This window comes from Pontibacter sp. GD7, assembly GCF_058216375.1.
In genome coordinates, this window is record NZ_JBYZMP010000007.1 from 115,344 (window position 1) to 230,686 (window position 115,343).

The following is a 115,343-nucleotide window of genomic DNA, read 5'->3' on the forward strand; positions in this document are numbered from 1 at the left end:
GCAACCGAGACGAAGCTTGATAAAGCCAGAAGCGGCTCCAGGGAAGAACTGGATCAGGCGCAGGCCAAAATAGACGAACAGCAGGCGCAGATCGAAGCGCTGAAGAAAGACAATGCCCTGAAGGACGAGGAAGTAAAGAAAAGCGACAGCATTTCCGTTTTCGGTATCCTATACATCCCGAAGCAGGTTTTTGTGATCATGATGTTCTCGGTTATCGGCTTGCTGCTGATTATAGCTGCCGTGTTCTACTATCAGTATAAAAACAGCAAGGTAGTAACCGACCAGAAAAGAAGAGCTTACGATGAAATTGATGCCGAACTGCAGGAAGTGAAGAAATCTGCGCGCGAGAAAGAGCTTAAGCTGAAGCGCGATCTGCAGACAGAAATGAACCGTATCGATGAATTGAACCAGGAAATTGCTGCCTTACAAAAAAAAGTAATGGCCTAAGTTTCTGAAAGTATAAAACAAAGAGCCCCGGAAAGTATAATCTCTCCGGGGCTCTTTGTTTAAGCCAATTAACTTAAGTTACGATTACACACCCCTGCACCCCTCTCAAGAGGGGAATCTCACAAAAGTTTAAGGAAATTCCCCTCTTCTTAGCAAGACAGTTTCATTCTACTATTTTGCTGGCGCGGATCCGTGATCCGTGACTTGTTATACCTGTGGATTTGCAATCCAACTAGGCCAGCCTGTCCCAGGCGCAGTCACGGGGTGGCCCGGCCACAGTTATGCGATAAAAATATTTGCTATTTGCAACAATCAATCGTAATTTTACGATAATAAAATTATGGGAACTACAAAAACAGAAGAATTTACGCTTGCCGACATCACGATTGCCAGGTATGCCAAGGCCTTGGGCCACCCTGCCCGCATTGCCATACTTCGGATACTGCTGGAACGCACTTCCTGCATCTGCGGCGATATTGTAGAGGAACTGCCACTGTCGCAGTCTACGGTTTCGCAGCACCTGAAAGAACTGAAGGAAGCCGGCTTAATTAAAGGCGACATTGAAGGCAAAAAAGTATGCTATTGTATTGACTCGCAGGCATGGGCTGAGGCCCAGCAGTTATTACAGGTAATGTTTGGCAAGTATAAGCCCTGCACTACAAATTGCTGTTAAAAAAATTTAATCTTATTGATCGTAAAATACCGATAAATTTAAAGACTATGGACAACGCAGAAGAACTAAAAAAAATGGTACGCGAAAAGTATAGCGAGATTGCCAACCAGAGCAAAGACCAGAACGCGGCATCGTGCTGCGGGGCTACAGGCTGCAGCACCGTGGACTACGCCATTTTCGCTGATAACTACACAGAACTTGAGGGATACACTGCCGATGCGGACCTGGGTCTTGGCTGCGGCTTGCCAACCGAGTTTGCCCAGATCCAAAAAGGCGACACGGTAATAGACCTCGGCTCAGGGGCCGGCAACGACTGCTTTGTAGCGCGTGCCCTTGTAGGCGAAAGCGGCAAGGTGATAGGTGTGGACATGACAGAGGCGATGATCAAAAAAGCCCGTGAAAATGCCGATAAGCTAGGATTTAATAATGTAGAGTTCCGCCAGGGTGAGATTGAGGACCTGCCAATTGCCGGCAACCGTGCCGATGTGGTGGTAAGCAACTGTGTGCTTAACCTTGTACCCGACAAGCAAAAAGCTTTCTCTGAAACGTACCGGGTTCTAAAGCCAGGCGGGCACTTTAGTATCTCGGATGTGGTGCTGGTAGGCGAGTTGCCTGAAGGCTTGGTTAAAGCCAGCGAAATGTATGCAGGCTGCGTTTCTGGAGCCATCCAGAAAGAAGAATACTTACAAATAATTAGCGAAGCTGGATTTGTGAATATTACTGTACAGAAAGAGAAAGCCATAGAAGTACCTGATGAGATTCTGCGGGATTACCTTAATGAAGAGGAGATCAAGGCATTCAGGAATAGCAACACCGGCATTTTCAGCATCACGGTATACGGCGACAAACCTGCAACTTCAGGTTGCTGCGAGCCAGGCGCCGGCTGCTGTTAAAGTATAGGTTATATTTATTCAGGTGATTATCATCCCCCTGCTCTCAAGTAGGAAGCCTGAGAGTAAGTCCCCCTTTGAAGGGGGTAGGGGATGACAATCAGTTGTGAACAACAATCAACAATCAGCAATAAACAATCAGCAATCAATTACATGGAACACTGTGCTCCTGCCTACAACCGAAAACGGCTAAGCTTCCTGGACCGCTACCTTACACTCTGGATATTTCTGGCGATGCTGGCCGGGGTGGGAGTTGGTTACTTTATACCTGAAAGCTCCGGGTATGTAAATTCTTTGTCCAGTGGCACTACCAATCTGCCCATAGCCATTGGCCTGATCCTGATGATGTACCCTCCGCTGGCAAAAGTGAATTACCGCTTGCTACCTAGGGTTTTCCAGAATAAAAAAGTGATTGGCTTGTCGCTGTTGCTTAACTGGGTTTTCGGGCCATTGCTCATGTTTATACTTGCCATCACCTTTCTGCGCGGCGAGCCAGCCTACATGACAGGCCTTATACTTATCGGCCTGGCCCGGTGCATTGCCATGGTATTGGTCTGGAACGACCTGGCCGACGGCAGCCGGGAATACGCAGCCGGCCTTGTTGCCCTGAACAGCATATTCCAGGTATTCCTGTACAGCTTCTATGCCTGGCTTTTTATTACCGTACTGCCTCCTGCTTTTGGATTTGAAGGAGCCATCGTAGATATCTCGATGGGGGTAATAGCCGAAAGTGTGGCCATTTACCTGGGCATACCTTTTCTAGCGGGTATGCTGAGCCGGGCTATACTTGTGCCGTTAAAGGGTCAGCAATGGTACCAGGATAAATTTATACCTGCCATCTCCCCTATCACGCTTATTGCACTGCTGTTTACCATTTTCGTGATGTTCAGTTTGAAAGGAGACTTGATTGTGCGCATACCTTTTGATGTGCTGCGCATTGCCTTGCCGCTGGTTTTATACTTTGCCATCATGTTTCTGGTGAGTTTTTTTGTGGGCAAGACGGCTGGCGCCAATTATTCTGAAAACGCCTCTGTGGCTTTTACAGCAGCTGGCAATAATTTTGAACTGGCAATTGCCGTAGCCATTGCCGTTTTCGGCATCAACTCCGGCGAGGCATTTGTGGGTGTGGTTGGGCCATTGGTGGAGGTGCCTGCCCTGATTGCCCTGGTAAATGTAGCCTTTTGGCTCAGAAAGAAGTTATACTTAAAAGAGAAACCTACCCAAACTGCGTAATGACAAGCCTGAAACCCACACTCGCCAAAAATACAGCTGAACTGGCCGCTTCCTTTCAACAGATACCGGAAGCGCGCAAAGAATTATTGCAGCACCTGAGCAACTACATACAGGAAAAGAAGAAAGCAGGTCAGGCTGTCAGGCTTGTGTTTATCTGTACCCATAACTCACGCCGCAGCCACATGGCACAGCTTTGGGCACAGGCTGCGGCAACTTATTACAAGCTAGATGATGTAGTCACGTTTTCAGGTGGCACCGAAGCCACGGCTTTTTACCCCGCTGCTGTTAAGGCTATGCAGGAACTCGGCTTTGAGATAGAAAAAGAAAACAACGACAGTAACCCCATCTACAAAGTATACTTTGCGGATAATGCTGCACCAGTTAAAGTATGGTCAAAAAAGTATGACCACGAGGCTAATCCTGCTACTGGTTTCTGCGCTGTCATGACCTGTACCGAAGCCGATGGAAACTGCCCCTTTGTGGAGGGAGCCGAAAAACGACTGGCAATACCCTATGAAGATCCTAAAATCTCTGATGGCACCTCGGAACAGGAACAAGTATACCTGGAAAGGGCAAAACAAATTGGCCGCGAAATGCTTTACGTGTTCAGTAAAGTATAAAACAGCAGCGGCGGCCCATACTACCTGGTGCCGCCGCTGCTGTTTTAAATATCACTTACTTATGCTTGTTTTACCAGCTGTATCTCTGCGTTTAACTTTATCTCGTCGCTTACCACAACGCTGCCGGCCTCGGTTACGGCACTCCAGGTTAAACCAAAATCCTTGCGGTTGATCTTGCCTGTTACTGTAAAACCGGCTTTTGTCTGGTTATAAGGATCAACTACAATTCCTCCATACTCCACATTTACCGTTATTGGTTTTGATGTTCCGCGTATAGTCAGTTCACCGTCCAGATTATACTCGTTCTCGGATAGTTTCTCGAAGGTTTTGCCTTCAAATTTAACCTCATCGTGCGTTGAGGCATCAAAAAAGTCCGGTGACTTCAGGTGGGTGTCACGCTGCTCGTTGTTCGTGTCTATCGAATCAACATCTGCCGTGAACAGGATCTTGGATGCTTTCGTGAAGTCTTCGTCCTCTGTCTCCACTTCCACATTAAATTTTCTAAAATACCCTGTTACAGTCGTGATCATGAGGTGCTTCACTTTAAACTGTACTTCGCTGTGTGCCGGGTCTACTACCCACTTTGTTGTTGCCATAGTTTCTGTATTTATGTATTAGTTATTGGTTTATTCTCCACGTCGTGTATTATACTTATCATGCATACGCATAAGTTGAATCAAATCTCATACTTTATTCAAACTTACAAATTATAAGTACATACATCAAATGTATATACATTAATTTATGTTTCATAGTTTTCTCTCCTTGATATTTTATTTCTTAAGTAATCCAAGTTGTGTGATTCTTATTCTAAGAATGGAACCCCTAGCCCCAGTGCCGTCAACTTATGAAAAAAATGTCATTTCGAACGCTAGTGAGAAATCTGAAATAATGCGATACTAGGAAATACTCCAGATTTCTCCCTCTGGTCGAAATGACAGCTTCGCCCTAAGTTGACGGCATTGTGGCTCAGGGGTGGGTTGCCCTTATAACTATTCAAACTGTTGTATCTCACAACCTGAGTTAAGCAGTTTTTATAGATAGTGAGAGGCAGCAAGAACAGGGCTGTGTATAAAATCTGTGTGAGCTCCGTATATTTACTTTACCGGCTAATTTATTTCGGGAAAAAACGATTTTACAATCCTGGCGCACCCTGTACAACATGCATAACACTTACAATAATTTTGTTTCGGCAGAGCTGAATGCCTGGCAGCAGGAGATGATGCGCCCACCCACGTTTATGAATGCAGTTGCCCGAAAGATGCAGTACAAGCTAAACAGCTACATTCCGGATAAAGTACATGCAGCTATCACTGCTACCATCAAGCAAATGATTCGGGGTATGTTGTTTGGAGCTGGCTTTATTACTACCAAACCACTCGAGGGCCTGAACCTGCAGCAAAGGGAGATAATGGTGCAGGAGCGTATCAAGTTTTACCAAAGTGCCGCAGCTGCCGAAGGCGGTGTTACGGGGGCAGGTGGCATTCTGCTGGGCCTGGCTGATTTTCCGTTGCTGCTTAGCCTGAAACTGAAACTGCTTTTTGAGATTGCCGCTATTTACGGTTACGATGCCACAGATTATAGGGAACGCGTATACTTGCTGCACATTTTTCAGCTGGCCTTTAGCAGCCATGAGCACCGACGAGAAGTATACCAGCAAATGGTGGACTGGGAAACGCAGAAACTGCACCTCCCCGAGGACATACACGATTTTAACTGGCGTGCCTTACAACAGGAGTACCGCGATTACATCGATCTTGCCAAAATGGCCCAGATGATACCCCTGATAGGCGCCCCGGTTGGGGCCGTAGTCAATTACAGGCTTGTTAAAAAACTTGGCGCAACCGCCATGAATGCTTACCGCATGCGCTGGAAAGAACAGCAGTTACTTAGGTCCGCTTCATTTCCTGAGAGAGACTAATTCATACTAAAGTATAAATTCAAAGGCGCTTTCTACTTACCAACCCAGCACTCTTTTAACTTGCAGGTTTACGCCTAAAGTATAAGGCCTTAAGCCAAAAGGCTCACGCTCTTTAAAAGTAGACCCCAAAAAGTAATTAAGGGCCGGCATTACCGTTAACTCATACTTCGGGTGCAGTGCCACGTTATAGCCAACCCCCACTAACAGGTTGTAATTAGACTGCTCCAGCAGGTTATCCTTATCCGGGAACTCCACAGTTTCTATCCATTCTCCGTTTCTGTAATCGCTGGTTCTGCCTCTTACAAGCAGGTTCATGCCTCCAGCCATGGTAACGTTAAGCCTGGTACGCTGATTTTGAAGAAAGAAATAGTTAACACCAACGCGTACTCCGCCATAAGTATAAGAGCTGAGCAGCTGCCTTTCTTCCATTACAGGAGTTGCCTCTACCACGATCTGGCCATCTGCGGTCTGCCGCATCTGGCTCCCCGATACCTGGCCTGAAGTATAGGTATAATCAACGTTTTCTTTCAGGTTAACCAACGACAGGCCAGCTTCCAGGCTCATATTGGTTTTCACGAACTTACTTATACTTGCCCCAGCCTCATACCCCATTCGTTCCGGGTCTAGCTGGCTTTTGGTGTTGAGTCGGGTAATCAGAATAGCGTCGTCACCGTTTGGTGAGAATTTCCGGAAGGCGTAACGCGGCGAAAAGTATGCGCCCACTGCCCACCCCGAAGGATCGTTCAGCACAGCTCTTTCCTTTTTAGGTTTTGCAGGCTTTTCTTTCTTTTCCGGATCCAGGGCTGGTGACGCCGCAGAATCGGTTGCTACTGGCTGCAGGGCCAGGTAAGGCTCTGCCAAAGCCCCACTGTCTCTGGCTACTGTGTTCTGTTCCTGAAGGCTGCCACTCGCAGCAATGGTCGTGTTTTTTTGTGCTAAACTATCTGTGGCCCCGCTTAAAGTATAATTCCCCTGGCTTCCGTCAGCTGCTTTTTCAGCGTTAACAGAGTCCAGAGGTGTTTTTGGGGGTTGCAGCCGTATACCGCTAAACAGTTTTTCAGGAGACCGGGCTTTTGTGATAACTCTACCGGCAGGCGCTTCCGGTTTGCCTGGCGGCGAGTCCCCTGCCCCTTTTGCAGCCTGAGCCTGCGTAGAGCCAGCGGCCTGAACCTGCCTGCCTGCCAATAATTGCTCCTGTGTACTTTTGCCCTTGTTTTCCTGGGCTGCGGTGTTGGCTTGTTCAGTATCCGTTTGCTGCAGGTCACCTCCGGATGCCGGAACTTCATTTAGTGGAGAACGCACCGCTGACATTTCCGGCACTAGGGTATTGTTATCGTTATCTGATGCAAAGTATACGCCTGTACCGATCAGCAGCAGTAAAAGTGTTGCCCCAAACCACCAGACAGGTCGCCAGTTGGTAACCGGTGGTTGCACTTCTGCTTTTATGCTTTTCCAGCCGTTTACAGGGGGCTCCTCTTCGAGCTCCAGCAGTTTACGCCGTATTTCCTCCAGTTCTTTATCGGTTAGCATTGCTCAGATATTGAAAATTTTAACAGCGTTTTTTTCAAATGGCTTTTGGCCTTCGCCAGCTGTGACTTTGAGGTTCCCTCCGCAATGCCCAGCATATCGGCTATCTCGCGGTGGTTGTACCCCTCAATCACATACAGGTTAAAGATCACTCTGTAACCCTCGGGTAGTTGGTTAATCAGCAGTAGCAGCTCCTGACTGTTTATCTGGCTCACGATGTCTTCTCCGGACGCCGTGTTCTCTTCAATGGTACTGTAGTCAAGCTGCTCCTGGTACTTTTTATTTTTATGGTAATGGTTGATGGCTGTGTTCACGAAAATTCGGCGCATCCAGCCTTCAAACGAGCCTCCGTTATACGAGTTTATACTTTTAAAGGCTTTTACAAACGCTTCATGAAAAATGTCTTCCGCCTCGAACCTGGAGCTGGTGTACCGGACACAAACCGCCATCATCCGACGCGAGTACAACTGGTAAAGCTTTTCCTGAAAGAGTGCCTTACCCTGCTTACAACCCGCAATAATTTCTTCCTCGGTGTACAATCCTTTACCAGTTACGCTATCAAACTTTACTCCACACGATACAATGCATCAATTACCTGCCATAAACATTCTGGCATTACAACCAGACACCGAAGATTATTCAACTGTTATCCTTACTTCCGCCTCCAGGTATTCATTGGGGTTGTTCCCGTTGTAACCTCTGGGGTATACTTTATACTTAAAAGAGTCAGTCCCTTTAAATCCTTTATCAGGCGTATAGATCAGTACATCATTGTCATAGCCCTCATAGTAGCTGTAGTGCGCCAGCGTACCATTGGAAGGCTGGCCCAGGCTTGTTGAGATATTGCCAAAAGCACAGATGCGGTCATTTAAATATATCCTGATCTCCTTGGGTTTTCCAGCCTTTGTGGTTACAAAGTCCGGGGCAACGGTAGTGGTGCAGTTCATCGGGTCGAGGGGCTCTCTTACAAAAAACTTTATTTTGGCAGACTTGCAGGTTTGTCCGCTGCAAACCTGGTATGTGAGGCTGTCGGTGCCTACAAACCCAGGGTTAGGCCTGTAGCCCATCGTTCCTTCTACTCCATCAAAGTTTGGCACCAGCACCCCGTTTTTAGGAGCACTGTAGGTAATTTTATCAAAGGAGATGATGGTATCGTTGGCAGCGCTATGCAATCTGCTGGTTTTGTTATTGTATAGGTAAAGCACGTCCGGGTTAACCCTCAGGTCCCCGCCAAACGTAACAGGCACCACGTCTTCTTCAAACTGGTCGCAGGCGGCGAAAAAAGCCACTCCAAAGAGAAGTATAATTAGCTTTTTGATATTTCCGGCAAGGTGGTTCATAGTTTTTTATATGGCTGCATCAAAGCTTATACCTCTAAGACCAAAGGTGGATGAAAAGGGTTGCCCCAACCAAAACAACAGCACAAATATACTTTTAAAACTCAGACTAACAATCAATTACAAGCAGCAAAACATACTAAACCGGTTCCATAAAATATTTTGTATCTTGCATGTTCTATATTCGTTTTGCTCGCTTGTGGGCTAATGGCCTGTGGCATGTAGTATAAACCCTATCCATACTTGCTGTGATAAACTATAACCCCAAAGACTGGTTTAAATTTATATTCAGGATTACCCGTGCCGACACGTTTCGGAGGCTGCTGCCGCTAATGGTAGCGGTTGGCTTATACGCTGGGGCAATTGCTTACTTCGAACTAACTTACCTGGACATTGAGGAGTCGCAGTTTATCCGGAATGTGGGTATGATGCACAGTGTGCTGGGCTTTGTGATATCGCTGTTGCTTGTGTTCAGGACCAACACCGCCTACGACCGCTGGTGGGAAGGGCGCAAAGTATGGGGAGGCCTCACCAATACCTCCCGCAATCTGGCAATAAAAGTAAATGCTATGCTGAAATCGGAGGATGACCGGCGGTTTTTCAGGTTGATGATACCGAACTTTGCCTTTGCCCTTAAAAACCTGCTCCGCGAAAACGAGAATTTTGATGAACTGGACCCTGTACTGGACCTGAAACGCGGCCGGCACCTGCCCAACCAGATAGCTGCCGCCATCTACAGCCGGGTAAACGCCCTGCACGAAAACGGCGCCCTGACAACTGCCCAGATGCTGGCCCTGAGCGACGATGTAAAGGCACTCACTGACCATACCGGTGCATGTGAGCGTATCAAAAACACTCCCATACCCTTTACTTATAGTGTGTTCATTAAAAAGTTCGTTTTCTTTTATGTGATCACGCTGCCTTTTGGCTGGGCTTTTAGCCTGGGCTATTACATTATACCGGTGGTCATACTTATCATGTATGCACTGGCCAGTCTGGAGCTTATTGCCGAAGAGATCGAAAACCCGTTTGGCACCGACGACAACGACCTGCCCACCGACCAGATATGCCACAACATACGCAAACACGTTGCGGAGCTGCTGAGCTAGCGGGGCAAGTGGTTAAAACACTGCATCATTTTTTTATACTTCCCGGACAAATGTCCTTTTAGGGCTTCAGCAGTAAGCCTTACCTTTGTGGCATGCAAGAGCAACTATTAACCGCATACCGCACCGCCATTACGCATTACATGCAAACGCACCAGCAACTGCTTGCAAAGTATGGCATCAGCAGTGTGCAGCACTCCCCGCAGCATACACTTTTGCAGCAGGATGGCAAGCCGCACGGTGTTTTCATACTTCAGTCTGGGCTGGTAAAAGTAACCCGCACCACCACACTGGGGCAGGTATACTCTCTGGGCATTTTTGACAGAGGCGAAGTACTCGGCGATGTGGAAGCAATCATGGACATGCACCACTTTGGCACTGTAGAAACGGTAACCAACTGCAGCTTCTGGAAAATTTCGACTGAGCAGTTTCTAAAGATGCTCTCGCAGGAGCCGGATTTCAACCTGCTCATACACCGCAATGTTATCTCCAAGTTGCTGAACACATCCCAGAAGGCAGCCATACAGAGCACCAACAAGCTTTTATACTCGCTCATGATCATGCTGCGGGAGTTTTCCAAGCTAAATGAGTTGCAGATCTCCAAGCCTTTGCTGGCCGAGGCGCTAGGCACATCAGGCCGTAACCTGAACCGCCTGCTGGCAGAATTGGAGGACGAACTGATCATTGTCACTCATCAAATAATCATCAAGGAAATAAACCTGCAAAAACTGCAGCAGAAAATACATGCATACGAAAACACAATACAATAAAACCCGCTTCGAGGTTAAAGGCTGGGAACGCGAAGAGCACTTTCATTTCTTCAGGGCTTTTACCCAGCCATTTTTCAATGTTCATTCCGAAATTGATATCACGCCGTTATACCACCATGCTAAAAAAGAGAAACTATCGGTGTTTCTGGCTTATTTGCATGCGGCCACTGAAGGCATACGCGCCACCGAGAATTTCCTGCTAAGACTTGAGGGCGATGAGGTTGTAAAGTATGAGGCCGTTGATATCTCCACCACCGTGCTGAAGAACAATAAAACAGTTTCGTTTGTGCACTTGCCCCACCACCGCGACCTGCGTTTATTTTGCAAAGAGGCCTCTGAAATAGTGGCTGAGGTAAAGCAAAGCAACAGGCTGTTTTACGGTTACAATGGCCCGGACCTGATACACGCCACCACGCTGCCCTGGTTCCCGCTAAAAGGCATGGAGCATGCCCACGTAGACGACCCGAACGATGCGGTGCCTAAACTGGCCTTCGGTATGCTGGAGTTTAGAGCCGACCGGGTTATACTTCCGATGAGTGTGCGGGTGCATCATGCGCTGGTCGACGGTTATCACATCCACCTGTTTATCGAAAACATGAAGGCAAGTATAAATGCCTTAGTTTAGAATAGCTTTGAGGTGATTACCCGGCTCGGAGCAGGGCTGCCCACGGTAAAATAAGGCATGGTAAGGTGCAACAGACTGGTAAACACAATTCCCTGGCTATCGTTTATTTAAGAAAGCCTTGCACTATGAAACGCACACTTATACTTACCAAAGCCTGCCTTTTGGCCGCCTTCCTCCTGCCTGCCTGCAACGATAACAGCACTAATACCGAGACAGCAAGCGTAGCAAGTATGGCACAAGCCAATAAGCCTGAAACAGCACAGAAAACCGGTGATCTGGGTAAAACCCCTTGGGCGCTTAACATAGAAAAGGCCACCATAAACAACACCAATTACCGGGACACAAAATGGACAGGAGACCACCTGCAAATGGTGCTGATGTCGCTTAAGCCTGGCGAAGAGATAGACCTGGAGGTGCACCCCAATGTAGACCAGTTTATCAGGATAGAACAGGGAGAAGCGCAGGTGCGCATGGGTAAGGCTGAGAATGACTTAACGTTCGATCAAAAAGTATCGGATGACTGGGCAGTATTGATACCCGCCGGATACTACCACCACATTAAGAACACCGGAAAAGAAGAGCTAAAGTTATACTCTATTTATACTCCAGCAGAGCACCCGTCAGGCACGCGCCACAAAACATACAAAGAGGCTCAGGAGTATGGCCATAATCATTGATCCGGCTGTCACTGCCAATAAAAAACCGCCGCTGTCCAGTAACTGGACAGCGGCGGTTATACTTTATACTTAGTAAAGACTTACTCTACAGAGCCTACCTCGGCAGTACGCTCTATCTTTTTCACAAGACCCTGCAACACTTTGCCTGGTCCGCACTCGATAAAGTGGGTGGCACCATCGGCAAGCATCTGCTGCACCGACTGTGTCCAGCGAACAGGTGCTGTAAGCTGCTTTATCAGGTTTTGCTTAATCTCCTCAGGGTCTGTGTGCGGCATGGCGTCCACGTTCTGGTAGATCGGGCAGATACCTTTGCTGAAAGTGGTTTCGTTAATGGCTTTTGCCAGCTCTTCCTCGGCAGGCTTCATCAGCGGCGAGTGGAAAGCACCACCTACCGGCAATGGCAGCGCACGCTTGGCACCGGCCTCTTTCATTTTTTCGCAGGCGATCTCAATGCCTTTGTTTGAGCCAGAGATCACCAGCTGCCCAGGGCAGTTGTAGTTGGCTGCCACCACTACTTCGCCGTCAACGGATGCGCATACTTCTTCAACCTTCTCATCCTCCAAGCCAAGTATAGCCGCCATCGTGGATGGGTTAGCCTCGCAGGCGGCCTGCATCGCCAAAGCACGCTTCGACACTAGTCTAAGGCCATCCTCAAAGCTCAATACTTTGCTGGCAACTAATGCAGAAAATTCACCTAATGAGTGACCTGCCACCATATCAGGGGCAAAATCTTTGGCAACCGCTGCCTGTGCAACAGAGTGCAGGAATATAGCCGGCTGTGTTACTTTTGTCTGCTTCAGCTCCTCATCGGTGCCGTTAAACATGATTTCCGTGATGTTGAAGCCAAGGATCTCGTTTGCCTTGTCGAACAACTGGCGTGCCTTCTCGTGCTGCTCATACAAGTCCTTGCCCATGCCTACAAACTGAGAACCCTGTCCCGGGAAAACGTATGCTTTTTTCATCTGTATTTTAAATTGGTAAATGGCTAAATTGTTAAATGGTTAAATTGATAAATAGCTAAAATTGTTAATCATATCAAATCAACAATTTAACCTACAACAATTTAACAATAAAATCACCCTATAAACCTGGCGCGCTGTGCAGGGCTTGGCAGCATGCAGCTGTCGGTGCGGCCTGCAATTTTGTAGCGGTGCCTGGCTATAAAGCGGTAAACAAAATTGCGGAAAGATAAAGGAATAAACCGGAAATAGTAAAGTATGGAAAGCTGAAATTTGAGGTATCGGGCAATTCGAAGCACTGCCTCAGACTCAGCGTAAAGCCTGCCGTTCTCCCAGAAAAGTATGGAATCGGGCAGCGGGTCAGGAATCTGGGAGCCCGGCACCAACTCCTGCAGCATACCGGATTGAAGCGCGGCAAAGTATAAATCCTGCCGCCTGTTATACTTTAACACCACTTGCACACTGCCCTGACAAAAGCCGCAAGAGCCATCGTAAAAAACGATGGCTCTTCCTTTTAGCTTCTCTCTTGTATCCGGAATCATGAATTATCTTACAATCTCTACCCAGCCTTTATACTTCTTCCTCGACTCAGCAGGGTTTCTGGTAAAGAACTCCACTTCAGCCTCGTAATAGTATACGCCATCAGTGAGTCGGTTGCCGTCCTTGTCCACGCCACGCCAGTTAATGAACACATCGTCGCCGGTAGTGGCCGTTTTCTCAAATACCTGCACGCCCCATCGGTTAAACACCTTGAACTTCATGCTCTTGATAAAGGCTGCCCGTTTATCCGGACGGAACACATCGTTCAGGCCGTCACCGTTCGGGGTAATGATGTTTGGCAGGATAAAGGTAATACAGTTATCGTTACAAACCTCGTTGCTTAACGGGCTTTCTATACCTCTTACATCGGTGGCCGTTACCACATAGCAACCCGCAAACGACTGCAGGCCAGTATGCGCAAAGGTAGTTTCCTTGGTGGTGGCCAGTTTAACAAACTCCTCGTTATCCGTAGGTTTAAAGTATACCGTGTAGAAATCGATCTGATCGGTACACTCCCCGGTAATCTGCGGCACCCAGCTCAGTACGTTCTGGTATGGCGGCTGCGTAGGGTTCTGGCTAAAGGCTGCACAATCTAATTGCTGAATACTTAGAATTGGCGCACACACAATCTTGGGCAAGGTGGCACACACGCGCTGGCTGTTGTTCCGAAGCGGCGAAGGCACATTTCGGATATCGTAAGTACCCACTGTTTGTACATAGTAACAGTACTGCACGCCACGTTGCAAGGCCAGGTTGTTAAAAGTGCCCCGGTCCACGTAAGTGCCGCTGGTTGCTGTGGCTGTTACACTGTCTATCAATGTAAACGTGCCGTTTATTTCACGGTAAATGCGGTGCCTTCTGCCCTGGTTCATCCATGGCACGCTGTAGGTCCAGTTCAGGGTTATCTCCTTTTGGTCGCCGGTTGCAGGCGCAACTGTCAGGAACACGCTGGAGGCCTCGGTGCTTTCGCGCAGCTCCGTTGGTTGTGCACCCGGTGTTGGAGCCTGGTAGAACTCCAGCTTATACCGGTAGGCTTTCTCTACAGTGTTTAGTCCCTGGTCCACAAAAACGGTATCCCTCATGTCCTGGGTGCGTTTCAATTCCACAAAGCCGGTGCCTGTCTGCATGCCCTCCTTACGGAACAGGCGGTACTCCAGGGGCTGCGTCAGCTTGGAAACATCGCGTGGCTGCGTCCATTTAACAGTTATCTGCCCATTGGTGCGGTCAGTTCTGTCTACGGTCACGTTTGTCAGGTAAGGGATGTCCTGCTCAACAGTGATACAGGTTTCGTTAGAAGCAAGGCTTTTACCCCTGGCCGGTCCCGGAAACTCCGCATAAATGATGTAGCAATACTCCACACCTGCTTTCAGGCCTGCCCCTTTGTTGTCGTCGGTAAACGTGATCTCACTGGCCGCTACCTCCCCTATCAGCACATAGCCGGTACTGGCCGGCACACCGGTCTGGCACTTGTCAGGCACAAAGCCAGATGGCCCCTCCCGGCGGTATATCCGGATGGTGGAGGCGTTTTGGCAAATGTACCTGTCCCAGGTGATTGTAGCGGTGCGGTTGGTGGCGGTGGCCAACAGGTTTTGTGGCGGTGGCCCAACCACGGTGATGTTCCAGGGTTGCAGGTCGGCCAGTTTGGTCTCGCTAGGCGGCCGTATGTCTTCGGCTTTAAAGATCACCTGGTATGGCCTCTCCCGCACGTTTGCACAGGTAGTAGACCAGGTAAACAGGCCTGTTGCCACACCCGCGTTGCTGCTGGTTTGCCTGAAAGTGGCCGGTGGTATGATACCGCTGCTCGCCGTCAGGCGAATGAAGTCGTTGTCAGGGTCTGTGGCCCTGATGTTTCCGATAAGTGTGGTTCCCGCTATGATACAGGTATCTTTCGGGGCTAGCTGCGGAGGCCTATTGGGCGTTTCCTTTACAATGATCTGCATATCACGGACCACCTCACCTATTTTTACGGCACCTCCCGGAGATACACGCCACTCCTCCACCACAAAGGCTACATTGTATTCACCCTTTACGCAGGGTGCGTCCCAGACAAGCTGCCCGGTCCGGACATCGATGGTCAGGGTAGAGGTCCCGCTGCCTGAAGCTCGTGAACAGCCACCCCCAAACAGGTTCGGCAGCACATAGCCGGGCACATTAGCTGGCTCTGCATTAGCCCCTGTGCGTTGCTGTGGCACACGTAGCTTAAAAGCAAGGCTGTCACCGTCTGCGTCAAAAGCGCCTGGGTTATGTACATACACCCGTCCAACGGCAGCCATATCTACTGGGGCCACTGTTAAAACCGGCGTACTGTTAAAACCACGAAGGGGGTTGATGTTTATGGTGGTGGAGATGAAGAACGTTACCTGATCGGAAGGCGGGGCTATATTAAGTATACTTGGGTTTCGGTTTATACCTGTCCAGGAGACACGGTACGTGCCAGGGGCGCGGTAGGTGTACTCCCACCTGTATAATGCCAGCGTAACCTGGTCTGCTGGGTCGCCTACTACTATTTCGGGCCCTATGCGCGGCACGCTTAGTACGGTACCGTCACCCATTGCTATCTGTGCCACCGGGTCCTCGGCATTGGAGGGCGTATCGGTGTAGATCTTCATGGTAAAGAAAAAGCGTAAAGGGTTCGGGTTGGGTGTAGTATCCCGTTTAGCAGTAATATCTCCTGCTCTAATGTGCGTGGCCTGCGCTTCTGTAAAAGCTCCAATCAGCAATATCAACACCCACAACAGACCGCCATGCAGCAGATACCTCTTGAGTAAATTGTTTGGCATATAACTCGGGTTTGGCGGTATAATCAGCTATAAAGTAAACTAAAAAACTTCGATTTTATTGTTAACAAACGGAAGAAAAGCAGGTTTACATAGTAAAGGTTTTCTGTCCTACGCAGTACCAATTTAGATTGATTCAAAATATTAACCTAAAATTGTTTTATAATGGCCTCGCTAGTACCTTTGAGCAATTAAAAAAGCATCATTCATTAACCTACAACTAATACAGATGAATTGGTTTACTAAAACGTTTTCCAGTACAATCGGACGCAAGATCATCATGTCGATCACGGGTCTTTTCCTGTGCTCTTTCCTGGTGGTGCACCTGATTGGTAACCTGCAGCTTTTCAAAAACGACGGGGGTGCAGCCTTCAACGTTTACTCTCACTTTATGGGCACCAACCCTGTTATCCGCACCATGGAAATTGTCCTATTGCTGGGCTTCCTTTTCCATATTTACGATGCAATTGTGCTTACCCGTAAAAACAAGGCGGCAAGGCCGGTAAACTACGCCAACAACCACCCTGAGGAGAACAGCCCCTGGTCTTCCCGTAACATGGGTCTACTGGGCACGGTTATACTTGTGTTCCTGATCATCCACCTTTGGAACTTCTTTGTTCCGGCACGTTTTGGCGGCCTGGAGGGTGTTGTGGTAGAAGATGTAGAGTATGACAACCTTTACCTGCGTGTGGTAGAGTCGTTCCAGATCTGGTGGTATGTGCTTATCTACGTGCTGGCAATGGTGGCACTTGCTTATCACCTTATCCATGGTTTCCAGTCTGCTTTCCAGTCGCTGGGCCTTACACACAAGAAGTATACGCCATTTATCCAGAAGTTCGGATATGCGTTCTCGGTGATCGTTTGCCTTGGCTTCGCCATTATCCCGATCTACTTCTTCTTTTTCTTTGAGTTATAATTAGACTGAATATAGTTTACTATGATATTAGATTCTAAAATCCCGGAAGGCCCTTTAGCCGAAAAGTGGGAGAAGCATAAATTCGATGTGAAGCTGGTGAACCCGGCTAACAAGCGTAAATATGATATCATTGTGGTGGGTACAGGCCTTGCCGGTGCCTCTGCAGCTGCTACTTTCGGTGAGCTTGGCTACAACGTTAAGGCGTTCTGCTTCCAGGATTCTCCGCGCCGTGCGCACTCGATTGCCGCGCAGGGTGGTATTAACGCAGCAAAAAATTACCAGAACGACGGTGACTCCATTTTCCGCTTGTTCTACGATACGATCAAAGGCGGTGACTACCGTGCACGCGAGGCCAACGTTTACCGTCTGGCGCAGGTGTCTGTAAACATCATCGACCAGTGCGTGGCGCAGGGTGTTCCTTTCGCGCGTGAGTATGGCGGCTTGCTTGCCAACCGTTCGTTCGGTGGTGCGCAGGTGTCGCGTACATTCTATGCCCGTGGCCAAACAGGACAGCAGCTGTTATTGGGTGCATACTCTGCCCTTAACCGCCAGATCGCTTACGGTAAGGTAAAAATGTACCCTCGCACCGAAATGCTGGATGTGGTACTAGTGGACGGTAAGGCACGCGGTATCGTGGTGCGTAACCTGATCACAGGCCAGATCGAGTCGCATAGTGCACACGCGGTGGTATTGGCTACTGGTGGTTACGGAAACGTATTCTACCTGTCAACCAACGCGATGGGCTCTAACGCAACCGCTGCCTGGAGAGCACACAAAAAAGGCGCTTTGTTCGCTAACCCTTGCTTCACGCAGATTCACCCAACCTGTATCCCGGTATCAGGCGGTTACCAGTCTAAGCTTACACTGATGTCTGAGTCGCTTCGTAACGATGGACGTGTGTGGGTACCTAAAACAGTAGAGATAGCAGAGAGACTTAGAAAAGGTGAGATCTCTGTTAACGATATTAAAGAAGAAGACCGTGATTACTACCTGGAGCGTAAATATCCTGCTTTCGGTAACCTTGTTCCTCGTGACGTGGCATCGCGTAACGCGAAGCTTGTTTGCGACGAAGGACGCGGTGTAGGTTCTTCTGGCCTGGCAGTATACCTTGACTTTGCAGATGCTATCAGACGTGATGGCCAGCCGGCTATCGCAGCAAAGTATGGCAACCTGTTTGAAATGTATGCCAAGATCACAGACGAGAACCCATACGAAAGACCAATGCGTATTTACCCGGCTGTTCACTATACCATGGGTGGCCTTTGGGTAGATTACAACCTGATGACTACAGTTCCAGGCCTGTACGCAACCGGCGAGTGTAACTTCTCTGACCACGGTGCAAACCGCCTTGGTGCATCTGCCCTGATGCAGGGTCTGGCTGACGGTTACTTCGTTATACCTTACACTATCGGTGATTACCTGGCTAAAACGCCTTACGATAAAATCAGCACGGACCACCCTGCCTTTAAAGAGGCCGAGGCTTCGGTTGTTGAGAAAAACAACAGACTGTTAAGCATTAACGGTAGCCGCACTGTAGACGATTTTCATAAGGCGCTTGGCCAGATCATGTGGGATTACTGCGGTATGGCCCGTAACGCCGAAGGCCTGACGTTTGCGAAACAGGAGATCCGTAAGCTACGCGATGAGTTCTGGCAGGATGTGAAGGTAACTGGCGTAAACGAGGAGCTTAACCAGACACTGGAGAAAGCTTACCGTGTTGCCGACTTCCTGGAGCTTGGCGAACTGATGGTGGATGACGCGCTGCACAGAAACGAATCATGCGGTGGCCACTTCCGTGAGGAGTACCAGACACCAGAGAACGAAGCCCTGCGCGACGATGAGAACTTTGCTTATGTGGCAGCCTGGGAGTTTACAGGTGTTGGCAACGAGCCGGTGCTGCATAAGGAAGAACTGAAGTTCGAAAACGTGAAGCTAACGCAGCGTAGCTATAAGTAATTGATAATGAATAATTATGAATGATTAATGACTTATTAACTCATTCGTAATTCATAATTCGTAATTCATAATTAAAATAAAATGGCTGGAAGTAATCCAAATGCTAAACCGATGGACCTTACACTGAAGGTTTGGCGCCAAAAAGATAGAAACGCAGCAGGTTCAATGGTAACGTATCCGGTAAAGGGAATCTCTCCGGACATGTCGTTCCTGGAAATGCTGGATGTATTGAACGAAGACCTGCTTCGTAACGGCGAGGAGCCAATTGCCTTTGACCATGACTGCCGCGAAGGTATCTGCGGTATGTGCAGCTTGTTCATCAATGGCCGTGCACACGGCCCGGAGAGCGGCACCACCACATGCCAGCTGCACATGCGTCACTTCAAAGACGGCGACACCATCACCATCGAGCCATGGAGAGCAGCTGCTTTCCCGGTTCACAAAGACCTTGTAGTTGACCGTTCTGCTTTTGACCGCATTCAGCAGGCAGGTGGCTATATCTCTGTAAACACAGGTGGTGTGCCAGACGCAAACGCAATTCCAATTCCGAAGTCTATTGCTGATAAGGCTTTTGATGCGGCTACATGTATTGGTTGCGGCGCCTGCGTTGCAGCTTGTAAAAACGCTTCGGCTATGTTATTCGTTTCTGCCAAAGTATCTCAGTTTGCCCTGTTGCCACAAGGCCAGACAGAGCGCAAAACACGCGTTGAGAATATGGTAGCGCAGATGGACATCGAAGGCTTCGGTGCTTGCACTAACATTGGATCATGTGCTGCAGAGTGCCCGGTAGGCATCTCACTGGAGAACATTGCTATGCTTAGAAGAGAGTATATCTCTGCAACGGCGACCTCTGAGAACCTTGCATAAGCGATAATAACCAGATATGGAAAGGCGAGGCGGCTCAGGCTCCTCGCCTTTTTCTTTACCCATATATCCAGTATACTTGCAGAAAGTATAACCTTAACGGCTCGTGTGTGTTGAGGAAGTATAAATATTTATAAGAACTGATGATAACATTGATTTCCGGCACCAACAGGCCTGCCTCCAACTCAAGGGCAGTTGTAAACATGTACGCCGGCTTGCTTGAAGCCAAGGGCATACCTTACCAGGTACTTGACCTGGCCGACCTCCCTGCTGATTTTACCAGCTCTGCCTTATACGATAATGTTGGAAAGAACGAAGCGTTTAACAAGCTCAGTAGTATGATAGCCAGCGCAGACAAGTTTGTATTTGTGGTGCCAGAGTATAATTCTTCGTTCCCGGGAGTGCTCAAAGCCTTTATCGACGGTCTCTCCTACCCCAATACTTTCAGGGACAAAAAGGGAGCTTTAATCGGTATCTCTTCTGGTATGCAGGGCAGCGGGCTATCCCTGAGTCATCTCACGGACATCTTAAATTACCTGGGCATGCACATAATGGCCATGAAACCAAAGTTTGCCCACATCGAAAATAATTTTGACGGCACCAGTTTAACCAATAAACTATACCAGGAATTATTGGAGCAGCACGTGGAGCAGTTTATCAAGTTTTAAAGTATACTTTATACTTGATCTTCAGCTTTAGAAAGCCTCTAAAAGCAGAAAGGGACCCATAAATGAGTCCCTTTCTGCTTTTTATACTTTATGTATATACTTAGTCAACATTGTCGTGCAGGAAACGGTTGTCGCCAAGTATCTCGTTGTCATCGTTCAGGTTAAAGCGGGAGATGTTGCGCTCAGATGAGTGCGACACTTTCTCCAGCGACACATTGCGGCGCAGGTAAGCAGGGACATCCAGCTTCTCTTTGATGGCTTCAGTCGTGATCTCAGAGCTTAGTCTGCGCAGGCGCTCACGGCGCTCTTCCGCACGGCGCTGCATCAGCTCACGCTCCTCAGCAATTCTATCAGCTTCTCTGGTAGCACGGTCTTCATCCCTAGACACAGATCCGAAGAACTCGTTCTGTGAATTTGCATCCAAAGTATAAATAGTGCGCTGTACCTGAGGCTGCTCTACCGGCTTGCGGGCTGGCTGCTGCTGCTCAAAAGTATACTGCTGCGGTGCAGGCTCAGGAGCCGGTGCCGGCGCAGGGGTTTGTGCCTGTGGCGTAGCTATTGGAGCAACTACCGGCTTGGCAACAAATGCAGCTACTTCAGCAGATTCTGCTTTTGCAGGCTCTGCTACTTCAATTTTTTTTTGGCTTTCTAAGTCAAAAACTGTCTTTTTCGGCTCCATGATGTTATCGGTGTTGCTGGCAAAACCAGTAGCGATAACAGTTACACGGATGCTCTGACCAAGAGAAGAGTCGATACCATGGCCGAAGATAACCTCAGCTTCCTGTCCGGCTTTGTCCTGGATATATTCAGTGATCTCAGTCAGTTCGTCCATTTCCAGTTCAGCCTGCTCGCCAGACATGATAGAAAGAAGGATTTTCTGAGCACCATGGATATCAGTGTTGTTTAGCAACGGAGAAGAAAGCGCTTCTTCGGCGGCACGCAGTGCACGGCCTTCGCCCTCTGTGGTAGCAGAACCCATCACTGCAGCACCAGAGTCTTTCATAACCGTCTTAACGTCTTCAAAGTCCACGTTTACCTCAGCCGTAACCGTAATGATCTCAGCGATAGATTTGGCAGCCGTTGTCAACACGTTGTCCGCCTTGGCAAAAGCCTCACGGATAGTCAGGTTGCCGAACATCTCACGCAGCTTGTCATTCAGGATCACAAGTATGGTGTCGCAGTTCTCGCTTAGTTCTTTTACACCGTTTTCAGCGGCAAGCTTTTTCTTTTTACCCTCAAAGGCAAAAGGGGCTGTAACGATACCAACTGTAAGTATACCAAGCTCTTTGGCAACTTTAGCGATAACCGGCGCAGCACCTGTACCGGTACCACCGCCCATACCCGCCGTGATAAACACCATTTTAGTGTCGGAGCTTAGCATCTCACGGATCTCCTCTTTGCTTTCAAGAGCGGCGTGTTTGCCTTTCTCGGGGTTTGCACCCGCACCAAGACCCTCTGTCAGGTTCTGGCCAATAGCTAGTTTGTTAGGAACGCTGCTGCTCTTAAGGGCTTGTGCATCGGTATTACATATAATAAACTCAACATCTTTGATGCCTTGGTTATACATGTGGTTTACAGCGTTGCTTCCACCGCCCCCGACGCCAATCACCTTAATGATGGACTTACTGCTGGATGGTAAGTCAAAAGTGTACATTGAAGTCATGCTAAAATCTCCTGCTCTAAATTATGGGTTAATAACTTTGTTTGTTGTTGTCTATGTCATCCGACAAGAAGCCTTTGATCATCTGGAACAGGCCGCCATTGCTTTCTTTTTCTTTGGCTGGCTTCTGCTGTACCGGCTTCTTATACTCTGTTTGTTCCTGTGTTTCGGTGTACCCGGCCGCCATCTGGTCAATAGACTGATAGCCGGCAAGCACTAAACCAACACTTGTTGCATACATCGGGCTCTTCACGGCATCAATCTTTGATTTCCCCAGATGCTCGTTAGGGTAGCCAATGCGTGTGTCCATGCCTGTAATGTATTCTACAAGCTGTACCAGGTTCTGCAACTGCGAGCCACCGCCCGTGATCACGATTCCGGCAGCCAGGCTGTTGCCATACCCGGAACGCATGATCTCCGCGTAAATAAGCTCCACGATCTCTTCCATTCTGGCCTCAATAATGTAAGCCAGGTTCTTAATGGATATCTCCTTCGGAGTCCTGTCGCGCAGGCCAGGTATCGAAACGATCTCATTCTCAGACGCTTCGTCGGCAATTGCTTTACCAAACTTCACTTTCAGCTGCTCTGCCTGGTTTTGCATCACCATGCATCCCTGCTTAATATCGGAAGTTATGATGTTTCCTCCAAACGGAAGCACAGCCGTATGGCGGATAATGTTGTCTTTAAAGATGGCAAGGTCGGTGGTTCCACCGCCGATATCCACTAAAACCACACCGGCTTCTTTCTCCTCATCACTCAGCACCGACATGCAAGATGCCAATGGCTCAAGTATAAGATGCTCAACTGCGAGGCCGGCACGGGTCACACATTTGTTGATGTTGTTAATGGCATTTGACTGCGCTGTGATGATGTGGAAGTTACCCTCCAGACGCACACCAGACATACCAACCGGGTCTGTGATGCCTTCCTCGTAATCCACTTTATACTCCTGTGGCATTACATGGATGATCTCACTGCCGGGAGGCGTAACCAGGCGATACATGTCGTTGGTAAGGCGGTTCACATCGTCTATTGTGATCTCGTGGTCAGTTACCTGGCGCGTGATGCTGCCATTGTGCTGTAAACTCTTGATATGCTGACCGGCAATCCCCACATTCACGACGCCAATGTTAATGCCTGACTGTTCCTCGGCCTGCCGGATCGCTTTTTTGATAGCCTCAACGGTTTTGTCGATGTTGCTGACCATGCCACGTACCACACCCTCCGACACAGCCTTGCCCATGCCCAGTATCTCCAGCTTCCCAAATTCATTCTTCCGACCAACAAGTGCGCAAACTTTGGTTGTGCCAATGTCCAAGCCTACTACTATTTTGTCGTTCTGCATATCTGTATATTTATTCGCAAATAATCTGATCTTCGTACTCTACATTCACTCTTTTATACTTGTCCCACCCTACTACTGGCAGCACCTCTTTATAAAAGATCATTAGTTTCTTAAACTTCACCACTGCGTCGGTTGGCTTTCCAAACTCTATGGTATGGTCTCCAACCTGTGGCAGCAAAGAAACCTTGCCTTTGCCATCTATGTGCATCTGGGCAATCTGCGCCTTCCAGAATTTATCATTCTCGATAAACTGCAGTAAAGAAATATAAGCCTGTCCGGTGGAGTCTTGGAAAAACTCCCTGTCCAGGGACCGTGTTAAAGCCGATCTGGTAATGGGGATTACACGAGCTGTGTATCTGTCTGAAAGCGGAAGGATGTTGCCCTCCTCATCTATGTAGACATCCTGGTCTGGTCGTATAATTCTCGCAATAGGCCTATTCTGTTTTACATTAACATGCACATTTCCATCCAAGCCCCGGAACACCTCCGCATCTTTCACAAACTTGTTTGCCTCAATGCGCTTTTCCAGGTTTTTCAGGTCGATATCGTGGTTCGGAAGCCCCTCTAATCTTCGTTCTCCTTCGCGGGTCAGCAACCCTCTTACTTCCTTATCCCCAATAAAGTAATTGTTGTACTCATTATCAACATTTATTGTCACTTTTTTACAGATTTTTTCATTCTGCTTAGAATTGGCGAAACCTGCAAGTGCCCCGATGGTGACGATGCTACAACCTGCAAAAATTAAAGATTTTATTTTACTATTCAAGCCCATGACGTTCTTTTTCTAAAAAATTTCTGATAGGCTTTACCAGCGTGTCGATGTCACCGGCCCCAACAGTGGCCAGAACGTCATAATCGCTGTTTTTAAGCAGATTTTCAATTATATTTTCTTTCGGCAATATTTGTTTTTTCTCACAGCTCACCTTCTCCAGAATCATCTCTGAGCTTACGCCTGGTATCGGTTTTTCGCGGGCCGGATAGATATCCAGCAACACCAACTCATCGGCCGCGCTCAGGCTCTCCGCAAACTCGTCTGCAAAGTCGCGGGTGCGGCTATACAGGTGCGGCTGAAATAGTACTTTTATGCGCTTGTTTGGGTAAAGTGCACGCAACGACGACATAAAGGCCTCTATCTCTCTTGGATGGTGCGCGTAGTCATCAATGTATACTTTTCCGTTGCCTTCAAACACAAACTCAAAGCGCCTTTTAACGCCGGCAAAACTCTCAACGCCTGCCTTTATACTTTCCCCGTCCAGGCCGTTAACCTGTGCGGTTAAGATGGCAGCCAGCGTGTTCTCAACATTATGGAAACCCGGCAGGCCTAAGCGCAACCCGGCTATATTGCCAAAAGGGCTTGTCACATCAAATTCGAACCAACGCCCGTTGATGTTCAGGTTCTGCACATGCGCTTCGCCTTCGTTCAGGCCATACTTTACTACCCTCACTTCTTCATGTGCCAGGTCTGTCAAGCCTGGATCGGTAGCCTGATGTATAAAGAGGTAGCCTCCCGGCTTTACCTGCCCTATGAATTTCTGGAACGTACGGGTCAGTTCATCTTTATCGCCGTAAATATCCAGGTGATCCGCATCGGCAGAGGTTACGATCGCAACCCTTGGGTAAAGCGTCAGGAAGGAACGGTCATACTCATCGGCCTCAACTACAACTGTCTCCACTTTTGCATCGCCTTTGCTTATCAACAGGTTAGAGTTCAGGTTAGTGGAGATACCCCCCAAAAAGGCAGAGCAATCAACTCCTGCATGATGCAACAGGTGCGCAACAATCGAGGATGTGGTGGTTTTACCGTGTGTGCCAGCCACTGCAATAGTATGGGCATCTGAGGTGATTATCCCCAGTACCTCCGATCGCTTTTTTATAGCATAGCCATTTTCCTTCAGGTATGCCCACTCACTGTGCTCGGCAGGTATGGCAGGTGTTAATACTACCAGCGTCTGCTCTTTATTTTCAAGTATCTCCTGAGGCAGCAGCATTACATCGTCTTCATAGTGCACCCGGATTCCCTCCTGCTCCAATGCCTCGGTTAGTGGCGTACGGGTTTTGTCGTAGCCCCACACCGGGTAGCCTTTTGCATGGAACCAGCGGGCAATGGCACTCATGCCAATACCTCCGATGCCTAAAAAGTAGATATAGTTATACTGCTCCAGTTTCACTTGATCAGTTTTATTAGTTCGTTTACAATGTCGGCAGCCGCATTCGGCTTGCCCATTTTGAGTATGTTGTGGCTCAGGCGCTTCTGCTCCTCTTCATCCTGTGCTAACTCCAGGGCAGCTGGCACCAGCCTGGCGCTTGCCTCCTGGTCCCGCACAAGTATGGCAGCGTGCTGCTGCACAAGTGCCATGGCATTTTTGGTCTGATGGTCTTCGGCCACATTTGGCGAAGGCACTAGTATGGCCGGCTTGCCAACCAGGCAAAGCTCTGATATTGACAAAGCCCCCGCCCTGGAAACCACCACATCTGCAGCGGCATAGGCCAGGTCCATGCGCTTTATGAACTCAAAGGGTTTTATACCTTTTGCACCATACTTTTGCTCCAGTTCCTGTGCCTGCGGATAAAACGCCTTTCCTGTTTGCCAGATCAACTGGTAACCGGCCTGCACAATTTGCTCCAGGCCTGCGGCTATACTTTGGTTAATGGTTCTGGCACCCAGACTGCCTCCAATCACAAGTATGGTTTTCCTGTCAGGGTTCAAGCCAAAGTGCAACAAAGCCTCATTACGCTTCGAGTTGCTGTCCAGGATATCGCTTCGGACAGGGTTGCCAGTCAGCACCAGCTTTTCTGCCGGGAAGAAGGCCTCCATGTTCGGGTAAGCCACACATACTTTACTAACCCGTTTTGCCAGCAATTTATTGGTGATGCCGGCATAAGAATTTTGTTCCTGTATCAGGGCCGGTATGTTTCTGGCTGTTGCCGCATATAAAAGTGGTCCGCTGGCATAGCCGCCCACCCCTACCACGGCATCAGGCTTAAAATCTTTTATGATCTTGTGCGATGCTTTTATACTTGACAGCACCTTTAGCGGAAACGACAGGTTATCCAGTGTTAGCCTGCGCTGTATCCCGCTGATCCAAAGCCCCACGATCTTGTATCCCGCCTCTGGCACCTTCGTCATCTCCATACGGCCCTTAGCACCCACAAACAGGATCTCAGCCTCCGGGTTTACCGCCTTTATTTGGTTGGCAATCGCCACGGCAGGATAGATATGCCCGCCGGTACCGCCACCACTGATGATCACACGATATGGTTTGTGCTGCTTAGCCATTTACAACCGTATTTGAGGGTAACACATTGTTGGCTGCAGCCGCCACTTCACTATGCACTTCCCTGTCGGTGCGGCTTACGCTAAGTATGATCCCAAGCGATATTCCGGTAAAGATCAGGGAGGTACCACCCATACTTAGCAAAGGAAGCGGAAGACCAGTAATCGGGCCTAATCCAACGGCTACACCCATGTTTATCATGCCCTGGATTACAAGGCTAAAACTCAGGCCAGCTGACAGCAGGCCGCCAAAGGCCCCGGTACTGTTTGCCACCGTGACCAGCCCCCGATAGAGCAGTGCCAGGTATAAAAAGAGTACCACAACCCCACCCAACAGGCCATACTCTTCCAGAATAATAGCGAAGATGAAGTCGGAATATGGGTGCGGAAGAATATCGCGCTGGTCGCTGTTGCCCGGGCCCTTGCCCACAACACCGCCCGTAGCAATGGCTATGTAAGACTGCTCCAACTGGAAGGCGGTCTCGTTAGGGTCCAGGAAATCCTCTACACGGCTGATGGCTGTATCCAGACGCTGACCAACTGCCAGCATAAGCCCTCCGAATACAAGCACGATCAGGAAGGTAGAGCCTAAATATTTTATTGGAACGCGGCCGATAAACATCAGTAACATGCAGGTAGCAAACAGCAAAACAGCTGTAGAAGTGTTTGTAAGCGCTATACAACCGCAGATGCCGGCTGTCCAGAGCATCATTGGCACAAGTGTTTTTTTCCAGTCTTTTAGCTCCAACTGTACTTTTGCCAGCATACTAGCCAGGTAGGAGATCAGGGCAAGCTTGGCTAAGTCAGAGGGCTGGAACGTTTGATTAATAACCGGAATTGTGATCCAGCGTGAGGCCTCGTTAATGTTTGAGCCCCAGAAGAATGTGAACAGCAACAGGGGCACTGACAGAATCAGGGCAAACAAAGAGAGCCTGGAATAATAGCGGTAATTGATCTTGTGCGCCAGCCACATAAAGGCTAGCCCTACTAGTATCAGAGAAGAGTGCTTCAGAAGGAAATACTCTGTGTTGCCTTCATGCGATTTATACGCAAGCGTACCAGTGGCAGAATATACCACAGCCACGCTTATCAGCGAGAACATCAGGACGATTCCCCACAATACAGGGTCTCCCTTCAGGTTTTTCTGTAACCACTGTTTTATCATAAACCTTTGGCTAAATCGGTTATGTTTTTATTTCTTTAAAACTATCTTTTCAACGGCCTCTTTAAATCGCTGGCCGCGGTGCTCGTAATTATTGAACAGGTCGAAGCTGGCGCATGCCGGCGACAAAAGGACTACATCTCCAGGCGTGGCCAATGAACGGCTCAGGCGCACGGCGTACTCCATGGAGGTGGTTTCTGCAATAATTGGCACCACTCTGCCAAAAGCCTGTTTTAGTTTCTCATTGTCCTTGCCCAGGCAAACCAGCACTTTTACCTTCTCACGTGCGAGGTCTACCAGCGTGCTGTAGTCGTTGCCTTTATCCACACCGCCTGCTATCCAGACAATGGGCTGTTTTATACCTTCCAGCGCATACCACACAGCCTCCACGTTGGTGGCTTTGGAATCGTTGATGTAGGTTACTTCTTTGGCAACTCCTACCTGCTGCAAACGGTGGTCAGCGTTCTCAAATGTCTCCAGCGCTTTCGAAATTTCATCGTCAGCAACACCCAACAGCTTCGCCACCGTTACAGCCGCCATGGTGTTGTACTGGTTATGCTTGCCGATCAAACCTGATTTTGAGGTGTTAATGCTACCTGTTTGGCCTGTCAACTCCAGTTTTATACTTTGGCCTTCGAAGTATACTTTTGCGCCGCTTTCATGCTTTAAGCTGAAAGGCACTGCGGTTCCCTGGAATCTTGCTGCATTAAACGCCTTTGCAATGTTCTCATCATCAGCATTGAAAACGAAGTAGTCGCTGCCGGTCATGTTCTGGACGATGCGCAGCTTTGAGGCTGCATACTTGTCCATGCTATACTCGTAGCGGTCCAGGTGGTCGGGTGTAATGTTGGTAAGAACCCCGATATGCGCCTTGAAGCCATACATGTTGTCCAACTGGAAACTGCTCAGCTCCACCACGTAGTAATCATGCTTATCGTCGATCACCTTCTCGGCAAGGCTCTCCCCGATATTACCTGCCAACCCTACATTTAAACCCGCACTTTTCAGCAGGTGATAAGTAAGCAGCGTTGTGGTGGTTTTACCATTTGTGCCTGTAATGCAGATAAACTTTGCATCCGTGTACCTTCCGGCAAACTCTATCTCTGAGATGACCGGAATTCCTTTCTCGGTGGCTGCTTGTATAATTGGAGCTTTATTAGGAATGCCAGGACTTTTAATGATTTCATCAGCGTTCAGTATGTTTTCAAAAGTATGTGTACCTTCTTCAAATGGAATAGCAGCTGTTGCCAGTTTTGCCTTATACTGCTCCTTTATCTGCCCCATGTCCGAGACAAACACATCAAGCCCCTTCGCCTGGGCCAGCAACGCTGCCCCTACTCCACTTTCCCCGGCTCCTAGTATAGCTACTTTCATTTTGTCGTTGATCGTTGTTCGTTTTTCGTTGTCCGATGTTTGCTAAAGCCCTTTAAAATACTTTATCAGGCCATTTAACATCTGTTTACAGCTTATTACTTCGGACATTAACGGTTCAAAAGCTGTCTCAATGATATACTTTTGATCCAGAGCTACATACAGTTGCGTTTCGAGTTCATACAAAGAACCACGCGCTATGTAAAAAATCTGAATCGCATCTTTCGCATGCTGTCTTCCACAGCCTTATGCTATATTCGACACTACCGAAACGGCAGCCCTTCTTACTTGTATTGTCAATCCAAATGCTTCCTCTTTTGGAAAACCCTTTGAAACCTCGTAAATATTACCCGTTAGCTTTCTGCACCTCTTCCAAACATCCAAGTTTTTATAGTCCATATAAAACCTTTTTCCGATCAACGAATAACGATTAACGTCATTAACGAAGTTTAAGCGTTGCCAGCGTCAGGATGGCCAGCATGATGCCCACGATCCAGAAGCGGCCGACGATCTTGGATTCGTGATAGCCCAGTTTCTGGTAGTGGTGGTGCAGCGGCGACATCTTAAAGATGCGACGGCCTTCGCCATACTTCTTCTTGGTATACTTAAAGTAACTCACCTGCAGCATTACCGACAGGTTCTCCACCAGGAAGATGCCGCACAGGATCGGGATCAAAAGTTCTTTTCTAACAATCAGTGACAGTACCGCAATGATACCGCCAATAGCAAGGCTGCCCGTATCGCCCATGAACACCTGCGCCGGGTACGTGTTATACCACAAGAAGCCAACGCACGCCCCCACAAAGGCCAGACAGAAAATCGTAAGCTCACCAGAGTTCGGGATAAACATGATATCCAGGTAGTCGGCGAAGATGGTGTTACCGGAAACCCAGGCAAAGATCGCCAGCGTTACGCCAATAATGGCCGAAGTACCAGCCGCCAGGCCGTCAATGCCGTCGGTGATGTTGGCGCCATTGGATACAGCAGTGATCACCAGGATCACAAACGGAATATACAGGTAGCACGACCAGTCCTGGAACAAAGGGCCGGCAAAGGCAAACAGGTTGCAGTAGTCCAGCTCGTTGTTTTTGCGGAACGGGATGGTGGTGATCATGCTGTGCACGTCGGTATAATACCTGGATGCGTTCACAGCGGAGGTACTGCCATCCGAGAAAATGTACTGGCGCACCACCACATCATCGTTGAAGTATAGCGTAAGGCCCACGATCAGACCCAAACCAATCTGACCCAGTATCTTGAAACGGCCAGCCAGACCTTCCTTGTTCTTTCTGAATACCTTGATATAATCATCCAGAAAGCCTATCAAGCCCAACCAAACCGTAGACACCAGCATCAGGATGATGTAGATATTGTCGAGCCTCGCAAAAAGCAGTGTTGGCACTAGTATGGCAAGTATGATGATCAGGCCGCCCATGGTTGGGGTACCTTTCTTCTCCAATTGTCCTTCAAGCCCAAGGTCGCGGATGCTTTCGCCCACCTGCTTGCGCTGCAGCACTTTTATCAGTCTTCCGCCAAAGATCATCGCTATCAGCAGCGACACAAGGGTAGCCATACCTGCCCTGAAGGAGATGTACTGGAATACACCTGCTCCAATGAAGTCAAACTCGCGGTCGAGGTATGTAAAAAGGTGATATAACATTTAACGTTTACTTCGTTTACCTTTAGCTTTTATAGTTTTTATTTACCTAGCTGCTGAAACATCTCGCGCAACACCTGCTTATCGTCAAAGTCAGTTTTCACGCCTTTGATCTCCTGGTAGGTTTCGTGTCCTTTGCCGGCCACAAGTATAATGTCGTTCGGCTCGGCCAGCATACAGGCCGTTTTAATGGCCTCTCTCCTGTCCAACACCGACAATGTTTTCTTAAAATCGAGCGGCTTAACGCCCTTCTGCATGTCCTCAAGTATGGCCTGCGGCTCCTCGAACCTTGGGTTATCAGAAGTAAGTATAACTTTATCGCTCAGGCGGCAGGCAATGTCTGCCATCAATGGCCTTTTCGACGCATCACGGTTACCGCCACAGCCTACCACTGTTATCACTTTCTGCAATGGCGTGCGAATCTGCTGTATGGTATTCAGCACATTCTCCAGTGCATCCGGAGTATGGGCATAATCCACGATACCGGTAATATGAGCGTCCGAAACGATGTAGTCGAAACGCCCTGCGGCCGTGTTCAGGCTCGAAAGCACCGTAAGCACTTCCACCGGATCTTCACCAAGCAATACTGCGGCGGCATACACCCCCAGGAAGTTGTAAGCGTTGAAAGCACCAATCAGTTTGCACCAGATCTCATGCCCGTCCACTTCCATGTGCAGGCCTTGTATGGTGTTATCAATGATGCGCGCCTTAAACTCTGTAGCTTTGCGCAATGAGAATTCATGCACTTCGGCCTTTGTGTTCTGCACCATCACAGGTCCACGCTTGTCATCAGTGTTCACCAATGCAAAGGCGCCTTTCGGCAGTATGTCAAAGAAAGATTTTTTTGCCTTGATATACTCGTCGAAAGTATGGTGGTAGTCTAAATGGTCGTGGGTGATGTTTGTGAAGACACCTCCAGCAAACTGTAGCCCTGCCACGCGCTTCTGCACCATGGCATGCGAACTAACCTCCATAAAGCAAAACGCGCATCCGGCTTTCACCATTTGTGCGAGTAACTCGTTCAGCTTCACAGCATCCGGGGTAGTGTGCGTTGATGGGATCACCGTTTCGTCTATCTGGTTTTGCACCGTAGACAGCATGCCCACATGGTAGCCCAGTTCTCTGAAAAGCTTGTGCAGCAGCGTAACTGTGCTTGTTTTGCCGTTTGTACCTGTTACGCCTACCAGTTTCAGTTTTTTAGACGGATAGTCGTAAAAAGCGGCGGCCATTTTACCCAGCGCATCGCCAGAGTCCTCTACCTGCACATAGGTTATACTTTCCTTTGGCTCGGTGGGCAATTCTTCGCATATGATGGCTGCAGCCCCGGCTTCCTCGGCCTTCTGGATAAATGCATGTCCATCGGTCTGCACCCCGCGCACGGCCACAAAGGCTACCCCTTCGCGCACCTGCCGTGAGTCGAACGTGATAGCCTCGATCGCTATATCGGTTGCCCCTTGTATTTGCAGGGGTTTAATGTCTTTTAATATGTTCTGCAGCAATATCATTAGCTCAGTACAATTGTAATTTTCATTTTCTTGGTAATGCCAGTGCCCGGCTCCAGCGACTGTTGTTTTACCCGTTTGCCAACTCCCTGCACTTTTACGTCCAGGTGCTGGTTACCAAGTATAAACAGGGCATCGCGTAAGGTCATCCCCACCACATCCGGCACCTTGTTGGCCAGAACAGGTGTTGGATTAAAGTCCAGGGAGCGCATTTTAGGCTCTACCTTCACCCACTCCTCGTCTGTCAGGTTAGGGTGGTGGCTGACGCCGATCTTATTGCATATGTAAGTCAGGTCTTCCAGGCTGCCCGCCTCTACCCCTGGCATACTGTCTTTGTTTGGCACCATGCGGGCACGCAACGGCTTATGCATGGCAAGGTCTCGGGCGTAGGCTTTGTCAGCCAGCTCCTTAAATACCGGCGCAGCCACGTCGCCGCCATACACGTTCACCCCTTTCGGGCTGTCTATGATCACGATGCAGCTATACTTTGGCTTATCGGCCGGGAAGTAACCTGCAAATGATGTGGAGTACTCCATTACATAGCGGCCATCCTTCACCTTTCTGGCTGTGCCGGTCTTGCCTGCCACTTTATAGTCCTTGCTATGGATGTTTTTAGCTGTACCGTTCTCTACAACGCCCTCCAGCATGGCACGCAGCTTCTTCAGTGTCTCGTCTGAGCAGATCTTCTCATTCAGCACACGCGTTTTGTAAGACTGGATCACGGTATTGGTCTTGCTGATCTCCTTCACGATGATCGGCTGGATCTTTACGCCATTGTTTGCCACCGCATTGTAGAAAGCCAGTGTCTGCAGCGGCGACAGTTTCATCTCATAGCCGATGGCCATGGAGGTAAGCGTGGTACCGTACCAGGTTCTGTCTTGTGGGTTCTTCATAAACGGCCTTGCCTCGCCATCCATCTGAAAGCCAAGCGTGCTGTTCAGGCCAAACTTGTTCAGGTAATCCACATAAGCCTGCGGGTTAGCGCTGAAGTGCTGCTCCATCAGTTTGGCAACGCCAATATTCGAAGACTTCTCAAAAATCTCTTTTACCGACAACACACCATAACCACCGTTCTTCGCATCGGTCATGATCGTGTTCTTGATGCGGTAACGGCCATCACCCGTGTCTATCGAGTCGTTTAGCTTTACATCCGGCGCAAACTCAAACAGGGCCATCATCGAGGCAAGCTTAAAGGTAGAACCCGGCTCGGTGCGTCCCTGGTTTCCAACCGCATAGTTATAATCCTCGATGTAACCACCCTTGGTCTTGCCCAGGTTGGCAATGGCTTTGATCTCACCGGTCTTCACCTCCATCATGATCACGCAACCATACTCGGCATTGGTTCTTTCCAGCGCTTTATACAGCGCATTCTCCGCCACGTCCTGCAGGTTAATGTCGATGGTGGTTTTGATGTCGTAACCATGCTGCGGCTTTACTTCAGTGCCATCATAGATCGGCTTGTTGCCGCCTGCGATTCGCTCAAATAAGGCCTCTCCGTCGGTACCGGCCAGGTGCTCGTTAAAGCTGAACTCGAGTCCGGCACCGTTCTTATCTTCGTTTATGAAACCAATGGTACGCTCTGCCAGGATCCCGAATGGTTTGAAGCGTTTCTCTACTTTCTCAAATATTACCCCACCCTTGTTCTTACCAGCTCTGAAGATTGGCCACTGCGCCATCATCTTCTTGTCCTGGTAGTTGATCTGCCGGCTGTTCAGGCGCAGGTATCTTCTGCCGTCGTGGCGGGCATTCTTAATCTTGCGGCGGTAATAATCCTCTGACCTGTCTTTGTAGAAACGCGCCAAAAGCATAGACAGGGAGTCTATGCCTGCATTGAAAATTTCGGCATCGGCCACGGTTGGGTCAAAGGCCACCCTGTAAAAGGGAAGCGAGGTGGCAAGTATACTTCCGTTATCTGAGTAAATATTACCCCTGGTGGCAAACACCGGTTGGTAACGGATACGACGTTCCTTCGAGATCTTTTTCCAGCGGTCTCCTTCCACAAACTGTATGCGCACCACCTTGTACACAATGGCACAGGCGCACAAACAGATAATCAGGAAGACTACCCGTACCCTTATGACGATGGATTTCTTAATATTCATCGGCAGGAACGATCACTTGATAAGGTGGCGATGAACTTTCTACAAGGCCAAGCGGCTCCACGTTGCGTGCAACCTCAGACTGCTTGCTGGCCTCCATGTAATCCGACTTGAGCGTAGTATAATCTGCGCGCAGGTCTTCTGTTTCTACTTTAACTTTATCTATCCGGCGGATGGTTTTCTCCGCAAAATGGGTGTTGCCAATGTAGAAAAGCGTAATAAGGGTAGTATAAAGTATGTATGGGAGATACTTAAGCGGAAGCCCCTCTTCAAACAGGGCGTCCACGTTTGTGTATTTATCAAGGAGAGTGAAAATACTGAAACCCTTGCGCTTTCCCTTGGGCTTTTTGGGTTGCTTTACCTCTGGCTTCATGCGCACCGAGTTGGTCTTCGGCGGGTTGGATTGTTTGATCAGAACATTTGAAGCCATAGTTACTGTAATATTTTGGAGCTATGTAATAGCCTTTTATTTAATCATCTTATTATCTTTTCTCTGCAATTCTGAGTTTGGCGCTTCTGGAGCGGCTGTTTTCGAGCAGTTCCTGCTCCGATGGAACAATTGGCTTGCGGTTAACGGCATCAAGCGGCTTTATCTCGTTCCCATAAAGGTCCTTTTCAACCTCCCCGAAAAATTTGCCTTTTGCAATAAAGTTCTTTACCAGCCTGTCCTCCAGCGAGTGGTAAGAGATCACTACTAATCTACCACCGGGCCTGAGTACTTCAGTTGCCTGCTCCAGCATTTCCTCCAGCGCCTTCATCTCATCGTTCACCTCTATCCGGAGTGCCTGAAAAACCTGCGCCAGGTATTTGTTCTCTTTCCCTTTTGGGGTGCAGGAGCTTATCGCCTGCTTAAAGTCATTTATCGTTTCGAAAGGCTTTCTGGCTCTTTTCTCCACTATCGTCCGGGCAAGCGTTCTGGCGTTTTTCACCTCACCGTAAATCCCGAAGATCCTGTGCAATTGCTCCTCAGAGTATGTCTCCAGAATCTCTTTTGCCGTAGTGCCGGCCTCTGCGTTCATGCGCATGTCCAGCGGCCCCTCGAACCTGGTGGAAAAACCACGCTCCGGCACATTGAACTGATGTGACGAAACCCCAAGATCTGCCAGTATCCCGTCCACCTGCTTTACGCCATATAGCCTCAGGTACTTTTTAAGGTCCCTGAAGTTGGCTCTCACAAACTGGAAGGCCGGGCTATCGATCTTCTTCGACTGCTCCTCTGCATCGCGGTCCTGGTCAAAACTGTAAAGCTTACCGCTTGTAAGCTTGCTTGCAATCAGTGCAGAGTGTCCGCCTCCGCCAAATGTCACGTCCACGTAAGTGCCTTCCGGCTTAATAGCCAGGGCATCCACAGACTCATGAAACAATACAGGACGATGGTATTCCATTAAATCAAAGGCTCTTCTGCCGGTTTATCACCCAAAAACTTTTGTGCCAATGCAGAGAAATTCTGCTGGTCTTTTATCAGGAACTCCTCATACTTGTCAGGGTTCCAGATCTCCACACGGTTACCAAGCCCAACTACAATGGCCTCCTTCTCCAGCTCGGCAAAACGCGCCATGGTCTTGGGCACGATAAAACGGCCTGCGCCATCCAGCTCTATCTCCGTGTTGCCACGGAAGAAATTTCGCTGAAAGTGACGGTACTCTTCGTTAAACTCATTCAGGCCTGCCACCTTGTCGTAGATCACCTTCCACTCAGCCTTTGGATAAAGCACCAGGCAAGGTTCAAATCCTCTCATCAGCACCACATGGTTGCCCGATGCCTCCGGCAGGTTGGATTTTATCTTTGCAGGTAAAACCAACCTTCCCTTCGGGTCAATCTTGCACTCATATTCGCCAGAGAGAAAGTTCATAGACAATAACAGTTTGGTCCGTAGAGTTCTCGGACATTACAAATGTAGCGATTCAACCAAACTCCACAACCACAATCTACCACTTTTTACCACTTTGTGGATAAATTATGGTAATCCACACCACTTATCCACATTATCCACACTAAAAACGCTATATATTGGGCATAAGTTTTTTTGCGCCGCATTACCTTTTTAGCTAAAATACGAGCCCAGCAAACCATAAAATACTAACTATCAATATTTTATGCGTTAATACATAGTAAATTCTCTATTCTCCACACATATCCACAGAAAAGTGGGGCAAAGTGGCGGACCGAGACCATATTTTTGAAAAAGTGGAAGAAAGTGGGGCAGATCACGTATATTTGCAACGTGAAAAGTATACTTCGCCATAGTATCTTAACCCTGCTGTTGCTGAGCGTTTTGCTTGGCTCGGTTGGTGTTGCCTTTAGCCAGGAGTTCTGTCTCATGGCAGGGGTTAAAACATCAGCACTGACAGATGAGGCCCTGAAGTGCTGCACCGGCGAAGATGCAGCCGGAGTAAACGCGGACGATTGCTGCGATGAAGCGATCGAGTACGAAAAGCTTGAGCCGGTCGCGGCCCTGAAAGGATTTAACCTGCAGTTGCCTGCATACTTCCCGAATCTGCTCAAAACCTATGCGCCGGTGCATGTGGTTAACCAGGCCGCAACGCAGCGCATTTATACTTACACCGACAGTTCTCCCCCTGTTTACGGGCGTACACTCCTGCATCGCCTGCATACCCTTATTGTCTAGCATTGATAAAGTACAAGACCAGCGCCTGCCACAGCAGATGCGCACCCCTGTTTGTATTTTAACTTTACTCAGACATACCATTAAATGAACAATAATTCTGTAAGGCAATCTGGCATGCTATTGGCCATACTTACGCTTTTTTTTATCACGTTAGTGCCAGCCACCGCACAGCAGCTAAGTGGCAGAGTGGCAGACAAGAACAACAGTACCCTCCCGTTAATTGGCGCCAATGTGGTCTGGAAAGGTACCAGCAAAGGCACTTCTACGGATGTGCTGGGCAATTTTGCACTTTCCACTGCCGATGCATTGACCCCTGAAATAATAGTGACCTACATCGGGTATAGGCCTGATACCATTAACGTAGGCGGCAAAACCCAGGTAACGATTCTGCTTGAACCAACCAGCAAACTGCAGGAAGTGGTGGTAGAAGGCCAGCAGGCGCGTTACTCCTCCCTTACTCCCACCAACTCGCAGGTGATCACCACCCGCGATCTTGAAAAATCGGCTTGCTGCAACCTGGCGGAGAGTTTCGAGACCAATGCCTCTGTGGAGGTCTCTACCACAGACGCTGTTTCGGGGGCAAAGCAGATACAGATGCTAGGGCTGGACGGTTCTTATACTTTGCTGACCACGGATAACATTCCTGCCCTGCGTGGGCTGGCCACTCCTTACAGGCTTAACTACCTCTCCGGCACTTTCATTGAGTCCATTGACATCATAAAGGGCACTGGCTCCGTGCTGAATGGTTATGAGTCGATATCGGGGCAGGTGAACGTGGCACTGAAGGACCCGGAGAAAACAGAGCGTTTATACTTTAACCTGTATGGCAACAGCCTGGCAAAGTTTGATGCCAACCTAAACCTGGCGACCTCCGTGGGCGAGAAATGGAGCACCATCCTGATGCTGCACTCGAACCACCTGGGCAACCGTGTGGACCGCAACAAGGATGGTTTTATGGACCTGCCACTGGGCACACAGTATAATGTGTTTAACAAATGGAAGTATAGCCATAAAGATGTGGTGTCAGAGTTCGGGATTAATGCCCTGCGCGAAACCAGGACAGGCGGACAACTAAAGTATAACAAGGACTTGCCGCAGGAGCAGCAGCCATTTTACGGCACACACTCTGAAACAGACAGGATCATGGCTTACAACAAGTCATCCTATACTTTCCCGGGTAAGCCTTACCAAAGCATTGGCCTGATCACCTCTGCCGCGCACCATAAATTCGATTCCAATTATGGACTGCGCCAATACGACGGAGAGCAGAACAGCGCCTCTGCCAGACTAATTTTTCAATCTATACTTGGACATACAGGCCATACTTACAAAGCCGGCCTTAGCTACAACTACGACAATTATTCTGAAGCACTATCCGACAGTTCATTTAACCGCACTGAGCGAGTTCCAGGTGCATTCGTGGAATACATCTATAATAACACAAAGAACCTAACAGTTGTAGCCGGCTCCAGAGCAGACTTTCATAACCTTTTCGGCACGGTGTTCACCCCGAGGCTTAACGTTAAGTTCGATGCAACGCCGAATTCTATTTTCAGGGTGGCGGCTGGTAGAGGATTCAGAGTAGCTAATCCAATTGCAGAAAACTCTGCTATACTTGTAAGCTCCAGAAGTATAAAAACCACAGAAGACCTAAAGCCAGAACAGGCCTGGAACCTGGGTGGATCTTTTACCCACTTCTTTGAGCTTGGCGGAAGACCCGGCACTTTTGTGACGGATTACTACTACACTACTTTCACGGACCAGGTAGTGCTGGATATGTACTCTAACCATGCACAGGCCCAGTTTTATAACTTAGATGGCAGGTCGTTTTCCAAAAGCTTCCAGACGGAGGTGCAGTATGAAGTGTTAAAGGGCCTTGATGTGAAAGCGGCTTATAAGTTCTTTGATGTGAAGACCACTTACCAAGGCACGCTCATTCAGAAACCCATGATCCCGCAGCACCGTTTCTTTGTGAACCTTGGCTTTGCCACCCCATTCGATAAATGGCGTGCCGACCTTACAGGACAATACTTTGGCCTGATGCCGCTTGCCCCGATAGAGCAGGCAGGCATGAACGAATCCGAGAGGTTTTATACTTTTAATGCCCAGGTTAGCAGGGCCTTTAAGCGCTGGGAAGTATACTTAGGCGGTGAGAACCTTCTGAACTACAGGCAGCCAAACCCTGTTGTGGGGGCTGAGCAGCCTTTTGGCCCAAATTTTGACGCAAGCATGGTCTGGGGACCAATAACAGGACGGGTGATTTATGCCGGCCTGCGCTTTAAAATGGATTAACCACATATCAAATAAACAATAACCCATGAAAATTTTGAAATCGTTATTAGTGGCACTGGTGCTTACACTGGTTGGCTTTGGCGCAAACGCTCAGTCTCAGAACAAAAATGAGCAGACTGTAAAGATCAAGACATCTGCTGTGTGCGGCATGTGTAAGAAAACAATAGAGAAGGCCATGGCCTATGAGAAAGGCGTAAAAACATCTTCACTGGATGTGGAATCTAAAGTGCTGACGGTAGTTTTTGACAGCCGCAAGACAAGCGTGGACAATTTGCGCAAAGCCGTAAACGAGTCTGGTTACGATGCTGATGACAAACCAGCTTCTGAGCGTGCCTACAAAAGGCTGGATGACTGTTGCAAAAAAGAGGCTGGCAGCCACTAATAACAGCTACTAAAGTATAAACAGGAAGGGGAGCCAAAATTGGCTCCCCTTCCTGTTTATACTTTGCGTTTCCTAAAATTTAAATCCTACGTGCAGGCCAACCGACAGCATGGGTGTTCCGCTGGAATAGTAGTAATAGCCTACCCTACCGCCTGCCACGCCATTGCGCAGGATATTAAAGTCATTTTCGATGAAGCCGTTATATCCCACATCGGAGGTCTTAATGTGCTTTACAGAGCCATCTACGGTACCATCTTTTGCGTTTGAGTTTATTTCGGCACGGTGCCTGCCCCCTACTCCGCCACCAATCCTGAACGCCACAGACTCGTTGTTGAGCAGGTCGAAGCTGGCCTCCAGGTTTGCCATATAAAATGTGTTTTTGATGGAATAGATCTCTTTGATATCATCGTAGCGTGAGCCAGTGGCCAGCCCCAAGTTCAACCCCACAGCCACCCTTTTTCCGACATGGTGCGTGTAGCGGTTATTAAACATTAAACCTTGGCTATCATACTCCGATAACCAGATATAACTTACTCCCGCCTTCAGCATATTAGGGTCTTTACCCGCCAGGGCAGAAGACACGGAAAGCAGGAAAATAAAAGGAAGTATGTATAAGAAGCGCACAAATAGGTTCATATAAAGTTAATAAGGGTGAAATAGTGCCTCTATGGTAGCTAGTTCTGTAGGTAAACAGTGTCGTGTGTATAGCTGTATCATACTTTGCCACCACACAAATGTTTCAAAATCAACAGTAAATTATCTCACCAAACATATAATTATATGACTATCAGCATATTTAAATACTACACCTGATACCACAGAATAGCACTATCACAATACACACTTATACTTTCGCCTTGTACAGTTGCCACCACGGCAGGTATGGCTTGTCGTGGTGCTCGTAGTGGTAACCGAAGAAGTAGCAACTGATAAAAGCCCACAGGTGGTTTTTACTTTGCGTGGAGGATTTATGCGGATTTTCGGGTGCATGCTGTCCCCGGTGAGGCAAATAGGTGCCGAAATAGAAAAGCTGGAAAGTGGCAATTATGGCAGGCAGCATCCAGAAAAGGACCACATTCTCCAGCGGGAAAAACAGCTGCAGCACATTGTAGGTAACAGCCATCAGGAGTATCTGCCACCAGGCAATGTAATTGCTGAGAAAGCTGAAGTACCAGGGCCAGAAAGAGCCATGATGATAGTCGGGGTCGTGCTCGGTGGCCACATGGCGGTGGTGCTGGTGATGCTTAGGCAACAGCCGCGGATACCAGTTGTATGCAAACAAAAACGCCGCCACAGTGCCAATGGCCTTGTTTAAACGGGGCCTGCCTGGTGCTGCTACCCCGTGCATGGCATCGTGGGCAGTAATAAACAGGCCGGTGTACAGGTGGGTTTGTAACAGCACAAAAAGGTAGGTCAGCGGCGATGCAAAGGATACTTCAAAAGCAGCAAGCAAGTATGCTAAAAGGATGAACCAGCAGCTCACGATAACTGCCGCGATCACAATCCCCCTCTTATCATGCTGCCGTTCTTTAGCCATGTATACTAAACGCAAATAGGTTTATACTTCCATCCCAAGCAGCGCCTCTTTCACCTCTTCCATCAGCCACATTGGCGTAGAGGTAGCGCCACAAATACCCACTGAGTCACCGTTGGCGAACCAATCGGGCTGCAACTCCTCTACTTTTGAAATAAAGTAAGTATGCGCGTTGGTGTCTTTACATACCTGGTACAGCACTTTGCCATTAGACGACTTTGTGCCCGAAACAAAGATGACCTTATCATACTTTGAGGCAAAACTACGGAGCTCTTTGTCACGGTTTGACACCTGTCTGCAAATGGTATCGTTGGCATTTACCTCATACCCGCGCTGCTCCAGTTTGTCTTTTATAGTATAAAAGTTATCTGTGCTCTTGGTGGTCTGGCTGTAGAGGGTAATGGTGGCGGGCAGCTCATGCTGTAGCAGTTCGTCTATACTTTCGAACACAACCGCCTGGTTGTTTGTCTGCCCCAGTAATCCCAGCACCTCGGCATGGCCGTGCTTGCCATAGATAAAGATCGGCTCCTGCTTGTCGTAAGACGACTTGATGCGGTTTTGCAGCTTTAGTACTACCGGGCAGGAGGCATCTACCAGCGTTAGGTTATTCTGCAGCGCGATCTGGTAGGTTTCAGGGGGCTCGCCGTGTGCCCTGATAAGTACCGCCTCGTTTTTAAGCTCTCGCAGCTGCTCATGGTTGATGATGCGCAGCCCACGCTGCTGCAGCCGCTCTACCTCCACATCGTTGTGCACGATATCCCCTAAACAATACAGATACCCCTGCTCGTCCAGCAAGTCTTCGGCCATCTGAATGGCATACACCACCCCAAAGCAAAAGCCGGAATTAGGATCAATTGTAACACGCAAGCTGCTCATACTCTTTATACAACTGTGGGTTGATATTGTTTAATGCTCTTACGCTGTTTTATGCCTTCGTACAACGAAATTGTTACCAAAAGCATCAGCATTGAGTACATGGTATCCTCAACGGGTATGGAAACAATCCTGAGCCCAAGGTTATAAGTGTTATTATACCATACTATGGGCAGGTAAGTAAGCACACCGTTTACCAGCAGAAAAGGCACCAGGTGCACGAGGTAGGCCATAAAAAATCGGCCCAGGTAACGCGAATCAAAATATTTAAGGTGCAGCAGCAGGGCCAGGGCCAGCAGCATAAAGGTTACAGAAGTATAAACCCTGCCAATGTTAAAAATGGCAACCAGCGGAAGGATGATCAAAAGTATAAATGCGATTCCCTTCGCATAAGGCTCCAGCAGGTCTCTTCTGATATACGCCTTCAGTACATCATAAATAAACACACAGGCATAAGGCACGGTAATAAAGAACAGGATCTCCTCAATCGGCAAGCCCAGCAAGTATAAACCTGTCAGGTATTCCGGGTTAAAGCCCCACACGCCTACCTCTGTAAACACCACATCCCAGGCAATAAAGAACGCGGCATTGGCAAGTATGGCAGGCCAGAGCGCAAACCACCTTTTGTAAAAGGCCACCTTCCTGTCGAATGACAGCAGTAAAGGAAAGGCAATCGTGAAGATGTTCAGATAGAGGTATAAATACATAACTTAATTTATTTAACTAACACGTTTGCCAGAGCCTGAGTGCTCAGTGCACTCCCGCAACAAACATATTTCTGTATTGCCTTAGTTCGGTAAGCTCCTCTTCGCTGCAACAGCCCAGCGAGATCATGATGTCACATACGGTTTGCACCCACGATGCAGCCAAACCGGAGCCGGTTGCATTTCTAAGGCAGGACATAACAATCTTCTTATCCTCGCTCAGGTGCTGGCTCATTTTCAGATACCTGGGCACATTGCTCTCTACTGTGTAACGCAGAAACCGGATCTCTGCGTTGCTGGCATTTATCTCCACGGCCTGTTCAAACAGCTTTGCCGACGCTTTCAGGTGCCTGAGCTTTGACACTACCATGGTGGCATACTTTGCCTCTATGGCCTCAGCCGCAGCCTTATAAGCCAGCACCACAGGATCTTTGCCGTCATAGGCCTGCATTACCTGGCAAAACAGTTCACCGGCCTTGCTGTTTTCGCTTGCCTGCCGGTACAGACCACGCAATTGCGCCACATCGTAGCTAGAACTAAGATTACCCGAAACTGTTTTAAACAGGGGCAAAAAAATTAAGATTAAAATTAATGCGGATTTCATTTTACCTGGATACTTAAAAGATTAACAAAACCTGATCTGCCAAGCCGTACAATTACTTTTTGCACACACATATGCAACAGCTATCGGTAATCGGCATTCAGGGTTTGTAAACTAGTTAAGCATGCAGGCAAAGGGTAAAACAGTCTGTACAGACAAGCCTTAAAAAAACCATATGCATTGCCGAAGCACGGCAACACGATTTGAGTAAAAACTTGCTTGAATATGAGTACAGGTGTTATACTTTTATACAGGCATTTAAATAGCTATGTTTCGCAGTGCCTGCCGCTCTGCCTCGGTGCAATGATCTTTCATCAGCATAAAATTCTTAATAGTGCGCATCATATCCGTGGATACCCCTGAATCAGGGTGCGCCCTGAGCCCTTCGAATATCACGGCCTTGTCTTCCTGCAGGTGTGCACTCAGGTTAAGGTAGCGCGGCACATAATGCTCCACTGTAAATCTGAGAAAGCGTATCTCAGGGTTATTTTTATCCAGCTCAACAGCCTCCTCAAAAAAAGCTGCCGCCGTTTTTATGTGCCTCAGTTTTGCATAAGGGTTCCAGTTATACTTGGCCATCACGGCTTCGGAGGCTCCTTTGTATGCCAGCCTTACCGGGTGCCGCTCTCTGTAGGCCGCCATCTTTTTATGGAAACGGTTGGCCGCCTCCTCATCTTTACTGGCCTGCAGGTACTCCTGTCGCAGGGTGGCAAGGCTATAAGTTTTGTTGTTGTCTGCCGGAGAAGTATAAAAGGTAAAGCCCAGCAGTAAGCAGAGTAAGCATGTAATCATTAAATAACGTTTAGTCTGTACTTGAGATACGATCCCAGCAGCAAAGCGAGTTTAGTATTGTCAGGCACTCTTACGCGTTCTTTCAGTATATGGGTTGCCGGCAGGTTCTGTATCTTCCGGAAAAGCTTGAGATAATACACATAGGCCAGGTATACTCCCATTCGCGCAGCCTTGGGCAGCGCCATTATCCCTTCATAGGCATCTTCGAAATCTTTAAGTATATCTGCCTCTATCTCGGACTTGCTGGCGTTGTTAAAATTCTTGTAATCAACTTTCGGGAAATATACCCTGCCGCGTTCATCGTGGTCGCTGCGCATGTCTCTCAGGAAATTAACCTTCTGGAAAGCGGCGCCCAAGCTCCGTGCCGGCTTCTCCAGTTGCTTAAATTGCTCCTGGTCACCTTCGCAGAATACTTTCAGGCACATCAGGCCAACCACTTCTGCAGAGCCATAAATGTACTCCTCGTAAAGCGACCTGTCATACTCCTGGTCATCGAGGTCCATTTCCATACTTTTCAGGAACGCCTCAATGTAAGCCTTATCGATCTGGTACTCGTTTACCACACACTGGAAAGCATGCAGCACAGGGTTCAGACTGATACCGTTATCAATCGCCTCGAAGGTCTGCTTCTTAAAATCCTGCAGCAGTTTGCGCTTATCGTGTTCATGGAAGGTGTCCACGATCTCATCGGCGCAGCGCACAAAGCCATAAATGGCGTATATCGGCATATGAAATTTTTTGTCCAGCGTTTTGATACCCAGCGTAAAGGAGGTGCTGTAAGCTTCTGTTACTACTTTACTGCATTGTAAACACGTATCCCTGAATAAATCCATGAGCCTTATTGGTTTGATTGCTTTATACTTTAACCGCAACAGGCGCTGCGTACTCTTTTGCAATTTCTTTTGCCACTACCTGCCCCGAAATAAGCGATGGCGGAACTCCGGGGCCGGGCACGGTAAGCTGACCGGTATAGAAAAGGTTTGATACTTTTTTGCTCTTCAGGCTGGGCTTCAGTAGAGCTGTCTGCATAAGGGTATTGGCCAAACCATAAGCATTGCCTTTAAAGGCGTTGTAATCTGATATAAAATCGTTGTGTGCGTAGCTGCGCTTGTATACTATGGCATTACGGATTTCCTGCTTCGTTAGCTGCTCCAGCCGGTCCATTACTTTGTTAAAATACAGCTCGCGTACCTCAGCTGAATCTTGCAGGCCCGGCGCCACCGGTATAAGTATAAATAAATTCTCACAGCCTTCAGGCGCTACCGACGCATCGGTAACGGAAGGTGCGGAAGCATAGAAAAGCGGTTTTTTCGGCCATTTCGGATCTGTGTAGATCTCGTGTGCGTGTGGCCCGAAGTCTTCGTCGAAGAACAAATTATGGTGCTGCAGGCTTTGCAGCGGTTTGTTGATGCCCAGGTAAAAAATAAGGGATGAAGGGGCCATTACACGGGTATCCCAGTAACTTTGGGAGTAACTTTGGCAGGACTCAGGCAACAGATGTTGCTCTACATGATGATAATCTGCGCTTGCCACCACCACATCTGCCTCAAAATCTGATGAGCCCGTTACAACACGCGTGGCCTTTCCGTTGGCTACTTTTATCTCCTGCACATCCTGCTCATACTCAAATCTAACTCCTTTCTCGGTGGCCAGTTTTACCATACCCTCTACTATCTTGTACATGCCTCCCATCGGGTACCAGGTACCCAGGCTGATATCGGCATAGTTCATCAGACTATAGAGAGCAGGCGTGTTTTGTGGTAATGCTCCCAGAAACAGCACCGGAAACTCCATAAGCTTGAGAATGCGCTCATTTTTAAAGTAACGCCTCACATGTTTGTGGAAAGACTGGAAGACGTCCATCCGCAGCACATCCAGTAACAGCTTCGGATTCATGAACTCTGTTAGCGAGCGGCCGGGCTTGTAAACCAATTGGTTGATACCCACTTCATACTTGTAAGCAGCCTGCTCCAGAAACTTATCGAGTTGCGCTGCGCTTCCCGCTTCCATACTTTCAAATAGCTGCTGCAGCGCTGGCATTTTGGCCGGAATGTTCACAAAATCATCTTGCCCGAAAACCACCGTGTAAGATGGATCTAAACGCTTTAACTCGTAATAATCAGAAGTGCTTTTGCCAAAGCGGTTAAAGTATGACTCAAAAACGTCAGGCATCCAATACCAGCTCGGCCCCATGTCAAACGTAAAGCCATCCACGGAAAAACTCCTGGCTCTGCCGCCGGGTGTGCTGTTCTTTTCCAGAACAGTAACATCATACCCCATATCTGCCAGGCATGTGGCAGCCGACAAGCCCGAAAACCCGGAACCGATCACAACGACTTTAGTTACAGACATAGAAGAGGGTTATGGTTATGCGTCTTGTTTGTACACCTTAAGTACTTTCTTTAACTCTTTGCGAGCTATATGTATTCTGTTTTTTACGGTGCCAATCGGAATTTGAAGCTTATCGGCAATTTCCAGGTACTTGTAGCCCACATAGTACATCATAAAAGGGGTGCGGTGCTCTTCGCTGAGGTTTGCAATTGCCTTGTTAATATCACTCATGACGAAAGTTGACGTCCCTTTGTTTTGCGTCACATAATTTTCGTCGGTGTTGAGGTACTTCAGGTAATCAGCACTGTCTATGTTGCTGCTTCGCTTGGTAATCTTGTTATAGTTGTTAATGAAGGTGTTACGCATGATCGTGTATAACCATGCCTTCAAATTAGTACCTGCTTTAAACTTGTCTTTGTTTGATAAAGCCTTCAACATTGTTTCCTGAACAAGGTCTTTGGCATCGTCAGAGTTGCGGGTCAGGTTTAAAGCGGCCGGACTAAGCGATTGCGCTACCGTCTGTATCAGGTTATTAAATTCTATCGCTGTCATTTTGTTAACCTTTTTAATGTAAAACTATAAACAAATATACGAGATAAAATCAAAAAAAATAATTTTGTTTAAATATATTTGATTAATCATTAAACAAAATAGACAAACGACATTAATTTTCATGTGAATGAACATTATTACACCCTGAACGGCGTATAAAGTATAAAAAAAAAGCCCCCTGCCTTAAACAAACGTTTAAAACAGGGGGCCTGGATTTATGTGATTCTAAACTTAACCGAAAATAGAGAGTAATTCGCCGGAAGAACCAATCTTTTTAATGCTCTCCGGGAAAACTAACCGCTCATTATGCAACTGATATCCATATAAGTACACGGTACAATCAGGAAACGACTCAGCAAGTTTATCAATGTATGCCTGCAAATGATCCCTTTCCGGGCTTGATGTAAAAACAGAACAGATATAAGAGACATTAAATTGCTGATACGTCAGCAGCAGATCGTCGAAAGGGAGATTTTGCCCCAGGTAGATCACCTTCTTGTTGTTGGCACGCAGCAGGTAGTTAATGTAAAGCAATACCAGCTCATGCAGCTCTCCCTGTGGGAGGAAAAGAATATAAACCGGTGCATTTTCGGGTGCCCGCACCACCTGCCCATCAATGGCCACTATAAGTTTTTGCCTGATGAGGTTACTAACAAAATGTTCGTGTGCCGGGCTTATATTACCAGTCTGCCAGAGAATGCCTATTTTAGTCAGAAAAGGATAGATCACATCGTTCATCATCCCTTTTAAACCAAACTGCAAGGCTGCCGTGGAAAGCGTTTTGTCAAATGATTCCTCATCCATATCCACCATAGCTTTCACAAGTGTATGAATATGATGCGATCCCCTGCACGACTCATCACAAAGCTGCTGTACTTTCTCGGTTATCTGCTCAGGCCGCATTTTGGCTATTTTTGAAATTTTATAGCCACGCTCATTTAACAGCGAGATATTAAGTATAGATTTCAGGTCTGCATCATCGTAGTAACGAATGTTGGTATCGGTACGCTTAGGACACAGAATATTGTAGCGCTGCTCCCATGCCCTGATAGTATGTGCCTTGATCCCAGACAGGTGCTCTAGTTCTTTAATAGTATATTGAGCCACGTTTCTCCTCTTGTTGTTTATGAACAATCTCTTTTGCCTTCCTAAAATAGTGCGGGGCTACCCAAAGCATCCCAAAAGATTGTGAGCCATACTTTCCCTCTGTACTATGATGCACCTTATGCGCCATGTTTAAAGCTTTCAGGTAAACACTAGACGATTTACCGAAGAGCTTTAAACGCCTGTGAATAAAGACGTCATGAATCAGGAAGTAAGCAACGCCATAAAGTGTTATGCCAGCGCCTATCCAAAACCTGTAATCTATCGGCTCTGAACCAAAGACAAAAAACATCATGGCCAGAAACCCATAGTAGGCAAAAAACAGGTCATTCCACTCGAAAGCGTGCTTATGCTTAGTATGATGCGACTTATGCAGCACCCAAAGGAAGCCGTGCAGCACATACTTGTGCATTGCCCAGGCAACACCCTCCATGGCCACAAACGTCAATAGCATTATACCGATGCCCACAATCATATTAAGCAAACAACAAGTTTAACATTTAGTTTTAAAATATTGAACAAAAGCTTACCATTTCATTGGCTCTTTGTTCAAAAAGGAGGCGATTCCACGCTGGCAGTCTTCACTGCCACGGGCAATAGCATTCATCTCCGACGCATACTGCAACCCTCCTTCCAGGCTCATTTCCTGCACACGCGCAATCATTTCCTTTGTAACTTCCATCGATTGCTTCGAATTTTCGAAGCACAACCGCTGGGCAAAAGCAAACACACGCTCTTCCAGCTCTGCGGCAGGCACAATATAATTTACAAGCCCATAGCGCTCTGCCTCTTCAGCTGAGATCAGATCACCGGTAAGCAACAACTGCTTGGCACGGGCCTCCCCTATTTTTCTCAGCAGAAACACTTTAACAATGGCAGGTATGAAACCGATCTTCACCTCGGTATATCCGAATCTGGCCTCCGGCACTGTAAACCCAAAGTCGCAGATGGCAGCAAGGCCGCAGCCCCCGGCAATTGCATGTCCGTGAATCTGCGCGATCACCACCTTCTTCAAAGTATAGATCAACCTGAAAAGCTCCATCAAGTGTGTCGAATCAGCCAGGTTTTCATGATAATCGTTTTCCTGCAGGCGCTGAATGTACTCGAGGTCTGCCCCGGCGCAAAACACTTTTCCTTCGGCTCTCAACACCACTACTTTGCATTTATCGTCTTCCTCGGCAAAGGCAAAGGCCTGTTTTAGCTGGGTTACCACTTCATAGTTAAGGGCATTTCGTTTATCGGCACGGGCTAATGTAATGTACCCTACACGCTCCTTGGTTTCATAGTGTACAAATTCTGCAGTGTGCGTTGCAGTATAATCTGTCTTTTCGTTCATGTTTTATTTTTTTAGGCTTGTTTCAAATATACGGAAGTAAGTATGCAATGCTTAAATAAACTCCACTTTTGCTTATTTGCCTGCCTCTGCCCCGCTTAAATTTATGTACGACCTCAACCCATACTTGAGTATGACGTTAAAGAAAATAAAATATTTGCTAACGAACGTTAGGTTGCTTACATTTGTTAATTATACATGGAAGCAGTGTTGAGCAGAAAAGAACAGATCGAGAGAACAGCAACGGCACTTTTTAAAACAAAAGGCTTTTCGGCTACGTCGATGCGTGACCTGGCCAATGCCTTAGGCATTGAGGCTGCCAGCATTTACTCGCATATAAAGTCTAAAGAAGAGATCTTGCAGCGCGTTTGCTTTAGAATGGCGCAGGAGTTTTTTGAGGCCCTGGATGCCGCGGAAAGTATAGATGGCAGCGCCTCCGACAGACTGCAGCGTGCTATTTCTGCCCACGTGCAGGTGCTCACAAACAACACGGCTGCCTCTGCTGTTTTTCTGCATGAGTGGCGCCACCTGAGCGAACCGCATTTAACAGAGTATTTGTCGTTGCGCGACAAGTATGAGAGCCGCTTCAGGGAGATTATCCGAAACGGTATCGAGAGCGGTGAGTTTGCGGTGCCTGACGAGAAATTTGCCACCCTGATGATCTTCTCAGGCCTGAACTGGATCCATACCTGGTACAAGCCGGATGGCAAGATGAAGCCGGAAGAGATCGCGGCCAATCTGTCGGCCATGCTTTTAACAGGATTGAACAATACAGACACTAACTTTTCGGCTGAGCCGATTCACCTTAATACACCTAACTAAACTAACTAACCGCCGGGCTGGTAACGCGGCCCGGCACCTTTTACTGAACCTTTAAACTATAGATATTATGTACGGAGGAGGAAACGTTTTTGAAGCTACTAAATTCGACGACCTGCAGACTGAAGACCCTGCAAAACTGGCCGAATTTGAAGCCCGCATTGCCAGAGGCGAAAAGATTGAGCCTACTGACTGGATGCCGGAGCTATACCGCAAGCAACTGATCCGCATGATCGAGCAGCATGCGCACTCTGAGATCATTGGAGCATTACCGGAAGGTACCTGGATCACCCGCGCCCCTGGCTTCCGCCGCAAAATGGCGCAGATGGCCAAAGTGCAGGACGAGGTAGGTCACGCACAGCTGCTATACTCTGCCGCTGAAACGCTTGGCAAGTCACGCGAGCAGATGCTGACCGACCTGATTAACGGTAAGTCGAAGTATTCCAACGTATTCAACTACCCTGCCTTTACCTGGGCAGACTCCAATATTATATCCTGGCTGATTGACGCGGGTGCGATCGTGAACCAGATGGCGAATGCTAAAGGTTCATACGGCCCATACTCTAGAGCCCTGGAGCGTATCTGCGCCGAGGAGGCTTTCCACCTGAAGTATGGCCACGACGCCGTGGTGCACATGGCGACGGGTTCTCCGAAGCAGCGCGAAATGATCCAGGCTGCCCTAAACCGCTGGTGGCCTCCGATCATGACGTTCTTCGGACCGTCTGATAAGATGAGCACGCACACGGAAACACTGATGCGCTGGAAAGTAAAAATGGCCTCTAACGACGAGTGCCGCCAGCAATTCCTGGACATGTACGTGCCGAAGATATGGGAGCTTGGCCTGACCGTGCCGGACCCGAACTTGAAAAAGAACATGGAAACCGGTCAGTGGGAATACACCGAGCCGGACTGGGATGAGTTTAAGCGCGTGATCAACGGCGATGGCCCTTGCAACGCAGAGCGCCTTGCCGTACGCCGTACCGCCGAAGAGCGTGGCGCATGGGTACGCAGAGCCCTGCTTAACCCGAAAGCAAAATACGTTCGTCCATTGGCATAGCCAATGGTAGTTAAAAGTTGAGAGTTAAAAGTTAAAAGTGATTTACCACCTACAACTCTTAACTCATAACTTTTAACTCTTAACTAATTCGAAGCTCTTAACTCATAACTAATGTTAAAGTCCCTTGACCCAAGAGTAACCCGACTGAACCTGCCGGAAGGTGAGGTTCCTGCTATGGAGCCGAAGCCGGAACTGGATCAGTTTGAAACATATGAGGCCTTCCATCAGAAGAAGGAAGGCGCTGCCCATACCTATGTAGGTCCTGTACACGCCCCTAACGAGGATGTGGCTTTCCTGTTCGCAAAGGAGCAGTATAGCCGCCGCTTCCCATGTGTAGGCCTCTGGATAGCCCGCACCGAGAACATACAGGTAACGCCTTATGCCAACGATGGTGAGAATGTGTACGACATGATGCGCATTGAAGAGCCTACGGAGCGCAGCGAACGGCCTGAGCCTTACGAGATCTTTCACCTGAAGAAGCGTGGCAAGGCCCATGCCCATGCCGGCCGTGTAATGGCAACCTCATACTTAGAAGCGCTGCAGGAAGCTAAAAAGCAATTCGGAGAGAAAGCCCCTATTGTAAATGTGTGGGTGGTAAGATCGAAAGATGTGTTGCAGTCTGCGGAAGAAGACAAAGACATGTGGACCACTATACCGGAGAAGAAATACCGTGAGGCGATTGCCTATAAAGTGATGGACAAGATCACGAAGTATAAAGAAGAACGTAAAAACACACCTGCCCAATAATGAACGAGCAAGCGATAAAAGACCTGTTATACAAACTGGCAGACGACCAGCTTATACTTGGCCACCGCAACTCCGAGTGGACTGGCTTCGGCCCGATACTGGAGGAGGACATTGCTTTCTCGTCGATGGCGCAGGATAAGATCGGACATAGCCTGGCATTTTATACTTTGCTGCAGGAACTTGGCGAAGCTGACCCGGACACCGTTGCCTTTACCCGAAACGCCAACCAGTTTCACAACAGCCAGCTGGTAGAGCTGCCAAACGGAGAGTATGATTTCAGTTTGATCCGCCATTTCCTGTACGACAATGCTGAGATCATCCGTTTTGAGATGCTTAGCCAGTCGAGCTACGAGCCAATTGCCAAGGTAGCCACCAAACTGAAAGGCGAAGTAAAATACCACGTGCTGCACGCTAACACCTGGATCAAGAACCTGGGTACATCCACTGAAGAAGCTATACTTCGCTTGCAGTCATCGTTAAACGAGGCTTTGCCTTATGCGCTGGGCATGTTCGAGAAATCGAAGTATGAGCAGGAGTTGATCAATGCTGGCGTATATGCTGGTGAGGAAGCTGTAAAAGCAGAGTGGTTAAACCGCATACAGTCGGTTCTGGAGAAAACAGACCTGAAACTGCCTGACCTGGAAAGTATAACTCCGAAGTTCGGAGGCCGCTACGGCGAGCACACAGAGCACCTACAGCCGCTACTAGACGAAATGGCTGAAGTGTTCAAGATAGACCCTACTGCTGAGTGGTAGTTTTTTTTACGTAGCACGACACACGTATCACGTAGCACGATATATCTAAGGTCGTGATACTTGATACGAGATACGTTATACGACCAAAATTATGCTGAAAAAAGAGGACATACTAACCCTGCTGGAGGAGGTAAAAGACCCTGAGATACCGGTGTTGTCGCTGGTGGACCTGGGGGTGATTACGGGTGTGGAGATATCTGAGGATGACCACGTGACCGTGAACATGACCCCTACCTTTGCCGGTTGCCCTGCCATGGACTACATGAAAAAGGATGTGGAACGCACCCTGGAGAAGCACGGCATCAGCAAGTATACGGTTAATATGACCTTTGATAAGCCTTGGGACAGTAACAAGCTTACTGAAAAGGGACGTCAGCATCTGAAAGAGTTTGGCCTGGCACCGCCGCCAAAGTATGACCTTATACTTGACCTGGATATTCTGGAGCATGTTAAGTGCCCGTACTGCGACAGTGAGAATACAGACCTGAGAACTCCTTTCGGACCAACGCTTTGCCGCTCTATGCACTACTGCAACAACTGCAAGCAGATGTTTGAGCAGTTCAAGCCTTTATAATATCCATAAAGTATAAATGAAAGAGCCGGTTAGATTTTAGCCGGCTCTTTCATTTATACTGGAATGTACTCGCTTCTCTACTTTTCACCTAAATATAGTCCGCAGCCTGTATATACTTTGTTGTTTGCCGTTATTTTCACTGTGTAAGGTCTTTCCTTACCAGACATAGCGTCTTTGCAGATCTGCTCCGTCAACTCGACAATCAGGGCACCCGCATCGGTGGTTACGCTGTAACGGGTAGTGTTGCCCTGCATGCTGGATATAGGGGTTGGGGCATTCAGCATTACATCTTCCAGCGGCCTGGTCTTGAACAAAATCTCTTTGTCACGGTCTATCTCTAACAACCAACCCGGGTTATGCCCTGTGGCTATAAAATCAACTCCTATTTTCTTTCTATCCTCCCAAAATCGGGTTTCCTCTTCTTCAAAAGCTGTATTACGTTTCAAGCTATACTGGGCTCTCAGTTCTTCATTTATCGGCTTTCCGGCCAGGTCCAGCATGCGTAACTCACCTGCAGCCGCTAGTGAGAACCTTTTCTGATCTGCCTGATCTCCGCTTAACTCTATTATTCCATCGGTTACGCTCCAGGTGCCAATCCGGGTAACAGGTTCTCCTGGCCTGTCCTCGTAAATAACCTGCTCCTCAAATTTGTAGTCATCCATCAGAGTAAGGTCATAAGTATAGCCAATACACCCGGGACAAGGTATAAACCCATGCCAGGTACCCAATACATCGTTTGGCGCAACGTTACGGTCTACAATAACAGCCTCTGTATCTCCCCAATCATCCACATCCATCACCGAGCTTCTGGAACACGCCGACAAGCCAATGCCAAACGCACACCAGATCAAAAATACTACTCTATGCTTTTTCATAGTAAGTAGTACGACGTATACTTTAACGCTGTTGTTAAGGCTGATACATCCCAGAAAAGCGAAGGGCCCCGCTTAAACAGCAAGGCCCTTCCTGAGATTTATATTTATACTTGATAGCCTTATATCTTCGCCATTTCCTCTTTCACAAAATCCACAAGGCTCTTGATATAAGCTGTACTGAAGTCAAATTTGATGCCGGCGGCTTCGTATACCTCACCAATGGAAACGGTGTAACCCAGGCTTAAAGCACGCTTGTAGGCAGCCAATCCTTCTTCCGGGTTTTCCTTAAAGTTTTTCCAAACGGCGATGGCACCCAGCTGCGCCATGGCATACTCTACATAGTAAAACGGCACTTCGTAAATGTGCAGCTGCTTTTGCCAGATGTAAGGTTTATACTTTTCGATGCCATCCCAGCTAACGATCTGGTGGTTGAAAGATTCAAAAATCCTCACCCACTCGGTATGGCGCTCTTCCTGTGTCTGCTCAGGGTTTTCGTAGATCCAATGCTGGAACTTATCCACTGTCGCAACCCACGGGAAAGTTTCGAGCACGCTTTCCAGGTGTGTACGCTTGGCACGCTTCAACTCATCCTCATCCTCAAAGAACTCATCCCAGTAGTCCATCGAGATCAGCTCCATCGACATAGAGGCCAGCTCTGCCACCTCTGATGGCGGGTGCTTGGCAGCGTTAAGCGGCAAACTGCGCGTCAGGAACGAATGTACCGCATGGCCACCCTCGTGCAACATGGTAATTACATCGCGAAGGCTTGAGGTCGCGTTCATAAAGATGAAAGGCACGCCAATCTCATCAAGCGGGTAATTGTATCCGCCCGGCGCCTTGCCTTTTCTGGATTCCAGGTCCAGGTGGCCCATTTCGCGCATAATAGCCAGGCAGTCGCCCAAGTAGGTATCCAGTTTGTAGAACACCTGTATGGTTTTCTCAAGCAGTTCGTCTCCGGTTTTAAACGGCTCCAGCGGCTTTTTGCCTGTAGGGTCAACGTCAAGGTCCCAGGGGCGCAGTTCCTCCACACCAAGGCTTTGCTTACGCTCCTCATCCAACTTCGTCAGGAAAGGCACGATGGTCTCTTTGATAGAAGCATGGAAGTCGAAGCAGTCTTTGGGCGTGTAGTCGAAACGGCCCATGGCAGCAAACATGTAGTCGCGGAAGTTGTCGAAGTCGGCGTTTACGGCTACCTGATGACGCAGCTTCAAAAGTTCATCAAACAGGTTATCCAGCTTTTCACGTTCCTGGTAGCGACGTTCCTGCACGGTGCGCCATGTTTCCTCACGCACCTTTCTGTCAGTTCGCTTCAGGCGGTCAGCGGCACGCTGCAAGGTCATTTCCTCACCATCCAGTGTTACCGTCATAGAGCCGGAGATGGCCGCGAACTGCTGTTGCTTTGTGCTTATCTCGGTTTGCAGCGGAATATTGGCTTCCCTGAATATCTCCAGTGCGCGCTCTACCCCTCTCAGATAGATTTTATACTTCTCACGTTCCAATGCAGGCTCATACGGCGAGTGCATCAGCTTTAGGTTCAGCTCATGGTCGTATGGCGCAATTTTAGGTTCGATCTCAGACACAAAGTACTGGAAAGCGGCAGTAACGTCCTCGTTCTGCGTGTCGCAGGTCATCCGGATGTAACGCCACCCCATCTCCTCTGACAGAACACTCTCCAGCTCGCTGCGGTCATACATCCACTTTTCTAACTCCTGCACACTGTTTATTTCCCGGTTTTTAAGTTCTTCAAAGTAGGGCTCTATTGTTTCCCACTTTGCAACTTTAAAATCTTCGGTTAGGTAAGTACGCTGTTTTCGCTTTGGGATACTTAAGGTCTTGGAGGCTGTGTTCATAGATCTATCACATATAACAGAAGTGTAATATAGTTACTTCTTACGAAAGTGCAAAAAAATAATAGAGCCACATTTGATAATGCGGCTCTATTACATGTAGGTACGTATATTTTGTTTAACCGATCTCGATTACCACGTTATTTGTTAGTGGGTGGCCTACGCAATTAAGCACATAACCTTCGTCTAACTCTGCATCAGAAAGGCCTTCACGCTCATCCAGGTGCACCTTTCCGCTCAGGCATTTGCCGCGGCAGGCTGTACACAAACCGGCCTGGCAAGAGTATGGCAGGTCCACGTCCTGCTCCAGGGCCGCCTCCAGTATGGTCTGGTCCGGCTCCACTTCCACATGGTACTCTGCCCCTTCGTAAATAATGGTAACTGTCTGGGTGGTTATTTCGCCGTCATCTTCTGTAGCCAGCACATCGCCATGCTGGGCCTGCTGTTGCTGCTCTATGAGTTTATTGCTCACAAAGCTCTCCCTGAAAATTCTGTCAGCGGGCACATGCAGCACATCCAAAGCATGGCGCACTTCTTCCATCATGCCTTCAGGGCCGCACATATAGTACACGGCATTGCTCACTTTGGCCAGTTGCAAACGCTCCAGGATCTTGATGATCAGGCTCTGATTCATGCGGCCACGGTTTTCGCAGGCCTCTTTTGGCTGGCTGTAGATGTATACTATCTTTAGACGCTCGGCAAACTGCTGCTCCAGTGCCTGTAACTGCTCTTTAAAGATAACCGAGTTTTCGTCTGTGTTACCGTAAAGCAATGTTACCTGGCTGTTTGGCTCTTCGCGCAGCACCGCCTTAAGTATAGACATGAGTGGCGTTATGCCACTGCCGGCACCAAACAGCAGCACTTGGCGCTGGTTGTCCGGGGCACAGGTAAGGCAAAAATTACCAATTGGCTGCATCACCTTTATCTCGTCGCCAACTTTAGCGTTATCGATCAGGTAATTGGAAACAAGTCCTCCTGAAACACGCTTGACGGTAACCGCCAAACGCGGGGCCTCGTGTGGCGTGCTACTTAGTGAGTATGAGCGGCGAACTTCCTTTCCGTCGATGTTAAGGATAAGGGTCAGGAACTGCCCTGGCTTGTAGGGTATAGTTTGTTTTTCTGGGTGCTCAAAATGTATGGTAACGGCATCCGAAGTTTCGTGCGTGAGCTCAACAACCTTCAGATTCAAGTATGGACTACTCATTTTGCTATGCTTTATCTCTTAAGAATTTGCTTTTAAACCTGTTTAGAAGGTGAAAGTTACGATAATATAGTTTCTTCTTTAAAAAGAGAATTAAAAATTCGCCGTTCACTAAATTTTTTCTATATTTAATGTAATAAAATAAATATCGCTTGCAATTGATATAAAAAAAAGATGCAACTTTGCAGTGTGCTTTCGAGCATCCGACGATAGACTTCGGAACTGCCTGAAGTCTTGCCGCCGCCCCTTAGCAATAACAACTACTTGAAAACAATAATGCTCTACAAACTGACACTCAAAAACTGTGAAAAAACCGTAGTGGTGGACGACCGCACCTACGAGTACATCCAAAACAACGCGTACCTGCAGCAGATCGAATTTCTGAAGCACCTGCGCATTCACTCTAACGGCTATGCCTTCTTCCAGAAGAACTGGCCGCTGAAAGACGGTAAATACCGCAACGAAACCATTTATCTGCACAAGATGATCGGGGAACAGTTGCTGGAGAAGCCTGAAAGCGACATAAAGCTGTATGTGCATTTTATAAATGGCAACAAGCTGGACTGCCGCCGCGAAAACCTGGAGTGGGCACCGCTGTGCAAAATTGTAAGAAACACCGCCAAAACCGAGAACAAGCTGGGTGTGCGTGGCGTGCACAAGGAGGCGCAGAAGTACCGGGCCATTATACACTATAACAAACAGCGTATAAACCTGGGCACTTTCGAAACCTTGCAAGAGGCAGCACAAGCCTACAGTAAAAAATCTGAAGAACTTTTCGGCAAAACCAAGAGTCTTAAAACGCTCTCGAAGTATGTAGAGGAAGAGATGGCCTAGCCTTTTCTGTTAACTGCATCTGCGTTTGCCGCGTCTTCCATAGCTTATGAGTAATACAAAAGACCTTAGTGCTATACTAAGCCGGCACAGCCATGATTTTGCGCCCGTGCTGGATGCGGACCTGAACGCAGATGCAGTTTGCACCCTCGACTTTACTGCCGAAAACACACTGCTGCAGCAAACCAACCTGCTTGATACCGAAGCCTTTAACAAAGCTGTGCAACAGATGCTGCACGCGCAAAAGGCACGCATAGGCGTGGGCGGTTACCTGGAGGACCGGTTTATTTACCGCAGAAGCAAGCACTTCGACGTGGCCGCCGAAAGTCGCAACCTGCACCTTGGTGTGGATGTGTGGCTCGATGCAGGTACCACTGTGTTCACCCCGCTGGATGCCACCGTGCACAGCTTTCAGGATAACGACAACTTCGGCGACTACGGCCCTACCATAATATTGGCACACGAGCTGGAAGGCCATACTTTTTATACTTTGTACGGACACCTGAACCGCGCTTCATTAGAAGGGCTGGAAGTTGGGAAGCGCTTTGCCAAAGGTGAAAAAATAGCAGAAGTAGGTCCTTATCCTGAGAATGGAAACTGGCCGCCGCATTTGCACTTTCAGGTGATGTGTGCCATGGAAGGAAAGTATGGCGATTACCCGGGCGTGGCCACCACATCGGAAAAGGCTAAGTATGAGCAGCTTTGCCCAAACCCAAACCTGATTCTGAAGTGCCGCCATTTGGGCTAAGTTTGCAAAACCTTTAATTTTTAATTAAAATGCCATTTTAGGCACTGCTGAGCAGGCAGTGCCTTTTTGTTTTACCACCCTTTTATACTTTTAAGAATGTTTGACTTAGAGAAGTACAGTGTATTGGCCGTAGACTTTGTGGTGCTTTATGGCATGAAACTGTTGCTGGCTATACTTATACTTGTTTTTGGTGCATGGCTTATCAAGCGCCTGAACCGCGTGATCGGCAACCTGATGATTCGCAAAAACGTGGACCCGTCGCTGAGGCCGTTTTTGGGGAGCATCGTAAGCGTTGCCCTTTGGGTAATTCTGGTTGTCGTGGTGATTTCACAGATTGGTGTGGAGATGACTTCCTTTATTGCGGTGCTCGGCTCTGCTGGCTTGGCTGTTGGTTTGGCTTTGCAGGGCAGTCTTTCCAACTTTGCCGGCGGGGTGCTTATACTTACCATCAAGCCATTCAGGGTTGGCGATTTTATTGATGCCCAGGGCCAAAGCGGCACGGTACACCTCATCAACATCTTTAACACGGTGCTTAAAACTGCCGACAACAAAACCATTTACCTGCCTAACGGGCCATTGGCATCGTCGGTGGTGGTGAACTACTCGGTAGAGGCCACCCGCCGCGTGGAGTTGCTTTTCACTGTTTCGGTAAACAACGACATTGGTAAAGTGCGCCAGATACTACAGCAGCTGATAAACGAAGATGAAAGAGTATTGCCAGAGCCAGCCCCAGCCATTGTGGTTACCAACTTTGCCGAGCATGCCATTACCATCAGCGTGCGCATCTGGAGCAAAAGAGAAGACTTTTGGCCGCTATACTGGGACATGACCGAAAAAGCAAAGGCTGCATTTGAGGCAAATGGCATTGCGCTGCCGGTACCAAAGCGAGTAATGCTTAGCAATTTTACTAATGATAAAATTTAAACGACATCAAAGTTTAAACATAGCACTATTTTTATATAAGGTTTATATTATTGCTTGAATTTCAGTTAAAACACTATATATTTATATGTGATAAACCTATAACTTAAGCAATATGAAAACGCTTACTATAAGCCTCCTGCTTGGCGTGCTGGCCTTGACCCTCGCGGGTTGTCCGAGTCCTTGTATCAATAACCTTCCACTTTATAATTTCCCAGCAGAGGCTCATTTCTATCCAGGGCATGATAGCATACAGGTAGGTGATACACTATATTTAATTTCAGAAATCCCGAAAAATCTAAAACCAATTGGCTCTCCGGATTTTGTTGATTATTCGAACGCTAACATACGCGGCAGTTTATCTGTAATAGAATTAGAGCCCAAATCGCAATTTGGCAGGGATGCTGTATTCGATTTTGACTATAAATCTGCAAATGGTCAAATATATAATGTCCGTGATATACCTAGACCAGACGGATTCCAACAGTTTTTGTACCAAGAGTTAGCTGATAGTTACAAGCTTAAGATAGCACTTATAGCCAAGAAAAAAGGAATTTACGGTTTAGGAATACCAACTGTTGCTAGTAGTGGAAAGAGCGATAGTAACGGTTGTGACAAAGCTTATTTTGAAATGAATGTTTCTAACGCTGATATCCATGAACATTATCTTAAGGGGTTCACAGGATCACTAGTAACGCCACGACCAAGCAACGTCTATTATTTTAAAGTTTATTAATTCCTACAACTGCTGTTGCTAAGCTTAGCAACAGCAGTTGTAATTCTATACAGATAGATTTAGTAATAAACATGAAGATCTTTATTACCACCCTTCTTCTAACCGTGCTTTGCATTGCCCTCACAGGATGTCCGAGTCCGCTTTGCCTAAACCCTAATCCCAGCTATACCTTCTCCGTCACCGCGCAATTCACCCCCGAGCACGACAGTATAAAGGTAGGAGACACACTTTATCTTGTCTCCGAATTTCCTAGTACTATGGTGCCCATTGGGGATCAACAGCCCGTAGACTACAGCAGATCCACAGGCATAGGTAATACTTTAGGGCTTCTGCGATTGGAAAGCGGGAAAAACTCCTCTGGTGCCGTCTCCAGTTTCGATTACCTCAGCGTGTGGGGCCGGATATATAACTCTATTGACATCCCTTCTCCCGAGCGTGTGCAACAGCTACGTTACGAGGAGAACGATGGAAAATACAAACTACGAGTGGGGCTTATTCCTAAGAAGCCGGGTGTCTATCTAATTGGGGTAGGCAGCGGATTAAGTAATGGCAGAATGAATGATAAGTGCGTTAAAGCTTCTTTTCAGACTAAATTGACTAATGCAAAATCAAATCTAAATTATTATGAACAGTGGTTTGGTTCCCCAATGGATCAATCTGCCACTAACATATCTTACATGATAAAAGTATACTAACTACGTGTGATACATACTACACCTCACCAGGCTGTTCCTTTTGTTGATTATGTATACAATTAAAGAGTCTGTTTAGAGTTTATTAAAATCTACACTGCCTGCCCTTGCTGCACGTTCTCACCAGCAAGTATAATAGCCAGTGACTTAAATTGTTGGTGAAAAACACCAACAATGGTGGGTTCGATTTCTTTTAGCCAAAACTCTAAACAGCTTCAAAGTATAAAAAAGGAGCCCCGACACTTGCCGGGGCTCCTTTTTTATACTTTAGTCAAACTTAATCGCTTTTACAGGCTTTATCCGTGCTACCATGGCTGCCGGTATAAGTATGGCCAGCATTGTCAGCACCAGCGTAATCACATTCAGGGCCAGTACCATCCCGAAGTTCCAACTAATCGGCACACGGTCCATGTAGTAGTTCTCAGGGTCCAAGGGTATAAGCTCAAAGTAATACTGCAATGCACAGAAGCCTAGGCCAATCAGATTACCCCAAAACAAGCCTTTAACGGTCAGGTTGAGCCCACGGAAAACGAAGATCTTGCGTATCTGGGCATCTGTGGCTCCAACCGCCTTCAGTACCCCAATCATGTTAATACGTTCGATGATCATGATGAACACCGTGGACACCATGTTGAATGTTGCCACAAATATGATGAGCACCAGGAAGATAATCACGTTCTTGCGAAGCAGCTTCAGCCAGTCGAATAGCTGGGCGTGGCGGTCGGTTATTTTCTCGAGTTGCAGATCATAATTCATCGCATCAAATACCTGTTCTGCCACCTGGTCTATCTGGTTAAAGTCCGTCAGCACGATCTCCATGCCCCCGGCCAAAGAATCGGGCCAGTTGTTCAGTTCCCGTATCAGGCCAATGTCGCCTATCACAAAAACCTCGTCAAACTCCTCCAGACCGGTGTTGAAAATGCCTTTCACTTTCAGCTTTCGGGCACGGGGCGGGTTTTGTATAAAGTAAAAGATAACCTCATTCCCCACATCCAGACTCAGTTTATTAGCTATGGCCTGGCTCACCATCACCTCCTGCGACGAAGCCGTATCGTTATACGATATCAGTTCCCCGCTTTTCAGGTTCTGCTTCATGGCACTCAGGTCGTAATCCTCCCCCACGCCTTTCAGCACCACCCCAAGCACCTCGTCCTCTGTTTTAATAATAGCGGTTTTTCGGGCAAAGGGCTGTATTTTCTTTACTCCCGGTATAGAATCGGTCAGGCCAATATTCTTGCTGATGGGTGCTCCCTCGTAGGAGTTGTTGGTATCATACTTCGAAATCTGCAGGTGCGAGCCAAAGCTGAAGATCTTGTCGCGGATCTCGTTTCGGAAGCCCTCCAGAATAGCAAAAGATACAATCATGATCGCAATGCCTGCTGCTATGCTGATAATTGCTATTTTTGTAACCGACGACGTAAACGTGCCGGCCTGCACTTCGGATATTTTATCTGATATATACTTGGAGACGTTCACGCGCGCTTGTTTCAAATCTGCCTTAAAGATAGGTATGAATTTTGATTTCTCCCTTATGACTATGACACAGCCTATGCTATCCCTTTTTGCCTCGGCGCTACTGACCTTTAGCGCCTGCACCTCTAATCAGGTTCCGGCCACGCAGCCAGAAGCCACTCAAACAAAATCCGTAAACACCGCTACGCCAGTTGCAAAGCCAATACAAACCGGTGCCGAGCAGCTTGATTTATACTTGCCTAAGCTGGCCGGTAAGCGCGTAGGTATGGTGGTTAACCAGACATCTACCATTGGCCAGACCCATTTGGTGGATACCCTGCTGGCCCGTGGCGTTAAGATAACCACCATTTTTGCCCCGGAGCATGGTTTCAGAGGCGATGCCGATGCAGGTGCATACGTAAAAGACGCAAAAGATACCAAAACCGGCCTGCCAATTATCTCGCTTTACGGTACCAACAAAAAGCCAAAACCAGAGCAGATTAAGGACCTGGATGTATTGATATTTGATATTCAGGATGTTGGCACGCGTTTTTATACCTACATCAGCACCATGCATTATGTAATGGAAGCTGCCGCCGAGAACGGTAAAGAGGTACTAATACTTGACAGGCCGAACCCGAACGGCAATTATGTAGATGGCCCGGTGCTAGAAAAGGAGCATACTTCCTTTGTAGGCATGCACCCGATTCCAATAGTACATGGCCTTACAGTTGGCGAGCTTGCTAACATGATAAATGGGGAGAAATGGCTGGAGGGCCAGCGTCAGGCTATGGTAACGGTGATACCTGTGGCAAACTATACGCACAAGATGCCTTACTCTTTGCCTATCAAACCATCTCCAAACCTGCCAAACGATCAGGCAATTGAGTTGTATCCTTCTATCTGCTTTTTTGAGGGTACAAACGTGAGCGTGGGCCGTGGCACACCAACGCCATTCCAGGTTATCGGCAGCCCATACTATACCAAAAAGAACTTTAGCTTTACTCCGGTTAGCACGCCGGGTGCCACCAACCCGCCTCATAAAGGCGTTACCTGCTATGGCATGGACCTTACCAAGGTAGCCGTTCCAAATAAAGTAGACCTTTCGTACCTATTGGAGATGTATCAGCACTCCACGGAGAAAGATAAGTTTTTCAACAACTTTTTCGAGAAGCTGGCCGGAACATCAAAATTAAGAGAGCAGGTTATTGCTGGTAAAACGGAGGCAGAGATCAGAGCAACCTGGGAGCCTACTTTGAGCAACTACAAAAAAATGCGCAAGCAGTATTTGCTGTACCCGGATTTTGAGTAGACGGGGTTTATAAAAAGGTAATTTATACTTCGAAAGACCACCCACCCCAGAGAGCTACGCTCGCTAGCTTAAAACTCTCGTTTTGGCCAGTCCAGAGGAGGGAATCGGGAACGATTATTATCCCCCTACCCCCTTCGAAGGGGGACAATCAAGCACGAGTACCTACCTCCAGTTATTAGGAGGGCCGGGGGAGGTAAAATTCCCCTCCTCGGAGGGGCTAGGGGTGGGTAAAATCGTTTGAGCTAACAAACCCAGAAATTACCCTTGCAAAAGGAAACTTATACTTTATACATGAAAAGAGATTTACGCATTGTGTTTATGGGCACCCCGGATTTTGCGGTGCCTACCCTGCAAACACTCGTCGAGCACAAGTATAATGTTGTTGCCGTAATTACTGCCCCGGACAAACCGGCAGGCCGCGGCCAGAAAATACAGCAGTCGCCGGTGAAGGAATACGCTGTTTCGCAGAATATACCAGTGCTGCAGCCTACGAACCTGAAGTCGGAAGTTTTTCTGGAGGAGTTGCGCAGCTACAAGGCTAACCTGCAGATCGTGGTCGCTTTCAGAATGCTGCCGGAGGTAGTCTGGAGCATGCCGGAGCTGGGGTCATTTAACATTCATGGCTCCCTGCTACCTCAGTACCGTGGGGCAGCGCCTATAAACTGGGCCATCATCAATGGCGAACAGGAAACTGGCGTTACCTCTTTCTTTCTGAAGCATGAGATCGATACCGGTGACCTTATCTCCCAGACACGGGTGCCTATACTTGACGAGGATGACTTTGGCAGCATGTATGAGAAGCTGAAGTATGAAGGTGCTGCTTTGGCCCTGCGTACTGTACAAGCCATCGAGCAAGGCGAGGTAAACCCACAGCCTCAGGTTACGACCTCTGAAACGAAGCATGCACCCAAGATATTTAAAGAAACCTGCGAGATAAACTGGAACCAGCCGGCCCAGCAAGTGCGCAACTTTATCCGTGGCCTTAGCCCCTACCCTGCCGCCTGGACACGCTTTCAAGAAAAGAACTTCAAAATATTTAAGGTAGACGCGCTGGAGAACACGGCTTATACTTCTGAGCCTGGCACTATCCACACCGATAACAAAACTTTCCTTCACGTGCAAACCGCCGCTGGGGCAATTGCTATACTTGACCTGCAGATGGAAGGTAAAAAGCGTATGCCGGTGCAGGATCTTTTGAGGGGTTATACTTTTAACGTGTAAGTATGGTAAGTATAATAGTAGCCACCGCGGAAGACAACGTTATCGGCAAAGACAACCAGCTGATCTGGCACCTGCCCGCCGACTTGAAGCACTTTAAGCAGCTCACCATGGGCCATCCTATACTTATGGGACGTAAGACCTATGAGTCTATCGGAAAGCCGCTGCCGGGCCGTACTTCCATCATCATCACCCGCCAGGAAGATTTTCAGGCGGAAGGTTGCATTGTAGTTCACTCTGTGCAGGAGGCCATTGCAATGGCTAAAGAAATGGATGAGCAGGTTTACATTATCGGTGGGGCAGAGATCTATAAACAAGCTTTGCCTTTAACAGACTGCATCGAGCTTACTAAGATCCATCATCACTTCGAAGGCGACACGTATTTCACGGAGATCAAAGTAAGCGACTGGGAGGTTGTGGCAGAAGAAAACCATGCGCCTGATGAGAAGAACAAGTATAATTATACTTTCCTGACGTTGAAAAGGAAGGGTTAGACTGTTTGATAATAAATCTGCTCTTGGTAGGAACCTCCAATCTTTCGTAGAAATCTCCTCTTGGAAGGCAGGGCCGTTAAGTTATAACGTAAATTGTCCCCTTGAGGGGACTACAGGAGTGTAAAGCCAGTTGAGATCACCTTTCGCAATAGGTAAACACCCCTCTAACTCCCCTCAAGGGGAGAATCGTTGTATTGCTATATTAATGCTTTATACATCTCTGAGAGGCAAATCTTAAGAACTTAACGGCCCTGCCCTTTGAAGGGGGTAGGGGGATGATAATCGTTCCCAATTCCCTTCTTGTAAAAAGGCAGATATATCAGATACTGAACAAGTATAAAAAGAGAAGAGGCCGCTACAACTAGCGGCCTCTTCTCTTTTTATACTTTTATCGAAGTATGTAGATCTTGCCGTATCCGTTTTTAAAGGACTTGTCGCCGGTTTTATACATATGGCGCATGCCTCCTTCTACCTGGGTCATCACTACCCGATACAAATAAACACCGTTGGCCAGTTTATCACCATACATGTCGGTGCCATCCCAGGCATACTCGGTCTTGTTGTTGCCAATGCGTATCGGGCCAATCTCTTCTTTGGTTATCTCTTTTACCACTTTACCCGTTACCGTCATGATCTGGATCTTGAGATGCTCCGGCACCTCGTTACCGGTCAGGGTAAAGATAAAGTTGGTTTTGGTTGAGAACGGGTTCGGGAACGGATAAAAGTTTGTGATCCTGGACTCGTTTATTACCTCGAAGCTGATACGGTAAGGTGAAATACCCGACGATTTACCAGCAGCATCGCGTGCACGCACTTCCAATAAGTGTCTGCCGTTTACCAGGTTCTCTGGTTTATACTCTACCCTAAAGTCATTTTTCTCATCAGCCGGGAAGTAACGCACCTCATTTTTATTCCCCATCAGGTCAACCTCCTGCTCTGTTCCATCCGGATCTATCATAACCACGGCCATGGTAGATGGGTCTTTAAGATGCACAAAACGGTTCTCGTCCTTCACGGTTATACTTATAAGTGGGCTTGGTGCCACCAGTTCTCCATCCATAATGTGCATGCCATCAAAAGCGACATCCAAAATAGGATGCAGTTTGGTTTTGGCTTTGAAGTTGACTTCAAACACATTGTTAAAGTACTGCTGCTCCGGAAGTATGCGCGGGTTCACAAACATGTTCAGCTTATACTCTCCCTCCAACTGCAGCGTAGACATGGCAAACTGGAAGTTCACTGTTTCGTTAGGGCCTACAGGCTTAATCTTAAACCTTTTCACAATAGGGTCAGACTTTTCGCCGGTAACTGTCACCTCAACTGTAACAGAGTCCTGGAAAGCTGTCGTGGTCAGGTTCTGGAATGCCATCGGCACATTTATACTTCCCTTCAGGGCCTGCTCGGTAAGTATGGCTTCCGTAACATTTACAAGGTCTGGCCTTATAACTCCTTCCGGTGCCGCATCATGGAAAACAAACCATTGCTTTAGTTGTGGTGCTGTTCTGTCTGTAACGTCGGTTACTTTGGCTTTTAATCTAAGCGATGGGTACTCTGTGGCATTTATACCTGACAGGTCAAAAGACTTCGTTGTTACATTTTCAACCAGCACTTTTTCCTCTCCTGCATTATTTACACCAAGTATACTCAAAGTATAGCTGTCGTCGCCAGCCTTGTATCTTTCAATGTTATGGTGAAGGCGCTTCCACTTTAACGCTGGTCCTATCAGAGATGAAGTGATCGTTCCTTCCGGCTGGTTTGAGTAGATCACGTCATCCATGATCAAAACCTGAGACGTTATAGGCGTATTATCACCTGCAACACCTGTTCTCTCGTTTGCCGTGCCTGCCGCAGCACCTTTCTGCCCTACTATCCCGAACGGATAGCCATTCTTAAGATCATTGATCAAAACAGAACCTATAGAGGCAAAGGCGGCTTTCTGCGCCGCTGTAAAGCTTTCGAACGGCACCCTGTTCACAGTCATGGCGACAACATAGTGGCCTGCAGGAACTAAGTTTATAAAATCAATCAGTTTATCCCGGTTCGAAGCTATGTTCAGGTCACCGAACTCATACAAGTATGGGGCGCTGGCACAGAAGTAAGTCCCGATCTTCTCTACCTTCTCCAGTGTTTTCCCGTCGATCACGATGGCAAAGATTCGTGGTGTGGCAGAGCCCCCAGGGTTGCTGCAGGATGCGGTAAACAACATTTCACCCATATGGAATAAACCATATGGCGGATTTGTATACCTGAAATCACCACCTACTGTCTTGATAGAAACCTCGGTTTTAGTGCGCTGGAAATTCCATTTCAGGTTTTGTTGGCCCTCGTTGGCAATTTTATCCGTTTTGGCGGTTGTAAACTGCCCGTAGTGGCTCTGCGACCAGCCATGCACCGCATTAGGAATGTACCGGAAAGAACTTGTTGCCCAAACGGTATCTTCGCCTGCTGCATACGTTTCAAACCTGGCTCTCCAGTAATATACAGTACTATCTGTATCTGCTGCCCCCTTCGGTAAAGTCACATCCCAGAAAGGCATAAGCGCATGCCCTGCGGTAAAGCTTTTCTTTAAAGGACTTTTAAACGTTTGGGTAGTGTCCAACTCAAAGTAAAACCCTTTTGTGTTAGAAGCCAGCTGCGTTGCCTGCACAGACAGTTTCACATTGCTTGTGCCTACAATGCCATAGTTGGCAGGACTTAAAGCAATCAGGCCACTAGCCGGAAAATAATGCTGGAACGTGGCTGTGTTGTTGTTCTCGTTCAGTTCATCTATCTCGTTTGTGCCGTCAAGCTTAATTTCGAAAGAGTTCATGCCCAGCGCTGCCATTCCCTTGTTGTTAAGCTTCAGCTGGATTTTCATGTCTTTCAGGATAGGGCCTACTTTGATAGGCGCATAGGTGATCACGGTATTATCCGGCAAGGTCCTTTTCACGGTTACAACCACAGAATCGGTTATCGCTTTACCAAGGTTAGTTACATTCACCTGGGCAAAAAAGTCATCGGACTTAGCCGTCACCGTCTCTCCGTTGGTAGCGGACACTCTAAATGTATTGTCCTTGAACAGGTAATCTGGTTTTGCCGGGCTGTAGAGTTTTAATACCGGGTCACCTTGCAGCACCATCTCCGTTACCATGGCAGTGGCAATATCGCTGCTGGAGGTCTGCGCCACTCGTCTGATCGATTCCTTTTGTATCTGCCCTAAGGTTGCACCATAAAACTCTTCTTCGCTAAAGGCTGCTGAATAGAAGTTACTTGAATAAAGATCCAGGAAATTGGCATAACCTGCGCCAACGTGGGCGATCAAAGATAAGGCACCTTTGTCTGCTGTATTGAGCCAGTCTTCCCCGAACGAAACATAGCCAGGGTTAAACGCATCACCAACGTTACAGCCGTTCATCAGCATCATGGGGTATTTACCCTTGTTCTTGTAGTTGTTTATTGCCGTAGAAACATAGCCAATATCCAGGTCCGTGGACCCCGCAGAGCTGTGCCCGAAAAAGGTGATAAGAGATAAGCCTCTATTCAGCTCCTCCGACACATTGATAACTTCGGTTACTTCACTTACATTCTGCCTGTATTTTTCTGTAACCCTGGCCCCCAGCAATGGCCCTTCTGCTGTTTTAGCGTAGGACCTTAGGTAAGCCCCGATCTGGTTTATCTCACCAATTGTTTTACCTCCCCCTAACTGCAGGATATTTTTGCGCCAATCAAGCCCATCCGGCAAGGCCTCATGCTCTTTTACCTTGTTCAGGTAATTCATAATATCAGTTGGAGTAGTAGCAGACACCCTACCGGTAGGTACCTTCGGTATAAAGCTGTTGTTTTTAAAGTCTGCCGAAAAGATAACATCTGAGCCAGGGCTGCCACCTGTAGGCACCAGGTCCTGCTGACGCTGCGAAGCCACACGGTAATTTACCCGGCTCAGGTCAGTGCCTTTTCCAAGTATAAGCATGTGCTTTGGCCTTGGCACCGAGGTCATGTAATTCAGGAAATTCTTAATCGCGAACGACGAGAACTCCCCATAGTGAAACTGGTCTACCAGGTTATCCATGAACACCAGCAGGGTATCGTAACCGCCACCGGCCGCTGAAGCCCTGTAAGCTGCATACTCTTTAGGCGCTGGCAAAGAGGCACCGGCAACCGTGGCCATCAGGCGCTTGTTAGTAAGTATAATATAGTCTACTGCGTTCGGATCGATGTAGCGGAACGTTAAACGTTGCGCAGGAAGCGGAGAAAGCGGGGTACTGGTGTTGGCGATGTACAGTTTATGGCTTTTACCATCCGTTGCATTCACCACATACCCTCGTTTACCGCTGACATCATTACCTGCAATTCTGGTAATGGATGTTACGTCTGTTACATCGTAGGCGACGGCAGTGGTAGGAATGTTGGTAAATTCATAGTATGGGTTCACCGACCTGGAAGAGTCGGTGTAGATAAACATGGCATTGCCCTGGAAAATAGTTTTCTGAGGGAAAGTAAGTATGGCATGTGGTACGCTGATCTGGTTTCTGGTATCCTCTAATCCGTTTGGCAAAGGCGGTTGCGGGTCTGCCAGCGATCTCAGCGTAAAGTTACCACCGCTGGTAATGTCTGAGAACTCGGCTGTATAGTTTGCCAGCAAATGCCCGTCACCGAAAATCTTGTGCCTGGCGATCTCCCTTATCACACCGCTCGCATTGGAAATACGAATCGTGAAGTTATGCTCGATATCGTTTCGTGCATAGGCGCTGTACTGCAGAAAAGGCTTTGGTCCGGTAGGCTCTACGTTAACAATACTTCCCAGCACGTAGGTCTTTTCGAACCTGGAGGTATTAACAAACCTGCCTTCTCCCCTGTCCATCCAGGGCATTCTGCTGATACCGCCTCGGTTGGTTCCAGGGTAATAGTCTTGTATAAGCCAGTAATAGGCTTTCTGAAGATGGTAGGGTTCCGGTGTTCTTCCATTAATGGCAGGGTTCACTTCCTGCATGCGCTTGCCTTTGGTTGGGCTAACTGTAAGAAAATACGCTGCCGTATCTGTGTACATACTGGATAACTGGTGTACCTGGTATGAGGGGTCCTTGTACTGGTCTCTGTCCAGTACCCCATCGTTGCGCTCACCGAAAAACTCTATATAATCCTGCTGGCCCAGGTTGCCGTCGTTTTCGCCGGCCACGTATAATGGCACCTCTTTGCCTCTACGGAACATCTGGAAGTTTCGCGGATCGGCACCGGCCAGTCCAAGGTTGTTCAGGTAGTTGTAGTCGATGCGGTAAAGGCCAGTCTGAACTACCTTTATTTTATAGTATACCTGGTTATGGTTAATCCACTCGTTGCCATGCACATTTTGCCCCTGCGCCGGCAGGGCCAGGCTCAACACCCCTAACAAGAGCACAAGTATAACCCTCTTAACCAATGGTAGTGGTCTGCACATAAACCCTATTTTAGTTTTGTTATACATGATTAGTTAAAAGAGTATCCAAATGAAATTATAACTGAAGAGATACCGCCGCTGGAAATGGCATTCGCCTCCTTACCGTTTACACGTGATAGAGCCAGGTCGAGGTTAAGGCCTTTAGATCTGAAGCCGACGCCGAAATTAGGCTGCACACGCTTGTTCATGCTGCCGTCAAAGTTTTTGGTTTCCTGGTAATTGTTAAAGCCTCCCCGCACAAAAACCACATCAGCGTAGATCAGTTCCACGCCAACATGCGGATCAACCGACATCAGGTCAGATTTTAACAATACGTTTCGCTTGCCGTCAAAGGTCAGGTCAATGTCCGTGGCCACCAGGGCCGAAAATTTCTCGTTTATCTCAAAGCTTTTGCCAATACCAAGTATAAGGCGGGGCAAAGTAAGCTCAGCAGAACTCTCCGGCAGGTCGTTTCCGGTTTGCTGGTAAGCCGCCTCCAGTTCTTCCACGTTGTGCGTCCAGGCCGTGAAGGTTGTGGTTATGTCTTTGGCCATTACACCAAATTGCCAGGTCCCGCGCTGTAACTGTGCCCCTGCATCTATGCCAAAGCCATAGGCGTTGGCGAACTCGCCAACATTTCTATAAATAAGCTTGGCACTGGCACCTAACTGCAAACCCTCTATCAGGTTGCTGCGGCGGGCATACGAAACCAGCATAGCATAATCAGCTACCGAAAAAAACCTGATGCTGTCGTACTGGATATATCCGTACTCGTTCTGCAAGCGGCGGGTATCGGCAATATCGTCTACTCCCAACCTGATCACAGAAACGCCCAATGCGCTGTTCTGGTCCAGGGGCATGGCAAAGCTGCCGTAATCGTTCTTGGCTATGCCGGCAAAAAGCTCCGAATGCATCAGCGCCACATTATACTTATACTTCAGATTTAACAGTCCGGCAGGATTCCAGTAACCGGCGGTTGCATCGTTTGCGATAGCAGACTGCACATTACCCATGCCAAGTGCCCTGGCTCCTACACCAATATTCAAGAACTCATTGCTATACTTTGGGGTGGATACCTGCGCTTGGGCAACTATACTGCAGGCAATAAATGCCACTATAAAAAAAAGGCGGAGGGTGATATTATGCATACAACGGAAGTATAAATCTTATCATAAAACTGGGCAAACTATGCTGCAACTGTGCATCTTAAGCTTTTTCTAAAAGCGCAAAAGATGTTTCTCTAACACCTGTAACCGCATTTTAGTTGACTTTTTCCCAATAATATTTTAGTACAAATTTACTGATTTAAAATTATAATTCTTGGCAATTAAAACCAATTTAAATAAGCCTCGTAAAAAATTTCAAACAGTACCTTGTTTTACATAGTACCTTTTTATATCTTTGCTTCAACATTATAAACGGATCATCATGAAAGTAGAAAACACACAAGTGCAGATGAGGAAGGGAATCCTTGAGTTCTGCATCCTGGAGATTATCTCTCGTGGTGAAGTATATGCGTCCGACATGTTAGAAGAGCTTACAGCGGCCAAAATGATCGTTGTGGAGGGTACACTTTACCCGCTCCTCACTCGCCTGAAGAACGCGTCACTTCTAGAATATAACTGGCAGGAGTCTACCTCCGGGCCACCACGAAAGTATTACAAGCTCACCGAATCCGGGCGGACGTTCCTTGAGGAGCTTCGCGCCACGTGGTACGAACTAGTTGACTCCACAGAATACATTATCCATAACAAGAAAGCGCAGCAGTCATGAAAAAGAATATAAGTATCAACTTGCAAGGCATCATTTTCCACATCGAGGAAGACGGATACGAGCAGCTAAGCAGATACCTGGCTTCTATCAGAACGTATTTCTCTAACTATGAGGGGCACGAGGAGATTATTGCCGACATCGAATCAAGAATTGCCGAGATTTTCTCTGCCAGGCTTAACCCCGGCAAACAGGTTATATCACAGGAAGATGTGCAGTACCTGATCTCACGCATGGGTAATGTAACCGACTTTGAGGTGGCAGAGCCAATAGAAGAGGAAATCCCTTATTCAACTGGCAGGGCTACCAGCGAAGGTGCCTATACTTCCGCAGGTGCCAAAAAGCTGTTCCGCGACCTTAACCATAAGGTAATTGCCGGTGTTTGCTCTGGTATAGCCAATTACCTGAGCATCGACATGGTGTGGATCAGGCTGCTTTTTGTTATCCTGGTTATCGGCATACCGTTCTCAGGAGGCATTACCAGCTTCGGAATTATACTTTACATTGTGCTCTGGATCGCCATGCCGGCCAGCGACTCGTTACCTGAAACCAACATCAAAAAGCTGTTCCGGGACCCTGAGGACAAGAAAATTGCAGGTGTTGCCAGCGGTATAGCCAAATATTTTGGGGTTGATGTTGCTGTGGTCCGTATCCTGTTCCTGGTGTTCATCTTCCTGGGTGGCTTTGGTATACTTGCCTACATTGTGCTTTGGATCGCCGTGCCAGAGGCTGTAACGCTAACGGAGCGCATGCAGATGCAGGGCGACCCGGTTACGCTGGCGGGCATTGAGCGCACCCTAAAGGAGAACCTGAACATGCGCGACACTAATGGGCACGAAACACCCTTAGCCAAGATCATTTTACTGCCTATCAGGCTGATATCGCAGATATTTAGCTGGCTGGGCAAGTCGCTGGGGCCTATACTTGGCGTGCTGCTTACACTTATTAGAGTTGGTGCAGGTATAATTTTGCTGGTGGTTTCTGCGGGTCTGGCAGTGGCGCTTGTTTCAGCTTTCTTTGTTTCGTTGGGAGTAATTGATGAGTCGCAGTTCGTGAACCTTGGTGATTTTCCGGCCTCCGTACTGCTCGGGGGCTTTCCCAGGCTCGGACTGGTGGCAGGTTTTATTGTAGGCCTTATCCCGTTATTACTACTGATCATACTTGCCGTTAGTCTTCTTATCAAACGCACGTTCATGCGTCCGATTGTGGGCTGGTCTATGTTTGGTGTTTGGCTGGTTGCTTTGTTCACCATGATTGCCACTATCATTGGTTTTAGCAATAACTTCCGCAGAAGTGGCGAGGTAGTAACCACAAAAACGATTCCGGTTTCTGGGTTCAATACGTTGGTGCTGGACGCCTACGACACGAACCTGGATTACGATAACATCTACATTGATGTGCAGGAGTATAACGGCAGCGAAGTGGAAGTTATACAGCGTGCAGAGGCAAAAGGCAAAACCGAGGCCGAGGCGCAGCAAAATGCCCGCATGATAACCTACCAGGTTTTGCAAAAAGACTCAGTACTGCGTTTCGATAACAGCTATGAGTTTAAAGAGGGAGCTGTGTTCCGTGACCAGGAATTAAACATCGTACTCAGATTACCCAAGAATAAGCCACTGCGCCTAACCCGCGAGTTTACATACTTGCTGCCTAGCGCCACTTTTGATCAGGATTATAGCCGCGATAAGATCGTGCGCAATACCTGGCAGGTGAAAGGTGACATGCTGGAGTGCCTTACCTGCGCCACCGACACCCTTGACACAGAGGACTATGATTTTGGCTACGATGAGAGCAGCGCTAATGAAGGCGACATAAACCTTGACATTGAGCGTGGCGCCGTGAAAATAAGCGGCAGTGTATTACTGGGTGCCGACGAGTATAGCAGCAACACCAGGACATTAGAGTACAGGGATTTTAATGCTGTGTCGGTTAGCGGCCCCTATCATGTACAGCTGCGCCAGGGCGAAAACTATAGCGTTAAGGTAAGAGGCGAACGCGACGACCTGAAACGCATGAAAGTGGAGAGATCTGGCAGTGAGCTGCGTATTGATCATAAAGACAGAAACCTTAACCTTTTCAGAGATCGCGACCCTGTTCTGATACAGATCACGGCACCAAATATCCGGAAGATCGATCTATCGGGTGCTATCAGAGCTGATATCTCGAGAATTACCGGTGATAACCTGCGCATGAACTTTGCCGGTGCCATTCGCTCCAACACTAGCGTAAATGTACGTGACCTTAGAGTGGAGATATCCGGTGCCTCGATAAGCAAATTTACTGGCCGCGCCGATCGCTTTGAACTAGACGCCACAGGTGCATCAGGTATAGATGCCCAGGGTCTGAAGGCAAACGCTGTTGATGTGGACCTGACGGGTGCGAGTGTAGCTGAAGTTTATGCCGTAAACACGTTACGCGCTGATGCCTCGGGTGCCAGTAAGATCACATACTCAGGCAATCCCAAAAACACGACCATAGACAGTTCTGGCCCAAGCAGCGTGAAGCGAAAATAAAGCTTTAAGATCTGACGGAACCCTATACCAAACCACTACGGCCAGCCGTTTTAAAGACAGTGTTTGTTTAGTTGTTTTATGTTTAGTTTTTAAAGGAGGAGGTTGCCAATGCAACTCCCTCCTTTTTCAGTAGTTCTGCACTATACTGGCTCAATAAGCTAAACTAACCTGTTTAAACCAGGCATTTGCACCCCTCCCTACACATTGGTGTTTTCAGCACTTAACCACAACCTATAAACTATGTTAAAAGACAAATCTGTGTTGCTTTTTATGGCAATGCTATTAACCACAACCGCCACATTGGCCCAAAAAGCTAAAACTGCAGAGGGCTCAGCCTGTGACTCTAAACTAATCGCGTACCACAACTGGAAAGAAACGCCCAGAACCGAATGGAATTTGCTGCTTAGTACGAAAAACAGCGGCAACTTAACTTACTTGGGTGCGCACCACTCCAAAGATGTGTCCCATCCACAATTTGCACAGATTCTAAATGCCTGGGAAAAGCAAAGCCCGACCATTGCTTTTTTCGAGGGCCCCGATCGCGGCATAGGCAGTACCGACACAGAAACCATCCAAAAATTTGGAGAGTCTGGCTATGTACGCTACCTCGCTAAAGTACAAGGCATCAAAACCCAGTCATTAGAGCCTGGCCCGCAAGATGAAGTAAATTATCTGCTTTCGTTAAATAAGTTTACCCCAGAGCAAATCAAGCTTTTCTTTATACTTAGAGAGGCAAGCAGACTACGTGAACGGAACGGGATGGGTGAGGAACAAATTAAAGCTATAATCGCGCAGGTAATGGAAAAGGCTAACCAGATGGTGCCAGCATTTGCCAATGTACTTCCCAATGTTGCATCCCTGCAACCCGCTTATAACAAGCACTGGTCAGTGCCAGCCAATTGGTGGGAAGCGCCAGCTGCCTGGTTTACACCTGGAGGAGATGGGGAAAAGACTGGCGGCCAGTTCACAAATGATATAAACCGACACAGCAGCGAGTTCAGGGACCTATATATGTACAGACTTTTGACAAATGCCGTGCTCAGGGGCGAAAAAGTATTTGCCGTGGTGGGCCGAAATCATGTTCCTATGCAGGCGCCGGCCATCAAATGTGCCCTAAAATAAGTAACTGGATGTGTAGCTACTAGCTACACATCCTCTTCTGCTTTAGGCGGGGCTAGCCGTTTTGCTACTGCCAGGCCTTTTTGCACGCCTTCTTTCAGGAGAAAAGCATAGGCATCTTTAAATTCGTTTTTAACCTTACCTTCAAGTATAGCCTCTGTCAGAACCTCTTTCAGCTCCCCTACTGTTTTGGATGGCTTTAAATCAAACGTCTCCATGATGATCTCGCCTGTGATCACTGGCTGGAAATTGCGCAGCTTGTCGCTTTCCTCCACTTCTACCAGACGTTTCTCAACCTTATCAAAGTTGTGCAGGTAGCGTTTTACCTTGGTGTCGTTTTTTGAGGTGATGTCGGCACGGCAAAGCTTCATCAGCGCATCAATGTCGTCGCCGGCCTCAAACAGAAGCCTGCGTATGGCCGAGTCGGTGACGGTTTCCTTTACAAGCGCGATTGGGCGCAAGTGTAGCCTCACCAGCTTTTGCACGAACTTCATGTGCTCGTTCAGGGGCAGTTTCAGGTCACGGAATAGCTTAGGCACCATGCGGGCTCCCCGGTCCTCGTGCCCGTGGAAGGTCCAGCCGGCTTTTGGGTGATAACGTTTGGTGTCTGGCTTTGCGATGTCGTGCATAATGGCAGACCAACGCAGCCACAGGTCATCCGATACCTCCGCCACATTATCCAACACTTGCAAAGTATGATAGAAGTTGTCTTTGTGCGAATTGCCGTTAATGGTTTCCACTCCCTGCAGTTCCACCATTTTCGGGAAGATCAGGTGCAGCAAACCGGAGGCAAACAGCAGCTTAAAGCCGTAGCTTGGTTTTGGTGAAAGTATGATCTTGTTCAGTTCATCAATAATCCGCTCTCCCGATACGATTTTGATGCGTTCCTTATTGTCGATTATGGCATCGAAGGTGTCCGGGTCAATGTCGAAGCCAAGCTGTGAGGCAAAGCGGATGGCGCGCATCATGCGCAGCGGGTCGTCTGAGAAAGTAATACCAGGCTCCAGCGGCGTACGGATGATCTGGCGCTTCATGTCCTTTATACCATCAAACTCGTCGATCAACTCACCGTAGTTCTGCTTGTTCAGGCTAATGCCTAAAGCGTTTATGGTAAAGTCGCGGCGCTTCAGGTCATCGTCCAGCGTTCCGATCTCAACTTCCGGCTTTCTGGAGTGCTCGCGGTAAGATTCTTTTCTGGCCCCTACAAACTCTACTTCCCAGTCACGGTCGCGGAGCATAGCGGTGCCAAAATTCTTAAAGATGGATACTTTAGGCCTGTGTGGTAGCTTTTGTGCAACAGCGGCAGCAAGGCCAATACCATCGCCAACACACACCACATCAATGTCTTTGGATGGTCTTTTAAGCACCAGGTCACGCACAAAACCTCCAATTACGTAAGCCTCAACACCTAACTCTGCAGCAGCCTCCGCCACCACCTCAAATATGGAATGTTCCGGTAATTTTATTTTCTCCATCAGTAAAAAGCAAGCACCTCAGGCTACATGTTAGCAGCCTGAGGTGCAAAAGTAAGGCATTATTTCTAGACAAAAGACTTTTCCTTGTGAATGTACCTGACAAAGGAGTTTTAGACAAAGGACAAAAGATTGAAATTTTTCTATTAGTAAGAAAAGAATTACAACAGCCTCTTAGTTCGTTACCGTTTCATCTTTTATCCTTCGTCATAATGTCTTTTGTCAAAACTTAATCTCGAAGTATAGTTTGCTTACCGTCAGGCTCTATTTTAATAATACGGGATGGCTTTGCTTCCACCTCTTCGTCCTGCCGCCAGCGCACTACGTGGTCTACACGCTCTTTTATACTTTCTGATACCTCTTTAAACGAAGCAGCCGTTGGTTCGCCGCTTATATTTGCAGAGGTAGATACTATTGGACGGCCAACCTGCCTGACCAACCGGTGACTGAACTCATCTTTGGTAATGCGTACGGCTATACTTCCGTCTTCGGCAATTACTTCTTTTGGGAGGTTTTGCGCACCCGAAAGCACATAGGTCGTAGGTCTCTCCTGTTCATCAATTAAATCCGTTAGCTTGCCCGGCACCTCTTTTACGTAGCGTTTCAGCATGTCCAGGTCAGCCATCAGCAGGATCATCGATTTCGATTCTTCCCGTTCCTTTATTTTGAATATCTTTCTAACCGCCCCTGCATTTTCGGCATCGCAGCCAATTCCCCAGACTGTGTCGGTTGGGTAAAGTATAACGTTGCCAAGTATGATTTCTTCCTCAGCAGCCTGAATCTCTTTAACTAACTGGCTCATTTTTTAATTGTTAAATTGTTTAATTGTTGATTGTTAGTTGCTGATTGTTGATTGATTTAGCTTTAAGAACTGAAGACAACAATTTAACAATGTAGCAATTCAACAATTTACTTAATTTCCTGCGTCAGCTCCACCAGCACGCCGTTGGCGGTTTTAGGGTGTACGAAGCAAACCAACTTGTTGTCAGCGCCTTTTTTAGGCTGTTCATTTAGTAGTGTAAAGCCTTCTTTTTTCAGGCGTTCCATCTCCGCGTAAATATCGTCCACTTCAAAAGCAATGTGGTGGATGCCCTCTCCGCGCTTTTCGATAAATTTGCTTATGGCGCTGTCCGGTGTAGTACCTTCCAGCAGCTCTATCTTGGTACCGCCTACTTTAAAGAAGGAGGTGTTCACATTCTCCGATTCAACAAACTCGGTTTTGTAAGGCTCAACGCCTAAAAGTTTAAAGTATAAACTATTTGCTTCGCTAAAATTTTTAACCGCGATTCCTATATGTTCTACGTTTTTCATTTTCAGTTTGTAATTAGTCTAAGTAAGGTTTTTTTGTTAATTTTGCGTCCGGTTCAAAACTAATAATTTCCTTAAACTGTTTAGGTAACAGGACAAAAAGTAGAGAAAAAACGATTTATATGCTAACATTACCGATATACCTGGATAACAACGCCACTACGCCATTAGACCCTCGCGTGTTGGAAGCCATGCTGCCTTACATGACAAACATGTTTGGTAACGCTGCTTCTAGAAACCATGCATTTGGCTGGCAGGCCGAAGAAGCCGTTGATTATGCACGTGAGCAGATCGCTTCGCTGATCAATTGTTCTCCAAAAGAAATCATCTTTACGTCTGGAGCAACTGAGTCGGACAACCTTGCCATTAAAGGCGTGTTCGAGATGTATGCCTCTAAGGGTAACCACATTATTACCGTTACCACTGAGCACAAAGCCGTTCTGGATACTTGCAAGCACATCGAGAAACTGGGTGGCAAAGTAACATACCTTCCTGTAAACGCAGAGGGCCTTATCGACCTGAAGCAATTGGAAGAAGCTATCACAGACAAGACGATCCTTATCTCTGTAATGTATGCCAACAACGAGATTGGCGTGATCCAGCCGATCCGTGAGATCTCTGCTATTGCTAAAAAGCACGGTGTGCTGTTCTTTACAGACGCAACGCAGGCAGTAGGCAAAATTCCGGTGGACGTAGAGGCTGACGGCATTGACCTGATGGCATTCTCTGGCCACAAAATGTATGGTCCTAAGGGTGTTGGTGCGCTTTATGTGCGTCGTAAAAACCCGCGTGTTAAAGTAACTGCCCAGATGGACGGTGGCGGCCATGAGCGTGGCATGCGTTCTGGTACACTAAACGTGCCTGGCATCGTTGGTTTAGGCAAAGCTTGCGAGATCGCAAAGCAAGATATGGAGTCTGATACCAAGCGTATCGCTGCCATGCGTGACCGTTTAGAGAAAGAGCTTCTTACTATTGAGGAGTCTTACGTGAACGGTTCTGTGGAGCATCGTCTGCCACACGTTTCTAACATCTCCTTTAAGTATGTAGAAGGCGAAGGCCTGATGATGGGTGTAAAAGACCTTGCAGTATCTTCTGGTTCTGCGTGTACTTCTGCCTCTCTGGAGCCATCTTATGTACTTAAGGCATTAGGCTTGAGCGATGACCTGGCACACTCTTCATTGCGTTTCGGCCTGAGCCGTTTCACTACGGATGAGGAAATCGATTACGCTATCGATCACGTAAAAGAAGCTGTAAGCAAGCTTCGTGAAATGTCTCCGCTTTGGGAGATGTTTAAAGAAGGCATCGACCTTGACACGATTGAGTGGGCAGAACACTAGGAGATAATTATGAATTAGTAATTATGAATTATGAATGGCTTTTTCAGCAGATTCATACTTCATAGCTACTGATTCAATTAATAATTCTTAATTCATAATTCGTAATTAACAAAAGCTATGGCTTATTCTGATAAAGTAATCGATCATTATAGCAACCCACGTAACGTAGGTACGCTAGACAAATCAAAATCAAATGTTGGTACTGGCCTTGTTGGTGCCCCTGAGTGCGGCGACGTAATGCGCCTTCAGATCGAGGTAGACGAGAACCAGGTAATTACCGACGCTAAGTTTAAAACTTTTGGCTGTGGTTCGGCTATCGCTTCTTCTTCTCTGGCAACAGAGTGGTTGAAAGGCAAAACTGTAGACGAGGCACTGGCGATTGACAACATGGACATTGTGGAAGAACTGGCATTGCCGCCTGTTAAGATCCACTGCTCTGTACTTGCCGAGGATGCCATCAAAACTGCCATCAACGACTACAGAGTAAAGAACGGTTTGCCAGCACTGGAGCTGCCTAAGTCTCACCACTAAAAACGAGACTCTATGGAGTCAACGACAGATGTGCACGTTGAAAGTGCACGCATTCAGAAGCAGATTGAGAACCACTTAGGCATAAGCGGTAGCAGTCTGCTTTTTGAATTCAGGCAGATAGACAATAAGCTGCGCCTCGACCTGATCACGATAAACCCGCGGCACCAACAGTCGTTCCTGTTTCACTCGGAAACCGGTTACGACAAAGTGGATGTGCTGCGCAAAATGCTGAACTATGTTCAGAACTACCGAGATCAGGAAAGCTCTTATACTGTGCAGTGGATGGCCCACGAAGACAAGGAGTTACAGACTTCATACTTCAGGGCACGTAATATGTATGAGGCGCTTGATAAGTTATACTATGGCCGCGACATGAACACGATCACTGTTTTCAGTGTGGTGCTCAATCCGGTTTCTTAAAAGATAAATATTATGATCACAGTATCAGACAAAGCAAAAGAGAAAGTACTGAAGCTGAAGCAGGATGCCCAGCTTGACGACACGTTCCGTTTGCGCGCTTCTGTTACAGGTGGCGGCTGCTCTGGCCTTTCCTACAAACTGGATTTCGATGATGAGGTTAAACCCATGGACCAGGAGTTTGAGGACAAAGGCGTAAAAGTAGTAGTGGACATGAAGAGCTTTTTATACCTGGCAGGCACCGAGCTGGATTTCTCAGACGGCCTGAACGGTAAGGGCTTCTATTTCAATAACCCCAACGCTTCGCGTACCTGTGGCTGCGGCGACAGCTTCTCGGTGTAATTAAAGATTGCAATTATATACAAACAGCAGGGGCAGCTAATAATAGCTGCCCCTGCTGTTTTATTGGTTTTAACTTCATAGCTCAAGTTGTAATTAACACAACCTTGCACCCCTCTCAAGAGGGGAATTACATGCAGGAGTAAAATTTCCCTCTTGAGAGGGGTGCAAGGTTGTGTTTACACCTAATGCCGTCAACTTAAGGAAATCGCTCTTTCGGACTTCTTTGTCCGAAAGTAAAACTGCCAGGGGACATCCTTGTCCCCGTATTCCGCAACGCGAACAAGGATGTCCGAATCAGCTGTACAAAATCTTTAAACTGACGGCATTGTGTTTACACTTGCCTGGTTTAGCATATAGCGCAACTTAAGTTTTATACTTTCTTAAACCGCTTAGAGCTTTTACTGCCTTTCGCATCCTGTACTACCAAAACATAGGTACCGCTGCTTAGTTTGCTGATATCTATACTTTGCTCGAGGTTTCCGCCTAATTGTATTTGAAGCACCTTCTTCCCCATCACATCTAAAACCACAGCTTCTTTCGCATCAAGTGCATCCGTAAATTTAAGGTATAGTGCTTTATCAGCAACAGTCGGGTATACCTGAAATTCTGACTTAGACATAGCCCTGCTTATACTTACCACGCGAGAATAAGTATGATCGCCGTTCGTATCCACTTGTTTTAAGCGGTAATAAGAAACGCCGGTCAGGGGTCGCTCGTCAATAAAGTTATAATTCCGGGTGGTACTTACCGTGCCTGCTCCTTTTATTAGCCCGATCCCCTCAAACAAACGTCCATCTGAGCTGCGTTCTACTACAAAGTGATCGTTGTTCTCTTCGCTGGCAGTTTGCCAGCTTAAGGATACAGTATTCTCCCGGGTATAAGCCGAAAAACTCTTCAATTCGATAGGCATAATAGTTGGCCCTGCGGTAGCATCTGTTCTCCAGGTGAGACTGAAGTCATCAATGGCTAACCCATGATCCGCCTCCGGTTCATCGGCATCTTTCCAGCGCAGCATAATATAGTGCCCCGCCGGAATATTGACTGCTAAAGTATGGAAAAGCATTCTGCGGTTAGCTGCATCGTTTCCGTTAAGCGGAGAGCCGGCGGCAAAATAAATTGGCGAGAAAAAGGTAAGCTCATTTACCTGTGTCCAGCCGGCATCGCCTGCAGGCCATAGGTTAAAGCTGTTACGATCGCTGCTGATGGCATACCAGAATGTTACTTTATGTATACCGGTGGTACTATTGGCGCTACGCCACTGCTCTCCTACATAACTTATATCCAGCGCCCTTATGTTATTTCCGGTATTGTTCTGGAGCAATAGGCCATACGCAAACTCGCCTCCGTTTGTAGAACCTATAGACCCTAATGCTCTATCAGAAGCATTAGAAGCTCCGTAACTATAAAGACCACCTGTATTACTTGTTCCTGTATTTACCGTAAGCGCATTTAGAAGCGGTTTAGTACGATGCAAACTCCAGCCTGTAAAATATTCCGTTCCGCTTGCCCAGGTACCACTGGTTTGGCTTGGCAAGCCGTCGAAATTTTGGCTGTAGTAGGTATTATACCTGCCCATACTTACTTGCGCGTGTGCAGTAAGGCTTAGAAAAAGACCTGCAAGCAGAAATACCGTACAGGTCTTTCTCAGAAGCGTAAATTTGTTCTTCATAACTCAGAAAGAGAAATAGAATTGCCAGGCTTAGTTACAGTACTGGCAAAGTTTTAGATTATTGCAGCAACTTCTGAATTCTTGATATAGTTCAATTAATTCAAAAATCTTAGTAAAGATATTCATATAGGGGAAACACATAAAAAAGCCTGTCCTTTTCAGAACAGGCTTTTGGCGTATTAAACTTTCATTTATCTGACTCAGGTTATTTATTACGACAAATCAGGCAGGTTTAAATCTACCCCAACCTCATCGAGGAGGCAGGGCCGTTAAGTTCTAATAAATTCTATACTGAAATCATAAGTAGTCATACTCTAAACCTGTGATTTTGACCCTCAAGGCCAGTTAAGGAAGCCTGTCCCGGGTGGAGTCCTGTGAAGACTCAACTTTATTTGTAAGTCACGAACCTGGAGATTCGCGCCAGTAACAGGTAGAACTTAACGACCCTTAAGTTACTATGCCGCAAGTTTTCAACTTGTGGCTTGAAATGGTGTTGAGTTTTCAACTCAACTGGGCATAGGCTCAGCTATAGCAAATCACGTGTCTCAGATCCCGGACTTGATACAGGACGAGGACGCTCGTAATTAACTATAGCTGGGCCTCTGGCCCAGTAGGATTGCAAATCCTACGATATATTAAGTCACGGATCACAGATCCGCGCCAGCAAAAGTTAGAATGAAATGCCCCTGCCTTCAAAGGGGGACAATTGATCAGGAATTCTCCCGTCCTGTTTTTATGATGGGCGGGGTGGATTAATTGTAATTTGAGCTACCTACATTACTTGCCCTACACCAAACAGCAGCACAAATATTAGCGTGGCTATTGCCATCTGTTTCAGGTAAGGATCGAGTTCTTTGGAGGTTTGCTTACGCCATACATTAATTCCGTTTAGTAACAGCAGCGGCGTGGCAAGTATAAATAACCATTGCCAGTAACTATAAAAGTTAAGGGCCACATAAAGTATGGCACTGAGTACACCGCCAATCAGAAGTATAAAATGGTATAACCGTGCTTTAACTGGCCCTAAGCGCACAGGTATAGATTGCTTACCGGCCAGCTTATCGGACTTCATGTCGCGGATATTGTTTACATTGAGTACCGCTGTTGAGAAAAACCCACATACCAAAGCAGGAAGTATAACCAACGGCTGCAACTGCTGTGCCTGCAGGTAATAGGTCCCCAACACACCAACCAAGCCGAAAAAAATAAACACAAACACATCGCCTAAACCGGCATAACCATAAGGCTTGTCGCCGGCCGTGTAATTGATGGCAGCCCATATAGAAGCCAGGCCTAAGGCCAGAAACACCAAGAACAGTAGCAAGCCCTCCGAGCCAAATGCAACCCACAGCAGCAGCAAACCAGAAAGCAACGACAGCAGACTGAAAACTACCATACCTGTTTTCATGTGCTCGGCTTTTATGTGGCCGGCCTGCACGGCACGCATGGGCCCTTCGCGGTGCTCACTGTCGGCGCCGTGTTTAGTATCGCCGTAATCGTTGGCCAGGTTTGAGAGTATCTGCAGGAACAGGGTGGTAAGTATACATAGGCCAACAATTACCCCATTAAAGTAACCATTGGCAGCTGCAATAAAACCACCCATACCAATACAGGAAAGAGCCAGCGGCAATGTACGTGGCCTAAAAGCCGAAATCCAGGCCTTAACAAGACCTGGATTCTGCGATATGTTCTGTGATGTGTTGTCCAAAGTATAATTTGTTTGCCGAAGCTTTGACGGCAAGTATAAAATTATTGCTGAATAGCAGCCATGATCTCTTCTCCCATTGGCTTAGCTTTGGAAGGGAAGAAAGCAACTACTTCACCGTTTTCGTTTACAAGGTACTTACAGAAGTTCCAGTTTGGTTCTTCGTTATTTGGGGCATTCTGGGCCAGCCAGGTATACAATGGGTGCTTGTCCTCGCCTTTCACTGAGATCTTATCGAACAACTGGAACGTTACGCCGTAGTTTTTCTGGCAGAAGCTGGCAATTTCCTCGCTGCTGCCTGGCTCCTGGCCACCAAAGTTATTCGCCGGAAAACCAAGTATAACTACTTTGTCGCCATGTGTCTCGTGCAGTTTTTGCAGGTCGGCATATTGCGGGGTATAGCCACACTCCGAGGCTGTGTTTACCAATAATACCTTTTTGCCTTTATACTTTGAGAAATCGATCTCTTTTCCATCCAGCGATTCCATTTTAAAAGTATAGAAATCGCTTTTGGTAGCTGTGTTTGATGCTGTTTCTGTTGCCATAGTTTCTGTTGATTTAGTTGCCTGATTTGGCTCTTTGCAGGCGGTAAACGCAACCGCCGCAGCCATAGTTAAGAAATAAAACCTTTTGATCATTTGGGTTACGTTATACTTATGCAGAAACAGTATGTTTTAGTTTTTGTTTTAATAATTGAGTATGTGCAAAGACGCAAAATATTGCGTCTCTACGTTTTCCTGCCGCTCCGCTGTGCGACAGCTGTTCCAGATTTGTAATCCGGAACTTAGGTTAAACGTGGATTTTTAATCCGCAACTAGCATAATTCCGGATTACAAATCAGAAAGAGCTAAAGCTATACTATACGATTAACACACCCCTAACCCCTCTCAAGAGGGGAATCTCATGAATGAGTACTCTTATTAAAAGCTCTTACAGACAAGCATTATCCACAGCCACCACAAAAAACTTCAGGACGACACAAACAGGAATCCCACTAATCAAAAAGATCCCCATTAATCTGTGGTCCGGTTTTACATACGCTCCGGCACCTGGATGCCCAGCAAGCTCATGCTCTGGCGAATCAGCCTGGCTACCATCGCCGATAAAGCGATACGGAAGCTGCGCGCCTGCTCGTCTGTCTCGTTAAAGATGGAGATCTCCTGGTAGAATCGGTTGTAAGCCTTGGCAAGTTCATAGGCATAGTTAGCCAGCACAGAAGGTGCATACAGGTTGCCAGCCTCCTTAACCACAGCCGGATAGTTTACCAGTTGCGTGATAACCTCCTGCTCTGTTTCGTGAAGGGCTGTCATGGTATCGAATGAGGTTGCATCCACGCCAATGCTCAGTTCAGCAGCCTTGCGAAGTATAGCCGAGATACGGGCATGGGTATACTGCACAAACGGACCGGTATTGCCACGGAAATCAATAGACTCCTGCGGGTTGAACAACATGCGCTTCTTAGGGTCTACTTTCAGAAGGAAGTACTTCAGAGCACCCATTGCTAAGGTATGATAAAGCTCCTGCGCCTGCTCTGGCGTAAAGCCCTCAATTTTGCCCAATTCCTCCGTCTGCTGACGCGCTGTGTCAATCATCTCCTGCACCAGTTCATCGGCATCCACTACCGTACCTTCACGAGATTTCATCTTGCCAGAAGGCAGGTCTACCATGCCGTAAGACAAGTGGAAGATACCATCCGCATACGATTTGCCCAGCTTCTTCAGCGTAGCCTTTAGTACCTGGAAATGGTAGTTCTGCTCATCGGCTACCACGTACACCGACTGGTCGTATGGAAAATCGTTATACTTTAGCTCGGCCGTTCCAAGGTCCTGTGTGATGTAAACGGATGTTCCGTCGGCTCTTAAAAGCAGTTTCTCGTCAAGGCCTTCATCGGTCAGGTCAACCCACACAGAGCCGTTCTCTTTTTTAAAGAAAACCTCTTTCTGAAGGCCTTCCTCCACGCGTGCCTTGCCTAAAGTATAAGTCTCAGACTCGTAATAGTATTTATCAAAATCAACGCCGATGGTACGGTAGGTCTGGTCGAAGCCGGCATACACCCAGCTGTTCATCATTTTCCAGAGATTTACAACATGCTCGTCGCCCTGCTCCCATTTCAACAGCATGTCCTGTGCCTCTAGCATCCAGGGGGCCTTTTTCTTAGCCTCCTCTTTGTCCATGCCTTGTGCTAACAGTTCGTCTATCTGCTCTTTGTAAGCCTTATCAAAAAGCACATAGTATTTGCCTACCAGGTGGTCGCCTTTAATGCCGCTGCTCTCCGGTGTTTCGCCGTTGCCCAGTTTCTCATAAGCCAGCATCGACTTACAGATGTGGATACCACGGTCATTCACCAGGTTCACCTTCATCACATTGTGTCCGTTGGCCTTCATGATCTCAGCCACAGAGTAGCCCAGGAAATTGTTGCGCAAGTGGCCCAGGTGCAAAGGCTTGTTTGTATTTGGCGAGGAGTACTCTACCATCACATTGCGTCCGCTTGCCTCAGCCTGCCCAAACGCAGGGTTCTGCATCAGGTCGCGGAACAAGGCCAGCCATTCTGTGTCCTCTACCTCCAGGTTCAGGAAGCCCTTTACCACGTTAAAGTCCCTGATCTCTTTCGCGTTCTCTTTCAGGTACTCACCCAGGGCCTGCCCGATCTGCTCGGGGCCTTTGCCAACTTGTTTAGTGTATGGGAAAGTTACGAACGTAAAAGAGCCTGCAAACTCTTTGCGTGTAGGCTGCAGGGCAATTTGAGAGGCATCAACAGATATATCGAACAAGGCCTGAAGCGCCTTGCTTATACTTTGGCTAATTGCGTTTTGTAATTGCATTAATGTATGGCTGTACTTTTAGATTCTCGGTGTAAGATAGCCTCTGTGGCTGTCTCTAATATATCGAAGGCGTTTTCCGCCATCGTATTCTCTGTATCCAGGGTCGGGTTTATCTCGGTCATTTCGTAGCACACCACGCGTGGGTCCTGCAGCAGGTGGTAATTCAGTTCCTTGGCTTCCTGCACTGTCAGACCAATGGCCACTGGCGTTCCGGTTCCCTTCGAGAACTTGGAATCCAGGCTGTCCACGTCGAAAGACACATAGATAATGTCGCAATCCTGCAGACGTTCCAACGCTTCCTCGGCTACCCTTTCTGCTCCCTTCTGTGTGAACTCTGCGTAAGTAAAGTTCTTGATACCGTGCTTCTGGATAAAATAATCTTCCGGCTCCTCGGTGTCGCGAACCACGATGTATACCAGGTGCTCAGGCTTTAGTTTCGGCCCGTTATAGCCAAGCTTCTTCAGCGAGTTCCAGAAAAAGATCGTTTCCGGTTCAGGCTCATTTATCTGGCGGTCCAGGTTATCCACGTTCAGAGCCATGGCCAGCGGCATGCCGTGCACATTACCCGATGGCGAAGTATAGGGCGAGTGAATGTCTGCGTGCGCGTCTATCCAAATCACACCTAGCGTAGCATCCGGATATGCAGCCTTAATGCCAGCTATGGTACCGTGCGCATTGGAGTGGTCTCCGGCCAGCACCAACGGGAACATGCCCATGTCTATGGTTTGCTCCACGGCGTTGGCTATATTCTTCTGTACCGTTAGGATGCTGTCGATGCGGTGTGCGTTCGGGAAAACATCCTTGTCAAACAAAGTATAGTTAAGGTCGGGTACAGATATCGAGTTAAAGCGCTTGAAATAATCCGAGCCTTTGTCCCAGCACGCCACACGCAGGGCATCGATGCCCATACTTGCGCCACGCGTTCCGGCACCCAACTCCGATTTTACTTCTATCAGTTTGATTTTCTTCATGTGTTAGTTCGTAGTTTTATCGGCCCACATGCAATCGTTCAATGCTTCCGTTTTGTGCCTTAAAAAGGTGAAAATGGAATAAATTACTGAACGTTTCACATAATCTGAACAAAGTTTTTGCAAAGATGGTAAAATACAATCAATATTGCATGTTTTCTTAACCCACACATCACAGAATGGATAAATACACCGACCTGATTCACCAAACTTTCGACTTCCCGACAGACGAATTCCAGGTAGAGAATAACGAGCTTTTGTTTAACGGCATTCCGCTGATGGACATCATCAAGCAGTATGGTACTCCTTTAAAATTAACATACCTGCCCAAGATAAGTTCTCAGATACAGCGTGCCAAGCGTCTGTTTAACGATGCGATCGAAAAGCTGGATTATAAGGGTACTTATACGTATTGCTATTGCACCAAAGCATCGCATTTCTCATTTGTGATGGAGGAGGCGTTGAAAAACAACATCCACATCGAAACCTCGTCAGGGTATGACATGCAGATTGTGCGTGCCCTGTACAAAAAAGGCAAGATAGACAAGGACACGTATATTGTCTGCAACGGCTTTAAGCGTAACCGATACCGTAAATGGATCACGGAGCTGATAAATGAGGGCTTTGTGAACTGCATGCCTATACTTGACCACCTGGGTGAGATAGACTACTACAAGGAGCACGTGAACGTGAAAACCAAAGTAGGCATACGCCTGGCCTCCGACGAGGAACCGAAATTCGAGTTTTATACTTCGCGCCTGGGCGTGCGCTACAACGATGTGATAGACCTGTATGAGCAACAGATTAAGCCGGACAACAGGTTTGAACTGAAGATGCTGCACTACTTCATCAACACAGGAATCAAGGACACTTCATACTATTGGTCGGAGTTAAGTCGTTTTGTACATAAGTATGCAGAGGTAAAGAAAGTATGCCCGGAACTCGACACGATTGATATTGGCGGAGGCTTCCCGATCAAGACCTCAATCCAAACGGAATACGACTACCAGTACATGACAGAAGAGATTCTGCGTACCATTAAGCGTATCTGTGCTGAGGAAAACGTGCCGGAGCCAAATATTTTTACGGAGTTCGGTATTTTTACGGTAGGCGAAAGTGCAGCCAACATCTACTCTATACTGGATGAGAAGTTGCAGAACGACAAGGAGTTGTGGTACATGATAGACGGATCGTTTATCACCAACCTGCCGGATGCCTGGGCGCTAAACCAGCGCTGGCCGCTGCTTGCCGTTAACCATTGGGACAAAGAATACCGTAAAATACAGCTGGGTGGCATGACCTGCGACAGCCAGGACTACTATAACTCGGAGATGCACTCGTTCCAGGTGTTCCTGCCGAAGATACCAAAAGACGAGCCGCTTTACATCGGTTTCTTCCATACGGGTGCTTACCAGGAACAATTAAGCGGTTATGGCGGTATAAAGCATTGCCTGATTCCATCGCCGCAGCACATACTCGTAGACCGTGACGAAGATGGCAATATTAAAACCTGGCAGTTTGCCCCGGAGCAGAGCTACGAAACCATGTTAAAGATACTTGGCTACGAAGTATAATATTGCAAAGGCGAAGTTTTTAGTAAGTGTCTTTTGCTTTTAACTGAAAAAGTATATTTTTGATCTTGAATCCCAAAATGATAGTAATATGAAAAGAGTGTTAGCAGTAGGTGCCTTATGTTTAGCGCTTGGTATGGCGTCTTGCAAAACGTATTGCCCGGCCTACAACTATGCAAAAGTTGAGAAAGCAACTAAAACCACAGTAACTGCTAAAGTTGCTACAGACACCCGAGCAAACGGCTAAGTATAAGCCTCTGCTTTAAAAATATAAAACCGGCTCCTGGGCCGGTTTTTTGTTTTTATACTTTCTGGTTGATATACTTTCTGGCTGCGCTTATTTTTCCAGCACGCTTTTCAGGTTATTCAATCCCATCTGCAGGTCGTTGCCGAGCATTTCTTCCATATCCATAAACACCATCATCAGGTTCATAGGGTAAGCCATGTGACCATCAAAGCCCCACTTTACTTTGGTAGCGGTATCAGACACTTTCTCCGTGATCATAAAAGCATTATCGGTTGCCTCAAAAGGTTCATAAAAACGCAGCTCAAAGTCCAGCTTCTCGCCTTCTGTAATGCCTTTGATCTCCTGCTCCCCCACTCCTACTTCTTCATTAGTGCTCTCCCACCTCGACACAAAGCCAACGGTACCATCTGTGCCTGTATAGGATTTCTTCATTTCAGGGTCCATGGTGGCCCATTTGCTATAATAGTCCTGATTCTTCAAATATTTTACATAGTTAAAGACTACCTCTTTCGGTTGGTTGATCACGATCTCACGCTCTACATGGTAATTTCCTTCAACGAAAGCGGCAGCCACCAGCGCAAGCGCTACCACTGCTACAAGAGCAAGCAGAATACTTTTCAAAATCTTCATTTTTGTGTAGTTAAATAGTTAGGGTTAGTGTAATTGAAAACAAAAGAGGTCAGTTTGCTTCAGAAGGGAAGGAGGCTTTGCCGTAGCGGTTTCAGAACCAAAAACGGCGCATCAAATATAAATCTATTTTACAAAGAACCACTAAAAAAACATATTGCTAAGAAAGTATAAAGCTGGTGGCTTTTCAGGTTAAGGCAGCAGCGCCACGATCCGGAGCGGCGCACCGCTTCCTCCCTTTATTTTCATGGGCAAAGCCAGCACCTCAAAACCCCGCTCAGGTAGTTGGTCCAGGTTGGTGAGGTTCTCGAAGGCAGGTATGTTTTGCGACAACAGCGTAACATGGCTCTGGAACATGGTAGATTGGCCGTAATCTATACTTGGCGTGTCGATGCCAATAGCGTTGATCTTGCGATTCTCGACCAGCCACTTGGCAGCTTTGGGGTCCAGACCAGGAAAATGCAGCTCTTTTACAGCAGCTTCGCCGCGTTGCTCGGTACCAAGGTATTGCAGCTTATTCGGGTAGTATGCCGCATAACCGGTATGCAATAACACAATGCTGCCATCTGGTATCTGCATGCCATGCCTGGTTTCCCATGCTTTTAGGTCTTCAGTTGTTATTAGGTAATCCGGGTTGCGTTGCGATTTCGCTGTTACATCTACTTTTATGGCGCTGCCAATTAATTTTTCCAGCGGGATCTCTTCCACGGTCTGCCCGGTTTCAGAGAAGTGGATGGGTGCGTCTATGTGTGTGCCGCCGTGCTCTGCAGTGGCAAAGTTGTTGGCGGCATAGTAATACCCTTTGTCTGTAAAGCCTCTAAAAACAGTATCCAGCTCAAATTCTTTGGCCGTAACCCAATAAATTGTCTCACTGGAATAATCATGCGACAGGTCTACGATGCGGTGTTGGGATAAGTAGGATTGCGCAGTCTCGTTAGCAGTTTGTGTTGTACTTGAGGGGTCATCACACCTTACCAGCAACAACAAACAAATGAAAGCGGTTGGGGCTAATAGTTTCATAACTTGGGGGTTAGCTCTGTCATAAAACTGTATACGGTACTTAAAGCCACTGCATACTAAGCAAGTCTCCCCGGTGCAAAATTAAGTTTAAGCATCTGGCCCTTTTGCTGATCGTTGCCCGGCTTTAGTAGCCTTTGATGCCCTCTAGCCCCTAAAAGCCTGAAAGACACGCCACTTTTAAACCTGAAAATAACCCCAATCACGGCCAACGGCTCTGCTAAACGACGGACAAGGCCAACGGCCGAAGGCTGACGTTTAGGTTTTGTTGTGGCTTGTAGTTCTTCTATTTTATAATTTTAAGAATGCCAACTATACAGGCTAAAATTCCAGATATAGTCATTAATATTGGAATCCACTTGCCTAATAGTTGACCATATTGCATAGGTTTATATTCCAAGAATGCGAAGTTTGCTTCGATAACTTCTTCTAATTTATTATAATCTGAGTAAGCTTCCCTTTTAAACTTAATCTTCTTCCCATTATTGGTAAAAAGTTGAACTTCATTATGCAGTCCCAGATGCTGATGAACCTTTTGGTGTAGTTCATATCCAATTACATCTGATATCTTGAAGTTATGTTTGATTATTGAAAAATATCCAGTCAAGTTGATTTGCTCTCCTTCAATTTCTATTCTTTTATATGAATCTTCTATAAAGTAGAAGCAAGTTATTCCAAGTGAAAGTATAAATATAGCTAGCACAGTCATCTTTGTATCCAAGAATGGACTTGTAAAAAGGAAACCGCCTATTCCTATAAAGAATATTGCTACAAATAGAGGATATGTAGGAAAGGTAGGTTTCAATTCTATTTTCATAAACTTCTATATGCCACAACGGATTAGGACAGGCTGTGAACGAGGCGTAGCCGAGTATGGAGCCTGTGCAGGGTTGCCCGAAGTAGTTCTATTCTTTTTCAAACACTACCAGAGTATGGTCTTCCCCTTCCAACTCTTCATCAATTATTTTAGAGATTGTCTCCCAGTCGCCACCTGCAAGACCAGCTCCTATAGCAGGATATGCTATTCTTAATCCAGAGAAGGTCTCTTTTATTTCTCTGAATGCCGAACGTATAGCTTCATAGTCTGCCTTTACGCCTTTACCTCTCCAGTCATACTGCGTGTAGGCATTTACAACTTTCAGATTTTTACCGTTCACAGTTACGTCTGCGCTGCTGATGGAGCCAAGCTTTGACTTGTCGCCTTTGACTGTGGCTAAATCAGCCTTATACGCTTCAGGAAATTCTTGCTTTATAGTTTTAGCTATCCCTGCTCCCATAGTGCAAAAGCAATTACAGCCATGAATGATGAGGTCAAATTCATTTCTCAAAGCTTTCTTTACTAAGTCTCCTTTAACTGTTTTCATGAATTCTATTAAGGGTAACGGCTCGTGTATACCTTGTGCGAGGCTGTCAGCCGAAGCATTGGGTATAAACCTTGTTAGTTGCTGATTTTATTCTTTTTCATACACTCTCTCCACAGTACCATCTTTGTTGTAATATGTTGAGCGGACATATTCGCCATTTTGGTATTCTGTGGTATAATGCAAAGGACCTTCTTCATAATACACTTCCGAGATGCCATGCAAGTCGCCTTTTTCTGAGTACCTATTTATCTCCCATATTTTCCCATTCTTATAGTAGGTCCATTTGCCTATAGCCTTCCCGTCACGGAGTTCGCCATTGGCGTCTTTATTAGATATTGTCCCAGAGTAAGAGCTATACTTATTTACAAACTTCCTGTCTGCAATGAACTTGAACTGTCTTGCTGGATTGCCATTTAACAACTTGCTTCGTGTACAAAGACCTGTGTAGTAGTTTCCTTTGCTACCTGTTGTAAAAATAACCCATGTCTGACCCTTTTTGAAGTTTAGCCCACAAGATGCCCCGTCAAGTCCAGTTGTCAATGTTACTGTATCGCTCTCTGTCTGACCTTTATAAACCTGCTTAATTGAGAATTTTACAACCTTCTCCCATTCTTCTCTTTTCTCAATCACAGAAAGTACTTCGCCTTTGTAAATCAAGTCATACCCATTATACTGCCTAAGGTCCATGTTTTTATAGTATTCACACGAACATGCTGCTGCCTGATTCGACATGAATAAAAAAACTACAAATAGTAGGAGTATAATAAAGGTTTTCATTCTTTGAATTTGCAACTAACTATCGTGTATAAGGAGGAGTTCCGGTTATTGGCCCTTTAGCTGGAGTGCTGAGAACCTGCTCTTCAAGGGTTTTTGACATCAGGTAAGGGTCCGGCTTCATCTTCTATACAATTTAAAGCTAAATATAGAACATTCCTATAAATTGTCAAGCGGGCTGACAATATTTTCCAGTCCGTGGCTGGTGATGTGGGTGTAGATTTCAGTGGTCTTGCTGCTCTTGTGCCCCAGCAGCGACTGGATGTAGCGCAGATTCGTGCCCTGCTCCAAAAGGTGCGTGGCAAAGGAGTGCCGGAGCGAGTGGGGCGTCACCTTCTTCTGCAAGCCCGCTTTTTTCACGCAGTCCCTGAACACGTTGCGGATGCTGTCGGTGGTGTACTGGCCCCCGTACTGTCCCTCAAACAGCCACACTTGCGGCCTATACTCCCGGTAGTAGGCCCTGAGGCTCTCCAGCAGTTTCTGCGAAAGCAGTGTGGTGCGGTCCTTCTTGCCCTTGCCCCCGCGGATAAGCAGCAGGTTCCTGTCTGAGCGCACATCGGTGATTTTGAGGTTGATCACCTCACTGATCCGCAGGCCACCCGAGTAAAGCAGCTGCAGCAGGCAGCGGTGCTTCAGGTTCTCAGTCACGGCCAGGATGCGCAGCACTTCCTGCTTGCTGAGCACCTGCGGCAGCCGCCTCGGTTTCTCGGGGCGCTCCACATCCTCGGGCCGCACGCTGTGGCGGCCCAGCACGCGCTGGAAATAGAACTTGACGGCGTTGATGCTCTGGCTCACCGTGGAATGGGAGTACCTTTGGCTCTGCACCATGCCCCGGTGGTACTGGTTGATCTCTTCATTGATGTTTTCCATGCCCTGTTCGCCGTGCCCGTTCAGAAAGCGGAGCAGCAGCGAGTGGTAGGTGCGGATGGTGTTGAGGGAGTAGTTGAGCAGGAAAAGCCTCTCAACGAAAGCCATCGGGCAGCTGATGTAACCAGCCGCTTTCACATAGTTCTGCTCCCAGAGCCTGCGCAGCAGCACAACGTCGCGCACCACCAGCTCCTGGCTCAGCCAAAGCCAGCCGGTTCCCTCCATTTCCTCGGCCAGCTGCTGCATGTGCCTCCCACCCTCGGGTATGGCAAAGCACTTCTGCTTCTGCTCCTGCTGCCAGGTGGCAAGGCTGCTGTTTTTGAGCGTTTAAAGAGTTTTACATATTGGGAACGATTCCCCGTTAGGGGTGTGTTCTTACTTTTGCCCCAGCACCCAACCCTCAATGGTCCGAAGCACATTGGTCATTTCCCGCTTAACCTCCCTGTCGGCAAAGCGTAGGAACTGCACACCAAGCGCCTCCAACCTTCGCTGCCGGGCTGTGTCCTCGGCAAAGCCGTAGTCGTGGCTGTCACCGTCCACCTCAATGGCCAGCATCAGTTCTGAGCAGTAGAAGTCGACGATGTAGCTGTCCAGTGGCTTCTGGCGGTGGAAGTCAAGGCCCAGCAAGGCCCCGCCCTTCAGCTCCTGCCAGAGCAGCACCTCGCCCAATGTGCTGTTGTTGCGCAGCTGTCTTGCCAGTTCCTTTAGGTATGGCTTGTAGGGGATTTGGGTGTGTCTTTTCATGGTATGATTAAACACACCCCTAACCCCTCTCTTTAAAAGAGGGCCCCTACCCCCAGAGGGGAATCGTTCCCCAATACACATCATAACAAAGCATATATTACTAGCCGGTTTCGACTTCCGGCACTTCACCCACCTCTACCGCACCAAGAACGGCAATACTTATTACTTCTGCTACGACTACGGCTACCTGCTGCTCGAGGACGAGAAGGTGCTGATCGTGAACTGGCAGCCTTACATGGAGAAATTATGAAACCGTAAACTTAGTTTATTCCCTGCCAAGTATAACCTGCGCCGCTTCCCACAGGTCCTTTACCTGTAAAGTATAGGTTCCGGGCTCATACTTATCCCCTACAAGTATAGATTTCACTCCAACTTTATCCGCCGCTTCTATATCACGAAGGGAGTCGCCTACCATCCAGCTTTGGCCAGGGTCTATGTTATACTTTGCCAGGGCGCGTTCCAGCATCAGGCTGTCAGGTTTGCGCGATAGCGACTCCGAATAGTTAGGGTGACCGGGGGCATAGTAAATGGCATCTAGCAACGAATCGCAGTTTTGCTGCAGTTTGTTGTGGCAGGCCAGTACATCATCTTTTCTGTACAATTTCTTGGCTATGCCCGCCTGGTTTGTAACCACAATAAGCAGGTACCCGTTATCCTTGAGCAGGCGCAGCGCCTCGGGCACGCCTGGCAGTACTTCAAAATCATCCAATTTGTAGGTATACTCGCCGCGTTCCTTGTTCAGTACGCCGTCACGGTCCAGGAAAACGCATTTCTGCTGCTGCATGCTGCTATATAATTGTGTTTGATGTGCTAAAATTAGAATTTCTTCGTTTCAGTTACATTAAAAATTTAACCGAATATAGGCAACAGATATTCTTAAAAGCTAGTCTAATATTATTAGACCAAGGCCATAAGGGTGATGTTTGTTTGGAAGTACGTGTATGAGAGTTGCTATAATTGGAGCAGGCATTTCCGGATTGGCTTTGGCATATTACCTGCAAAAGCTGGGTGTAGCGTATGACCTGTTTGAGGCCAGCTCGCAGGTAGGCGGAAGTATGCGCACCGTTAAATCAAATGGGTACATACTAGACCTTGGACCCAACTCCCTGCAGCTCTCGCCCGAGCTTAAAGAACTGATACGGGAACTGAAGTTGGAGCGTGAGGTGCTGCCTGCCGCCCCCATGGACCACCAGCGCTATGTGCTGCGCGACGGCGATTACCACCAGTTGCCCACTTCGCCTTTCTCGCTGCTGTCTAACAATTTCTTCTCCTGGAAAACCAAATACCGCATACTTCAGGAAAAGAACGTCCCCCCCGCCGACATCAACTACGAAACGGTATCGCAGTTTTTTGAGCGGCGCTTTGGCAAGGGTGTGGTAGCCTATGGCGTAAATCCGCTGGTGAACGGTATGTATGCCGGCGACCCGAACCAGCTGTTGGTGCACAAGGCTATGCCGCACTTAAAGGCCATGGAGCAAAAGTATGGCTCAGTGCTGCGCGGGCTCGTACATCACAAAGATTCATACTCCAGGCAGGAGGTCTTCAGCTTTGTGGAGGGCATGAGCACCTTACCCAACGCCATCAGCGAAAAGCTGGTATCGCTGCACAAGGAGCACAGAGTAGAGATGATTACCCGCGCGCAGGGCCGGTACGTGGTTTCCTGCGCCACCTCCGGCGATTACGACACCGAAGAGTATAATTTACTGGTATTGGCCCTGCCTGCATACCAGGCGGCAGAGTTGCTCCACTTTACATTTCCGGGGATGGCGGCAGCCCTGCAGAACATCAACTACCCACCCATGGCCATGGTATACTCAGTATATAACCGCCACGATGTGGGCCACCACCTCAAAGGCTTCGGGGCACTGCACCCCAAGGTAGAGGACACCTTCGCCGCAGGCTCCATCTGGACCAGCTCGGTATTCGATGGTCGTTGCAGGCCGCATGAGGTCATGTTTACCACTTTTGTGGGAGGCAGCCAATATACCCAGAATGCCTTGGTAGAGCGTACCACACAAATGCGAAAAGTACACGAAGAATTGCGCAGGCTGTATAACATTAACACCGATAAGCCCATTTTCCAGTATGCTCACCTCTGGGAGCACTCCATACCGCAGTACGACCTGTACATTGAGGACGCCCACGACATGGCCAAGACGCTGGAGCAGGAAGGGCTTTTCATTTCTGCAAACTGGCAGGCAGGTGTTTCGGTGCCGAACTGTATTAAACACGCCAAAGAACTAGCCTACAAAATAAATTTAAAAAGGCCCTTATTCATGAATAGCTGAATGCCTATATTTGCGGAATGAAAGACGCGCTGGTTATTATCCCAACCTACAACGAGCGGGAGAACATAGAGGCAATGGTGAGGAAGGTAATGTCGCTGAGTCATCCGTTTGATCTGCTGATCATAGATGACGGCTCTCCTGACGGCACCGCCGACATTGTGCGCGACTTACAGCTGGAGTACCCCAACAGGTTGCACCTGGAAACCCGCAAAGGCAAGCTTGGCCTGGGCACGGCCTACATCCATGGGTTTAAATATGCCCTGCGCCACAACTACGAGTTCATTTTTGAGATGGACTGCGACTTCTCGCATAACCCCGAAGACCTGATACGCCTGTACAATGCCTGCGCCTTGGAAGGCTACGATGTTGCCATAGGCAGCCGCTACGTGCAGGGCGTAAATGTGGTAAACTGGCCCATGAGCCGTGTGCTTATGTCCTACTTCGCCAGCTCTTACGTGCGCCTGATTACCGGCATGCCTATACACGACACAACTGCCGGCTTTAAATGCTACCGCCGCAAAGTGCTTAAGACCATACAGCTAAACAAGATACGGTTCGTTGGTTATGCCTTCCAGATCGAAATGAAGTTTCTGGCTTATAAGTATGGCTTTAAGATAAAGGAGGTGCCGATCATTTTTACCGATCGTACCAAAGGCGAATCCAAGATGTCGAGTGGCATATTTAAAGAGGCCGTGCTGGGAGTGCTTAAGATGAAAGTGAGCAGCATTTTCCGACACTTCGACAGGTACGAAGTATAGGTCACCCACTCTTAAACAAGCTCTCCGCCACAGATTTTTACTGTGAACTTATCTGTGTATTTTATACTTTAGTACCGCACCGTATACTTTAGACAGGTATAAGCTGCGGTTCGTCCTTTACAAAAATCATTCTGTCGCGTTAGTATACAAGCAGCAGCGTTTTAGCTTAACTTTGTTTATTCAGGTGTGTTGGTGCACGTCATGTAACAAGCTTTTGCGCTGCTGCGCACTATTTAATTATGAACGAGATCATCTTCTGGGTTATATTTAACGTGTTTGTGCTGCTGCTGCTGGGGCTCGATCTTTTCGTGTTCCACCGCAAAGAGCATGAGGTAAAGATTAAGGAGGCGCTGCTTACCAGCCTTTTCTGGATCGTGCTGGCGCTTGGTTTTAATGCACTCATCTACTTCTGGAAAGGCCCCGATTCAGCGCTGGAGTTCTTTACAGGTTACCTCATCGAGAAATCCCTCAGCGTAGACAATCTCTTTGTTTTCATCCTGATCTTCAATTATTTTAAAGTACCACTCAAGTACCAGCATAATCTTTTGTTCTGGGGTGTGTTAGGGGCACTTGTGCTGCGCGGTATTTTTATACTTGTGGGGGTGGCCCTTATTGCCAAGTTCCATTTCATCATTTACATACTCGGTGCCTTTCTTGTGTTTACCGGCATTAAGATGGCCTTTACCAAAGACCAAGACGTGGACCCGGAACACAACCCTTTGGTAAACTGGGTTAGCAGGCATATCCGGGTTACTAAAACGGCTGTGGGGGGCAAGTTCTTTATCAAACAAAACGGTAAACTGTTTGCCACACCGCTGTTCCTGGTACTGGTTATGATCGAGAGCACCGATGTGGTTTTTGCAGCCGACTCGATACCAGCGATCCTGGCTATCTCCAAAGATCCGTTTATAGTTTATACTTCCAATGTGTTTGCGCTGCTGGGCCTGCGAGCTTTATACTTTGCGTTGGCCGGCATTATGCAGCTGTTTCACTATTTGCATTACGGCCTCTCGGTTATACTTACCTTTATCGGTGTAAAGCTGCTCATCAGCGATATCTACCACCTTGATATGCGCGTTGCCTTGCTGGTGGTGGGCGGTATTCTGGCAGTGTCTGTTATTGCCTCGCTGCTCTTCCCTAAACCCAAAGAGGAGTTGCCTGAGTTGCCACTGGAGGACAAAAAGCAGGATGAGAAAGTAAAATAAATTACTTAAAATTTGCTTTTGCCAATTTTTATACTTTTACTTGCAGCTTAAAGACAGAATTCATGTACCAATCTTATTGCATTATGTTTGCCAATTCAATGAAGGTTCCTCCGGTGGGGCTCCTGTGGTAGCATATTGTGTGTAGATAAATAAACGTACATATCCATACCAAAGGGGCCCTGCAGAAGCGGGGCCCCTTTTTGTTTTACAAAGTCTCTAAACAAAAGAGCAAAAATTAAAATGCCATGAGAGCAAGTACAACCACCATCAAAGTAACACCCGAAAGCAGCTTTCGCCAGGCGAACGGGCAGCTTGTGTTAATTGCTGGGCCATGCAGCGCCGAATCTGAAGAACAAATGCTAACCACAGCCATGCAGCTGAAAAAGGTCAATGGCATTTCGGTCTTTAAAGCCGGTATCTGGAAATCGCGCACGCGCCCAAACAGCTTTGAGGGTGTTGGTACTGCAGGACTAGAGTGGTTGGCAAAAGTAAAACAGGAAACAGGCTTAAAAACAGCCTGCGACGTGGTAAATGCGCAACAGGCACTGGAGGCACTGCAACATGGTGTAGATATACTTTGCATCAGTGGCCGTGCCACCGTTAACCCCTTTGCGATGCAGGAAATAGCCGAGGCCCTGAAAGGCAAAAAAGTGCCGGTACTGGTAAACAACCCTGTTTATGCAGATCTGCGTTTATGGCTGGGTGCCCTGGAGCGCCTGCACCAGGCAGGCATTACTGATCTGGGTGTTATACACCGCGGGTTTGCTACTGATGAACAGCACCCGTACCGTAACCACCCGAAGTGGGAGCACATGCTGGAGCTTAAAAGCCTGTTACCGGAGCTGCCTATACTTTGCGATGCCAGCCACATAGCCGGCAAGCGCAGCCTGCTGTACCCGGTAAGCCAGCGAGCCGTGGAGTTAGGCGCAGACGGTATGCTGTTTGAGGCCCATGCAAACCCTGCCGAGGCCCTTAGCAGCCAGCAGCAGCAATTAATGCCACAGGAACTGGAGTTACTGGTTAACGCTGTTGTTACCAAAGTAAAGCTGACCGAGACCACTGAAATGGTGGACAAACTGGAGGAGCTCAGCAAGCAGATTGGCTCGCTGGACAACGAACTGATGGAGCTTTTGCTGCGCCGCACGGCAGTTACCAAGGAGTTGAACAGCCAGGGCGGATTAAGCGGATCACCGGTACAGCAAACCGGCAAATGGCAAAAACAGCTGCAGGAGGTGCTGCAGCAAACCCAGTTACCAAACCTGGACGATAAACTGGCACAAACTGTCATCACTGCGCTGCAGCAGCAAGCAGAGTTGCGTCAGGATAGCCTGGGCAGGTCTGTTGCCTGATCTAAAAGCGGCACCTTTCTAAGGGGTGCCGCTTTATTTTTCGCCTTATCTTAAAAGCCAGGCACATTTTCTACCTTTGCGGTGTTAAGCAAAAAGTATCCGAAAATTTTATTTATACTTATCAATGAAAACCCCTATCTCACGCTTCCGGTTGGTCGGCTTTTACGAAGGCCTCTCGTTTTTGCTGCTGCTGGGCATAGCCATGCCGGTAAAATACATTTTAGGTTACCCTGCCCTGGTAAAGTATGTTGGCTGGGCGCATGGCGTCTTATTTATACTTTATATGTATGCCCTGCTTCAGGTGGCGCTTGCACACAAGTGGTCTGTGGGTAAAGTGGCTGCCGGTTTTGTAGCCTCCCTCCTGCCATTTGGCCCGTTTATACTAGATAGAAAGCTCTTAAAGAACGAGGAAACACCTGCTGAACAGAAAGAACTGGAGAAGCAGGCTGCATAACTTATTAGATCAAAACAGGACTTAAACCCGCTGGCGTGATAGAACATCAGCGGGTTTTTCATTTCCATAACACTGTTTAAACAATAAAAATAGTTATATATTTTTATATTAAAACACAACTATTTACATATACATGCGTTAAGGCACTCAGAATTATACTTTTTAAATAATTTAATCTTTAACAGCTAACAAAATCGGAGGGCAAATCATACTTACAAAAAAGGCATGTATGGTTTTACCTACCACTATGTTAAACCCTTAACCTAACTGTATATGAAAATTAAAAGATTTTTACCAATCTCCCTTATTCTGGGCCTATGTATCTTCTCATCATGCTCTAAGGATATTGATGAGGTGAATCCGGCAATGCAGTCATCTGATTTGGCAGATGCTAAGCCGATTACAACCGGCATGACGCTAAACCTTAATCCAAACCCAGTTATCGTTAATCAGACAGTTGTCATTTCTGTTGCATTCAATACAACGCCAACTGGAGGCAAGGTTTATATTGAAAAAGCTCTTGATGGAACGGGGCAGCATACGACAGCATCCTCAGCAATTACCTGGCAAAAGGTACACGAAGTATCATTACCTTCTGCCTCATCAATAGCATATAATTATTTACCTAATACCATAGGTTCATTTGGATTTAGGGCACATTATATCCCTTCCGGAGGCTCTGGCTTTTCGCAAGTTCAAATTACTAAGGATATACAGGTTATTGCGGCACCAACTACCTGTATAGGTCTGACTTTAGGCGCAAAAATCATGAATACTACCCCACTTGGCAATAACATGTATGAGTTTGAAGTTGCTTATACAGTTGAAGCTTGCGCAGATATCAAAGGCGCTAAATTACAAGGAGGCTTAGCATCCCATTCAACGTTGGTGAGTAATACTAATGATGCAATCGTAAAAGAAAATGGTCAGTCTAACTATGTAATCAGTTGGAACTTGGGTGACATCTCAAAAGGATATAATGGTATTTTTATAGTTAGGTTCCAAAAAGAATTAAAAGGTGCAGGAGCCCATACGATTACTGGTGAATGGTCTGTGAAGGGAAAAGATGCGAACGGTGTTGAAGTAGTTGCCGGCTATGGAAACGAACTCGTTTATACTTTGAACTAATTAAAAAATCAACAAACAAAAAGGACAGCCATATAAGCTGTCCTTTTTTTTGTTTGTTGACTACCTAAATATCCGTATAGCCCCACCCGGCGAGTTACCCATTGGGTTCAGGTGTTTGTTGATGCTGTAGGTGAAGCTGAGCATGAAGTACTGCCCCAGAGAGTTCAGTGTTTCGCGCTCAATGTATAAGGCGTTTGCGGTTTGGTTGATACCTGTGTTCCTGTCTAGCAAGTTGTTAGCTGACAGCTTTAACTCCCCCACATTATTTTTCAGGAACTGCCTCGAAATTGACACATCCAACAACGGAATGGTCTGGTTAAAGTTAGTGGCGTTGTTGTCGTAAACCAGGTAATCGAAGGTGGCATTCAGGTTAAACTGTTTCAGGAAACGATAGTTCGCATCGGCTGTATAGGTCTTGTTCAGGAAGAACTGGTCGTTCTGGGTCAGGTCCTCATACTTTGTGCGCTGAGCCGTTATATCTGCTTTCAGGCTAAAGTTCAGGTTCTCTTTTTGGTAAGCAAACCGGATGTTTCCTGTTGCGCTTCGAACGTTTACGTCATTCTCCACATCGTTAAGCACACTTATGGTATGCTGGTCGCGCAGGTTGGCACCGAAATGCAGCCTGCTGTTCAGCTTCTTAATAGGGTAAGTATAGTTTGCGAAGGCAGAGATCATGGTATTGTAATCCACGTTTACAGGGCGCGTTGTGCGCACAGAATTACCATCTATACTTTGCGAAGACACAATGGCATTGTTGGTGTGCATTACGCTTAGCATACCAAAGAAACTACGCATGGTGCCTGCATCAAAACTGTTGTAATGCAGCCTTAGCTGGTGCATATAAGATGGGATCAGATCTGCGTTGCCGATGTACAGGTTCAATGGGTTACTGATATCCGGAACTGGCTGCAACTGGCGTAAACTCGGCTCCTGCACCAATGTTTCATAGTTAAAGTTAAGGCGACGGTTGCTGCCAAAATCGTAGTTTAACCTGGCAGTGGGCAACAGGTTGTAGAAGTCCCGGTCAATCTCCTGCTTTCCTTCCATGTTGCGCAGCCATACTTCACCGTTCAGGTCGCTTTGCTGCAGGCTGGTGCCTAGGGTAAAGCTGTAGTTCTGGCGGTTTAGTTTATAGTTTACACCCAGCTTATGGTACAAGTATAAACTCTCGTACATGTTACTCAGGGTGGCGTTCAGCGTGTTTGCGCTTCCCTCAATATCATACACCTCACGGTTAGACTCGCTCAGATTGGCCCTGTAGCTGTAATTGGTTTCAAGGTACTGGCGGTTACCTAGCGGCTCTGTGTGCGAAACGCCAAGCGTAAGGTTACGTGTGTCGCTGGCCTGCTCATTGCGTTGCCTGATCTGCCTGTCCTGCCCATTGGAGAACGTTATGTCGCTGCTGTAGGCCCCATCGGTATCGTTTTGGCTGGCAGACATGTCCGCGTTAACCGTTAAGAACCTGCCTGGCTTGGCATAGCGGTGCCTGAAAAGTATACTTGAGTTCAGGTTAATGATGCTGCCCTCAGAGTTTGAGCGCGTGTCGCTGGCATTGAGTACCGAGCCGTTAGACCCGAAGTTGTTTATCAGGCTTTTCAGGTTTTGCGTAATCTCGTTATAGCTCAGGCTGCCTGTTGCCTTTATAGAGTTCAGCGAGTCAATTTTATAGTCCAGTGTAAAGTTACCGCGGTGGTTCAGGTTATTTCCATCCTGTACAGTGCGCTCGGTGGTTCGTGGGTTTCCTGCGTTTAAAAGGTTGTCGCGCTCGGCTGTTTTGCTAATGTCCTGGTTCAGGCTGTTGAAGAAGTAACTCCCGTTTGCCTCTGTTTTTTTGTTGAGATGGTTGTTGAAGTTCAGTCCGCCTGCCTGGGTGTTCATTAGTCCGTTCATGCGGCCACCGGTGTTCAGGGGCACTCCGTTATTGCCCGATCCGTTGTTTATGACAACCATGCCGCCGCCTCCCATGCGGTTCATGCCTCCGTTAAAGTTCATGTACTCATCAAAGCCAAAACCCTGGCTGTTTACGTTGTTGGCCATGCCCAGAAATGAAAGCTGCTGCCCTTTTTTAAAGCGGTTTATACTTGCCCTGGCCTGATAACGCTCATCGGTACCCACACCGGCCATCACATTACCAAAGGCGCTGTTGCGTTTTTCCTCTTTCAGTTGCAGGTTTATGGTTTTCTCGCGCTGCCCATCGTCTATACCCGAGAAAGTAACCTGATCCGATTTCTTATCGAATACCTGTACTTTATCAATGGCATCGGCAGGCAGGTTTTTGGTTGCCATTTTAGGATCACGGCCAAAGAACTCTTTGCCATCCACGGTAACGCGGTTTACTTTTTCGCCTTGCACCGATAAATTTCCCTGGGCATCCACTTCCACACCCGGCAGCTTTTTAAGGAGTTCTTCTACAGCCGCATTTGGCTGCGTTTTAAAAGAGCCGGCGTTAAACTCAATGGTATCCTTCTTTATAACCACCGGACTCTTTTCACCTTTCACAACCACTTCCTTCAGCTCATTGCTTTGCGGTTGAAGCTTAATGGTACCTAGTTCTACTACTGCCGCAGCCTCCGGAAAAGCTAATTTCTGGTAGTGCGGGTCGAAGCCCAGAAAAGACACTTTAAACAGGTAGTTGCCTTTGTTTACGCCCTTCACTTCAAAAGCCCCCTGGTTATCGGTAGCACCGAAGTTTACCAGCGAAGAGTCTTTGGCCTGCAATACCAGCACCGTAGCCGATGGCAAGGCTGCACTTGTGTTATCCAGCACGCGGCCCTTTACCGTGTATTTCTGAGCAAGCGCAGTATGCCCGGCTATTATAAAAAATAGCAGTAGTAGCTTTTTCATAGCTTTATTTTCTTAATATCTTAGTTTCTGATCATGAAGGTGCCTCCGTTCGCGCCGCGCTGTTTCATTTGCTCGGCCACCATCTCCTGGTACTGCTTATCGGTCATTTTTTCTCCTTTGGTTGGCTCCACCAGGTCGTTCTTCTTAAGTGGCTTAAAGTCAACTTTGGTGGCTTTTGTAACGCGCAGGCCATTGTCAAAATCTATCTCCAGCACGGCGCCAGGCAACGAAGTAAAGTTATCCGGGCCCAGGTTGGGGCGAAGCTTGTCTGTAAACCATGCCACGGTGGTCTTACCAGATTTCTCATCTGTATAAGTTGCTTGCTTGCACGCGTAGCCTTGTATCGTTTTGGTTTCGCTACCGAATTTCCACGGCAGTATACTTAGGGAGTCCTGGGTGATGTAGTTTTTACCCATGAACTCGCGCAGCACCACTCTCTTGCTCTGGGCCGTGTTGATGTAGGTTTGGTTCTGGGGAATCCTGATCATGACCATCTGCCCTCCGCCGTTTCCGGATGCAGCCATGTCGTCCTGCTCGTCGATCAAGGGCTTGTAAAGCGATTCTGTGGCATTGTAAGTAAGTATCTGGCGTGTTGTTCTGAACTCCGGTATCATGTCCTTCATCTGTGCCCTATCGGCCGGGATGTTGCGGTGCATGTTCATTTTGGTTTCGTAAGTAATAGCCCCCTGCGCCTGCGCAGAAGCGAACTGTGATACAAGCGTAAGTATCAGTGTTCCAACAAGTATAAATGTGCTCTTCATCGGGTTTATTTTTTCTGTAAATGTAGCACACTTACCCACTACTTGTAGTTAATAACTGTTAATGAGATGTTAAAGAAAAGTTAAAGTTTGGGGGAGGGATGGTTTGCGTTCTTTGCGCCCTTTGTGGTAAAGTATAACCGCCACGAACGCGAAGAAAACGCTAAGTGCGCAAAGACAGAATCGTATTTGTACCTGGTATTTGGAAGAATGCAATCCAGGCTATTTCATCTCTAACCACGGCACAAGGTGCGCAGCTATCCTTTCAGATTCTATCAAAAATCCGTCGTGGCCGTAGGCAGACCCAATCTCTACATACCTGGCATTTGGGATATGCTGACTGATAAAAACCTGCTCCTGAACAGGGCAAAGTATGTCGCTGCTGATTCCGATGATGAGTGTGCGCTGCTGAATAGCATGGAGTACCTGCTCCAGGTCACCGCCACGCCCTCTGCTCAGGTTGTGGCTGTCCATGGCTTTGGTAAGTAACCAATAAGTATAGGCATTAAACCGGTTCACAAGTTTATCGCCCTGGTAGCGGATGTAAGACTCCGCTTTGTAGTTATCCGTCTTTTCCGTATCAGGGTCCGACTGGCGCTCTACCATAATCTCATAGTTGCGGTAAGTAAGCATCCCGATGGCGCGCGCTGCTTTCAGGCCAGCGCCCCCGGCCTCCACCGATCTGTCTAACCAGGAACTGTCCGCTTCTATGGCCAGGCGCTGCGAAGTATGAATAGCAACTCCCCAGGCACTTTCTGCTGCAGAAGTAGCCAGCAGGAAAAGATTATCTATATTTTCGCCCTCCATCACGGACCATTCCAAAGCCTGGTAACCACCCATACTTCCACCTACCATCAGGTGTATTTTCGGAAGGTCCAGGTGCTTACGCAGAAGTATATGTGCATTAACCATATCGCGTATAGTAACAGCCGGAAACTGGCTATAGTATGGCTCTTTCGTGATTGGGTTTATACTTAAAGGGCCTGTTGTACCGTAGCACGAGCCCAGGATATTAGCACAAACAATAATATATTTCTCAGGGTCAAGGGCCAGCCCCTCACCTACCAAACCGTTCCACCAGTCTGCTGCATCGGCATTGGCCGTAAGCGCATGGCAGATCCAGACTACGTTATCCTTTGTTGCATTCAGGTTGCCATAAGTATGATAGGCAATGGTAAGCTCGGGCAGTACTTCTCCATTCTCCAGCCGGAAAGGTTGTTTGTAGTTAAAATAGCTGGTATTTGTGCTTTTCATTTGTATGCAAAGTAAGTACATGTTTTCTTTACATCCATAACATATATATTAGAATGGAAGCAATAGAATTAAAAAGAGTAAGCGGCGAGTATGGGTTTGAGGCAACAGATGCCCAGGGAAACATTGCCAGATTAGACAACAGCCTCTATTCCGGTGGCAACAACTTTGGTGTACGCCCTATGCAGTCTCTTCTGATAGCCATGGGCGCTTGCAGTGGTATAGATGTGATCTCGATCTTAAAAAAGCAACGCCAGGACCTGCAGGGGTATAGTATGAAAATTGAAGGCGAACGCGAAAAGACAGGAGATTTTTCGTTGTGGAAAAAAGTACATGTTACGTTTAACCTGTCAGGCAAAATTGATCCGGACAAAGCAAATAAAGCCTGCCAGTTATCCGTAGACAAATATTGCTCTGTAGCAGAAACGCTTCGTCGTGCCGGGTGCACCATTACCTGGGAGGCAAACGTTTCGGTAGTATAAACTTCAACCTACTGGCATTATCCCGGTACGCTCATAATCCTCTTTAACAAAGTATACCATGGCACTAGACCCGATAACACAGGCGATCCGCATACAAACAGAGCGCACGAGCCAGATGGAGCACGCAACGCCGATGTTCCTGACCAGCAGCTTCACGTTTGAGGATGCGGAAAGTATGCGGGCAGCCTTTGCCGACGAGACAGATGACAACATCTACAGCCGCTTCAGCAACCCTAATGTGCAGGAGTTTGTAGATAAGATGTGCGCCCTGGAGGGTGCTGAGGCGGGTTTTGCAACGGCATCAGGTATGAGTGCAGTGTTTGCCAGTTTTATGGCTTTGCTAAAAAGCGGTGATCATTTATTGGTTTGTAACTCCATTTTCGGCAGCACCCACACCGTTGTAACCAAGTACCTGCCCCGATACGGCATCACGTTTACGTATGTAAGCGCCGATAAACCGGAATCATGGGAAGCAGCCATCCGGCCAAACACCAAAATGCTTTACCTGGAAACACCAACCAACCCGGGACTGGATATTATTGATTTACAATTTGTATCGGAACTGGCGCAGAAGCACAACCTTATACTTAACGTGGATAACTGCTTTGCCACGCCTGTAAACCAAAAGCCACTGGAGCTTGGCGCGCATCTTTCCGTACACTCGGCCACTAAATGGATAGATGGGCAGGGAAGAGTGATGGGTGGTGTAGTAGTTGGTAAAAAAGAACTGATAAAGGAGATCTACCTGTTTTGCAGAAGCACAGGCCCCGCCATGTCGCCGTTTAATGCCTGGGTGCTGAGCAAAAGCCTGGAAACACTGGATGTACGCATGGAACGGCATTCGTCAACTGCCTTAAAAGTAGCGGAAACGCTGGAGAACCACCCGGCCATTACCTGGCTAAAGTATCCATACTTGCCCAGCCACCCGCAATACGAAATTGCCAGGAAGCAGATGAAAAACGGAGGTGGCATTGTGTGCTTTGAGCTGAAAGGCGGACTGGAAAGCGGCCGAAGTTTTCTGAACAACCTGCAGATGCTTTCACTCACCGCCAACCTGGGAGATACCAGAAGTATAGCCTCGCACCCGGCAAGCACCACCCACGCAAAATTAACCGAAGAAGAAAGACTGGCCGTCAACATTACCCCGGGCCTGATCCGGATTTCGGTTGGACTAGAGAAGGTGGAGGATATACTTGGCGACATTCTGCAGGCGCTGGACAGAGTGTGACATCAGCTATAAAACCCGCTTTAAAGATTAAAAAGGCAGGAAAATAAAAAATAAGAAAAAAATCTTGTCCTTTTAAATTTTCATGCCGTAGATTTGTATCAATAATTTCTTATCCAGAAAGGTGGAGGGACAGGCCCGATGATACCTTGGCAACCAATCAATTTGATAATGGTGCCAATTCCTGCTCTGCAGCAATGCAGGGGGAGATAAGCAAGAGTGAGCAACTAAGGTTAAGTACCTATACTTTGGCTCTTCTGTCTTATCGGAAGAGCTTTTTTTATGCGCTTCCGGTAGGAACTCTGGATAAGTGGTTTTATTAATTTTTTAGTAACCATTAATATCCAGACAGAGATGAAAGAAGCGACCAGCATCCTCCACAGCATTCCCGTAGACCCGCAGACAGGCGCCATTGCCGTACCCATTTACCAGACCTCCACTTTTGTACAGGAAGCACCCGGCGTAAACAAAGGGTTTGACTATACCCGCTCCAACAACCCAACCCGCAAAGTGCTTGAAGATTTGATAGCCAAACTTGAGAACGGCAGCAACGGCTATGCTTTTGCCAGCGGCCTTGCCGCTATTGATGCCGTTGTAAAACTGCTGGAGTATGGCGACGAGATACTGGCCGTAGATGACATTTATGGCGGGGCTTTCAGGCAGTTCGAGCAGGTGTTCAAGAAGTTTGGAATTAACGTGAACTACGTAGATGCCACCTCTATCGAAAAAGTAGTGAACGCTGTAACGCCACGAACCAAACTTTTCTGGATAGAGTCTCCTACCAACCCTACCCTTAAAATTGCTGATATAGCCGAGATCGCAAAAATTGCCAAAGCTAACAACTGCCTTTTGTGCGTAGACAACACCTTTGCATCCCCTATCGGGCAAAAGCCATTAGAACTGGGCGCAGACATTGTAGTGCACAGCGGCACCAAGTACATAGCCGGCCATTGCGATGTAATTGCCGGACTGGTAGTAACTGGCACACCTGAGCTTGGCGAGAAAATAAAGTTCTACCAGAATGCTACCGGCGGTGTGCTTAGCCCCTTCGATAGCTGGCTTACCATACGCGGCATCGAAACACTGCAGCTGCGTTACAAGCAGCACAGCCAGAATGCGCAGCAGGTGGCCGAGTTCTTAACCACTGTGGATGGTGTTAAAAATGTATACTACCCCGGCCTGCCCAATCACCCGCACCACAACATTGCCCGCAAACAACAGCAATACTTTGGCGGAGTAATCTCCTTCGACTTGAACATAGACTCTGCAGAGCTGGCAAAAGAGATCGTGTGCAGCACCAGGTACTTTAAACTGGCTGAGAGCCTGGGCGGAGTGAAGAGCCTGCTGTGCCACCCAGCCACCATGACACATAAAACCATCCCCGTAGACAAACGCTACCAGGCCGGCGTAACCGATAGCCTGATCCGGTTATCGGTTGGGCTGGAAGACGCTGAAGACCTGATAGAAGATTTGCAAACGGCCATTAACAAAGTGCTCGAGAAAGCACACACAGAAAAAGTATCCGCATAGTTTAAGAAAGTATAAAAAGATGAAGAGAAAAGAATTGAATATCGGTCTGTTTGGCTTCGGCTGCGTTGGGTATGGACTGTACGAGGTACTGCACAAAACACCCGGTTTGAAAACTACCATAAAAAAAATATGTGTAAAGCAGGCAAACAAAGCCCGCCCTATCTCAACAGAAAATTTCACCCTGAACAAGTATGATATTCTGAATGACCCGGAGATAAACGTAGTGGTTGAGCTGATAGATGATGCAAATGCTGCTTTTGAAATTGTTGCAGAGGCGCTACGAAAAGGGAAAGCTGTGGTATCTGCCAACAAGAAAATGATTGCAGAGCATTTTGAGGAATTGCTGGAGTTGCAGCGCGCTTATAATGCGCCCCTGCTTTACGAGGCTGCCTGCTGTGCCAGTATCCCGATCATCCGTAACCTGGAAGAGTACTACGACACCGACCTGCTTACCTCTGTAGAAGGCATTGTGAACGGCTCCTGCAATTACATCCTCTCTAAAATCTTCTCCGAGAACCTGGATTATAATCTTGCACTGGCAGAGGCGCAGGCACGAGGTTTTGCCGAAAGCGACCCAAGTCTTGATACAGGCGGCTCTGATGCCAAGTATAAACTACTGCTGCTAATTGCCCACGCCTTTGGCCTGGTCCTAACCCCTGACGACATTTTTACGCTGGGCATTGACAGAATCGGGAATGTAGAGCTACAGTATGCCCGCGAAAAAGGCTATAAAATTAAACTGGTAGCGCAGGCCATCAAAAACTCCGACAACTCCATCTGCTTCTTTGTGATCCCGAAATTTATAAGCCCGGACTCGAGGCTTTATACTGTGGATGATGTGTTCAACGGTGTTATTACCCACACCAGCTTCGCAGAAACCCAGTTTTTTGTTGGCAAAGGGGCTGGCGCTTACCCAACTGCCTCAGCGGTATTGTCAGACTTGTCGGCGCTTACTTACGATTATCGCTACGAATATAAAAAGCTGCACCAGTTACAAACCGTGGTACCAGGCGAAGACATTCTGCTAAATGTGCTGCTTACCGCCAGTAAAGATCTATCGTTATACCTTGGCCTGTTTGAAAGCATCGAAGAAACCTGTACCAGAAGGGATGGCAGCTATGTTATAGGCACTATTCCGTTAAGTAATTTAAAACAGCTTATCAAAGAGCCTGCTGTATCGGTGGTATTGCGGAGTATTGAGTCGCAAAATGAAGTAGAGGTAGGCAAGGTAAACTCAGGTGTGTTAGAAGTAGAGACGCTGGAGGAGCAGACTGTATAGGTTGGATGTCAGTTGCCTCTACCAATTGTTCCCTTAAGGGCAGTGAGAACAGGAACTCTATACGTATGGCGCGAGCGTCCTCGCTCGTGTCGAACTATAGTTGGGCCTCTGGCCCAGTCGGATTACAAATTACGAGTGGTCGGAAGAAGAGCCTAAGTAACTTAATGTAGATAGTTGTTTATCTTTTAGACTCACATTGATCATCTTAAAAGAGTACTCATTCTAAATTAGGTCAACTTCCGAACACTCCTAATTACAAATCCGACGCATAATAAGACACGGGTTACAAACCCGCGCCAGCAAATGCAGAATGAAAGAGCCCAGCTCTCGAGGGGTAACACTTAAGCTGACATTTCGAGCTACGGTAGAAATCTCAAAAGAATTCTATAAAGATCTCTCCTTACGTCGTGATGACAGCATTTAAGGAAAAGGTTGGAACCGCCCTAAGCTATTACATCACACTTTCTTCTGCCCCTGACTTCCCCCCTTCTGCTTTTGCCATTTGCTGCGATATAATGCTGGCCGCCAGCAGTTGCAGGGCATGGTAGATCATGATGGGGAGAAGTATAATGCCTACCATGTTTGCGTCCGGGAAGAGCACTTTCGACATAACCGTGCCGTGCACCAGCGATTTTTTGGACCCACAGAAAATGGCCGTTATCCTGTCTTCGCGGTTAAAGCCAAGCAGTTTGCTAAGCAGGCGTATTAAACCGTAAACCAGGAAAAACAGCCCTGCCATTACTGCCCCAAGTATAAACAGGCTGCTGAAACTGTAACCACTGAACATGTCGCGGGCAAACGACTCGCAGAAGGAAGTATAAACGATGAGCAGGATGATGACCTGGTCAAACAAGCGCATCTTGCTTTTATTATTCTCTGCAAAGTTGCCCCAGTAGCGATGCAGCACAATACCAAGTATAACCGGCAAAAGGACCTGCAGCACCAGCTTGCCCATAATGCTCCAGATATCAAATCCTTCGCTGCTAGCTTCCAAAAACAACCCCATCCAGAGTGGTGTGATAAATATTCCGATCAGGCTGGAGATGCTGGCATTGAAAATAGCTGCCGGTATGTTACCCCCCGCAATAGACACCATCACCACCGACGAGGACACAGTAGAGGGAAGCGCTGCCAGGTAAAAGGTACCCAGCCAGAGCAGTTCCGCTTTACTCCCCTCAAAATAAGTATGGAAAGGCAGCACCAGCAACGGGAAAAGTATAAATGTGCTAAGCTGTACCGCCACATGCAGTCGCCAGCTGCTCAGGCCAGCTTTAAGCTTTTCGGGACTAAGGCGCAAACCGTAGAAAAAGAAAATCAACGATACACCATACCCTGCGATGTCACCCAGCGAGATTGGCTCACGGTCTGTGCCCAGTTCCGGCCACAGGTACGCCAGCCCGATCATACTTACCAGAGCAAGTATAAACCAGTCCAGGCCAAGGCGGGATGCCTTTACAGCGCGCGGGATGAGTGCAATGCCCTTTGGTTCAGATGGCGGCGGTTGGTTCACAGAGGATGTATATGTAACGAGATGCAAAAAGCAACGGCCCCGAAGTATGATTCCGGGGCCGCATCAGTATTTTGATTATACTTTAGAAATCAAGCAGGTCAATTGTTTCCAGTTCGTATTCAGTGGTGTCTTCCTCCACGGCATCCGGGGCGGTCACGATCAGGTCGCGGGCACGGCCGTAGAGCTTCACGTTCGGGTAGAGGTTTTCATACTCCTCCTGACTGATCATGCCCCGGCGGCGCATAATACCGCCGATAAGCCTGTAGTAATACCCTTTGTGGCTGCGCAGGTTTCCGTAACTGTCAAAAGACGACCGGTAACGTTTCGGGCTCGGGATAATGCTGGTCAGGAAGATGGCCTCGTTCAGGTTAAGGTCGGCCGGTTCTTTTCCGAAGTAAAAACGGGCCGCGTCTTTTGCACCATACACGTCAGGGCCCCATTCTATTATATTCAGGTATACCTCAAACATGCGGCTCTTAGACACCAGGTTAAGGTTTTCTATCAACCAGACGATAATGGCCTCTTCCACCTTACGGCCCACTGTTTTCTTGCGCGACAGGAACACGTTCTTAACCAGCTGCATTGAAATGGTACTGCCGCCACGGGCAAACTCACCCTCTTCCAAGTTCTTGATAATAGCCTGCCGGAACGCTTCTTCATGAAATCCCTTGTGGCTGTAAAAACCGGCATCCTCGGCTGTAAGTATGGCGTTGCGCAGGTACGG

107 protein-coding genes, 1 pseudogene and 1 riboswitch (2 of these 109 cut by a window edge) are annotated in these 115,343 nt (G+C 47.7%); of the genes and pseudogenes, 48 read left to right on the forward strand and 60 right to left on the reverse strand.

Annotation, left to right across the window (positions count from 1 at the left end; genetic code table 11):
- From AC4BAP_RS12485 to AC4BAP_RS12505, 5 genes are all read left to right on the forward strand, one after another.
- On the forward strand, window positions 1–447 hold the 3' portion of the coding sequence (locus AC4BAP_RS12485) for a hypothetical protein (protein WP_490582993.1). The gene continues 225 nt to the left of window position 1, outside the view; only the last 447 of its 672 coding nucleotides appear in the window; its start codon lies off the left edge, out of view; it ends in the stop codon at window positions 445–447.
- 340 nt (window positions 448–787) lie between these two features.
- Entirely contained in the window at window positions 788–1,120 is a 333-nt protein-coding gene (locus AC4BAP_RS12490) for an ArsR/SmtB family transcription factor (RefSeq protein ID WP_490582994.1), read from the forward strand.
- A 47-nt stretch (window positions 1,121–1,167) separates the two neighbouring features.
- The gene (locus AC4BAP_RS12495) at window positions 1,168–2,013 is read left to right on the forward strand and encodes an arsenite methyltransferase (protein WP_490582995.1); all 846 of its coding nucleotides are present in this window, start codon (window positions 1,168–1,170) and stop codon (window positions 2,011–2,013) included.
- 150 nt (window positions 2,014–2,163) lie between these two features.
- A complete protein-coding gene (gene arsB, locus AC4BAP_RS12500) occupies window positions 2,164–3,243 on the forward strand; it encodes an ACR3 family arsenite efflux transporter (protein WP_490582996.1) in 1,080 nt (359 codons plus the stop codon).
- On the forward strand, window positions 3,243–3,863 hold the full coding sequence (locus tag AC4BAP_RS12505) for a low molecular weight phosphatase family protein (RefSeq protein WP_490582997.1): 621 nt from the start codon (window positions 3,243–3,245) through the stop codon (window positions 3,861–3,863). Before arsB ends, AC4BAP_RS12505 begins: the two co-directional genes overlap by 1 nt.
- A 59-nt stretch (window positions 3,864–3,922) precedes the next feature.
- On the opposite strand, the gene AC4BAP_RS12510 is transcribed toward AC4BAP_RS12505, so the two are convergent.
- Window positions 3,923–4,459, reverse strand: coding sequence for a YceI family protein (locus tag AC4BAP_RS12510; protein ID WP_490582998.1), 537 nt, complete (start codon window positions 4,457–4,459; stop codon window positions 3,923–3,925).
- 566 nt (window positions 4,460–5,025) lie between these two features.
- On the opposite strand from AC4BAP_RS12510, the gene AC4BAP_RS12515 reads away from it, so the two are divergent.
- Complete coding sequence (locus AC4BAP_RS12515; protein ID WP_490582999.1) at window positions 5,026–5,784, forward strand: EcsC family protein; 759 nt, start codon at window positions 5,026–5,028, stop codon at window positions 5,782–5,784.
- A 36-nt stretch (window positions 5,785–5,820) separates the two neighbouring features.
- Here the strand turns inward: AC4BAP_RS12515 and AC4BAP_RS12520 are convergent, their stop codons facing one another.
- From AC4BAP_RS12520 to AC4BAP_RS12530, 3 genes are all read right to left on the reverse strand, one after another.
- Complete coding sequence (locus tag AC4BAP_RS12520) at window positions 5,821–7,314, reverse strand: porin family protein (protein ID WP_490583000.1); 1,494 nt, start codon at window positions 7,312–7,314, stop codon at window positions 5,821–5,823.
- On the reverse strand, window positions 7,308–7,850 hold the full coding sequence (locus tag AC4BAP_RS12525; RefSeq protein ID WP_490583001.1) for an RNA polymerase sigma factor: 543 nt from the start codon (window positions 7,848–7,850) through the stop codon (window positions 7,308–7,310). The genes AC4BAP_RS12520 and AC4BAP_RS12525 overlap by 7 nt, the downstream gene beginning before the upstream one ends.
- 96 nt (window positions 7,851–7,946) lie before the next feature.
- Window positions 7,947–8,651: an Ig-like domain-containing protein gene (locus AC4BAP_RS12530; protein WP_490583002.1), complete on the reverse strand. Its 705-nt coding sequence runs from the start codon at window positions 8,649–8,651 to the stop codon at window positions 7,947–7,949.
- A 245-nt stretch (window positions 8,652–8,896) separates the two neighbouring features.
- On the opposite strand from AC4BAP_RS12530, the gene AC4BAP_RS12535 reads away from it, so the two are divergent.
- From AC4BAP_RS12535 to AC4BAP_RS12550, 4 genes are all read left to right on the forward strand, one after another.
- Window positions 8,897–9,757, forward strand: a complete 861-nt coding sequence (locus tag AC4BAP_RS12535) for a bestrophin family protein (RefSeq protein ID WP_490583003.1) — start codon at window positions 8,897–8,899, stop codon at window positions 9,755–9,757.
- A gap of 92 nt (window positions 9,758–9,849) precedes the next feature.
- Window positions 9,850–10,524 (forward strand): Crp/Fnr family transcriptional regulator, encoded by a 675-nt coding sequence (locus AC4BAP_RS12540; protein ID WP_490583004.1) that lies wholly within the window; start codon window positions 9,850–9,852, stop codon window positions 10,522–10,524.
- Window positions 10,499–11,149, forward strand: a complete 651-nt coding sequence (locus AC4BAP_RS12545; protein ID WP_490583005.1) for a CatA-like O-acetyltransferase — start codon at window positions 10,499–10,501, stop codon at window positions 11,147–11,149. Before AC4BAP_RS12540 ends, AC4BAP_RS12545 begins: the two co-directional genes overlap by 26 nt.
- Before the next feature lie 125 nt (window positions 11,150–11,274).
- Entirely contained in the window at window positions 11,275–11,826 is a 552-nt protein-coding gene (locus tag AC4BAP_RS12550; protein WP_490583006.1) for a cupin domain-containing protein, read from the forward strand.
- Window positions 11,827–11,906: 80 nt separating this feature from the next.
- Here AC4BAP_RS12550 and fabD read toward each other — a convergent pair whose 3' ends face one another.
- The 3 genes from fabD to AC4BAP_RS12565 form a co-directional block, all read right to left on the reverse strand.
- Window positions 11,907–12,788 carry an ACP S-malonyltransferase gene (gene fabD, locus AC4BAP_RS12555; RefSeq protein WP_490583007.1) on the reverse strand — a complete coding sequence of 294 codons (882 nt, stop codon included), beginning with the start codon at window positions 12,786–12,788 and terminating at the stop codon, window positions 11,907–11,909.
- Between the two features lie 113 nt (window positions 12,789–12,901).
- Window positions 12,902–13,327 (reverse strand): thiol-disulfide oxidoreductase DCC family protein, encoded by a 426-nt coding sequence (locus tag AC4BAP_RS12560; protein WP_490583008.1) that lies wholly within the window; start codon window positions 13,325–13,327, stop codon window positions 12,902–12,904.
- A gap of 3 nt (window positions 13,328–13,330) precedes the next feature.
- Window positions 13,331–16,105, reverse strand: coding sequence for a T9SS type B sorting domain-containing protein (locus AC4BAP_RS12565; protein ID WP_490583009.1), 2,775 nt, complete (start codon window positions 16,103–16,105; stop codon window positions 13,331–13,333).
- Between the two features lie 226 nt (window positions 16,106–16,331).
- Here AC4BAP_RS12565 and AC4BAP_RS12570 point away from each other — a divergent pair, with 226 nt between their 5' ends.
- From AC4BAP_RS12570 to AC4BAP_RS12585, 4 genes are all read left to right on the forward strand, one after another.
- Window positions 16,332–17,018, forward strand: coding sequence for a succinate dehydrogenase cytochrome b subunit (locus AC4BAP_RS12570; RefSeq protein WP_490583010.1), 687 nt, complete (start codon window positions 16,332–16,334; stop codon window positions 17,016–17,018).
- Window positions 17,019–17,039: 21 nt separating this feature from the next.
- Window positions 17,040–18,974 (forward strand): fumarate reductase/succinate dehydrogenase flavoprotein subunit, encoded by a 1,935-nt coding sequence (locus tag AC4BAP_RS12575; protein WP_490583011.1) that lies wholly within the window; start codon window positions 17,040–17,042, stop codon window positions 18,972–18,974.
- A 111-nt stretch (window positions 18,975–19,085) separates the two neighbouring features.
- Window positions 19,086–19,841, forward strand: a complete 756-nt coding sequence (locus AC4BAP_RS12580) for a succinate dehydrogenase/fumarate reductase iron-sulfur subunit (protein ID WP_490583104.1) — start codon at window positions 19,086–19,088, stop codon at window positions 19,839–19,841.
- Between the two features lie 140 nt (window positions 19,842–19,981).
- Window positions 19,982–20,506, forward strand: a complete 525-nt coding sequence (locus tag AC4BAP_RS12585; protein ID WP_490583012.1) for an NADPH-dependent FMN reductase — start codon at window positions 19,982–19,984, stop codon at window positions 20,504–20,506.
- 100 nt (window positions 20,507–20,606) lie between these two features.
- Here the strand turns inward: AC4BAP_RS12585 and ftsZ are convergent, their stop codons facing one another.
- The 14 genes and pseudogenes from ftsZ to mraZ form a co-directional block, all read right to left on the reverse strand.
- Window positions 20,607–22,169, reverse strand: a complete 1,563-nt coding sequence (ftsZ, locus tag AC4BAP_RS12590) for a cell division protein FtsZ (protein ID WP_490583013.1) — start codon at window positions 22,167–22,169, stop codon at window positions 20,607–20,609.
- Between the two features lie 28 nt (window positions 22,170–22,197).
- Complete coding sequence (gene ftsA / locus AC4BAP_RS12595) at window positions 22,198–23,511, reverse strand: cell division protein FtsA (protein WP_490583014.1); 1,314 nt, start codon at window positions 23,509–23,511, stop codon at window positions 22,198–22,200.
- Window positions 23,512–23,521: 10 nt separating this feature from the next.
- A complete protein-coding gene (locus tag AC4BAP_RS12600; RefSeq protein WP_490583015.1) occupies window positions 23,522–24,169 on the reverse strand; it encodes a cell division protein FtsQ/DivIB in 648 nt (215 codons plus the stop codon).
- 100 nt (window positions 24,170–24,269) lie between these two features.
- Window positions 24,270–25,679: a UDP-N-acetylmuramate--L-alanine ligase gene (gene murC, locus AC4BAP_RS12605; protein WP_490583016.1), complete on the reverse strand. Its 1,410-nt coding sequence runs from the start codon at window positions 25,677–25,679 to the stop codon at window positions 24,270–24,272.
- Complete coding sequence (gene murG, locus AC4BAP_RS12610; protein WP_490583017.1) at window positions 25,676–26,788, reverse strand: undecaprenyldiphospho-muramoylpentapeptide beta-N-acetylglucosaminyltransferase; 1,113 nt, start codon at window positions 26,786–26,788, stop codon at window positions 25,676–25,678. Before murG ends, murC begins: the two co-directional genes overlap by 4 nt.
- Window positions 26,781–27,950 carry an FtsW/RodA/SpoVE family cell cycle protein gene (locus tag AC4BAP_RS12615; protein WP_490583018.1) on the reverse strand — a complete coding sequence of 390 codons (1,170 nt, stop codon included), beginning with the start codon at window positions 27,948–27,950 and terminating at the stop codon, window positions 26,781–26,783. Before AC4BAP_RS12615 ends, murG begins: the two co-directional genes overlap by 8 nt.
- Window positions 27,951–27,977: 27 nt before the next feature.
- Window positions 27,978–29,321, reverse strand: coding sequence for a UDP-N-acetylmuramoyl-L-alanine--D-glutamate ligase (gene murD, locus AC4BAP_RS12620; protein ID WP_490583019.1), 1,344 nt, complete (start codon window positions 29,319–29,321; stop codon window positions 27,978–27,980).
- Between the two features lie 42 nt (window positions 29,322–29,363).
- Window positions 29,364–29,717 (reverse strand): annotated as a pseudogene (locus AC4BAP_RS12625) (four helix bundle protein).
- Window positions 29,718–29,757: 40 nt separating this feature from the next.
- Window positions 29,758–30,978 carry a phospho-N-acetylmuramoyl-pentapeptide-transferase gene (mraY, locus tag AC4BAP_RS12630; RefSeq protein WP_490583020.1) on the reverse strand — a complete coding sequence of 407 codons (1,221 nt, stop codon included), beginning with the start codon at window positions 30,976–30,978 and terminating at the stop codon, window positions 29,758–29,760.
- Window positions 30,979–31,016: 38 nt separating this feature from the next.
- Window positions 31,017–32,477: a UDP-N-acetylmuramoyl-L-alanyl-D-glutamate--2,6-diaminopimelate ligase gene (locus AC4BAP_RS12635; protein ID WP_490583105.1), complete on the reverse strand. Its 1,461-nt coding sequence runs from the start codon at window positions 32,475–32,477 to the stop codon at window positions 31,017–31,019.
- A gap of 2 nt (window positions 32,478–32,479) precedes the next feature.
- Window positions 32,480–34,579, reverse strand: a complete 2,100-nt coding sequence (locus tag AC4BAP_RS12640; protein ID WP_490583021.1) for a penicillin-binding protein — start codon at window positions 34,577–34,579, stop codon at window positions 32,480–32,482.
- Entirely contained in the window at window positions 34,569–35,006 is a 438-nt protein-coding gene (locus tag AC4BAP_RS12645) for an FtsL-like putative cell division protein (protein WP_490583022.1), read from the reverse strand. The genes AC4BAP_RS12640 and AC4BAP_RS12645 overlap by 11 nt, the downstream gene beginning before the upstream one ends.
- A 52-nt stretch (window positions 35,007–35,058) precedes the next feature.
- The gene (rsmH, locus tag AC4BAP_RS12650; protein ID WP_490583023.1) at window positions 35,059–35,961 is read right to left on the reverse strand and encodes a 16S rRNA (cytosine(1402)-N(4))-methyltransferase RsmH; all 903 of its coding nucleotides are present in this window, start codon (window positions 35,959–35,961) and stop codon (window positions 35,059–35,061) included.
- A complete protein-coding gene (gene mraZ, locus AC4BAP_RS12655; RefSeq protein ID WP_490583024.1) occupies window positions 35,961–36,428 on the reverse strand; it encodes a division/cell wall cluster transcriptional repressor MraZ in 468 nt (155 codons plus the stop codon). Before mraZ ends, rsmH begins: the two co-directional genes overlap by 1 nt.
- 327 nt (window positions 36,429–36,755) lie before the next feature.
- Here mraZ and AC4BAP_RS12660 point away from each other — a divergent pair, with 327 nt between their 5' ends.
- The 3 genes from AC4BAP_RS12660 to AC4BAP_RS12670 all read left to right on the forward strand — a co-directional run bounded on the left by AC4BAP_RS12660 (window position 36,756) and on the right by AC4BAP_RS12670 (window position 39,879).
- Window positions 36,756–37,205 carry an HYC_CC_PP family protein gene (locus AC4BAP_RS12660; RefSeq protein ID WP_490583025.1) on the forward strand — a complete coding sequence of 150 codons (450 nt, stop codon included), beginning with the start codon at window positions 36,756–36,758 and terminating at the stop codon, window positions 37,203–37,205.
- 84 nt (window positions 37,206–37,289) lie between these two features.
- Window positions 37,290–39,497, forward strand: a complete 2,208-nt coding sequence (locus AC4BAP_RS12665; RefSeq protein WP_490583026.1) for a TonB-dependent receptor — start codon at window positions 37,290–37,292, stop codon at window positions 39,495–39,497.
- Between the two features lie 25 nt (window positions 39,498–39,522).
- The gene (locus AC4BAP_RS12670) at window positions 39,523–39,879 is read left to right on the forward strand and encodes a heavy-metal-associated domain-containing protein (RefSeq protein ID WP_490583027.1); all 357 of its coding nucleotides are present in this window, start codon (window positions 39,523–39,525) and stop codon (window positions 39,877–39,879) included.
- Between the two features lie 72 nt (window positions 39,880–39,951).
- Here AC4BAP_RS12670 and AC4BAP_RS12675 read toward each other — a convergent pair whose 3' ends face one another.
- The 12 genes from AC4BAP_RS12675 to AC4BAP_RS12730 all read right to left on the reverse strand — a co-directional run bounded on the left by AC4BAP_RS12675 (window position 39,952) and on the right by AC4BAP_RS12730 (window position 49,706).
- Window positions 39,952–40,515: a hypothetical protein gene (locus AC4BAP_RS12675; RefSeq protein ID WP_490583028.1), complete on the reverse strand. Its 564-nt coding sequence runs from the start codon at window positions 40,513–40,515 to the stop codon at window positions 39,952–39,954.
- 208 nt (window positions 40,516–40,723) lie between these two features.
- Window positions 40,724–41,416 (reverse strand): fatty acid desaturase, encoded by a 693-nt coding sequence (locus AC4BAP_RS12680; protein WP_490583106.1) that lies wholly within the window; start codon window positions 41,414–41,416, stop codon window positions 40,724–40,726.
- A 21-nt stretch (window positions 41,417–41,437) separates the two neighbouring features.
- Window positions 41,438–42,289, reverse strand: coding sequence for a 4-hydroxy-3-methylbut-2-enyl diphosphate reductase (locus AC4BAP_RS12685; RefSeq protein WP_490583029.1), 852 nt, complete (start codon window positions 42,287–42,289; stop codon window positions 41,438–41,440).
- A 5-nt stretch (window positions 42,290–42,294) separates the two neighbouring features.
- On the reverse strand, window positions 42,295–42,993 hold the full coding sequence (locus tag AC4BAP_RS12690) for a lycopene cyclase domain-containing protein (RefSeq protein ID WP_490583030.1): 699 nt from the start codon (window positions 42,991–42,993) through the stop codon (window positions 42,295–42,297).
- 43 nt (window positions 42,994–43,036) lie between these two features.
- On the reverse strand, window positions 43,037–43,561 hold the full coding sequence (locus AC4BAP_RS12695; protein ID WP_490583031.1) for a hypothetical protein: 525 nt from the start codon (window positions 43,559–43,561) through the stop codon (window positions 43,037–43,039).
- Between the two features lie 288 nt (window positions 43,562–43,849).
- The gene (locus tag AC4BAP_RS12700; protein ID WP_490583032.1) at window positions 43,850–44,383 is read right to left on the reverse strand and encodes a hypothetical protein; all 534 of its coding nucleotides are present in this window, start codon (window positions 44,381–44,383) and stop codon (window positions 43,850–43,852) included.
- Window positions 44,383–45,216, reverse strand: a complete 834-nt coding sequence (locus AC4BAP_RS12705) for a phytoene/squalene synthase family protein (protein ID WP_490583033.1) — start codon at window positions 45,214–45,216, stop codon at window positions 44,383–44,385. Before AC4BAP_RS12705 ends, AC4BAP_RS12700 begins: the two co-directional genes overlap by 1 nt.
- Window positions 45,217–45,238: 22 nt before the next feature.
- Window positions 45,239–46,735 carry a phytoene desaturase family protein gene (locus AC4BAP_RS12710; RefSeq protein ID WP_490583034.1) on the reverse strand — a complete coding sequence of 499 codons (1,497 nt, stop codon included), beginning with the start codon at window positions 46,733–46,735 and terminating at the stop codon, window positions 45,239–45,241.
- A 15-nt stretch (window positions 46,736–46,750) separates the two neighbouring features.
- Entirely contained in the window at window positions 46,751–47,266 is a 516-nt protein-coding gene (locus tag AC4BAP_RS12715; protein ID WP_490583035.1) for an RNA polymerase sigma factor, read from the reverse strand.
- A gap of 231 nt (window positions 47,267–47,497) precedes the next feature.
- Window positions 47,498–48,373 (reverse strand): MerR family transcriptional regulator, encoded by an 876-nt coding sequence (locus AC4BAP_RS12720; protein ID WP_490583036.1) that lies wholly within the window; start codon window positions 48,371–48,373, stop codon window positions 47,498–47,500.
- On the reverse strand, window positions 48,354–48,845 hold the full coding sequence (locus tag AC4BAP_RS12725) for a sterol desaturase family protein (protein WP_490583107.1): 492 nt from the start codon (window positions 48,843–48,845) through the stop codon (window positions 48,354–48,356). Before AC4BAP_RS12725 ends, AC4BAP_RS12720 begins: the two co-directional genes overlap by 20 nt.
- Window positions 48,846–48,896: 51 nt before the next feature.
- On the reverse strand, window positions 48,897–49,706 hold the full coding sequence (locus tag AC4BAP_RS12730; RefSeq protein ID WP_490583037.1) for an enoyl-CoA hydratase/isomerase family protein: 810 nt from the start codon (window positions 49,704–49,706) through the stop codon (window positions 48,897–48,899).
- A gap of 204 nt (window positions 49,707–49,910) precedes the next feature.
- On the opposite strand from AC4BAP_RS12730, the gene AC4BAP_RS12735 reads away from it, so the two are divergent.
- From AC4BAP_RS12735 to paaD, 5 genes are all read left to right on the forward strand, one after another.
- Window positions 49,911–50,525, forward strand: coding sequence for a TetR/AcrR family transcriptional regulator (locus AC4BAP_RS12735; protein WP_490583108.1), 615 nt, complete (start codon window positions 49,911–49,913; stop codon window positions 50,523–50,525).
- A 67-nt stretch (window positions 50,526–50,592) separates the two neighbouring features.
- Window positions 50,593–51,579 carry a 1,2-phenylacetyl-CoA epoxidase subunit PaaA gene (paaA, locus tag AC4BAP_RS12740; RefSeq protein ID WP_490583038.1) on the forward strand — a complete coding sequence of 329 codons (987 nt, stop codon included), beginning with the start codon at window positions 50,593–50,595 and terminating at the stop codon, window positions 51,577–51,579.
- Window positions 51,580–51,690: 111 nt separating this feature from the next.
- Entirely contained in the window at window positions 51,691–52,326 is a 636-nt protein-coding gene (locus AC4BAP_RS12745) for a phenylacetic acid degradation b (protein ID WP_490583039.1), read from the forward strand.
- Entirely contained in the window at window positions 52,326–53,081 is a 756-nt protein-coding gene (gene paaC, locus AC4BAP_RS12750; protein ID WP_490583040.1) for a 1,2-phenylacetyl-CoA epoxidase subunit PaaC, read from the forward strand. Before AC4BAP_RS12745 ends, paaC begins: the two co-directional genes overlap by 1 nt.
- 88 nt (window positions 53,082–53,169) lie before the next feature.
- Window positions 53,170–53,655, forward strand: a complete 486-nt coding sequence (paaD, locus tag AC4BAP_RS12755; protein WP_490583109.1) for a 1,2-phenylacetyl-CoA epoxidase subunit PaaD — start codon at window positions 53,170–53,172, stop codon at window positions 53,653–53,655.
- Between the two features lie 77 nt (window positions 53,656–53,732).
- Here the strand turns inward: paaD and AC4BAP_RS12760 are convergent, their stop codons facing one another.
- The 3 genes from AC4BAP_RS12760 to AC4BAP_RS12770 all read right to left on the reverse strand — a co-directional run bounded on the left by AC4BAP_RS12760 (window position 53,733) and on the right by AC4BAP_RS12770 (window position 57,581).
- Window positions 53,733–54,530 (reverse strand): copper resistance protein NlpE N-terminal domain-containing protein, encoded by a 798-nt coding sequence (locus tag AC4BAP_RS12760; RefSeq protein ID WP_490583041.1) that lies wholly within the window; start codon window positions 54,528–54,530, stop codon window positions 53,733–53,735.
- 119 nt (window positions 54,531–54,649) lie between these two features.
- Window positions 54,650–56,380, reverse strand: a complete 1,731-nt coding sequence (locus tag AC4BAP_RS12765; RefSeq protein WP_490583042.1) for a M3 family oligoendopeptidase — start codon at window positions 56,378–56,380, stop codon at window positions 54,650–54,652.
- A gap of 115 nt (window positions 56,381–56,495) precedes the next feature.
- Complete coding sequence (locus AC4BAP_RS12770) at window positions 56,496–57,581, reverse strand: 2Fe-2S iron-sulfur cluster-binding protein (RefSeq protein ID WP_490583043.1); 1,086 nt, start codon at window positions 57,579–57,581, stop codon at window positions 56,496–56,498.
- A 273-nt stretch (window positions 57,582–57,854) separates the two neighbouring features.
- Between AC4BAP_RS12770 and AC4BAP_RS12775 the strand changes: the two genes are divergently transcribed.
- The 5 genes from AC4BAP_RS12775 to AC4BAP_RS12795 all read left to right on the forward strand — a co-directional run bounded on the left by AC4BAP_RS12775 (window position 57,855) and on the right by AC4BAP_RS12795 (window position 61,509).
- Complete coding sequence (locus AC4BAP_RS12775) at window positions 57,855–58,412, forward strand: HNH endonuclease (RefSeq protein ID WP_490583044.1); 558 nt, start codon at window positions 57,855–57,857, stop codon at window positions 58,410–58,412.
- 46 nt (window positions 58,413–58,458) lie between these two features.
- Window positions 58,459–59,157: a peptidoglycan DD-metalloendopeptidase family protein gene (locus AC4BAP_RS12780; RefSeq protein ID WP_490583045.1), complete on the forward strand. Its 699-nt coding sequence runs from the start codon at window positions 58,459–58,461 to the stop codon at window positions 59,155–59,157.
- 96 nt (window positions 59,158–59,253) lie between these two features.
- Window positions 59,254–60,081 carry a mechanosensitive ion channel family protein gene (locus tag AC4BAP_RS12785; RefSeq protein ID WP_490583046.1) on the forward strand — a complete coding sequence of 276 codons (828 nt, stop codon included), beginning with the start codon at window positions 59,254–59,256 and terminating at the stop codon, window positions 60,079–60,081.
- A 112-nt stretch (window positions 60,082–60,193) separates the two neighbouring features.
- Entirely contained in the window at window positions 60,194–60,814 is a 621-nt protein-coding gene (locus AC4BAP_RS12790) for a hypothetical protein (RefSeq protein WP_490583047.1), read from the forward strand.
- A gap of 71 nt (window positions 60,815–60,885) precedes the next feature.
- Window positions 60,886–61,509 (forward strand): hypothetical protein, encoded by a 624-nt coding sequence (locus AC4BAP_RS12795; protein ID WP_490583048.1) that lies wholly within the window; start codon window positions 60,886–60,888, stop codon window positions 61,507–61,509.
- Window positions 61,510–61,773: 264 nt separating this feature from the next.
- Here the strand turns inward: AC4BAP_RS12795 and AC4BAP_RS12800 are convergent, their stop codons facing one another.
- Window positions 61,774–62,997 carry an ABC transporter permease gene (locus tag AC4BAP_RS12800; protein ID WP_490583049.1) on the reverse strand — a complete coding sequence of 408 codons (1,224 nt, stop codon included), beginning with the start codon at window positions 62,995–62,997 and terminating at the stop codon, window positions 61,774–61,776.
- 58 nt (window positions 62,998–63,055) lie between these two features.
- Between AC4BAP_RS12800 and AC4BAP_RS12805 the strand changes: the two genes are divergently transcribed.
- The 3 genes from AC4BAP_RS12805 (at window position 63,056) to AC4BAP_RS12815 (ending at window position 65,982) form a co-directional block, all read left to right on the forward strand.
- Window positions 63,056–64,270: an exo-beta-N-acetylmuramidase NamZ family protein gene (locus AC4BAP_RS12805; protein WP_490583050.1), complete on the forward strand. Its 1,215-nt coding sequence runs from the start codon at window positions 63,056–63,058 to the stop codon at window positions 64,268–64,270.
- A 291-nt stretch (window positions 64,271–64,561) separates the two neighbouring features.
- Window positions 64,562–65,491, forward strand: coding sequence for a methionyl-tRNA formyltransferase (gene fmt, locus AC4BAP_RS12810; RefSeq protein WP_490583051.1), 930 nt, complete (start codon window positions 64,562–64,564; stop codon window positions 65,489–65,491).
- Window positions 65,492–65,493: 2 nt separating this feature from the next.
- On the forward strand, window positions 65,494–65,982 hold the full coding sequence (locus tag AC4BAP_RS12815; protein ID WP_490583052.1) for a dihydrofolate reductase: 489 nt from the start codon (window positions 65,494–65,496) through the stop codon (window positions 65,980–65,982).
- A 388-nt stretch (window positions 65,983–66,370) separates the two neighbouring features.
- On the opposite strand, the gene porU2 is transcribed toward AC4BAP_RS12815, so the two are convergent.
- Both porU2 and AC4BAP_RS12825 read right to left on the reverse strand, forming a co-directional pair.
- Window positions 66,371–71,395, reverse strand: coding sequence for a putative type IX secretion system sortase PorU2 (gene porU2 / locus AC4BAP_RS12820; RefSeq protein ID WP_490583053.1), 5,025 nt, complete (start codon window positions 71,393–71,395; stop codon window positions 66,371–66,373).
- A 29-nt stretch (window positions 71,396–71,424) separates the two neighbouring features.
- Window positions 71,425–72,522, reverse strand: a complete 1,098-nt coding sequence (locus AC4BAP_RS12825; RefSeq protein ID WP_490583054.1) for a putative type IX sorting system protein PorV2 — start codon at window positions 72,520–72,522, stop codon at window positions 71,425–71,427.
- Window positions 72,523–72,802: 280 nt separating this feature from the next.
- Here AC4BAP_RS12825 and AC4BAP_RS12830 point away from each other — a divergent pair, with 280 nt between their 5' ends.
- The 3 genes from AC4BAP_RS12830 (at window position 72,803) to AC4BAP_RS12840 (ending at window position 76,779) form a co-directional block, all read left to right on the forward strand.
- Complete coding sequence (locus AC4BAP_RS12830; RefSeq protein ID WP_490583055.1) at window positions 72,803–73,147, forward strand: PadR family transcriptional regulator; 345 nt, start codon at window positions 72,803–72,805, stop codon at window positions 73,145–73,147.
- Complete coding sequence (locus AC4BAP_RS12835) at window positions 73,144–75,657, forward strand: PspC domain-containing protein (RefSeq protein ID WP_490583056.1); 2,514 nt, start codon at window positions 73,144–73,146, stop codon at window positions 75,655–75,657. Before AC4BAP_RS12830 ends, AC4BAP_RS12835 begins: the two co-directional genes overlap by 4 nt.
- Window positions 75,658–75,897: 240 nt before the next feature.
- Complete coding sequence (locus AC4BAP_RS12840; RefSeq protein WP_490583057.1) at window positions 75,898–76,779, forward strand: hypothetical protein; 882 nt, start codon at window positions 75,898–75,900, stop codon at window positions 76,777–76,779.
- Window positions 76,780–76,802: 23 nt separating this feature from the next.
- On the opposite strand, the gene AC4BAP_RS12845 is transcribed toward AC4BAP_RS12840, so the two are convergent.
- From AC4BAP_RS12845 to mce, 3 genes are all read right to left on the reverse strand, one after another.
- Window positions 76,803–78,251, reverse strand: coding sequence for a CCA tRNA nucleotidyltransferase (locus AC4BAP_RS12845; RefSeq protein ID WP_490583058.1), 1,449 nt, complete (start codon window positions 78,249–78,251; stop codon window positions 76,803–76,805).
- Window positions 78,252–78,477: 226 nt separating this feature from the next.
- Window positions 78,478–79,050: an L-threonylcarbamoyladenylate synthase gene (locus AC4BAP_RS12850; RefSeq protein ID WP_490583059.1), complete on the reverse strand. Its 573-nt coding sequence runs from the start codon at window positions 79,048–79,050 to the stop codon at window positions 78,478–78,480.
- A gap of 107 nt (window positions 79,051–79,157) precedes the next feature.
- On the reverse strand, window positions 79,158–79,559 hold the full coding sequence (mce, locus tag AC4BAP_RS12855; protein WP_490583060.1) for a methylmalonyl-CoA epimerase: 402 nt from the start codon (window positions 79,557–79,559) through the stop codon (window positions 79,158–79,160).
- 119 nt (window positions 79,560–79,678) lie between these two features.
- Here mce and AC4BAP_RS12860 point away from each other — a divergent pair, with 119 nt between their 5' ends.
- From AC4BAP_RS12860 to AC4BAP_RS12875, 4 genes are all read left to right on the forward strand, one after another.
- Complete coding sequence (locus tag AC4BAP_RS12860) at window positions 79,679–80,893, forward strand: IscS subfamily cysteine desulfurase (RefSeq protein ID WP_490583061.1); 1,215 nt, start codon at window positions 79,679–79,681, stop codon at window positions 80,891–80,893.
- A gap of 117 nt (window positions 80,894–81,010) precedes the next feature.
- A complete protein-coding gene (gene iscU / locus AC4BAP_RS12865; RefSeq protein WP_490583062.1) occupies window positions 81,011–81,424 on the forward strand; it encodes a Fe-S cluster assembly scaffold IscU in 414 nt (137 codons plus the stop codon).
- 12 nt (window positions 81,425–81,436) lie between these two features.
- Window positions 81,437–81,844: a hypothetical protein gene (locus tag AC4BAP_RS12870; RefSeq protein ID WP_490583063.1), complete on the forward strand. Its 408-nt coding sequence runs from the start codon at window positions 81,437–81,439 to the stop codon at window positions 81,842–81,844.
- Window positions 81,845–81,856: 12 nt separating this feature from the next.
- Window positions 81,857–82,183 (forward strand): HesB/IscA family protein, encoded by a 327-nt coding sequence (locus AC4BAP_RS12875; RefSeq protein ID WP_490583064.1) that lies wholly within the window; start codon window positions 81,857–81,859, stop codon window positions 82,181–82,183.
- 370 nt (window positions 82,184–82,553) lie between these two features.
- Here AC4BAP_RS12875 and AC4BAP_RS12880 read toward each other — a convergent pair whose 3' ends face one another.
- From AC4BAP_RS12880 to rocF, 5 genes are all read right to left on the reverse strand, one after another.
- Window positions 82,554–83,852: a T9SS type A sorting domain-containing protein gene (locus tag AC4BAP_RS12880; protein ID WP_490583065.1), complete on the reverse strand. Its 1,299-nt coding sequence runs from the start codon at window positions 83,850–83,852 to the stop codon at window positions 82,554–82,556.
- A 772-nt stretch (window positions 83,853–84,624) separates the two neighbouring features.
- Complete coding sequence (locus AC4BAP_RS12885; RefSeq protein ID WP_490583066.1) at window positions 84,625–85,560, reverse strand: 1,4-dihydroxy-2-naphthoate polyprenyltransferase; 936 nt, start codon at window positions 85,558–85,560, stop codon at window positions 84,625–84,627.
- Window positions 85,561–85,601: 41 nt separating this feature from the next.
- A complete protein-coding gene (locus AC4BAP_RS12890) occupies window positions 85,602–86,102 on the reverse strand; it encodes a glutathione peroxidase (RefSeq protein WP_490583067.1) in 501 nt (166 codons plus the stop codon).
- 486 nt (window positions 86,103–86,588) lie between these two features.
- Window positions 86,589–88,379, reverse strand: coding sequence for an arginine--tRNA ligase (gene argS / locus AC4BAP_RS12895; protein WP_490583068.1), 1,791 nt, complete (start codon window positions 88,377–88,379; stop codon window positions 86,589–86,591).
- Window positions 88,379–89,350 (reverse strand): arginase, encoded by a 972-nt coding sequence (gene rocF / locus AC4BAP_RS12900; protein ID WP_490583069.1) that lies wholly within the window; start codon window positions 89,348–89,350, stop codon window positions 88,379–88,381. The genes argS and rocF overlap by 1 nt, the downstream gene beginning before the upstream one ends.
- Window positions 89,351–89,526: 176 nt before the next feature.
- Here rocF and AC4BAP_RS12905 point away from each other — a divergent pair, with 176 nt between their 5' ends.
- A complete protein-coding gene (locus tag AC4BAP_RS12905) occupies window positions 89,527–90,921 on the forward strand; it encodes a type III PLP-dependent enzyme domain-containing protein (RefSeq protein WP_490583070.1) in 1,395 nt (464 codons plus the stop codon).
- Between the two features lie 334 nt (window positions 90,922–91,255).
- On the opposite strand, the gene AC4BAP_RS12910 is transcribed toward AC4BAP_RS12905, so the two are convergent.
- The 8 genes from AC4BAP_RS12910 to AC4BAP_RS12945 form a co-directional block, all read right to left on the reverse strand.
- Window positions 91,256–91,795 (reverse strand): SRPBCC family protein, encoded by a 540-nt coding sequence (locus tag AC4BAP_RS12910; protein ID WP_490583071.1) that lies wholly within the window; start codon window positions 91,793–91,795, stop codon window positions 91,256–91,258.
- A gap of 189 nt (window positions 91,796–91,984) precedes the next feature.
- Window positions 91,985–92,812, reverse strand: a complete 828-nt coding sequence (locus AC4BAP_RS12915) for a cyclase family protein (protein WP_490583072.1) — start codon at window positions 92,810–92,812, stop codon at window positions 91,985–91,987.
- A gap of 283 nt (window positions 92,813–93,095) precedes the next feature.
- Entirely contained in the window at window positions 93,096–93,626 is a 531-nt protein-coding gene (locus AC4BAP_RS12920; protein WP_490583073.1) for a hypothetical protein, read from the reverse strand.
- Window positions 93,627–93,714: 88 nt separating this feature from the next.
- Window positions 93,715–94,173: a macro domain-containing protein gene (locus AC4BAP_RS12925; protein WP_490583074.1), complete on the reverse strand. Its 459-nt coding sequence runs from the start codon at window positions 94,171–94,173 to the stop codon at window positions 93,715–93,717.
- A gap of 87 nt (window positions 94,174–94,260) precedes the next feature.
- Window positions 94,261–94,950: a hypothetical protein gene (locus AC4BAP_RS12930; protein WP_490583075.1), complete on the reverse strand. Its 690-nt coding sequence runs from the start codon at window positions 94,948–94,950 to the stop codon at window positions 94,261–94,263.
- Window positions 94,951–95,106: 156 nt separating this feature from the next.
- On the reverse strand, window positions 95,107–96,060 hold the full coding sequence (locus AC4BAP_RS12935) for a tyrosine-type recombinase/integrase (RefSeq protein ID WP_490583076.1): 954 nt from the start codon (window positions 96,058–96,060) through the stop codon (window positions 95,107–95,109).
- Window positions 96,061–96,189: 129 nt separating this feature from the next.
- Window positions 96,190–96,558: an endonuclease domain-containing protein gene (locus tag AC4BAP_RS12940; RefSeq protein ID WP_490583077.1), complete on the reverse strand. Its 369-nt coding sequence runs from the start codon at window positions 96,556–96,558 to the stop codon at window positions 96,190–96,192.
- Window positions 96,559–96,823: 265 nt separating this feature from the next.
- The gene (locus AC4BAP_RS12945) at window positions 96,824–97,342 is read right to left on the reverse strand and encodes a D-glycero-alpha-D-manno-heptose-1,7-bisphosphate 7-phosphatase (RefSeq protein ID WP_490583078.1); all 519 of its coding nucleotides are present in this window, start codon (window positions 97,340–97,342) and stop codon (window positions 96,824–96,826) included.
- Window positions 97,343–97,499: 157 nt separating this feature from the next.
- On the opposite strand from AC4BAP_RS12945, the gene hemG reads away from it, so the two are divergent.
- The 6 genes from hemG to AC4BAP_RS12975 all read left to right on the forward strand — a co-directional run bounded on the left by hemG (window position 97,500) and on the right by AC4BAP_RS12975 (window position 103,740).
- Window positions 97,500–98,846, forward strand: a complete 1,347-nt coding sequence (gene hemG / locus AC4BAP_RS12950) for a protoporphyrinogen oxidase (protein WP_490583079.1) — start codon at window positions 97,500–97,502, stop codon at window positions 98,844–98,846.
- Window positions 98,847–98,863: 17 nt separating this feature from the next.
- Entirely contained in the window at window positions 98,864–99,604 is a 741-nt protein-coding gene (locus AC4BAP_RS12955; RefSeq protein ID WP_490583080.1) for a polyprenol monophosphomannose synthase, read from the forward strand.
- A 239-nt stretch (window positions 99,605–99,843) separates the two neighbouring features.
- Window positions 99,844–100,809, forward strand: coding sequence for a TerC family protein (locus tag AC4BAP_RS12960; protein ID WP_490583081.1), 966 nt, complete (start codon window positions 99,844–99,846; stop codon window positions 100,807–100,809).
- A 245-nt stretch (window positions 100,810–101,054) separates the two neighbouring features.
- A complete protein-coding gene (locus AC4BAP_RS12965) occupies window positions 101,055–102,158 on the forward strand; it encodes a 3-deoxy-7-phosphoheptulonate synthase (RefSeq protein ID WP_490583082.1) in 1,104 nt (367 codons plus the stop codon).
- A 124-nt stretch (window positions 102,159–102,282) separates the two neighbouring features.
- Window positions 102,283–102,612 (forward strand): DUF3817 domain-containing protein, encoded by a 330-nt coding sequence (locus tag AC4BAP_RS12970; RefSeq protein WP_490583083.1) that lies wholly within the window; start codon window positions 102,283–102,285, stop codon window positions 102,610–102,612.
- Between the two features lie 273 nt (window positions 102,613–102,885).
- The gene (locus tag AC4BAP_RS12975) at window positions 102,886–103,740 is read left to right on the forward strand and encodes a hypothetical protein (protein WP_490583084.1); all 855 of its coding nucleotides are present in this window, start codon (window positions 102,886–102,888) and stop codon (window positions 103,738–103,740) included.
- 60 nt (window positions 103,741–103,800) lie between these two features.
- Here AC4BAP_RS12975 and AC4BAP_RS12980 read toward each other — a convergent pair whose 3' ends face one another.
- The 3 genes from AC4BAP_RS12980 to metX all read right to left on the reverse strand — a co-directional run bounded on the left by AC4BAP_RS12980 (window position 103,801) and on the right by metX (window position 108,596).
- Complete coding sequence (locus tag AC4BAP_RS12980) at window positions 103,801–106,584, reverse strand: outer membrane beta-barrel protein (protein WP_490583085.1); 2,784 nt, start codon at window positions 106,582–106,584, stop codon at window positions 103,801–103,803.
- A gap of 20 nt (window positions 106,585–106,604) precedes the next feature.
- Window positions 106,605–107,345 carry a GLPGLI family protein gene (locus AC4BAP_RS12985; protein WP_490583086.1) on the reverse strand — a complete coding sequence of 247 codons (741 nt, stop codon included), beginning with the start codon at window positions 107,343–107,345 and terminating at the stop codon, window positions 106,605–106,607.
- A 219-nt stretch (window positions 107,346–107,564) separates the two neighbouring features.
- Window positions 107,565–108,596, reverse strand: a complete 1,032-nt coding sequence (gene metX, locus AC4BAP_RS12990) for a homoserine O-acetyltransferase MetX (RefSeq protein ID WP_490583087.1) — start codon at window positions 108,594–108,596, stop codon at window positions 107,565–107,567.
- Window positions 108,597–108,649: 53 nt separating this feature from the next.
- Here metX and AC4BAP_RS12995 point away from each other — a divergent pair, with 53 nt between their 5' ends.
- From AC4BAP_RS12995 to AC4BAP_RS13010, 4 genes are all read left to right on the forward strand, one after another.
- Window positions 108,650–109,075, forward strand: coding sequence for an OsmC family protein (locus AC4BAP_RS12995; protein WP_490583088.1), 426 nt, complete (start codon window positions 108,650–108,652; stop codon window positions 109,073–109,075).
- 58 nt (window positions 109,076–109,133) lie between these two features.
- Window positions 109,134–110,303, forward strand: a complete 1,170-nt coding sequence (locus tag AC4BAP_RS13000; protein ID WP_490583089.1) for a trans-sulfuration enzyme family protein — start codon at window positions 109,134–109,136, stop codon at window positions 110,301–110,303.
- A 106-nt stretch (window positions 110,304–110,409) separates the two neighbouring features.
- Window positions 110,410–110,516: riboswitch (SAM riboswitch) on the forward strand.
- 138 nt (window positions 110,517–110,654) lie between these two features.
- On the forward strand, window positions 110,655–111,830 hold the full coding sequence (locus AC4BAP_RS13005; RefSeq protein WP_490583090.1) for a trans-sulfuration enzyme family protein: 1,176 nt from the start codon (window positions 110,655–110,657) through the stop codon (window positions 111,828–111,830).
- Between the two features lie 19 nt (window positions 111,831–111,849).
- Window positions 111,850–113,109 carry a homoserine dehydrogenase gene (locus AC4BAP_RS13010; RefSeq protein ID WP_490583091.1) on the forward strand — a complete coding sequence of 420 codons (1,260 nt, stop codon included), beginning with the start codon at window positions 111,850–111,852 and terminating at the stop codon, window positions 113,107–113,109.
- Between the two features lie 451 nt (window positions 113,110–113,560).
- Here AC4BAP_RS13010 and AC4BAP_RS13015 read toward each other — a convergent pair whose 3' ends face one another.
- A complete protein-coding gene (locus tag AC4BAP_RS13015) occupies window positions 113,561–114,577 on the reverse strand; it encodes a bile acid:sodium symporter family protein (protein ID WP_490583110.1) in 1,017 nt (338 codons plus the stop codon).
- Window positions 114,578–114,701: 124 nt separating this feature from the next.
- A protein-coding gene (locus AC4BAP_RS13020; protein ID WP_490583092.1) for a biosynthetic peptidoglycan transglycosylase crosses the window boundary here: on the reverse strand, window positions 114,702–115,343 show its 3' end. Its footprint extends 1,329 nt past the window's final position; 642 of the gene's 1,971 nt are visible here — the last part of the coding sequence; the start codon falls outside the window, past its right edge — the gene reads right to left on this strand; it ends in the stop codon at window positions 114,702–114,704.

What these genes read in the sequence shown, in the direction of transcription:
- AC4BAP_RS12675 (WP_490583028.1), bottom strand. Translation starts at nt 40,515, where the DNA reads ATGAACCTATTTGTGCGCTTCTTATACATACTTCCTTTTATTTTCCTG.
- AC4BAP_RS12930 (WP_490583075.1), bottom strand. Translation starts at nt 94,950, where the DNA reads ATGAAAACCTTTATTATACTCCTACTATTTGTAGTTTTTTTATTCATG.
- murD (WP_490583019.1), bottom strand. Translation starts at nt 29,321, where the DNA reads ATGAAAGTAGCTATACTAGGAGCCGGGGAAAGTGGAGTAGGGGCAGCG.
- AC4BAP_RS12760 (WP_490583041.1), bottom strand. Translation starts at nt 54,530, where the DNA reads ATGAAAAAGCATAGAGTAGTATTTTTGATCTGGTGTGCGTTTGGCATT.
- AC4BAP_RS12515 (WP_490582999.1), top strand. Translation starts at nt 5,026, where the DNA reads ATGCATAACACTTACAATAATTTTGTTTCGGCAGAGCTGAATGCCTGG.
- AC4BAP_RS12860 (WP_490583061.1), top strand. Translation starts at nt 79,679, where the DNA reads ATGCTAACATTACCGATATACCTGGATAACAACGCCACTACGCCATTA.
- ftsZ (WP_490583013.1), bottom strand. Translation starts at nt 22,169, where the DNA reads ATGACTTCAATGTACACTTTTGACTTACCATCCAGCAGTAAGTCCATC.
- AC4BAP_RS12490 (WP_490582994.1), top strand. Translation starts at nt 788, where the DNA reads ATGGGAACTACAAAAACAGAAGAATTTACGCTTGCCGACATCACGATT.
- AC4BAP_RS12940 (WP_490583077.1), bottom strand. Translation starts at nt 96,558, where the DNA reads ATGAAAAGACACACCCAAATCCCCTACAAGCCATACCTAAAGGAACTG.
- AC4BAP_RS12925 (WP_490583074.1), bottom strand. Translation starts at nt 94,173, where the DNA reads ATGAAAACAGTTAAAGGAGACTTAGTAAAGAAAGCTTTGAGAAATGAA.
- AC4BAP_RS12845 (WP_490583058.1), bottom strand. Translation starts at nt 78,251, where the DNA reads ATGGAGAAAATAAAATTACCGGAACATTCCATATTTGAGGTGGTGGCG.
- AC4BAP_RS12835 (WP_490583056.1), top strand. Translation starts at nt 73,144, where the DNA reads ATGAAAAAGAATATAAGTATCAACTTGCAAGGCATCATTTTCCACATC.
- AC4BAP_RS12550 (WP_490583006.1), top strand. Translation starts at nt 11,275, where the DNA reads ATGAAACGCACACTTATACTTACCAAAGCCTGCCTTTTGGCCGCCTTC.
- AC4BAP_RS12710 (WP_490583034.1), bottom strand. Translation starts at nt 46,735, where the DNA reads ATGTCTGTAACTAAAGTCGTTGTGATCGGTTCCGGGTTTTCGGGCTTG.
- AC4BAP_RS12670 (WP_490583027.1), top strand. Translation starts at nt 39,523, where the DNA reads ATGAAAATTTTGAAATCGTTATTAGTGGCACTGGTGCTTACACTGGTT.
- AC4BAP_RS12510 (WP_490582998.1), bottom strand. Translation starts at nt 4,459, where the DNA reads ATGGCAACAACAAAGTGGGTAGTAGACCCGGCACACAGCGAAGTACAG.
- paaA (WP_490583038.1), top strand. Translation starts at nt 50,593, where the DNA reads ATGTACGGAGGAGGAAACGTTTTTGAAGCTACTAAATTCGACGACCTG.
- metX (WP_490583087.1), bottom strand. Translation starts at nt 108,596, where the DNA reads ATGAAAAGCACAAATACCAGCTATTTTAACTACAAACAACCTTTCCGG.
- AC4BAP_RS12965 (WP_490583082.1), top strand. Translation starts at nt 101,055, where the DNA reads ATGAGAGCAAGTACAACCACCATCAAAGTAACACCCGAAAGCAGCTTT.
- AC4BAP_RS13010 (WP_490583091.1), top strand. Translation starts at nt 111,850, where the DNA reads ATGAAGAGAAAAGAATTGAATATCGGTCTGTTTGGCTTCGGCTGCGTT.
- AC4BAP_RS12770 (WP_490583043.1), bottom strand. Translation starts at nt 57,581, where the DNA reads ATGAGTAGTCCATACTTGAATCTGAAGGTTGTTGAGCTCACGCACGAA.
- mraZ (WP_490583024.1), bottom strand. Translation starts at nt 36,428, where the DNA reads ATGAACTTTCTCTCTGGCGAATATGAGTGCAAGATTGACCCGAAGGGA.
- AC4BAP_RS12905 (WP_490583070.1), top strand. Translation starts at nt 89,527, where the DNA reads ATGGATAAATACACCGACCTGATTCACCAAACTTTCGACTTCCCGACA.
- mraY (WP_490583020.1), bottom strand. Translation starts at nt 30,978, where the DNA reads ATGTTATATCACCTTTTTACATACCTCGACCGCGAGTTTGACTTCATT.
- AC4BAP_RS12985 (WP_490583086.1), bottom strand. Translation starts at nt 107,345, where the DNA reads ATGAAGAGCACATTTATACTTGTTGGAACACTGATACTTACGCTTGTA.
- argS (WP_490583068.1), bottom strand. Translation starts at nt 88,379, where the DNA reads ATGCAATTACAAAACGCAATTAGCCAAAGTATAAGCAAGGCGCTTCAG.
- AC4BAP_RS12915 (WP_490583072.1), bottom strand. Translation starts at nt 92,812, where the DNA reads ATGAAACTATTAGCCCCAACCGCTTTCATTTGTTTGTTGTTGCTGGTA.
- AC4BAP_RS12995 (WP_490583088.1), top strand. Translation starts at nt 108,650, where the DNA reads ATGGAAGCAATAGAATTAAAAAGAGTAAGCGGCGAGTATGGGTTTGAG.
- porU2 (WP_490583053.1), bottom strand. Translation starts at nt 71,395, where the DNA reads ATGTGCAGACCACTACCATTGGTTAAGAGGGTTATACTTGTGCTCTTG.
- AC4BAP_RS12725 (WP_490583107.1), bottom strand. Translation starts at nt 48,845, where the DNA reads ATGATTGTGGGCATCGGTATAATGCTATTGACGTTTGTGGCCATGGAG.
- AC4BAP_RS12815 (WP_490583052.1), top strand. Translation starts at nt 65,494, where the DNA reads ATGGTAAGTATAATAGTAGCCACCGCGGAAGACAACGTTATCGGCAAA.
- AC4BAP_RS12640 (WP_490583021.1), bottom strand. Translation starts at nt 34,579, where the DNA reads ATGAATATTAAGAAATCCATCGTCATAAGGGTACGGGTAGTCTTCCTG.
- arsB (WP_490582996.1), top strand. Translation starts at nt 2,164, where the DNA reads ATGGAACACTGTGCTCCTGCCTACAACCGAAAACGGCTAAGCTTCCTG.
- AC4BAP_RS12945 (WP_490583078.1), bottom strand. Translation starts at nt 97,342, where the DNA reads ATGCAGCAGCAGAAATGCGTTTTCCTGGACCGTGACGGCGTACTGAAC.
- AC4BAP_RS12850 (WP_490583059.1), bottom strand. Translation starts at nt 79,050, where the DNA reads ATGAGCCAGTTAGTTAAAGAGATTCAGGCTGCTGAGGAAGAAATCATA.
- AC4BAP_RS12700 (WP_490583032.1), bottom strand. Translation starts at nt 44,383, where the DNA reads ATGATTACATGCTTACTCTGCTTACTGCTGGGCTTTACCTTTTATACT.
- AC4BAP_RS12565 (WP_490583009.1), bottom strand. Translation starts at nt 16,105, where the DNA reads ATGCCAAACAATTTACTCAAGAGGTATCTGCTGCATGGCGGTCTGTTG.
- AC4BAP_RS12975 (WP_490583084.1), top strand. Translation starts at nt 102,886, where the DNA reads ATGAAAATTAAAAGATTTTTACCAATCTCCCTTATTCTGGGCCTATGT.
- hemG (WP_490583079.1), top strand. Translation starts at nt 97,500, where the DNA reads ATGAGAGTTGCTATAATTGGAGCAGGCATTTCCGGATTGGCTTTGGCA.
- AC4BAP_RS12785 (WP_490583046.1), top strand. Translation starts at nt 59,254, where the DNA reads ATGTTTGACTTAGAGAAGTACAGTGTATTGGCCGTAGACTTTGTGGTG.
- AC4BAP_RS13000 (WP_490583089.1), top strand. Translation starts at nt 109,134, where the DNA reads ATGGCACTAGACCCGATAACACAGGCGATCCGCATACAAACAGAGCGC.
- AC4BAP_RS12685 (WP_490583029.1), bottom strand. Translation starts at nt 42,289, where the DNA reads ATGAGCAGCTTGCGTGTTACAATTGATCCTAATTCCGGCTTTTGCTTT.
- AC4BAP_RS12545 (WP_490583005.1), top strand. Translation starts at nt 10,499, where the DNA reads ATGCATACGAAAACACAATACAATAAAACCCGCTTCGAGGTTAAAGGC.
- AC4BAP_RS12980 (WP_490583085.1), bottom strand. Translation starts at nt 106,584, where the DNA reads ATGAAAAAGCTACTACTGCTATTTTTTATAATAGCCGGGCATACTGCG.
- AC4BAP_RS12680 (WP_490583106.1), bottom strand. Translation starts at nt 41,416, where the DNA reads ATGGCTAAAGAACGGCAGCATGATAAGAGGGGGATTGTGATCGCGGCA.
- AC4BAP_RS12955 (WP_490583080.1), top strand. Translation starts at nt 98,864, where the DNA reads ATGAAAGACGCGCTGGTTATTATCCCAACCTACAACGAGCGGGAGAAC.
- AC4BAP_RS12540 (WP_490583004.1), top strand. Translation starts at nt 9,850, where the DNA reads ATGCAAGAGCAACTATTAACCGCATACCGCACCGCCATTACGCATTAC.
- AC4BAP_RS12790 (WP_490583047.1), top strand. Translation starts at nt 60,194, where the DNA reads ATGAAAACGCTTACTATAAGCCTCCTGCTTGGCGTGCTGGCCTTGACC.
- AC4BAP_RS12805 (WP_490583050.1), top strand. Translation starts at nt 63,056, where the DNA reads ATGCTATCCCTTTTTGCCTCGGCGCTACTGACCTTTAGCGCCTGCACC.
- AC4BAP_RS12690 (WP_490583030.1), bottom strand. Translation starts at nt 42,993, where the DNA reads ATGTATTTATACCTCTATCTGAACATCTTCACGATTGCCTTTCCTTTA.
- fmt (WP_490583051.1), top strand. Translation starts at nt 64,562, where the DNA reads ATGAAAAGAGATTTACGCATTGTGTTTATGGGCACCCCGGATTTTGCG.
- AC4BAP_RS12830 (WP_490583055.1), top strand. Translation starts at nt 72,803, where the DNA reads ATGAAAGTAGAAAACACACAAGTGCAGATGAGGAAGGGAATCCTTGAG.
- AC4BAP_RS12970 (WP_490583083.1), top strand. Translation starts at nt 102,283, where the DNA reads ATGAAAACCCCTATCTCACGCTTCCGGTTGGTCGGCTTTTACGAAGGC.
- AC4BAP_RS12780 (WP_490583045.1), top strand. Translation starts at nt 58,459, where the DNA reads ATGAGTAATACAAAAGACCTTAGTGCTATACTAAGCCGGCACAGCCAT.
- AC4BAP_RS12875 (WP_490583064.1), top strand. Translation starts at nt 81,857, where the DNA reads ATGATCACAGTATCAGACAAAGCAAAAGAGAAAGTACTGAAGCTGAAG.
- AC4BAP_RS12585 (WP_490583012.1), top strand. Translation starts at nt 19,982, where the DNA reads ATGATAACATTGATTTCCGGCACCAACAGGCCTGCCTCCAACTCAAGG.
- ftsA (WP_490583014.1), bottom strand. Translation starts at nt 23,511, where the DNA reads ATGCAGAACGACAAAATAGTAGTAGGCTTGGACATTGGCACAACCAAA.
- AC4BAP_RS12575 (WP_490583011.1), top strand. Translation starts at nt 17,040, where the DNA reads ATGATATTAGATTCTAAAATCCCGGAAGGCCCTTTAGCCGAAAAGTGG.
- paaC (WP_490583040.1), top strand. Translation starts at nt 52,326, where the DNA reads ATGAACGAGCAAGCGATAAAAGACCTGTTATACAAACTGGCAGACGAC.
- AC4BAP_RS12960 (WP_490583081.1), top strand. Translation starts at nt 99,844, where the DNA reads ATGAACGAGATCATCTTCTGGGTTATATTTAACGTGTTTGTGCTGCTG.
- AC4BAP_RS12715 (WP_490583035.1), bottom strand. Translation starts at nt 47,266, where the DNA reads ATGACAGCGATAGAATTTAATAACCTGATACAGACGGTAGCGCAATCG.
- AC4BAP_RS12730 (WP_490583037.1), bottom strand. Translation starts at nt 49,706, where the DNA reads ATGAACGAAAAGACAGATTATACTGCAACGCACACTGCAGAATTTGTA.
- AC4BAP_RS12560 (WP_490583008.1), bottom strand. Translation starts at nt 13,327, where the DNA reads ATGATTCCGGATACAAGAGAGAAGCTAAAAGGAAGAGCCATCGTTTTT.
- fabD (WP_490583007.1), bottom strand. Translation starts at nt 12,788, where the DNA reads ATGAAAAAAGCATACGTTTTCCCGGGACAGGGTTCTCAGTTTGTAGGC.
- AC4BAP_RS12795 (WP_490583048.1), top strand. Translation starts at nt 60,886, where the DNA reads ATGAAGATCTTTATTACCACCCTTCTTCTAACCGTGCTTTGCATTGCC.
- AC4BAP_RS12495 (WP_490582995.1), top strand. Translation starts at nt 1,168, where the DNA reads ATGGACAACGCAGAAGAACTAAAAAAAATGGTACGCGAAAAGTATAGC.
- AC4BAP_RS12870 (WP_490583063.1), top strand. Translation starts at nt 81,437, where the DNA reads ATGGAGTCAACGACAGATGTGCACGTTGAAAGTGCACGCATTCAGAAG.
- AC4BAP_RS12880 (WP_490583065.1), bottom strand. Translation starts at nt 83,852, where the DNA reads ATGAAGAACAAATTTACGCTTCTGAGAAAGACCTGTACGGTATTTCTG.
- AC4BAP_RS12570 (WP_490583010.1), top strand. Translation starts at nt 16,332, where the DNA reads ATGAATTGGTTTACTAAAACGTTTTCCAGTACAATCGGACGCAAGATC.
- AC4BAP_RS12920 (WP_490583073.1), bottom strand. Translation starts at nt 93,626, where the DNA reads ATGAAAATAGAATTGAAACCTACCTTTCCTACATATCCTCTATTTGTA.
- AC4BAP_RS12775 (WP_490583044.1), top strand. Translation starts at nt 57,855, where the DNA reads ATGCTCTACAAACTGACACTCAAAAACTGTGAAAAAACCGTAGTGGTG.
- rsmH (WP_490583023.1), bottom strand. Translation starts at nt 35,961, where the DNA reads ATGGAATACCATCGTCCTGTATTGTTTCATGAGTCTGTGGATGCCCTG.
- rocF (WP_490583069.1), bottom strand. Translation starts at nt 89,350, where the DNA reads ATGAAGAAAATCAAACTGATAGAAGTAAAATCGGAGTTGGGTGCCGGA.
- AC4BAP_RS13005 (WP_490583090.1), top strand. Translation starts at nt 110,655, where the DNA reads ATGAAAGAAGCGACCAGCATCCTCCACAGCATTCCCGTAGACCCGCAG.
- AC4BAP_RS12825 (WP_490583054.1), bottom strand. Translation starts at nt 72,522, where the DNA reads ATGCATAATATCACCCTCCGCCTTTTTTTTATAGTGGCATTTATTGCC.
- AC4BAP_RS12665 (WP_490583026.1), top strand. Translation starts at nt 37,290, where the DNA reads ATGAACAATAATTCTGTAAGGCAATCTGGCATGCTATTGGCCATACTT.
- AC4BAP_RS12530 (WP_490583002.1), bottom strand. Translation starts at nt 8,651, where the DNA reads ATGAACCACCTTGCCGGAAATATCAAAAAGCTAATTATACTTCTCTTT.
- AC4BAP_RS12890 (WP_490583067.1), bottom strand. Translation starts at nt 86,102, where the DNA reads ATGGCAACAGAAACAGCATCAAACACAGCTACCAAAAGCGATTTCTAT.
- murG (WP_490583017.1), bottom strand. Translation starts at nt 26,788, where the DNA reads ATGGCTAAGCAGCACAAACCATATCGTGTGATCATCAGTGGTGGCGGT.
- AC4BAP_RS12580 (WP_490583104.1), top strand. Translation starts at nt 19,086, where the DNA reads ATGGACCTTACACTGAAGGTTTGGCGCCAAAAAGATAGAAACGCAGCA.
- AC4BAP_RS12520 (WP_490583000.1), bottom strand. Translation starts at nt 7,314, where the DNA reads ATGCTAACCGATAAAGAACTGGAGGAAATACGGCGTAAACTGCTGGAG.
- AC4BAP_RS12765 (WP_490583042.1), bottom strand. Translation starts at nt 56,380, where the DNA reads ATGAACACAGCCTCCAAGACCTTAAGTATCCCAAAGCGAAAACAGCGT.
- mce (WP_490583060.1), bottom strand. Translation starts at nt 79,559, where the DNA reads ATGAAAAACGTAGAACATATAGGAATCGCGGTTAAAAATTTTAGCGAA.
- AC4BAP_RS12935 (WP_490583076.1), bottom strand. Translation starts at nt 96,060, where the DNA reads ATGCAGCAGCTGGCCGAGGAAATGGAGGGAACCGGCTGGCTTTGGCTG.
- AC4BAP_RS12745 (WP_490583039.1), top strand. Translation starts at nt 51,691, where the DNA reads ATGTTAAAGTCCCTTGACCCAAGAGTAACCCGACTGAACCTGCCGGAA.
- AC4BAP_RS12910 (WP_490583071.1), bottom strand. Translation starts at nt 91,795, where the DNA reads ATGAAGATTTTGAAAAGTATTCTGCTTGCTCTTGTAGCAGTGGTAGCG.
- iscU (WP_490583062.1), top strand. Translation starts at nt 81,011, where the DNA reads ATGGCTTATTCTGATAAAGTAATCGATCATTATAGCAACCCACGTAAC.
- AC4BAP_RS12505 (WP_490582997.1), top strand. Translation starts at nt 3,243, where the DNA reads ATGACAAGCCTGAAACCCACACTCGCCAAAAATACAGCTGAACTGGCC.
- AC4BAP_RS12840 (WP_490583057.1), top strand. Translation starts at nt 75,898, where the DNA reads ATGTTAAAAGACAAATCTGTGTTGCTTTTTATGGCAATGCTATTAACC.
- AC4BAP_RS12645 (WP_490583022.1), bottom strand. Translation starts at nt 35,006, where the DNA reads ATGGCTTCAAATGTTCTGATCAAACAATCCAACCCGCCGAAGACCAAC.
- AC4BAP_RS12615 (WP_490583018.1), bottom strand. Translation starts at nt 27,950, where the DNA reads ATGATAAAACAGTGGTTACAGAAAAACCTGAAGGGAGACCCTGTATTG.
- AC4BAP_RS12705 (WP_490583033.1), bottom strand. Translation starts at nt 45,216, where the DNA reads ATGGATTTATTCAGGGATACGTGTTTACAATGCAGTAAAGTAGTAACA.